94 protein-coding genes, 2 tRNA genes and 1 rRNA gene are annotated in these 105,351 nt (G+C 68.8%); 60 read left to right on the forward strand and 37 right to left on the reverse strand.

All coding sequences use genetic code 11. The features are described from left to right. Positions 1–80, forward strand: a 5S ribosomal RNA gene (rrf, locus tag ABVF28_RS12115); the annotation flags it as partial. Between the two features lie 93 nt (positions 81–173). Here rrf and ABVF28_RS12120 read toward each other — a convergent pair. The 5 genes from ABVF28_RS12120 to ABVF28_RS12140 are packed head-to-tail and all read right to left on the reverse strand — an operon-like array spanning position 174 to position 5,748. Further along, entirely contained in the window at positions 174–1,481 is a 1,308-nt protein-coding gene (locus ABVF28_RS12120; protein WP_371030659.1) for a DUF58 domain-containing protein, read from the reverse strand. A 55-nt stretch (positions 1,482–1,536) separates the two neighbouring features. After that, complete coding sequence (locus tag ABVF28_RS12125; protein WP_104252318.1) at positions 1,537–2,490, reverse strand: MoxR family ATPase; 954 nt, start codon at positions 2,488–2,490, stop codon at positions 1,537–1,539. Then, positions 2,487–3,776, reverse strand: a complete 1,290-nt coding sequence (locus tag ABVF28_RS12130; protein ID WP_371030660.1) for a DUF4350 domain-containing protein — start codon at positions 3,774–3,776, stop codon at positions 2,487–2,489. Before ABVF28_RS12130 ends, ABVF28_RS12125 begins: the two co-directional genes overlap by 4 nt. Next, positions 3,773–4,450 carry a DUF4129 domain-containing protein gene (locus ABVF28_RS12135; protein ID WP_371030661.1) on the reverse strand — a complete coding sequence of 226 codons (678 nt, stop codon included), beginning with the start codon at positions 4,448–4,450 and terminating at the stop codon, positions 3,773–3,775. Before ABVF28_RS12135 ends, ABVF28_RS12130 begins: the two co-directional genes overlap by 4 nt. Beyond that, positions 4,450–5,748: a hypothetical protein gene (locus ABVF28_RS12140; protein ID WP_371030662.1), complete on the reverse strand. Its 1,299-nt coding sequence runs from the start codon at positions 5,746–5,748 to the stop codon at positions 4,450–4,452. Before ABVF28_RS12140 ends, ABVF28_RS12135 begins: the two co-directional genes overlap by 1 nt. 118 nt (positions 5,749–5,866) lie before the next feature. Between ABVF28_RS12140 and mtrA the strand changes: the two genes are divergently transcribed. The 6 genes from mtrA to secA all read left to right on the forward strand — a co-directional run bounded on the left by mtrA (position 5,867) and on the right by secA (position 15,030). Further along, complete coding sequence (gene mtrA / locus ABVF28_RS12145) at positions 5,867–6,556, forward strand: MtrAB system response regulator MtrA (RefSeq protein ID WP_104240392.1); 690 nt, start codon at positions 5,867–5,869, stop codon at positions 6,554–6,556. A 1-nt stretch (position 6,557) separates the two neighbouring features. Beyond that, positions 6,558–8,591 carry an MtrAB system histidine kinase MtrB gene (gene mtrB / locus ABVF28_RS12150; protein WP_371030663.1) on the forward strand — a complete coding sequence of 678 codons (2,034 nt, stop codon included), beginning with the start codon at positions 6,558–6,560 and terminating at the stop codon, positions 8,589–8,591. Beyond that, positions 8,588–10,306 (forward strand): LpqB family beta-propeller domain-containing protein, encoded by a 1,719-nt coding sequence (locus ABVF28_RS12155; RefSeq protein WP_179557196.1) that lies wholly within the window; start codon positions 8,588–8,590, stop codon positions 10,304–10,306. Before mtrB ends, ABVF28_RS12155 begins: the two co-directional genes overlap by 4 nt. Positions 10,307–10,382: 76 nt before the next feature. Beyond that, positions 10,383–11,132, forward strand: a complete 750-nt coding sequence (locus tag ABVF28_RS12160; protein WP_371030664.1) for a ComF family protein — start codon at positions 10,383–10,385, stop codon at positions 11,130–11,132. Between the two features lie 138 nt (positions 11,133–11,270). Beyond that, complete coding sequence (gene hpf / locus ABVF28_RS12165) at positions 11,271–11,939, forward strand: ribosome hibernation-promoting factor, HPF/YfiA family (RefSeq protein ID WP_104252325.1); 669 nt, start codon at positions 11,271–11,273, stop codon at positions 11,937–11,939. A gap of 142 nt (positions 11,940–12,081) precedes the next feature. Continuing rightward, positions 12,082–15,030 (forward strand): preprotein translocase subunit SecA, encoded by a 2,949-nt coding sequence (gene secA, locus ABVF28_RS12170; protein WP_371030665.1) that lies wholly within the window; start codon positions 12,082–12,084, stop codon positions 15,028–15,030. A 94-nt stretch (positions 15,031–15,124) separates the two neighbouring features. Here secA and ABVF28_RS12175 read toward each other — a convergent pair whose 3' ends face one another. Further along, positions 15,125–15,592, reverse strand: a complete 468-nt coding sequence (locus ABVF28_RS12175; protein WP_371030666.1) for an Rv3235 family protein — start codon at positions 15,590–15,592, stop codon at positions 15,125–15,127. A 139-nt stretch (positions 15,593–15,731) separates the two neighbouring features. Here ABVF28_RS12175 and ABVF28_RS12180 point away from each other — a divergent pair, with 139 nt between their 5' ends. Next, positions 15,732–16,328 carry a hypothetical protein gene (locus ABVF28_RS12180; protein WP_371030667.1) on the forward strand — a complete coding sequence of 199 codons (597 nt, stop codon included), beginning with the start codon at positions 15,732–15,734 and terminating at the stop codon, positions 16,326–16,328. 26 nt (positions 16,329–16,354) lie between these two features. On the opposite strand, the gene ABVF28_RS12185 is transcribed toward ABVF28_RS12180, so the two are convergent. After that, positions 16,355–16,666, reverse strand: a complete 312-nt coding sequence (locus tag ABVF28_RS12185; protein ID WP_371030668.1) for a helix-turn-helix domain-containing protein — start codon at positions 16,664–16,666, stop codon at positions 16,355–16,357. 125 nt (positions 16,667–16,791) lie between these two features. Here ABVF28_RS12185 and ABVF28_RS12190 point away from each other — a divergent pair, with 125 nt between their 5' ends. Genes ABVF28_RS12190 through ABVF28_RS12200 form a run of 3 tightly spaced genes read left to right on the forward strand, consistent with a single transcriptional unit; the run spans position 16,792 to position 20,458 of the window. Further along, the gene (locus ABVF28_RS12190) at positions 16,792–17,418 is read left to right on the forward strand and encodes a hypothetical protein (protein ID WP_371030669.1); all 627 of its coding nucleotides are present in this window, start codon (positions 16,792–16,794) and stop codon (positions 17,416–17,418) included. Between the two features lies 1 nt (position 17,419). Next, on the forward strand, positions 17,420–18,946 hold the full coding sequence (locus ABVF28_RS12195; RefSeq protein WP_371030670.1) for a MinD/ParA family protein: 1,527 nt from the start codon (positions 17,420–17,422) through the stop codon (positions 18,944–18,946). Positions 18,947–18,955: 9 nt separating this feature from the next. Next, complete coding sequence (locus ABVF28_RS12200; RefSeq protein ID WP_104252331.1) at positions 18,956–20,458, forward strand: sensor histidine kinase; 1,503 nt, start codon at positions 18,956–18,958, stop codon at positions 20,456–20,458. A gap of 48 nt (positions 20,459–20,506) precedes the next feature. Here ABVF28_RS12200 and ABVF28_RS12205 read toward each other — a convergent pair whose 3' ends face one another. Further along, positions 20,507–20,755: a WhiB family transcriptional regulator gene (locus ABVF28_RS12205; protein WP_068476994.1), complete on the reverse strand. Its 249-nt coding sequence runs from the start codon at positions 20,753–20,755 to the stop codon at positions 20,507–20,509. 179 nt (positions 20,756–20,934) lie between these two features. On the opposite strand from ABVF28_RS12205, the gene ABVF28_RS12210 reads away from it, so the two are divergent. Beyond that, positions 20,935–21,351 (forward strand): hypothetical protein, encoded by a 417-nt coding sequence (locus ABVF28_RS12210; protein ID WP_371030671.1) that lies wholly within the window; start codon positions 20,935–20,937, stop codon positions 21,349–21,351. Here the strand turns inward: ABVF28_RS12210 and bcp are convergent. After that, positions 21,348–21,827 carry a thioredoxin-dependent thiol peroxidase gene (bcp, locus tag ABVF28_RS12215; protein WP_371030672.1) on the reverse strand — a complete coding sequence of 160 codons (480 nt, stop codon included), beginning with the start codon at positions 21,825–21,827 and terminating at the stop codon, positions 21,348–21,350. The genes ABVF28_RS12210 and bcp overlap by 4 nt on opposite strands. 89 nt (positions 21,828–21,916) lie before the next feature. On the opposite strand from bcp, the gene ABVF28_RS12220 reads away from it, so the two are divergent. Beyond that, positions 21,917–21,989 (forward strand) — tRNA-Lys (locus tag ABVF28_RS12220). Between the two features lie 170 nt (positions 21,990–22,159). Beyond that, positions 22,160–23,467, forward strand: a complete 1,308-nt coding sequence (locus ABVF28_RS12225; protein WP_371030673.1) for a D-arabinono-1,4-lactone oxidase — start codon at positions 22,160–22,162, stop codon at positions 23,465–23,467. Positions 23,468–23,560: 93 nt separating this feature from the next. Here ABVF28_RS12225 and ABVF28_RS12230 read toward each other — a convergent pair whose 3' ends face one another. Further along, positions 23,561–24,814: an MFS transporter gene (locus ABVF28_RS12230; RefSeq protein WP_371030725.1), complete on the reverse strand. Its 1,254-nt coding sequence runs from the start codon at positions 24,812–24,814 to the stop codon at positions 23,561–23,563. 143 nt (positions 24,815–24,957) lie between these two features. Between ABVF28_RS12230 and ABVF28_RS12235 the strand changes: the two genes are divergently transcribed. Next, positions 24,958–25,749 carry a thioredoxin domain-containing protein gene (locus ABVF28_RS12235; protein WP_104311077.1) on the forward strand — a complete coding sequence of 264 codons (792 nt, stop codon included), beginning with the start codon at positions 24,958–24,960 and terminating at the stop codon, positions 25,747–25,749. A gap of 12 nt (positions 25,750–25,761) precedes the next feature. Then, positions 25,762–26,412 (forward strand): vitamin K epoxide reductase family protein, encoded by a 651-nt coding sequence (locus tag ABVF28_RS12240; protein WP_371030674.1) that lies wholly within the window; start codon positions 25,762–25,764, stop codon positions 26,410–26,412. Between the two features lie 94 nt (positions 26,413–26,506). On the opposite strand, the gene ABVF28_RS12245 is transcribed toward ABVF28_RS12240, so the two are convergent. Then, positions 26,507–27,136, reverse strand: coding sequence for a hypothetical protein (locus tag ABVF28_RS12245; protein ID WP_146080732.1), 630 nt, complete (start codon positions 27,134–27,136; stop codon positions 26,507–26,509). Between the two features lie 131 nt (positions 27,137–27,267). Further along, positions 27,268–27,459 (reverse strand): hypothetical protein, encoded by a 192-nt coding sequence (locus ABVF28_RS12250; RefSeq protein WP_068476980.1) that lies wholly within the window; start codon positions 27,457–27,459, stop codon positions 27,268–27,270. Between the two features lie 317 nt (positions 27,460–27,776). Here ABVF28_RS12250 and ABVF28_RS12255 point away from each other — a divergent pair, with 317 nt between their 5' ends. The 4 genes from ABVF28_RS12255 (at position 27,777) to ABVF28_RS12270 (ending at position 35,196) form a co-directional block, all read left to right on the forward strand. After that, entirely contained in the window at positions 27,777–29,297 is a 1,521-nt protein-coding gene (locus tag ABVF28_RS12255; protein ID WP_371030675.1) for a choice-of-anchor G family protein, read from the forward strand. A 94-nt stretch (positions 29,298–29,391) separates the two neighbouring features. Beyond that, on the forward strand, positions 29,392–29,994 hold the full coding sequence (locus ABVF28_RS12260) for a TetR/AcrR family transcriptional regulator (protein WP_371030676.1): 603 nt from the start codon (positions 29,392–29,394) through the stop codon (positions 29,992–29,994). 22 nt (positions 29,995–30,016) lie between these two features. Continuing rightward, positions 30,017–32,977 carry an MMPL family transporter gene (locus ABVF28_RS12265; RefSeq protein ID WP_371030677.1) on the forward strand — a complete coding sequence of 987 codons (2,961 nt, stop codon included), beginning with the start codon at positions 30,017–30,019 and terminating at the stop codon, positions 32,975–32,977. Further along, a complete protein-coding gene (locus ABVF28_RS12270; protein ID WP_371030678.1) occupies positions 32,974–35,196 on the forward strand; it encodes a YhgE/Pip domain-containing protein in 2,223 nt (740 codons plus the stop codon). Before ABVF28_RS12265 ends, ABVF28_RS12270 begins: the two co-directional genes overlap by 4 nt. Before the next feature lie 225 nt (positions 35,197–35,421). Here ABVF28_RS12270 and ABVF28_RS12275 read toward each other — a convergent pair whose 3' ends face one another. Genes ABVF28_RS12275 through ABVF28_RS12285 form a run of 3 tightly spaced genes read right to left on the reverse strand, consistent with a single transcriptional unit; the run spans position 35,422 to position 38,638 of the window. Beyond that, on the reverse strand, positions 35,422–36,237 hold the full coding sequence (locus ABVF28_RS12275; RefSeq protein WP_371030679.1) for a sugar phosphate isomerase/epimerase family protein: 816 nt from the start codon (positions 36,235–36,237) through the stop codon (positions 35,422–35,424). A gap of 54 nt (positions 36,238–36,291) precedes the next feature. Beyond that, complete coding sequence (locus ABVF28_RS12280) at positions 36,292–37,017, reverse strand: response regulator (protein ID WP_371030680.1); 726 nt, start codon at positions 37,015–37,017, stop codon at positions 36,292–36,294. Further along, positions 37,007–38,638, reverse strand: a complete 1,632-nt coding sequence (locus ABVF28_RS12285) for an ATP-binding protein (protein ID WP_371030681.1) — start codon at positions 38,636–38,638, stop codon at positions 37,007–37,009. Before ABVF28_RS12285 ends, ABVF28_RS12280 begins: the two co-directional genes overlap by 11 nt. A 163-nt stretch (positions 38,639–38,801) precedes the next feature. Here ABVF28_RS12285 and ABVF28_RS12290 point away from each other — a divergent pair, with 163 nt between their 5' ends. After that, positions 38,802–40,181 carry a cation:dicarboxylate symporter family transporter gene (locus ABVF28_RS12290; RefSeq protein ID WP_104311304.1) on the forward strand — a complete coding sequence of 460 codons (1,380 nt, stop codon included), beginning with the start codon at positions 38,802–38,804 and terminating at the stop codon, positions 40,179–40,181. Between the two features lie 158 nt (positions 40,182–40,339). On the opposite strand, the gene ABVF28_RS12295 is transcribed toward ABVF28_RS12290, so the two are convergent. Then, a complete protein-coding gene (locus ABVF28_RS12295) occupies positions 40,340–41,047 on the reverse strand; it encodes a magnesium transporter CorA family protein (protein ID WP_371030682.1) in 708 nt (235 codons plus the stop codon). 5 nt (positions 41,048–41,052) lie between these two features. Next, a complete protein-coding gene (locus tag ABVF28_RS12300; protein ID WP_371030683.1) occupies positions 41,053–42,270 on the reverse strand; it encodes a DUF418 domain-containing protein in 1,218 nt (405 codons plus the stop codon). 97 nt (positions 42,271–42,367) lie between these two features. Between ABVF28_RS12300 and ABVF28_RS12305 the strand changes: the two genes are divergently transcribed. The 18 genes from ABVF28_RS12305 to ABVF28_RS12390 all read left to right on the forward strand — a co-directional run bounded on the left by ABVF28_RS12305 (position 42,368) and on the right by ABVF28_RS12390 (position 62,047). Then, on the forward strand, positions 42,368–45,445 hold the full coding sequence (locus ABVF28_RS12305; RefSeq protein ID WP_371030684.1) for a Na+/H+ antiporter subunit A: 3,078 nt from the start codon (positions 42,368–42,370) through the stop codon (positions 45,443–45,445). After that, the gene (locus tag ABVF28_RS12310) at positions 45,442–46,131 is read left to right on the forward strand and encodes a Na(+)/H(+) antiporter subunit C (RefSeq protein WP_371030685.1); all 690 of its coding nucleotides are present in this window, start codon (positions 45,442–45,444) and stop codon (positions 46,129–46,131) included. Before ABVF28_RS12305 ends, ABVF28_RS12310 begins: the two co-directional genes overlap by 4 nt. Further along, a complete protein-coding gene (locus ABVF28_RS12315; RefSeq protein ID WP_104252348.1) occupies positions 46,128–47,693 on the forward strand; it encodes a Na+/H+ antiporter subunit D in 1,566 nt (521 codons plus the stop codon). The genes ABVF28_RS12310 and ABVF28_RS12315 overlap by 4 nt, the downstream gene beginning before the upstream one ends. Further along, positions 47,690–48,397 (forward strand): Na+/H+ antiporter subunit E, encoded by a 708-nt coding sequence (locus ABVF28_RS12320; RefSeq protein ID WP_371030686.1) that lies wholly within the window; start codon positions 47,690–47,692, stop codon positions 48,395–48,397. The genes ABVF28_RS12315 and ABVF28_RS12320 overlap by 4 nt, the downstream gene beginning before the upstream one ends. Continuing rightward, positions 48,397–48,681: a monovalent cation/H+ antiporter complex subunit F gene (locus ABVF28_RS12325; RefSeq protein WP_104311093.1), complete on the forward strand. Its 285-nt coding sequence runs from the start codon at positions 48,397–48,399 to the stop codon at positions 48,679–48,681. The genes ABVF28_RS12320 and ABVF28_RS12325 overlap by 1 nt, the downstream gene beginning before the upstream one ends. Then, positions 48,668–49,168: a monovalent cation/H(+) antiporter subunit G gene (gene mnhG / locus ABVF28_RS12330; protein ID WP_104311094.1), complete on the forward strand. Its 501-nt coding sequence runs from the start codon at positions 48,668–48,670 to the stop codon at positions 49,166–49,168. Before ABVF28_RS12325 ends, mnhG begins: the two co-directional genes overlap by 14 nt. Before the next feature lie 50 nt (positions 49,169–49,218). Then, complete coding sequence (gene ilvD, locus ABVF28_RS12335) at positions 49,219–50,919, forward strand: dihydroxy-acid dehydratase (protein WP_104311095.1); 1,701 nt, start codon at positions 49,219–49,221, stop codon at positions 50,917–50,919. A gap of 119 nt (positions 50,920–51,038) precedes the next feature. Then, positions 51,039–52,844 (forward strand): acetolactate synthase large subunit, encoded by a 1,806-nt coding sequence (locus ABVF28_RS12340; RefSeq protein WP_104311096.1) that lies wholly within the window; start codon positions 51,039–51,041, stop codon positions 52,842–52,844. A gap of 3 nt (positions 52,845–52,847) precedes the next feature. Next, the gene (gene ilvN, locus ABVF28_RS12345; protein ID WP_104252353.1) at positions 52,848–53,354 is read left to right on the forward strand and encodes an acetolactate synthase small subunit; all 507 of its coding nucleotides are present in this window, start codon (positions 52,848–52,850) and stop codon (positions 53,352–53,354) included. 84 nt (positions 53,355–53,438) lie between these two features. After that, positions 53,439–54,464 (forward strand): ketol-acid reductoisomerase, encoded by a 1,026-nt coding sequence (gene ilvC, locus ABVF28_RS12350; protein ID WP_104311097.1) that lies wholly within the window; start codon positions 53,439–53,441, stop codon positions 54,462–54,464. 181 nt (positions 54,465–54,645) lie between these two features. Then, positions 54,646–56,238, forward strand: coding sequence for a phosphoglycerate dehydrogenase (gene serA / locus ABVF28_RS12355; RefSeq protein ID WP_104311098.1), 1,593 nt, complete (start codon positions 54,646–54,648; stop codon positions 56,236–56,238). A gap of 283 nt (positions 56,239–56,521) precedes the next feature. After that, positions 56,522–57,316 (forward strand): hypothetical protein, encoded by a 795-nt coding sequence (locus tag ABVF28_RS12360; RefSeq protein ID WP_371030687.1) that lies wholly within the window; start codon positions 56,522–56,524, stop codon positions 57,314–57,316. Continuing rightward, positions 57,313–58,038, forward strand: coding sequence for an ABC transporter ATP-binding protein (locus ABVF28_RS12365; protein WP_371030688.1), 726 nt, complete (start codon positions 57,313–57,315; stop codon positions 58,036–58,038). Before ABVF28_RS12360 ends, ABVF28_RS12365 begins: the two co-directional genes overlap by 4 nt. 2 nt (positions 58,039–58,040) lie before the next feature. Beyond that, complete coding sequence (locus ABVF28_RS12370; protein WP_371030689.1) at positions 58,041–58,805, forward strand: hypothetical protein; 765 nt, start codon at positions 58,041–58,043, stop codon at positions 58,803–58,805. Continuing rightward, entirely contained in the window at positions 58,798–59,340 is a 543-nt protein-coding gene (locus ABVF28_RS12375; protein WP_371030690.1) for a hypothetical protein, read from the forward strand. The genes ABVF28_RS12370 and ABVF28_RS12375 overlap by 8 nt, the downstream gene beginning before the upstream one ends. Positions 59,341–59,398: 58 nt before the next feature. Continuing rightward, a complete protein-coding gene (locus ABVF28_RS12380; protein ID WP_211890796.1) occupies positions 59,399–60,481 on the forward strand; it encodes a 3-isopropylmalate dehydrogenase in 1,083 nt (360 codons plus the stop codon). Continuing rightward, positions 60,478–61,623, forward strand: coding sequence for a branched-chain amino acid aminotransferase (locus tag ABVF28_RS12385; RefSeq protein WP_371030691.1), 1,146 nt, complete (start codon positions 60,478–60,480; stop codon positions 61,621–61,623). The genes ABVF28_RS12380 and ABVF28_RS12385 overlap by 4 nt, the downstream gene beginning before the upstream one ends. Positions 61,624–61,687: 64 nt before the next feature. Further along, on the forward strand, positions 61,688–62,047 hold the full coding sequence (locus ABVF28_RS12390) for a hypothetical protein (RefSeq protein ID WP_371030692.1): 360 nt from the start codon (positions 61,688–61,690) through the stop codon (positions 62,045–62,047). On the opposite strand, the gene ABVF28_RS12395 is transcribed toward ABVF28_RS12390, so the two are convergent. Together ABVF28_RS12395 and ABVF28_RS12400 are read right to left on the reverse strand one after the other, a co-directional pair. Further along, complete coding sequence (locus ABVF28_RS12395; RefSeq protein WP_104311106.1) at positions 62,044–62,556, reverse strand: hypothetical protein; 513 nt, start codon at positions 62,554–62,556, stop codon at positions 62,044–62,046. The two genes, ABVF28_RS12390 and ABVF28_RS12395, sit on opposite strands and share 4 nt — an antisense overlap. Before the next feature lie 48 nt (positions 62,557–62,604). After that, the gene (locus ABVF28_RS12400) at positions 62,605–64,059 is read right to left on the reverse strand and encodes a PucR family transcriptional regulator (RefSeq protein WP_371030693.1); all 1,455 of its coding nucleotides are present in this window, start codon (positions 64,057–64,059) and stop codon (positions 62,605–62,607) included. A 138-nt stretch (positions 64,060–64,197) separates the two neighbouring features. On the opposite strand from ABVF28_RS12400, the gene gabT reads away from it, so the two are divergent. After that, positions 64,198–65,547, forward strand: coding sequence for a 4-aminobutyrate--2-oxoglutarate transaminase (gene gabT, locus ABVF28_RS12405; RefSeq protein WP_371030694.1), 1,350 nt, complete (start codon positions 64,198–64,200; stop codon positions 65,545–65,547). Positions 65,548–65,871: 324 nt separating this feature from the next. On the opposite strand, the gene ABVF28_RS12410 is transcribed toward gabT, so the two are convergent. Continuing rightward, positions 65,872–66,549 carry a TetR/AcrR family transcriptional regulator gene (locus ABVF28_RS12410; protein WP_371030695.1) on the reverse strand — a complete coding sequence of 226 codons (678 nt, stop codon included), beginning with the start codon at positions 66,547–66,549 and terminating at the stop codon, positions 65,872–65,874. Positions 66,550–66,730: 181 nt separating this feature from the next. Here ABVF28_RS12410 and ABVF28_RS12415 point away from each other — a divergent pair, with 181 nt between their 5' ends. From ABVF28_RS12415 to ABVF28_RS12425, 3 genes are read left to right on the forward strand one after another with little or no spacing between them, the layout of a single operon-like run. Next, positions 66,731–68,101 carry an NAD(P)/FAD-dependent oxidoreductase gene (locus tag ABVF28_RS12415; protein ID WP_211892302.1) on the forward strand — a complete coding sequence of 457 codons (1,371 nt, stop codon included), beginning with the start codon at positions 66,731–66,733 and terminating at the stop codon, positions 68,099–68,101. Positions 68,102–68,152: 51 nt separating this feature from the next. After that, the gene (locus ABVF28_RS12420) at positions 68,153–69,079 is read left to right on the forward strand and encodes a universal stress protein (protein ID WP_179557232.1); all 927 of its coding nucleotides are present in this window, start codon (positions 68,153–68,155) and stop codon (positions 69,077–69,079) included. Then, positions 69,076–70,656 (forward strand): APC family permease, encoded by a 1,581-nt coding sequence (locus tag ABVF28_RS12425; protein ID WP_371030696.1) that lies wholly within the window; start codon positions 69,076–69,078, stop codon positions 70,654–70,656. The genes ABVF28_RS12420 and ABVF28_RS12425 overlap by 4 nt, the downstream gene beginning before the upstream one ends. Before the next feature lie 116 nt (positions 70,657–70,772). Here ABVF28_RS12425 and ABVF28_RS12430 read toward each other — a convergent pair whose 3' ends face one another. After that, positions 70,773–72,086, reverse strand: a complete 1,314-nt coding sequence (locus tag ABVF28_RS12430) for an LCP family protein (RefSeq protein ID WP_371030697.1) — start codon at positions 72,084–72,086, stop codon at positions 70,773–70,775. 199 nt (positions 72,087–72,285) lie between these two features. Here ABVF28_RS12430 and ABVF28_RS12435 point away from each other — a divergent pair, with 199 nt between their 5' ends. Both ABVF28_RS12435 and ABVF28_RS12440 read left to right on the forward strand, forming a co-directional pair. Then, positions 72,286–73,887, forward strand: a complete 1,602-nt coding sequence (locus tag ABVF28_RS12435) for an APC family permease (RefSeq protein WP_371030698.1) — start codon at positions 72,286–72,288, stop codon at positions 73,885–73,887. A gap of 74 nt (positions 73,888–73,961) precedes the next feature. Continuing rightward, on the forward strand, positions 73,962–74,732 hold the full coding sequence (locus tag ABVF28_RS12440) for a fumarylacetoacetate hydrolase family protein (RefSeq protein ID WP_371030699.1): 771 nt from the start codon (positions 73,962–73,964) through the stop codon (positions 74,730–74,732). A gap of 171 nt (positions 74,733–74,903) precedes the next feature. Here ABVF28_RS12440 and ABVF28_RS12445 read toward each other — a convergent pair whose 3' ends face one another. The 5 genes from ABVF28_RS12445 to ABVF28_RS12465 are packed head-to-tail and all read right to left on the reverse strand — an operon-like array spanning position 74,904 to position 79,870. After that, the gene (locus ABVF28_RS12445) at positions 74,904–75,932 is read right to left on the reverse strand and encodes an ABC transporter substrate-binding protein (protein ID WP_371030700.1); all 1,029 of its coding nucleotides are present in this window, start codon (positions 75,930–75,932) and stop codon (positions 74,904–74,906) included. A gap of 53 nt (positions 75,933–75,985) precedes the next feature. Next, positions 75,986–76,852 (reverse strand): ABC transporter ATP-binding protein, encoded by an 867-nt coding sequence (locus ABVF28_RS12450; protein ID WP_371030701.1) that lies wholly within the window; start codon positions 76,850–76,852, stop codon positions 75,986–75,988. Further along, complete coding sequence (locus ABVF28_RS12455; RefSeq protein ID WP_371030702.1) at positions 76,849–77,919, reverse strand: FecCD family ABC transporter permease; 1,071 nt, start codon at positions 77,917–77,919, stop codon at positions 76,849–76,851. Before ABVF28_RS12455 ends, ABVF28_RS12450 begins: the two co-directional genes overlap by 4 nt. Beyond that, positions 77,916–78,929 carry a FecCD family ABC transporter permease gene (locus ABVF28_RS12460; protein ID WP_371030703.1) on the reverse strand — a complete coding sequence of 338 codons (1,014 nt, stop codon included), beginning with the start codon at positions 78,927–78,929 and terminating at the stop codon, positions 77,916–77,918. The genes ABVF28_RS12455 and ABVF28_RS12460 overlap by 4 nt, the downstream gene beginning before the upstream one ends. Continuing rightward, complete coding sequence (locus tag ABVF28_RS12465) at positions 78,926–79,870, reverse strand: siderophore-interacting protein (protein ID WP_371030704.1); 945 nt, start codon at positions 79,868–79,870, stop codon at positions 78,926–78,928. The genes ABVF28_RS12460 and ABVF28_RS12465 overlap by 4 nt, the downstream gene beginning before the upstream one ends. A gap of 183 nt (positions 79,871–80,053) precedes the next feature. On the opposite strand from ABVF28_RS12465, the gene ABVF28_RS12470 reads away from it, so the two are divergent. The 4 genes from ABVF28_RS12470 (at position 80,054) to ABVF28_RS12485 (ending at position 84,363) form a co-directional block, all read left to right on the forward strand. Continuing rightward, positions 80,054–81,172 (forward strand): GNAT family N-acetyltransferase, encoded by a 1,119-nt coding sequence (locus ABVF28_RS12470; RefSeq protein WP_371030705.1) that lies wholly within the window; start codon positions 80,054–80,056, stop codon positions 81,170–81,172. A 65-nt stretch (positions 81,173–81,237) separates the two neighbouring features. Continuing rightward, the gene (gene gltX, locus ABVF28_RS12475) at positions 81,238–82,761 is read left to right on the forward strand and encodes a glutamate--tRNA ligase (protein ID WP_371030706.1); all 1,524 of its coding nucleotides are present in this window, start codon (positions 81,238–81,240) and stop codon (positions 82,759–82,761) included. 356 nt (positions 82,762–83,117) lie between these two features. Further along, positions 83,118–84,236, forward strand: coding sequence for an NAD(P)/FAD-dependent oxidoreductase (locus ABVF28_RS12480; protein ID WP_371030707.1), 1,119 nt, complete (start codon positions 83,118–83,120; stop codon positions 84,234–84,236). Positions 84,237–84,288: 52 nt separating this feature from the next. Next, positions 84,289–84,363, forward strand: a tRNA-Gln gene (locus ABVF28_RS12485). Between the two features lie 75 nt (positions 84,364–84,438). Here the strand turns inward: ABVF28_RS12485 and ABVF28_RS12490 are convergent. Further along, positions 84,439–85,524 carry a nuclease-related domain-containing protein gene (locus tag ABVF28_RS12490; protein WP_371030708.1) on the reverse strand — a complete coding sequence of 362 codons (1,086 nt, stop codon included), beginning with the start codon at positions 85,522–85,524 and terminating at the stop codon, positions 84,439–84,441. Between the two features lie 177 nt (positions 85,525–85,701). Between ABVF28_RS12490 and ABVF28_RS12495 the strand changes: the two genes are divergently transcribed. After that, on the forward strand, positions 85,702–86,913 hold the full coding sequence (locus ABVF28_RS12495; protein ID WP_371030709.1) for a carbamoyl-phosphate synthase large subunit: 1,212 nt from the start codon (positions 85,702–85,704) through the stop codon (positions 86,911–86,913). 170 nt (positions 86,914–87,083) lie between these two features. Here ABVF28_RS12495 and ABVF28_RS12500 read toward each other — a convergent pair whose 3' ends face one another. The 3 genes from ABVF28_RS12500 to ABVF28_RS12510 form a co-directional block, all read right to left on the reverse strand. Next, entirely contained in the window at positions 87,084–87,347 is a 264-nt protein-coding gene (locus ABVF28_RS12500) for a hypothetical protein (RefSeq protein ID WP_146080736.1), read from the reverse strand. Between the two features lie 86 nt (positions 87,348–87,433). After that, on the reverse strand, positions 87,434–88,282 hold the full coding sequence (locus ABVF28_RS12505; protein ID WP_371030710.1) for a phosphatase PAP2 family protein: 849 nt from the start codon (positions 88,280–88,282) through the stop codon (positions 87,434–87,436). A gap of 52 nt (positions 88,283–88,334) precedes the next feature. Beyond that, positions 88,335–88,505 (reverse strand): hypothetical protein, encoded by a 171-nt coding sequence (locus tag ABVF28_RS12510; protein ID WP_371030711.1) that lies wholly within the window; start codon positions 88,503–88,505, stop codon positions 88,335–88,337. 567 nt (positions 88,506–89,072) lie between these two features. On the opposite strand from ABVF28_RS12510, the gene ABVF28_RS12515 reads away from it, so the two are divergent. Next, positions 89,073–89,633, forward strand: a complete 561-nt coding sequence (locus ABVF28_RS12515; RefSeq protein WP_371030726.1) for an MBL fold metallo-hydrolase — start codon at positions 89,073–89,075, stop codon at positions 89,631–89,633. A gap of 25 nt (positions 89,634–89,658) precedes the next feature. On the opposite strand, the gene ABVF28_RS12520 is transcribed toward ABVF28_RS12515, so the two are convergent. Further along, a complete protein-coding gene (locus ABVF28_RS12520; protein ID WP_371030712.1) occupies positions 89,659–90,114 on the reverse strand; it encodes a YbhB/YbcL family Raf kinase inhibitor-like protein in 456 nt (151 codons plus the stop codon). Between the two features lie 269 nt (positions 90,115–90,383). On the opposite strand from ABVF28_RS12520, the gene ABVF28_RS12525 reads away from it, so the two are divergent. The 7 genes from ABVF28_RS12525 (at position 90,384) to ABVF28_RS12555 (ending at position 98,904) form a co-directional block, all read left to right on the forward strand. Beyond that, entirely contained in the window at positions 90,384–92,345 is a 1,962-nt protein-coding gene (locus ABVF28_RS12525; RefSeq protein WP_371030713.1) for a BCCT family transporter, read from the forward strand. A gap of 64 nt (positions 92,346–92,409) precedes the next feature. Further along, positions 92,410–92,781 carry a RidA family protein gene (locus tag ABVF28_RS12530; RefSeq protein ID WP_371030714.1) on the forward strand — a complete coding sequence of 124 codons (372 nt, stop codon included), beginning with the start codon at positions 92,410–92,412 and terminating at the stop codon, positions 92,779–92,781. A gap of 211 nt (positions 92,782–92,992) precedes the next feature. Further along, the gene (locus ABVF28_RS12535; RefSeq protein WP_371030715.1) at positions 92,993–94,870 is read left to right on the forward strand and encodes an ABC transporter permease; all 1,878 of its coding nucleotides are present in this window, start codon (positions 92,993–92,995) and stop codon (positions 94,868–94,870) included. 4 nt (positions 94,871–94,874) lie between these two features. Beyond that, positions 94,875–95,972 (forward strand): ABC transporter ATP-binding protein, encoded by a 1,098-nt coding sequence (locus ABVF28_RS12540; RefSeq protein ID WP_104252405.1) that lies wholly within the window; start codon positions 94,875–94,877, stop codon positions 95,970–95,972. Continuing rightward, a complete protein-coding gene (locus ABVF28_RS12545) occupies positions 95,969–96,823 on the forward strand; it encodes an inositol monophosphatase (protein WP_371030716.1) in 855 nt (284 codons plus the stop codon). Before ABVF28_RS12540 ends, ABVF28_RS12545 begins: the two co-directional genes overlap by 4 nt. A gap of 25 nt (positions 96,824–96,848) precedes the next feature. Then, complete coding sequence (locus tag ABVF28_RS12550; protein WP_371030717.1) at positions 96,849–98,048, forward strand: ABC transporter substrate-binding protein; 1,200 nt, start codon at positions 96,849–96,851, stop codon at positions 98,046–98,048. Between the two features lie 73 nt (positions 98,049–98,121). Continuing rightward, positions 98,122–98,904, forward strand: a complete 783-nt coding sequence (locus ABVF28_RS12555; protein ID WP_181026914.1) for a GntR family transcriptional regulator — start codon at positions 98,122–98,124, stop codon at positions 98,902–98,904. A gap of 18 nt (positions 98,905–98,922) precedes the next feature. Here the strand turns inward: ABVF28_RS12555 and ABVF28_RS12560 are convergent, their stop codons facing one another. The 4 genes from ABVF28_RS12560 to ABVF28_RS12575 form a co-directional block, all read right to left on the reverse strand. Beyond that, positions 98,923–100,113 (reverse strand): alpha/beta fold hydrolase, encoded by a 1,191-nt coding sequence (locus ABVF28_RS12560; RefSeq protein WP_371030718.1) that lies wholly within the window; start codon positions 100,111–100,113, stop codon positions 98,923–98,925. A gap of 121 nt (positions 100,114–100,234) precedes the next feature. Continuing rightward, positions 100,235–100,507, reverse strand: coding sequence for a hypothetical protein (locus ABVF28_RS12565; protein ID WP_371030719.1), 273 nt, complete (start codon positions 100,505–100,507; stop codon positions 100,235–100,237). After that, complete coding sequence (locus ABVF28_RS12570) at positions 100,504–100,833, reverse strand: hypothetical protein (RefSeq protein ID WP_371030720.1); 330 nt, start codon at positions 100,831–100,833, stop codon at positions 100,504–100,506. Before ABVF28_RS12570 ends, ABVF28_RS12565 begins: the two co-directional genes overlap by 4 nt. A gap of 36 nt (positions 100,834–100,869) precedes the next feature. Continuing rightward, a complete protein-coding gene (locus ABVF28_RS12575) occupies positions 100,870–101,649 on the reverse strand; it encodes an SDR family oxidoreductase (protein ID WP_371030721.1) in 780 nt (259 codons plus the stop codon). Between the two features lie 288 nt (positions 101,650–101,937). On the opposite strand from ABVF28_RS12575, the gene ABVF28_RS12580 reads away from it, so the two are divergent. Together ABVF28_RS12580 and ABVF28_RS12585 are read left to right on the forward strand one after the other, a co-directional pair. Next, positions 101,938–102,258, forward strand: coding sequence for an ATP-dependent DNA ligase (locus tag ABVF28_RS12580; protein WP_371030722.1), 321 nt, complete (start codon positions 101,938–101,940; stop codon positions 102,256–102,258). Positions 102,259–102,392: 134 nt separating this feature from the next. Continuing rightward, positions 102,393–102,719: a hypothetical protein gene (locus ABVF28_RS12585; RefSeq protein ID WP_371030723.1), complete on the forward strand. Its 327-nt coding sequence runs from the start codon at positions 102,393–102,395 to the stop codon at positions 102,717–102,719. Positions 102,720–102,936: 217 nt separating this feature from the next. Here ABVF28_RS12585 and ABVF28_RS12590 read toward each other — a convergent pair whose 3' ends face one another. Together ABVF28_RS12590 and ABVF28_RS12595 are read right to left on the reverse strand one after the other, a co-directional pair. Continuing rightward, the gene (locus ABVF28_RS12590; RefSeq protein ID WP_371030724.1) at positions 102,937–104,265 is read right to left on the reverse strand and encodes an ArgE/DapE family deacylase; all 1,329 of its coding nucleotides are present in this window, start codon (positions 104,263–104,265) and stop codon (positions 102,937–102,939) included. Between the two features lie 74 nt (positions 104,266–104,339). After that, positions 104,340–105,224 carry an MFS transporter gene (locus ABVF28_RS12595; RefSeq protein ID WP_371030727.1) on the reverse strand — a complete coding sequence of 295 codons (885 nt, stop codon included), beginning with the start codon at positions 105,222–105,224 and terminating at the stop codon, positions 104,340–104,342. Positions 105,225–105,351 lie beyond the last annotated feature (127 nt).

The raw sequence follows: 105,351 nt of genomic DNA on the forward strand, positions 1-105,351 counted from the left end.
TTCCGAACCCGGAAGCTAAGACTCTCAGCGCCGATGGTACTGCAGGGGGGACCCTGTGGGAGAGTAGGTCACCGCCGGACTTCTTCATGAGCCGGGGTTGGTTGGTGAGTGAGCAGAGATGCTCCTCACCCACCAACCCCGGCTTTTTTGTTGCCCGAAACCCCCCCCGTTGCCTACAGTCGACCAGTCGCCTTCAGCTCGATGTAGTGGTCGGCGATCGCAGGAGGCAGCGCCGACGGAGTACCCGTGACCGTGTCCCCACCAAGACGACGAACCGTCTGACGGACCCGCTCCTGATCCAGCAAGGCCCGCTCGGCAGCCGAGGCCGCGTACGTCTGCTCGCGGGTATCCCGACGGAGCGCCACCTCGTGCACATCCGGATTCAGCACAGACCCGAGCACCACCACGTGCTTGCTCGCCAGCTGCGGCAGAGCGGCGATGACCGGTTCAAGCGTGCCACCCGTCTCGAGCGTCGAGAGGATCACGACAAGCGACCGATGCGTCGTCACACCGCGCACGAGGCCGGGGATCGCCCGCCAGTCCGTGGCGATCAGCTCAGGCTCCACATCCGCGAGGGACTCGACCATGCGGCTCAGCAGCTCGGCACCGGAGACGCCCTGGATGCGTGCGCGCACACGGCGGTCCCAGGCCACCACGTCCACCCGATCGCCAGCACGAGTCGCAAGCGCCGCCAGCAGCAGCGCCGACTCGATCGCCGTATCCAGACGCGTCTCGTCGGCAACACGGGCCGCAGAGGTGCGTCCGGTATCGATGACGATGACCACACGGCGGTCGCGCTCCGGGCGCCACGTTCGCACGACGAGGTCCTGGCGCCGAGCCGTGGCGCGCCAATCGATCGAACGGACGTCATCCCCTCGGACATACTCGCGCAGCGAATCGAACTCGGTCCCCTGCCCGCGAACCATGAGACGCGTCGCCCCATCCAGCTCCCGCAGCCGCGCGAGACGCGACGGCAGATGCTTGCGCGAATTGAACGGGGGCAGCACCCGGAGCACACCGCGGTCGGCGAGGCTCACCTGCCGGGCAGCCAAGCCCATGGGCCCCCAGCTCCTGAGGGTGACGAGCTCGGACCTCCGATCGCCGCGACGCGAAGGACGAAGCGGGAACTTCGCCACACGTCGCTCGCCGGACGGCACATCGAGCTTGGGTCGCTGCTGCGTCGCACCCGCGGTCGGCTCCCAGCCGTCCCTGACCTGGAGCCGGAGCGTGCGCGATCCTCGGTTCGTGATCGCGACCCTGCTCACGGCGTCTTCCCCCAGCCGTACTCGAGCGGGCAGGGCACGCTCGATCTCGACCTGGCGCGGGGCGCCGGCGAGCAAGACGTCTGCAATCGACGTCAGGAGAACGAAGAGCAGCCAGATCGCGAGCGTCACGTACGCAGACTCCGCTGTCTGCCCGAAGAGCACCACTGGGACGGCGCCGACCGCAGTCAGGAGCACCAGACGTCCGCTCACCACCATGCGCTCACGCTTCCCTTCAGACCTGCAACTTCGACGAACACCCGCAGCTGCCGGATCAGATGGGTACCTGGACCTGCGCGAGGATCGAGCGAAGAATCGCGTCCGCGCCGACCCCCTCGAGCTCGGCTTCCGGTCGAAGCTGCAGTCGGTGTCGAAGCACCGGAAGCGACATCGCCTGCACGTGGTCGGGCGTCACCGCCTGGTACCCGCTGAGGTACGCGAATGCCTTGCTCGCCGACATGAGGGCCGTCGCCCCGCGAGGAGAGACGCCCATGCGAACGGACGGCGACTGGCGGGTGGCCCGAGCGATATCGACGATGTACGCGAGCACGTCCGCCCGGACATCGACAGCCGCCGCCTCGGCCTGAGCGCGCCTGAGCTCCTCGGCCGTGAGCGCGCTTCGCACCCCTGCGGCGCGCAGGTCCCGCGGAGAGAACCCCGCGGCATGCCGGCGCAGCACCTCGAACTCGGCGTCCCGAGACGGCAGCTCGAGCACGAGCTTCAGAAGGAAGCGGTCGAGCTGAGCCTCCGGGAGGGTGTACGTGCCCTCGTACTCGATGGGGTTCATGGTCGCGGCGACGAGGAAGGGTGAGGGGAGCGCGCGCGTCACCCCGTCCGCGGACACTTGACGTTCCTCCATCGCCTCGAGCAGGGCCGACTGGGTCTTCGGCGGCGTGCGGTTGATCTCATCGGCGAGCAGGATGTTCGTGAACACCGGGCCCTCGCGGAACTCGAACTCGCCAGCGGCAGCGTCGTAGACCAGTGAGCCCGTGATGTCACCTGGCATGAGGTCTGGCGTGAACTGCACGCGCTTCGTGTCGAGCGACAGCGTCTCGCTCAGGGTCCGCACGAGGAGGGTCTTGCCGACCCCTGGAATGCCCTCGAGCAGGGCGTGGCCGCCGGCGAGCAAGGCGACGAGGAGACCGTCAACCGCTCGCTCCTGTCCGACGACGGCCTTGGCGACCTCGCCTCTGACTCGCTGCAGTGCTTCACGGACATCGGTGCTCATACTGGGCCTCCGGATTTCTCGGCGGTGGAACTCTGATCGGTGGTGCTGGGGCCTGTGCTGACGGGACCGCGGCCGGGGTCAGCCGCTTCGGCGACCGCTCGTTCGAGGGTCAGCAGGGCCTGGCTGAGGTCGAGCAGCTCGGCCTCGCTGCCGGGGACGGCGTCAAGGAGGGTCCAGGCGATGGCTGCTCGGTTCGCGCCGAGGATGGCCGAGCTCGAGGTGATGATCTCCTGCACGCTGCTGGCTCTGGCCAGCCCGAGCGACCTCGCGAGGCGGGTGGTCGTGCCGATGCGGAGGTTGTCGAGCGCGCGCAGACGCGCGCGCTGCTGGGCGTAGAGCCGTCCGCGGCCGTGCATGGTCTCCGACGCCTCGACGATCACCGGCAGGCGCTCCTCGACGAGCGGCCCGAACCGGCGACCGCGCCAGACCATGACCGCGAGCAGCGTGGCGAGGGCGATCAGGATGCTCGGCGTCAGCCAAGGCGGCACGAACGCATCGAGTGAGGGCTCGACGCCGAAGACGGTCTCCGCGTCCGAGATTCCAGGCGTGTACCAGACGAGCGACTGGGTCTGTCCAAGGACCGCGAGCCCCATGGCCGCGTTCGCGGAGCTCAGCACGTCGCCGTTGCTCAGGTTGTCCGTCGCCCCCAGCGCGGCAAGCGTCGTCCCCGAGGCAAGCGACGTCTCGACGTAGGCGAATCGCTCCGACTCGGCGTAGCAGGCGCTGCCGCCCGCGGCAGCGTCGTCGAGCTGATAGAGCCGAGCTCCTCGCTGCGAGATCTCGGGTGCCAGCTCGGAGAGGGGCGCAGCGCAGTCCGTGCCCGCCTCGACGACATCTCCCGCTTCACCCGCGGCCCCGACCCCACCGACCGTGATCGCCCCGCCGAAGGCTTCGAGGAGGCCGCGGCTCGGAGCGAGCAGGACAACCCTGTCCGCGTCCAGGTCAGCGATCTGAGCCGCCAGCTCATCGACCGCGATGCCGTCGCGGTCGTGCACGACCAACGTCGTCTCCCCCTCGGCGTCCTGGAGCCGCGACCGGGCGTCATCGATGCTCTCCGCGCTGCTCGTCTGAACTCCCTGCTCGCCGAGCACGGTGAACACGGCTTTCGCCCCGTTGGGGCGTGCGGAGTCGACACCGAGATAGGGGGAGTTGGCGCTCGCGACGCCGCCCGCGATGAGCGCGCTGGTCACGGCGATCACGACGGCGCCTACGGCGATGAGGAGCCACGGACGTGCTCGCCTCAAACGCTCTGCGATCGTCGGCGTCGCTTCCTGCGTGAGGCTCATGAGGCGCGACCCGAGAACGAGGTGAGCGCCACCGGCTTGGCCGCCTGCAGCGCCGAATCGACCTCGCGCAACGCGAGCCAGTCGTCCTCTGACGCGCCGAGGCCCAGGTATCTGGCTGCGTTGAACGACCGGGCAGCTCGGTGCAGCCCGGGCGCCTGTCCCGGAAACGCAGAGGTCGTCGCCTCAGCGACGGCCGTCGCGGTCATGCCGGGGCTCAGTGCGATCACGGTGCGGTCATGCACGGCCCGCGCGAGCGCCCTGAACTGCTCGATCACGGCAGTCTCGAAGTCACCCCGTGCCCCCGCGGCGGCGGCGGAGGCCCGCAGCTCCTGCGCGGAGCGCTCGTCACCGTCGAACAGATCAGGTGCGAGCGCCGACCTGCGCCTCGCGCGCTGAACGAGGATCGGGCGACCCACGAGCAACGCGATGACGGCGAGGACGACGATCGCGCCGAGCACGAGCGCGATCGGCGAGAGCCCACCGGGAACGCCGTCGATGGGCTGCAGGATGTCGTTGACCCAGTTCCAGAAGTCATCGATCCACAGGTCGAGCCAGGTCGGCGAGGCCTGTGTGTACTCGCTCTTGGCGAGCTCGCCCTGCAGCAGGTCTCGGGCTCGGTCCTCATCGATCTCCAGAGGGGGCTCTCCGGAGCCGGCCCAGGGGCCAAAGCCCATCAGCGCGCGTATCCCGGAGCGGTCATGGGCGCCGGGTGCTGCTCCCGCTGCACATCGAAGTCGGCGTCGGTGATCTCCGCGCCAGCTGACGACTGCTCCGCGTACCGCTGGAGGGTCACGCCGAGCCCTTCCTTCCGCATCCGCAGATCGAAGTACAGGATCGTGGCGTTTCCGCTGGTGAGCACGAGCACGATCGCCCCGAGCAGGACCTGCAGCGCTGAGGTGAGCAGCAGGATGACCGCGAAGGCGGCGATCGTGCCGGGCTGCGGTTCCGTCGACTGCCCGGTGCCGAGCGGCGTGAGGATGACCTGGCCCATGCTGACGGCCAGTTGCGCGACCGTCGAGACCGCCCCCGTCGCGAAGTTCAGGATCACCTGGATGACGACCACGATGCCGAGCACCCGCCAGAAGTTGCCGTGGGAGAGACCCCAGCTGCGCCGGATGGCCGCGATGGGCCCGAGCCCCTCGAGCACGATGGCACTCGGAGCGAACATGATCTTGATGCCCACCCACACCATGAGGACGACCGTCGCGCCGCCCAGCAGAAGCGTGAAGATCACGCCGAGACCGATGGAACCGGCCATCGTCGCCTCGTCTGCTCCTGAGCCAGAGAGGACCATGAACAGGATGAACGGGATGAGCAGCCAGCCGATGGCGATGAGGAGGAGCGAGCCGACGCCGACGATCAGCGCATAGCCGATGAGGCGCCAGATGCCGCGCCACCCGGCGCGCCAGGCTTCCTTGAAGCCGAGCTTCTCGCCGATCGCCCCGCGTGCGACGACGCGCACGAGAATGCCCTGCAGGAGCGCCGAGCCGACGCCGGCGATGGCCAAGCCGAAGAGCGCGGCGAGCGAGGTCAGCGTGATGGAGGACACCAGCATCGGCGTGATGTCCTCCTGGCTTCCGCCGAATGGGATGCGCGTGAACATGAGCATGCCGACGACCACCGGAAGGAGACTCGCGAAGAGCGTGGTCGCGCCCATGACGATGACGGCACTGCCGAGGGTCGTCTTGGGGGACGTGCGGAAGAGCCGGAAGGTGGCGGCGAGCGCATCCCCGAACGCGAGTGGGCGCAACGGGAACAGGCCAGGAGTCGGGGCCGGCATCCACTGACCACCGGGCTGCTGCCCGTACCCGGATTCCGGCGGAGGGCCGTACTGCCAGTTCGACGAACCGGGGGCAGGCTGCGGCGCGGGCCACTGGGAACCCTGCTCGAACCCGCCGCTCGACGGCGCTCCGGGTGGCGGCGGATACGCGTGGTTGGGCTCTGGTGCGTGCTCGTATGGGCCATGCGTCACCCGCCCATCGTGGCATACTGCTCGCCGCGCTCTCTGGGTTGAGGCTCTGAGGAGGCTACGCCCGCTACGCTGAGGGAACCGCCCGGTCTCGTGCGGGTTCTGGAACAGGGAGGGTTCTGTGGGCGAACGCATCCTCGTGGTCGATGACGACCTCGCGCTCTCGGAGATGATCGGCATCGTGCTCAGAGCTGAGGGCTACGAACCGGAGTTCTGCGGTGACGGCGCGGCTGCCCTCGGCGAGTTCCGTCGGGTCAAGCCGGAGCTCGTGCTGCTCGACGTCATGCTCCCTGGGCTCGACGGCATCCAGATCTGCCACCTGCTGCGCGCCGAATCCGGGACCCCGATCATCATGCTCACCGCGAAGTCGGACACGACCGACGTGGTGCGCGGCCTCGAGGCCGGTGCCGACGACTACATCGTCAAGCCCTTCAACCCGAAGGAGCTCGTCGCACGCATCAAGACGCGACTGCGCGCCAGCCAGCCGGAGGTGCAGAGCATCATCCGCGTCGGCGACCTGACCCTGAACGTGAACGCGCACGAGGTCCTGCGAGGCGAGGAGCAGATCAACCTGACGCCTCTCGAGTTCGACCTGCTCCTGACCCTCGCGGCGAAGCCGCAGAAGGTCTTCACGCGCGAGGAGCTCCTCGAGCAGGTCTGGGGCTACCAGTACAAGGCGGATACGCGACTCGTGAACGTGCACGTGCAGCGCCTGCGCGCGAAGGTCGAGCACGACCCGGACCATCCGAAGATCGTGGCGACGGTTCGCGGCGTGGGCTACCGCGCTGGGAACACCACCGCATTCTCCTGACGTGAGCGCAGTGATACCGCGCGCGACCTCCACCTCTCCTCGGTCCTCCGACGTCGACACGGAGGGTATCCGCGTCCCCTACCGGTGGCGGTCCGCCCGCGGTGTGTGGCGGAACCTCGTGTTCCTCTGGCGCACGTCGCTGCCGTTCCGAACGATCGCGCTCTCGGTCGCGCTGACGACCGCGACGGTGCTCTCGGTCGGTTTCGTCATGTCGAACTCGATCGCGAGCGACCTCTTCAACTCGAGGCTTCGGCCGCTCGTCTCCGAGACCGAGCGTGCCGTGACGGCGGCCCAGACCGTCTTCGCGTCGGGCGAGGAGACGGACAGCGCGGCCCTGGAGACGCTGCAGACCGTCGCAGTGGATGCGGCGCAGGACTCCGCGGCGAACAGCTACGGCGTCATCTTCATGCAGAGCGGGTCAGGGACGGGTGAGCAGTCGAACGAGCTGCGAGCACTCGCGAAGGGACCCGTGTCCGCAGACCTCGTCTCCGATGAGCTGAAGGAAGCGGTCAGCGCAGGGGCGGACACGACCGCGACCGGTGCCGCGTCGACCTCCCCGCAGACGCACTATCAGTCGATCGCGCTCGTCGACGAGCTCGGCAACGTCGTCCCCGGCATCGTCATCGGCTCAACCGTCACCGTGCAGAACCTCGGCCAGTACGAGATGTACTTCGTGTACTCGATGGAGGAGACCCAGCAGACGCTCGACTTCGTGCAGCGCACCCTCGTCGTCGCCATGATCGTGCTGGTCCTGCTCGTCGCCGTCATCACGGGATTCGTCATGCGCGCCGTCATCCAGCCCATCCGCGAGGCGGCGAAGACGAGCCGACGCCTCGCCGCCGGCCACCTCGAGCAGCGTGTCCCAGAGTCCGGCGAGGACGACATCGCCACGCTGGCGAGATCGTTCAACGAGATGGCGGACAGCCTGCAGGACCAGATCGAGCGGCTCGCGAACCTGTCCCAGGTGCAGCAGCGCTTCGTCTCGGACGTCTCGCACGAGCTGCGGACGCCGCTCACGACCATCCGTCTCGCCGGTGGGATGCTCTTCGACCGACGCGATGACTTCGACACCGTCACGGCTCGCTCGGTCGAGCTGCTGCACGACCAGATCGAGCGGTTCGAGATCCTCCTCGCCGATCTCCTCGAGATCTCGAGGTACGACGCGGGCGCGGTGGAGATCCTGCGCGAATCGAACAGCCTCGCGACGGTCGCCGACGACGTCATCGGGGCCATGACCCCGGTCGCGCTCGACCACGGCACACGCCTCGTCCTCAAGGCACCAGGCGGATACGGCGAGTCGGAATTCGACGCACGTCGCATCAACCGGGTCGTGCGCAACCTCCTCGGGAACGCCATCGAGCACGGGGAGGCCAAGCCCATCGTGGTCTCGGTCGATTCCAACGAGTCGGCGGTCGCCCTCTCGGTGCGCGACTACGGCATCGGCATGACCGAGGCGGAACGGACGAGGGTCTTCGACCGGTTCTGGCGCGCTGATCCGTCCCGCAAGCGCACGATGGGCGGGTCGGGGCTCGGGCTCGCGATCTCGCTCGAGGACGTCCGCCTGCACGAAGGACGCCTCGAGGTGTGGTCCGAGCCCGGCAAGGGGACGAACTTCCGGCTCACGCTCCCGCGGTTCGTGGGTGGCAAGATCATGGGGTCGCCGCTCCCACTCGAGCCGGGTGACGCCGGGGCCGCGACCATCACGATCGAGCAGGAGGACGTGTCCTCCGAGGCGTTCACCGACGAGGACGTCGACACGCAGCCCATCGAGCTCCCTGACCTCGTCGGCATGCGCTCCTCGAACGCGGAGCCGATCGTCTCGTCAGCCCCCACGAACTCGATGGACGTCATCGAGACCGCCTCCCTGGACGAGCCGACGCAGGCACCAGCGCCCTGGGACGACGCCGAGGCGGTCGTCGTGACGAGCTCGGCCCCCGACTCCGTGCCGTCGCTTCCCAGCAGCGACCACGACGATGGCCTGGACAGCGACACCGCCGGTGCGAGCCGCGATCAGGACCAGGAGGACCCGAAGTGACACGAGCAGCGTACCGACGTCGCGCCGCGCGGAGCGCGACCGCCGCGATCGTGGTCCTCGCCGTGCTCGTGCTCGCCGGATGCGCCCGCATCCCGACCTCCGGCCAGGTCCTGGCCGGAGAGTCCGAGCAGCAGGAGAGCGACCAGTCCTACAGCTTCTTCCCTGACGCCCCCCGCGACGGGATGAGCCGCGAGGAGATCGTCGAGGGGTTCCTCGACGCGGGAACCGGAACGCAGAACGACTACGAGGTCGCGAGAGAATACCTCGCGGACTCGTACCGACAGGAGTGGGACCCGAACGCGCGCATCCTGATCACGGCATCCGTGCCGGACGTGGTCGATGCGGGGCCGGACAGCATCCAAGCCAGCTACAAGTCCTCGGCGAGCGTCGACTCGGAAGGCCTCTACAGCGAGCTGAAGAGCGGAACGACGGAACGGCTCGAGTTCACGCTCGCCCAGGACTCCGCCGGCGAGTGGAGGATCACGGAGGCCCCACCGGGCATCGTGCTGCTCAGCCAGAACTTCCGCAGCCTCTTCAAGAGCTACACGCTCTACTTCTACGACGACACCCTCTCGCGGCTCGTGCCGGACGTGCGCTGGTTCGACGCGCAGCAGACAGCGCTGACGCGGATCGCCCGCGCGCTCGTGAACGGCCCAGCCCCCTGGCTCGCCGAGGGCAACGTCGTCAGCGCTATCCCGTCCGGTGTCTCACTGCTGGGGGCGGTCACCGTCGAAGGGGATGTCGCCGACGTGGACTTCTCGTCGAGTCTCTCCTCGACCTCACCCGACCAGTACTCGCGGATGCTCCTGCAGCTCACCGAGAGCTTCGCGGACTTCGAGGCGATCACGAGCGTCACCATGTCGATCACGGGTGTCCCCATCGACCAGGAGCTTCCTCCGGAGGATGAGGTCGTGGTCAACCGCCAGGTGACGAGCACGCCGCTCGTGTACAAGAGCGGCGAGCTCGGCTTCCTCGGCGGCGTCAACGTCACGGCATCGCCAGAGACGGCGGCCCTGCAGGGCGCGCTCGCCTCGCTCAGCCCGCAGAAGGGCGCCTACTCCGCCGACGGCGACGTCGCATCCTTCGTGACCCCGAACGGCGTCTTCACGACGCCCATCTCCGATCCTGAACCCCTGCTCGTGGACGCGCGGCCGGGTCCGTTGGCCATGAGCCTGGACAGCTGGGGATACACCTGGACGGGGAGCACGGACGGGCCCGGGCTCCGCGCGACCGACGTCGAGGACCGCCAGCACAGCTGGCTCGAGCCCGCGGAGAACGTCGGAGCCACCGGGTACCGGGCCATCGCCGTGTCGCGCGACGGCGCGAGGCTGGCCGTGCTCGAGAACAGCTCCGTCGGGGTGCGGGTCGCCGTCATGGCGATCGAGCGTGAGCCGAGCACGAATCGACCAGTGGCGCTCGGCGTCCCGCTCGTCCTCGAACCGGGCGGAGCCTCGCCGGTCGACCTCGCCTGGGTCGACGAGACGTCGCTCGCCGTCCTCGCGGTTGGCAGCGAGGGGACCGCCGAGGTCCGGACTCAGACGGTCGGCGGCACGGTCAGCGTCAACGGTGCGGTGCTCGACGGGCAGCAGATCACGGGAAGCAACACCCCTGCCGGGCTGCGAGTGCTCGACAAGGACCACCACATCTACGTGCCGAAGGGCAACAGGTGGCAGCAGTCGGACGCCGTCGTCGACTTCATCCTGACGCAGGTGTGACGGATGCGCTGAGGCGGTTCTCCACAGTCTCAGCCGCCGGGGGAGACCGCGGACCAGGCTGAGGCAAGCTTGCAGGATGTCGCCGCCGTCGATGCAGGTCGCGCATCTGCGCACGTGGCTCGAACGGCTGCGTGCGGATGCGCTCGACGCGCTCGCGGTGGTCCTGCCGGTCACCTGCGCCGCGTGCGGAGCCGTCGATCGGGCCCTGTGCCGGCGGTGCGCTGAGCACCTCGCGCGCGACACGTTCGTCCGGGCGTGCGAGCTGCCCGTCGTCGCCGTCGACGGCAGCCGCATCCCGGTCATCGCCGCGTCCGACTATGAAGGACCGACCAAGGCGCTCATCGCGGCGCTCAAGGAACGTGGGAGGACGGACGCGGCCCGCCCGCTCGGCCTCCTTCTGCGGAGCGCGATCAGCGCACTGGCGGAGTCCACGCGAGCCCCCGCATCCACGACCGGACCGCAACTCGCGTGGGTTCCGGTGCTCGCGCCCTCCTCGCCGAAGTCTCGTCGTGTGCGCGGGTACGCCCACCTCGCCATGCTTTGGGAGGCTGCGGTGCCCGGGACGCGCGGCGTCGGCGGGCTCCGCATCACCCGGCGGGTCCGCGATCAGGCGGGGCTCTCCCAGCACGCCAGGGCGGCGAACCTCGAGGACGCCTACGTCGCTGACCCCAGGCTCGCCGGTGCGCGGGTCGTCCTGGTCGACGATGTCGTCACGAGCGGCGCGACGATCAGGGAATCGGTGCGCGCACTGGAAGCCGTTGGGGCGGTGGTCGTCGGCTGCGCTGTCATCGCGGAGACCAGGCGGAGAGCACCGCATCACCCGTGAGCCGAACTCGACACGCGCGGAGGGTACGGCATGCCTGCGAAGTCGCAGATAACACCGGGTGAATAGGGGTCTACGATTGCGGCACAGCATCACGAGGCAGTGACACCTCGGCCTCGTGCAGAACGACAGGAGAGTGACATGGAAATCACGATCACCGGTCGCAACACCGAGATCCCGGACCGTTTCCGCGAGTACGCCACGGAGAAAGCGCTCGCCAAGGTCTCGTTGCTCGATGGCAAGACGCAGGCGGCGGAAATCAAGCTGACCAAGCGCACGGACCGCGCGGGCAACCTGCTCGACAAGGGCAAGGTCGAGATCACGCTCTTCGGCCCCGGCCCGCTCATCCGCGCAGAAGCCGAAGCCGGTGACAAGTACGCAGCCTTCGATCTCGCGCTCGACAAGCTCGTCGAGCGCCTCCGTCGCAACAAGGACCGCAAGAAGATCCACCGCGGACAGCACACCCCCCTCCGCCTCCAAGAGGCGGCCGCAGACAACTTCTCGCAGATCGATGTGGTTCCCGCTGACACGGACACGATCAGGCTCGTCGAGAACGGCGGCACCGCCTCGGAGATCGCTGCGGAAGAAGAGCAGCTGGACGAGCTCTACTCGCCCGTCGTGATCCGCGAGAAGACGTTCGCCCCGAAGCGCCTCAGCAACGACGAAGCCGTCGATCACATGGAGCTCCTCGGCCACGACTTCTTCCTCTTCATCGAGAGCGAGTCGCTCCGCCCGAGCGTCGTGTACCGTCGGCGCGGCTGGGACTACGGCGTCATCGCGCTCGACGAGAACGAGGTTCCCGTCTCCTGAGCCCAGCTTGCTCAGCCTCGCCCCGGTCGATGCGTCCAGCATCGGTCGGGGCGAGGTGCGTAGAATCAACGAATATGCACAGCATGGGCTGTGCCTCTCAGCGCGCTCTCGCGCCGCTTGCGTCAACCAGTAGGAGCAGACCTTGGCCTCAGTTCTCGAGAAGATTCTCCGCATGGGCGAAGGGCGCACCCTTCGCAAGCTCGAGAGCATCGCCAAGCAGGTCGGACGCCTCGAGGACGCCTTCAAGGAGTACAGCGACGATGAGCTGCGCGACATCACCGCATCCTTCCGCGAGCGGCACGAAGCGGGGGAGTCGCTCGACGCGCTCCTGCCGGAGGCGTTCGGCGCCGTCCGCGAGGCCGCTGGTCGAGTGCTCGGTCTCCGCCACTACGACGTGCAGCTCATGGGTGGGGCCGCCCTGCACCTCGGCAACATCGCGGAGATGAAGACCGGTGAGGGCAAGACCCTCGTCGCGACGCTGCCCGCCTACCTCAATGCCATCGCGGGCAAGGGCGTGCACGTCGTCACGGTCAACGACTTCCTCGCGAGCTACCAGTCCGACCTCATGGGCCGCGTGTTCCGCGCCCTCGGCATGACCACGGGCTGCATCGTCTCCGGCCAGTCGCCCGCGGAGCGCCGCGAGCAGTACGCGGCCGACGTCACCTACGGCACGAACAACGAGTTCGGCTTCGACTACCTCCGCGACAACATGGCCTGGCGTGCCGAGGACATGGTTCAGCGCGAGCACTTCTTCGCCATCGTGGACGAGGTCGACTCCATCCTCATCGACGAAGCTCGCACCCCGCTCATCATCTCCGGCCCCGCTCAGGGTGACGCGAACCGCTGGTACTCGGAGTTCGCCTCCATCGTGCGCAAGCTCAAGGAAGGTCGCGACTACGAGGTCGACGAGAAGAAGCGCACGATCGGCGTCCTGGAGCCCGGCATCGACCGCGTCGAGGACGCCCTCGGCATCGACAACCTGTACGAGTCGGCGAACACGCCGCTCATCTCCTTCCTGAACAACGCCATCAAGGCGAAGGCGCTCTTCAAGCGCGACAAGGAATACGTCGTGCAGAACGGCGAGGTCAACATCGTCGACGAGCACACGGGCCGCATCCTCAAGGGGCGCCGATACAACGAGGGCCTGCACCAGGCGATCGAGGCGAAGGAAGGGGTGCAGATCAAGGCCGAGAACCAGACGATGGCCACGGTCACCCTGCAGAACTACTTCCTCATGTACGACAAGCTCGCGGGCATGACCGGTACGGCGGAGACCGAAGCGGCCGAGTTCATGAGCACCTACAAACTCGGTGTGGTGCCCATCCGCACGAACCGTCCGATGCAGCGCAAGGACAACCCCGACCTCGTCTACAAGAACGAGAAGGTCAAGTTCGACCAGGTCGTCGAGGACATCGTCGAGCGGCACGAGACCGGACAGCCCGTGCTCGTCGGCACGACCAGCGTCGAGAAGAGCGAGTACCTCTCGAAGCTGTTGGCGAAGCGCGGAATCAAGCACGAGGTGCTCAACGCGAAGAACCACGCGCGCGAGGCCGCGATCGTCGCTCAGGCTGGTCGCAAGGGCGCGGTCACGGTCGCCACGAACATGGCCGGTCGCGGTACCGACATCATGCTCGGCGGTAACGCCGAGTTCCTCGCGGTCGCCGAGATGACCGCCCTCGGCCTCGACCCACAGGAGAACGCCGACGAGTACGACGAGAAGTGGCTCGAGGTCTTCTCCGCCATGAAGGAGCAGGTCAAGGGCGAGGCCGACGCAGTCGCAGAAGCGGGCGGCCTCTACGTGCTCGGCACCGAGCGCCACGAGTCGCGTCGAATCGACAACCAGCTGCGTGGACGCTCCGGACGTCAGGGGGACCCGGGCGAGAGCCGCTTCTACCTGTCCATGACGGACGACCTCATGCGCCTCTTCAACACCGGTGCGACCCGCGCGATCATGGCCGGCGACGGCACGCCAGACGATCTCGCACTCGAGTCGCGCATCGTCTCGCGCGCCATCCGCTCGGCGCAGTCGCAGGTCGAGTCGCGCAACGCGGAGATCCGCAAGAACGTGCTCAAGTATGACAACGTGCTCAACGAGCAGCGCACAGCGATCTACAGCGACCGCCGCCGCATCCTCGAAGGCGACGACATCGCCGACAAGGTGCAGAACTTCCTCACTGACGCGATCGACGACATCATCCAGGAGCACACGGGAGATGGCACGGGCGACGACTGGGAATTCGATGCCCTCTGGACAGACCTCAAGCAGCTGTACCCGGTCGGCATCACCGAGGAGGAGCTCTTCGAGGAAGCGGGTGGGCGCAGCAAGCTCACGCGGAAGCTCCTCGAGGAGGAGGTCCTCTCCGATGCACGCCACGCCTACGAGCGCCGCGAAGCATCGGTCGGCACGGAGGCCACCCGCGAGCTCGAGCGACGCGTCGTGCTGAGCGTCATCGACCGGAAGTGGCGCGACCACCTCTACGAGATGGACAACCTCAAGGACGGCATCGGCCTCCGCGCCATGGCGCAGCGTGACCCGCTCGTCGAGTACACCCGCGAGGGCTTCGCGATGTTCCAGCAGATGCTCGGCAGCATCCGCGAGGAATCCGTCGGCTTCCTCTACAACCTCGAGGTCACGGTCAAGAAGGACGAGACGCCGTCCGCCAGCGAGACGCCCGACGTGCAGATCGTCGCGAAGGGGCTCGACGAGAAGGCGCAGACCGCGCTCAGCTACTCGGCAGCTACCGACCAGGGTGAGGTCGAGGTGCGCAACGAGCGCGGTCAGCTCAACCAGCGGGCGACTGCGGAGGCCAAGCGCCGCGAGCGGGACCTCGGCACCTCCTCCGCGCTCGACCAGGCTCGCGGCGAGGCTGGTGAGGAGCCGGCAGCGCCGGTGGCCAGCACACAGCAGGCAACACGCTCGCGCCAGCCAGCCTCGCGTTCGGGGAACCCCGCGAAGCGGCAGGCGGCCGAGCAGGCGTCCCCGTCTGACGGCGACAGCCCGGCCGCAGGCAGCTCGTTCGGCAAGGGCGGGACGTCGAAGCCTGGTGGCCAGCCCGCGGGCAACCGCGCCCAGCGACGCCGCAAGAAGTAGCGGCCAGCACCCGGGAGCAGAGCAGACGCCTCGGCGGACGCGCCACCACTCGTGGTGGCACGTCCGCCGAGGCGTTCTCGTCACGCTGGGCAGTTCAGAGGACGTGGATGGCGGATGCTCGCCAGCGCCGGTCGAGACCCTCGAGGCGCACGGTCACGGCTCTGACCCGCGCACCGAAGTCGAGGACGACGACGGCATCGACGATGTTCTCCGTCGTCGCCTGAATGCGCACGCTCAGCTCGACGAAGTTCGGCCGGCGAGTTGGACGCCGTCGCGCCTGCCTCGCTCGTGCTGCGTGCTGCGTGCGAATGAGCAGGTGACGGTAGACGTCGTCGGTCACCCACCTGGACAGCTGCTCGATGTCGCGGACCCCGGAGATGACCTCGACGACGCTTCGGGCCAGATTCGAGACCAGTGGAGCTGGATCGGGAAGGTCGCTCGCGGCCGTGCGTACCCGGACGAAGAGCGGGTCGGCGTCGATGAGTTCGCCCGCCGCCGCGGAAAGCGTTGATTGTGGCGCATCGATGGCGCGGAGCGCCCTGGTGCTGCGCGTTGGCGACATACTGCCCCCGTCGGATCTCAGACGATTCCCCACCGAACCGCCTGGCGACATGAAACCACGTCGCTCCCGGTGCTCGCGAGGGGTGAACTCCCCTGTGGATAACTCCGGTCGCACGGGCCATGAACTCTACGCTGTCGAGGTGCGATGGGACGATCTGTTCGATGGCCTCGCGGGCGAGCTGCAGGGGGCGCTCGACGACGAGGCCGCCAGGCGCGCCGTCGACGAGGAGCGACTTCGCGTGGGTCGACTGACCGTGCGTGAGCGTCTCGTCGCGCTCGCGGAAACCAGTTCGGCGCCCATCTCCCTGCAGCTGTCGGATGGTTCCCTCGTGGCCGTGCGCCCGAAGGCGTTCGGCAGCGACTGGCTGTCAGCCGAACTGCTCGCGGAATCGGGTCGGGCGCGCGTCTGCATCGTCCCGACGGCGGGTATCGCGTCCCTGGTGCTCACTGAGGAGCAACTCGTCGTAAGTCTGCGCGAACCGGCCGCGAGCGGTCCAGGTGACCTGTCCGGGCGACTCGGCCTCGCCTTCGCGCTGCGGGACCTCGGGCGGCGTCGCCGGCAGTGCGAGTTCGTGGTGACCACCGGCACGATCGTGGGCACCATCGACCGGGTCGCGCGCGACCACGTCGATGTCGCCGTCCACGAGCGCGGGGTGGCCAGAAGATCGCGGGATGTCGTCGCGTACCGCATCATCCCGCTCGACGACCTGCGTCTCGTGATCCTCGCTGACGACTGACCGGTCCGGGGCCGGCGACGGTCTGCCTACAGCAACGGGCGCAGGCGCGGGGTCGTGTCATCCTGTGCGGCGTTCGCCTCGAGGAAGTCGCCGGTGTCTGCGAACTCGCCCTGGCGGAGTGCAGCGACGCGTCGCTGGTACTCGTACTGGTCGTCAATGTACTGCTCGAGCATCGTCCGTTCCACTCGCCATTCGCCGACGCCGCCGATACGGATCGCGGGCAGCTCCCCGCTCTGCACGAGACCGGTCGCCACATCCATCGTGACGTTGAGGATCTCGGAGACCTCGGCGAGGGTCAGGAAACGGCCGATTGACTGGGGGTCAACGGATGCGTTCATGCGCTCGATTATCGCGCGCAGATCGTGGATCGACGCATGTTGTGGATAACTTCTGCAGGTTCTCTCGCGCTGCGCCACGATGGCGGAGTCGCCACCTCGCGGCGACCGAAGAAGGGAAGAGTGGCATGAGCGTGAGCAGGGCTCGCAAGCCGAGACGCTGGGTCGACCCGAGGCTCTTCCTCGGAATCCTCCTCGTCATCGCGTCGGTGCTCGGTGTCGTCGGCGTTCTCGTCGCCGGGAACCGAACGGAAATTGCCTACGCCGCCGCCTCGACGATCGCGCCTGGGCAGCTGATCACGGTCGATGACCTCGTGGCCGTCGAGGTCGTGCTCGGGCCGAGCGCGGAGGCGTACGTGAGCACGGAGACGGTGCCGACGGGCGAGTTCCTCGTGACCCAGGCGGTCGAGGCTGGTGAGCTCCTGCCGAGATCAGCCCTCGGAGACGCTGATTCGAGCCGCTCGTCCGTTGTCGTCGAAGTCTCCGGCGGCTTGCCGACGGAGCTGGGCGCTGGCAGTGCGGTGGAGCTCTGGTCGAGCCAGGAGTCAGCCCCCGGGACCTACGGCGCGCCAGTGCTGACCTCGTCGAATGCGACGGTCGCGAAGATCCTCCCGAGGGAAGGGGCCCTCTCCGCGAGCCAGGCGGACCGGGTGGAGCTGCTACTGCCGAAGGCCGAGATCCCCGCACTGCTCGCGGCGATCAGCAACGATTCGCGGCTGGCCCTTGTCCCAGTCTTCCGCGAGAAGGGGCAGTGACATGTCGAGGATCCTGCTTGCCATCGAATTCGAGATCGAGGCCCGCCTCCTCGAGGGCATCATCGCGGCGGGACACGACATCGTCGATCGAGTCTCCGGTGGGCTCGCCGCCGCGACGGCGCTCGAGAGGCTGCGACCCGAGATCGTGGTGCTGCAAGGGGCGCCGGAGACGCTGACTCCGCGCAGTCTGGCGGCGTGCGCCCGGTTCGGCGCGCGTGCGATCGTTGTGGTCTCGAGCGACTTGGAACGTCGGAACGCGGAGACGCTCTCCGCGACGGAGGTCGTCGAAGCGGCGGTCAGCTGGAGCGAGATCGAGGTGCTCCTCGCCAGAACGTCCGGCGACTCCTCCCGCTCCATGCCAACCGGCCCGATTCCGCAGCGATCGGTGGCATTCTCGAGGCCCCCGGCCGTCAGCCTCCAGCCTTCGGACGAGGACCGACCTGACCCTGCGGAGCCCGAGCCCGAGCCCGAACCCGAGCACCCGACGAGCGATGGAGCTGGGCGACGTGAGCGCAGACGCGCGGCCAGAATGCCGACGCGCGTTGGCACCCGCGCCGTGGCGCACGAGCGCGGCATGACTGCACTGCCGCTCCGACGGGCACGCGCAGACGGCAGGGGCGTCGTGCTCGCGGTCTGGGGTCCGCACGGCGCTCCGGGCGCATCCACCGTGGCCGCAGCGGTCGCGTCCAAGGCCGCCGAGATGGGACAGCGAGTGCTGCTCATCGATGCCGACAGCTACGGCGGCTCGCTCGCGGCGATGCTGGGCATCACCGACGAGGCGCCGGGCTTCGCAGCTGCCTGCCGCTTGGCGGGCGCGGCACGACTCACGGTCGCCGAGATCGAGCGCATCGCGGTGCCGCGGTCCTTCGGCCGGGGTGGACTGCTGGTGCTCACCGGCATCGCGAACCCCGCGAGGTGGCCGGAACTCGCGAGGGATCGCGTGGCAACTGTGCTCGAGAAGTGCCGCGAGGTCGCCGACCTCGTGGTCGTCGACGTCGGCTTCAGTCTCGAGAGCGACGACGAGATCGCGAGCGACGCGTTCTCGCCTCGTCGTTCGGCCGCGACCCTGACCGCCCTCACCGCTGCGGACCGAGTGCTCGCCGTCGCGGACGGGCAGGCAGTTGGCCTCCAGAGGTTCCTGCGCGCCCGCGTGAACCTCGTCGACCTCATCGACGACACACCCACGGATGTCATCGTGAACCGAGTGCGAGCTGACGCGGTCGGCCTGGGCGCCGCAGGTCAGATCCGGCACGTCCTCTCACGATTCGCGGGCCTCGAGGCGCAAGCGCTCATCCCACTCGACCAGGCGGCCTGCGACCGTGCGCTGCTCGCCGGCGAGCCGGTCACGTACGCTAGCCCCCGCTCCGCGTTCGCTCGTGCGATCGGAGCCTACGTCTCGGACACGCTGCTGGCCTCAGCCGGCAGTGGCCACGAGACCCGGCAAGCGAAGGGTGAGAACAGGCGACGAACTTCGGCGTTTCGTCGATTCTGGCGCGGTCGCGGCGAACTGCAAGCTCAGAACTCCTAAGCTGACCGAGTGTCGAGTCTCTCATCGCAACTCCAGCGCCGCGGAACCCTCAGTGAAGCTGAGCAGTCGTGGATCCTGCAGCTGAGCGCCGACTGGCAGCTCCTCACCGACCTCTCGTGCGCGGATGTCGTGCTCTGGGTCCACACGAAGGACGACGACTTCGTCGCCGTCGCACAGGGGCGCCCCTCGAGCGCCCCGACGCTCTTCTACCGCGACCTCATCGGCCAGTCCGTGCGGGAGCAGTGGGCGATGGCCGTGCGCAGGTCCTACGAGGAGGGCATCACCGTTCGGTCGACCGAGCCGGACTGGTTCGACGAGATCCCGACGCAGCTGCTCGTGACACCCGTCTTCTGCCGTCTGCCGGGCGAGGGGGTCAGCCAGCACCCCATCGCCGTCATCACGCGTCACACGAACCTGGGGAGCACACGCTCGATCACCCGCCAGGAAGAGACGTTCCGCGACTGCGCCGACGAGATCTTCGCCATGATCGAAGAGGGAGCCTTCCCCGATCCGGAGGCCCCGCAGATCTCACGCCGCGGCGCACCGCGAGCATCGGACGGACTCATCAGGCTCGACAGAGACGGCGTCGTCACGTTCGCGAGCGCCAACGCGCTCAGCGCCATGAACAAGCTCGGCTTCGGGGGAGAGCTCGAGGGGGAAGTGCTCTCGGAGGTCGCCTCAGCGCTCGTGCACGACAAGAGCCGCGTCACGGTAGACGAGGCGCTGCCGCTCGTCGTCACGGGGCGTGCGCCGTGGATGACCGACGTCGAAGCGCGAGACATCACCGTCACACTGCGCGCGCTGCCGCTGAGGGCGCACGGAGAGCGCACGGGCGCCATCGTGCTCTGCCGAGACACGACAGACGTCAGGCACCAGCAGCAGGAGCTCATCACCAAGGACGCCACGATCAGGGAGATCCATCACCGCGTCAAGAACAACCTGCAGACCGTCGCGGCGCTCCTGCGTATCCAGGCCCGACGCTCGCGGAGCGACGAGGCCAGGGAATCGCTGACGCAGGCCATGCGTCGGGTCTCCTCGATCGCGGTCGTGCACGACACGCTCTCCGGTGGCTTCTCCCAGACCGTCGACTTCGACGAGGTGTTCCTCCGCGTCATGAAGCTCATCACCGAGGTGTCCGCTTCCTCGAACACGGTTGTCCGACCGGTCGTCAGCGGTCGATTCGGAACGCTGCCCAGCGAGTACGCGACGCCGCTGGCCCTTGCGCTCACCGAACTCGTCACGAACTCTGTCGAGCACGGACTCGCGGGGCAGGAAGGCGAGGTCACCGTCACGGCCGAGCAGACGCCGGGTGGCCTCTCCGTCACGGTGGCGGATACGGGCTCCGGGTTCGTCGCCGGACGCATCGGCGCCGGTCTCGGCACGCAGATCGTCCGCACCTTGGTTGAGGGCGAGCTCGGCGGCTCCATCGAGTGGCACTCCGAGCCGGGGGAGGGAACGCAGGTGAAGCTCCTCATCCCCAGCCGCTGGAAACGCGAGACGGGCGGCGCGTGAACGCCGCCCGGCGGGCGATCCGCGGTCAGGCCGCGGGTTGTCTGCTGCTCAGGACGCGCGTCGCGCTCGTGCAGCGCGACGCTTGAGTGCACGTCGCTCGTCTTCGGAGAGGCCTCCCCAGACGCCGGAATCCTGACCGGTGTCGAGTGCGTACTGAAGGCACACCTCGGTCACCTTGCAGGAAGCGCAAACGGCCTTCGCTGCGTCGATCTGGTCGACAGCGGGGCCGGTGTTCCCGACCGGGAAGAAGAGCTCGGGGTCTGCGTCCAAGCAGGCGGCAGTATCGCGCCAATCCATCAGTGGTGCTCCTTATCGAGTGCGCCTCGCGCACAAAAACGCTCCGCTGGGAGCGAAGTTCGTGAACCCGGGATGCGGTGACTGGCCTATAGACTTGGCCTCGATTTTGCATTCCTCCGGGTATCTCTACCTAGAGAAAGATTTTGCCACAGCGTCATTTTCCAGGCAAGGGGTAATTCGTGAGCCCAGGCACGACCAAGCGTCCGGTCACTGTCGTTCTGCTTGCCGGAGTGCTCGGCGTGGAGGCCGCGATCCTCGCCGCCGTGACGGCGTTCCTTGTCGTAGAGACCGCCGCGCAGGAGGCCAGGTTCCTCGCCTCCTCCCTTGCGCTTGCTGGGCTCGCGCTGCTGGGGGCCGTGCTGCTTGCGCTCGTGGCCGTGTCGACGCTGCGTCTGCGCGCCTGGGTCCGCGGGGCTGCCATCACCTGGCAGATCATGCAGCTGGCAGTCGCCTGGGTGTTCCTCCAGGGCGACCTGGCCGTCTGGGCCGGCTGGGTGCTCGTCGCCGTCAGCCTGCTCGGCATCGTCGCGGCCGTGCATCCGGCGACGGGCCGTGCACTGCGCCGCGACGACGACGAGGTGGAAGCGACGGGCTAGACCACGAGCAGCTTCAGGATCCGGGCGACGTGGCCCGCGGCGCGAACGTTGTAGAGGGCCTCGGTGATCTTGCCGTGCTCGTCGATCACGAAGGTCGAGCGGATGGGGCCCACGGCGACGCGACCGTACTTGTTGCGCTCTCCGTAGGCGCCGTAGGCGGTCTGCACGGCGTGGTCGGCGTCGCTCAGGAGCGTGAAGTCCAGGTGCTCGGCGTCGCGGAACTCGGCCAGCTTCTCCGGGTCGTCCGACGAGATGCCGAGGATCGTGTACCCGGCGGCGCGAAGCGGGGCATCGCTCTCGCGGAAGTCGCACGCCTCAGCCGTGCATCCAGGGGTGAATGCCTCGGGGTACGTGTAGAGGATGACGCGCTTGCCGCGGTAGTCGGAGAGAGAGACGGCGTTGCCGTCCTGATCTGTGAGGGTGAAGTCCGGAGCGTCTGCGCCCGGCTCGAGGCGGGTCGGAGTGGAGGTCGTCATGGCCTCAATCGTGGCATGTTGCGGCCGATTGGACTTCGAGTTCAAAACAGTGCTATTCTCTCTTGGTCGCCACGGAAACGGAACGACGCGCACCTCTAGCTCAATTGGCAGAGCAATTGACTCTTAATCAATGGGTTCTCGGTTCAAGTCCGAGGGGGTGTACGAGATAGGCCCGGTAGCTCTCGCCAGCTACCGGGCCTTCTTGCATCCTCGAGGGAGGCTCTCTTCGGGCTGGGAGGGCACCGGTCTGCCGTTCTCGGAGGCGCGGTGCTGGCACAATGGGCATGCACTGGCTTGGCGCGCAACGCGCCGACGACGAGGAGGCGGATTCCGTGACGATTGCACCCGGAGAACTTTGGGCGAACTGGCCGCGGACCGCACGCGCGAACCCGTCGAGCATCGTTGCTCCCAGGACTGCGCTCGAGGTCCAGCAGGTCGTCGCCGAGGCCTACAGCAGGGGCAGGCACGTGCGTCCCGTCGGTGCGAGCCACACCTCGAATGCGCTGGCCGCGGCCCCGGACCTCCTCCTCGACGCCCGAGGCCTCCGCGGCATGAACTGGATCGACCTCGACAGCCATGAGGCGTCGTTCGGTGCCGGCACGACGATCGCCGAGGCCGGGGCCCTGCTCGAGACCTACGGATGGCAGCTGCAGAACATCCCGAACAACCCCGCCGTGACTCTCGGAGGCGCGATCGCCACGGGCAGCCATGGCACTGGTGCTCGTTTCGCGAGTCTGTCATCGCAGCTCGTCTCCGCGACGCTCGTCTCCGGGACCGGCGAGCTCGTCACGGTGAGCGCCCACCAGGACCTCGAGCTGTGGCCTTCGGTGAAGCTCAGCCTCGGCGCGCTCGGCATCTTCACGGAGCTCGTGTTCCGCATCGTGCCCGGCTACCGCATCCGCACCTCTGAGGAGCAGATGCGCATGAGCGAACTCGTCGACGAGTTCGCTGTGCTCGCCTCAGGCGCCGACCACTTCTCGGCGAGCTGGCGGCCGCACACCGATGAGGTGTTCGTGACGCAGGGGTTCCGCGAATCCGGCGAGATCGCCGACGAGCCGACGCCCTCACGCCGTTCCGCATCCTTCGGCGCGCTCGGCGAGATGCTCGCCATCGGCCTGTCGAAGTCGCTGCCGTTGCTCACCCCCGCGGTGAACAAGCTCGCGAACCGCGTGCATCCGGTCGGCGAGTCGACCCTGGGGCCCATGCGAGCTCTCGCGGAGCCCGCCCCGGTGCGCTTCGCGTCGCTCGAGTACTCGTTCCCCATCGCCGAGACCCCAGAGGTGCTGCGTGCGCTCGACGAGACCCTCGAGCGAGCGCACCTCAACCTCCCCTACGCCGTTCGCATCTCGACGACTGCCGCCGACGACGCGTTCCTGTCCAACGCATACGGCAGGGCTGTCGGGAACATCACGGTGCGCGTGCCGTCCACGCTCGACGCGCGCGCGATCTTCACCGCTGCCGAGGACCTCTTCCTGAGCCTTGGGGGCCTCCCGCATTGGGGTAGCTTCCACACGGTGCGTGCGGAGGAGTTCAAGCACGTCATCACGCGTTTCGGCGACTTCCACACGGCGCGCGAACGACTGGATCCGGAGGGCGTGTTCGACAACGCACACCTCAAGCGCGTCCTCGGGGCGCACTGAGCCGACCGCGTTCGAGCGGGGCCTGAGTCGTCTGCTGGCCCGTGCCGACGCTCGTCGAGCGTGATGAGCGGATGCGCGTCGAAGCGCGGACGCCTACAGGGGCTCGTCGGCTCGCGGGTCGTCCAGGTTGCGCCAGGGGCGGTCACGCCACCTGAACGCTCCGGCCCGGTGCAGGATCCAGGCGGCGAGCATCGCCCCGACGGCACCGGATGCGCCGCCGACGAGGAGCGCCGCGCGCGGCCCGAACAGTTCGACGATCCACCCCATGACGGGGGCACCGACGGGCGTCCCGCCGAGGAAGATCGCCATGTACAGCGAGAGGACCCGCCCGCGCATGGAGGGCTCGACGCTTCCCTGGACGAGGGCGTTGGCCGTGGTGATCGCGCTGAGCGAGGTGAAGCCGATGGGGATGAGGGCCACGGCGAACAGCCAGAACGTCGGCGCCAGGGCGGCTGCCAGGCAGCTGAGCGCGAAGAACACGCTCGACGACAGCAGGACACGGAACCGGGCTCGCTCGCGCTTCGCGGCCAGCAGCGCGCCCCCGAGCGAGCCGATGGCGAGGATCGAGGAGAGCAGGCCGAAGCTATCCGCGCCGCCACCGAACTCCATGGTCGTCATGGTCGCCGTGTAGATGGGGAAGTTCAGGCCGAAGGTGCCGAGGAGGAAGACCAGGACCAGGACCGCGACGATGTCCGGGCGCCTCGCGACGTAGCGGATGCCCTCGCGGATCTGCCCGCGGCCGCGTTTCGACGGGGGAGCGGGGAGCAGATCCGAGCCGCGCATGGCCAGAAGGGCCGCGATGGTCGCGAGGTACGTGAGCGCGTTGACGAGGATCACCGGGCCCGCGCCGATGAGGACCGTGAGGACTCCGGCGACGGCCGGCCCCAGCATCCGGGCGCCGTTGAACGACGCCGAGTTGAGGGCTACGGCGTTCGAGAGCAGCTTGAGGCCCACCACCTCGGAGACGAACGCCTGGCGCGCTGGCGCGTCCAGGGAGGCCGCGCAGCCGAGCAGCAGTGCGAAGACGTAGACGTGCCAGAGCTCCGCGGCGCCCGCCGTCACGATGGCGCCGAGCGCGAGGGCGAGCACGGCCATGGCCGACTGTGTCCAGATGAGCACCTTCCGCTTCGAGAAGCGGTCGGCGATGACGCCGGCGTACGGCGCCAGCAGCAGCTGCGGGCCGAACTGCAAGGCCATGACGACGCCAAGCGCGGTGGCGTCGTTGTCGGTGAGCTCGGTGAGCACGATCCAGGCCTGCGCTGTGCGCTGCATCCACGTGCCGACGTTGGAGGTCAGGGACCCCGCGAACCAGATGCGGTAGTTCCGTTCGCCGAGCGACCGGAACATGGAACTCACGGTGGCTGCTCCCTGGGGGTGGTCGGATGTGCGGGGTGCACAATGTAATAGTTGTGGCCGCAAGTATGTATGTGAAGGTCACAAAATGATCTCACGTACAATGACGCCGGTCGTCGAACCCGAGGAGAGCCGCAATGGCAGACAAGAACCGCGAACACATTCAGAAGCTTCGCGAGGAGGCGAACGCCATCCGCAAGCAGGAGGAGGCGCGCGCCCGGCGCGGTCGCGTGCTCACGCAGGTGGGCATCATCGTCGGGGCCGTCGTCGTGCTCGGCGCGATCGTGCTGCTTGCCGTCTTCGGCTCGACCTGGTTCGGCAAGAAGATCGAGTTGACCGCCGACGGCACGGTGGCGGTGCAGCGCCTCGACGGTTCGAGTGTCGAGCAGCCCATCGAGGTCGTCGACAACTCGGCGATCGTCGTCGGTGCGGCGGATGCCCCCGTCAAGATCGACTACTACTACGACTACTCGTGCCCCCACTGCGTGGACTACCACGAGCAGACTGGGGCGGTCTACAACGATCTCGTCGCCGCAGGTGACGCCCAGGTGACCTACCACGCGATCAACATCGTGGCCCCGTACGGTGCTGAGGCCGCCGCGGCGATCGCCTCCACCGTCGCCTACCAGCCATCCGCGTTCTTCGAGGTCCACGACGGCCTGTTCGGAATCCCAGGCCAGACGCAGACCAGCTGGGGTCCCGCTGACTACGCATCGGCGCTGAGCCAGCTCGGTGTGACGAACGAAGAAGCCCTCGCCGCGGCCACCAACGGCGAATTCTCGGGGTGGGCCGCCGCGAACACGGCTGCGTCGCGCGAGGCCGGCGTCTCGGGCACCCCGAGCATCTTCGTCGACGGCGAACTGCAGCAGACGCCCCCGACCGTCGAGACGCTCATGGCGCTCGCCGGCACCGCGAACGCCGGCGAGTAGCGGCGGCGCACGATGACGAGCTCCCCTGAGACGGCAGAGGCCGGCGCGGCGGACGAGCAGGGCGGCGTTTCCCGCCTGCCCTGGCTCGTGCGCACGCCGAGGAACGTTGCGTGGGCGCTTGTCGTCTTCGGCGGCGTGGGGCTCCTCGCGAGCTTCTTCCTCACCGTGGAGTACATCCACAAGCTGCAGGCGCCGAACGAGGCGCTGGTCTGCGATCTGAGCATCTTCGTCACGTGCGGTCCGGCCATGCAGTCCTCAGCTGGCGCGATCCTCGGCTTCCCGAACATCATCATCGGCCTCGTGACGTTCGCCGTGACGGTCGCGATCGGAGCTGGCATCTTCGCGGGTGCGAGCTACCGTCGCTGGTTCTGGGTCGCCTTCCAGGTCGGTCTGGTGGGCGCCGCGGCGCTCGTCAGCTACCTGCAGTGGTACAGCGCCTTCGAGCTCGCGCGCCTGTGCCTCTGGTGCATGATCATCTGGGCGGCGACCATCCCTCTCGTCTCGACGGGGACGATCTTCAACCTCGTGCAGGGGCACCTGGGTGCCGGCGCGAAGCGAGTGGGGGAGAAGCTCGCCCCGTTCCTCGTGACGATCATCATCGTCTGGTACCTGGTCGTCGTCGCGGTCGTCTTCGCGGGGCTCCTCCCGTACTTCGCCATCTAGGCGCACGCAGCGCGTAACGAAGAACCCCGGTCCGAACACGGACCGGGGTTCTTCGTTACGCGCTGCGCAGTGCTGTGCGCGCGTGGAGAGAGGCTCAGGCGATCTTGCGCTCTTCGGCCAGGGATGCTCGCGCTGCGAGGTCAGCCGGGCGAGGGGTCACCGTCTCGACGAGGTCCTCAAGCGACTCCTCGGGCTTGAGGAACGACTCGATAGCCTTCTGGCGTTCCGCTTCGCTCGCAGGAGCGAGGCGCACCGGCGCTTCGTCGCCTGCTTCCAGCGCTGCGACGGTTCCCAGTGTGTTCTGGATGCGGCGCACGAGGTCGGCGACCATGATCTCGGAGAACATGGCGTCGTCGCCCGGCTCGCGGTCTGGGCGCCACTCGAGGCGGTAGCGGCCTTCGGCCCCGAACATGTCGTCGAGGAGGAGGGTGAGCTCCTCGCGGGCCTCGTCGCTCATGATCGCGCTGGGCTCGAGCAGGCGCGGTGGCTCCAGCTCGCTTCCCGGGCGCTCGAGGCCGGAGAAGTTGGGGTGGCCGCCCAGGGGCATGGCCGGGCGTGCCGACGGTGCGGATGCAGCGGGGATCGGGGCCGGGATGGCACCCATCTGATGCTGGGGGAGCGACGGCAGCGTCGTGGCCGTCTGCTGGGGGGTGGGCTGCGTCGAATCTGCGATCGACGTGGCTTCACCCTCGGGGTGTCGCCGCTTGCGGAACCAACCGAACACGGAGTCCCCTTTCTGCACCTGGATTGTGAGCTCGTGAACCGGGACAGGTCTTCTGCCGCGGATTGAGACAGCACTAGTCTCACGGCGTTCGTGCGGCGTGTCGACAGACACGCCGCACGACGCTCGGATTGTTAGTCGAGCTCTAGCTTCTTCTGGTTCGCGTCGTCCATGACGGCGCTGATCGCCAGGGCCGTGGAGATGCCCCAGGCCAGCCAGACGAGCACTGCTCGCCAGCGCTTGGTCTCCATCGAGGTCTGTCGGACGACACCCACGATGCCGAAGACCGAGGACAGGATCGCGCCGTTGGTGAGGAATTTGCGCATGGGTTCCGCTCCCTTGTGCCGGGGCCGCGTCGTTGTGATGCCGCCAGCGTTCTGATTGACGTCGTCAGGGTAGCGGTGTCGTCTGGCCATCCGATGAAGTGTGGATGCGATCTCGACGCTGTGCGGAGGTGGGGTGCCACGGCTGAGCGGCGGGACATTCTCGTATTCGTGGCGTCGAGAGGCGTTCGGGTCGTCCTCGACTAGTGGAATTGGTCCGGGCCAAGTTGGCGTGCATTCATCATCCGCGCGAATGCGCGAGTGATGTCGGCAGCTGCACACCCCGGTGCAGCTGTGTCCCCTGACGCAAGGTCTCATCGATGAACCCTCCCTCCCTGCCCAGAACCCGCATGGACTCCAACCCCGACAAGCAAGCCGGGCTCACCCGGCGAGGGGTGCTCGCCAGCACCGCCTGGATCGCGCCCGTGCTCCTGACGGCGACCGCGGCTCCACTCGCCGCCGCGTCGACGTGTCAGTCCCCGTCCGGCCTGTACAGCACGCGTGCGGGAGCGCGCCTGCTCCACGGGTCGCTCGCCGGTGTGTCATTGAACGCGGTCACGGGTCTCACCGGCTCGCAGGCGAGCAACAGTGCCGGGTCCCCGCCGATCGTCACGGTGGCAGGGCCAGCCACCCTCGCCCCGCTCAGCGGCGCCGCCGCTGTGCTCAGCGGAATCCTCACGCTCGCCGATGCGAACCTCGGCGTCGTCCACCAGTTCGCGCGCGCGAACCGTGACGGCGGTTCCCTCGGCGCGGTCGGAGCCGTGTCGGACAGCGGCAGCATCACCCTCAACCCCGATCCCTACGCCGCACCCGATCTCGCGCGCGTCGAGCTGAAGGGGCTGCTCGAGAACCTGGCGGGCGCCCCCGCGGCGGATCTCGTCGGTGCGGTCTCCGATGTCGCTCTTGTCGTCGGCGCCGTCGGCGCTCGCAGTGAGATCGCGGATCCGTGCGCCGAACCGGTCGCCCTGCGTCAGTACCTCATGAGCCATCTTGCGCTCGAGCTCTCCACGCCAGCGGCCGGCGCGCTCGTCTCCGCGCTCACGGCCGCTCTGCCGACCCTCGCCGTCGACACGTCGCGAATCCTGGGGCCGCTCTCGTCGATACCGTTGCTTGGCGGGATCTTCGACGCCGCCAACATCTCGGTGTCCGTGTCGATCACCGCTGACGCGCTCCTGCAGCCCCTGCCCGGCGACGGCTCGGCCGCGCTGACGCTGGATGCCGAGGCCGGGACGGCCTCGCTCGACCTCTCGACCCTGTTCGGAGGGTCGTACGTCGCGGGCACGCCGGGGTGGCTCAACGGGCTTGCACCGAACACGGCGCTCTTCGCCTCAGGGTTCCCGGTGTCAGCCGTCTCGACGATCCTGGACCAGTGGGTCTCGGCACTGCTCGCTCGGCTTGCGTCGAGCGTGGCCATCACCGTGACGACGGGTTCTCTGAAGCTCTCCGGCACGCTCGCGCAGTTCGCGAGCGGCACGGCGACCTTCACCACCGGCAACAGGCTCACCGACCGGCTCCTCGGCGGGCTCATGGGCGGTGTCATGGTTGCGGTCGCGGGGAGCGTCGAGGCGGCGCTCGAGGCGCTCCTCGACCCAGCAGGGGTCCTCTCGGTCGAGCTCACGGCCATCACTGACCTCCTCTCTGCCGCGCTCCTCCTGCTCAGCGATGTGCTCGCCCTCACGGTCAATGCGCAGAACCACCGCCCCGGTTCGCTGCCCTCCGCGTCGACGGTGCCAGGCCAGTTCGAGGTCACCGCGCTCCACGTCGGCGTGATCGGCGCGGCTTCGCTGCTGGCCCTCTCCATCGGTCATGCGGTCGCCGGCCCCAACGTGCCCCGCGCCTGAACCGCGGGGGTGAGCTGACCGGTCAGGATGCGCCCCGCTCGCGCATCCTGACCGATCGGTTGAACTCTGACCGTTCGGTCAATAGACTGCTCGCGTGACCGAGCAACCGCAGCCGAATCCCGAGCCCACGCAGGCCGAGCATCCTCGATCGGCGTCCCGCCAGCATCCCACCGACCTGCTCAAGCAGGCTGCCCTCGTCGAATTCGCCGCGCACGGCTACGAGGGCGCCTCGCTGCAGGAGATCGCAAGCAAGGCCGGGTACACGAAGGCCAACCTGCTCTACCACTTCGGCTCCAAGCAGGGCCTCTTCGAGCAGGCCGTGCTCGAGGCCCTCGGCGCGTTCGAAGAGCTCGTCGACTCCCTGCAGGACCTCGACATCGGCACCGAGGACAGGCGCCTCGTCGGCCCCTTCGTCGACTTCCTCCTCCAGCACCGCCTGGCCGTGCACATGTTCGTGAACCACCGCAGCACCGGTGCTGGCGAGTTCATCGCGACCCGAGTCGACCCCATCATCGAACGACTCGTCGCGGCGTTGTCCGAGGACGACCCGGACCGTGCGCTGCGCATCGCCATCGGCCTCGCGGGCGTCACCTACTGCCTCGCCAACGAGAACATCCCAGGTGAGGCGCGGACGCAGGAGCCGACACGTGACGAGCTCGTCGACGCGCTCACCTTCATCTCGGCCACGCGCCGCTAGTCGACAGGCAGACACCGGGCTCATGGCTCTTCTCCTCTTCCGCATCTCCCGCGGCTCCTACCGCCACCCATGGCGTGTGCTCTCCGCCTGGCTCCTGCTGCTCGCGGTCGCCCTCGGCGTCGGCGTCGCCGCGGGCGGAACCCTCAAGGAGTCCTTCGCGATTCCTGGCACGCAGTCGCAGGCGGCGCTCGACCGCCTCGGCGAGGTGTTCCCCGAAGCAGCCGGTGCCAGCGCCAGCATCGTCGTCGTGACTCCCGCGGGCGACTCCGTCGACGACGAGCCGTACCGGAGCGCCATCGACGCCGCATCCGAGCGCATCGGCGAGCTCGACGGCGTCAGCCAGGCCCTCTCTCCCTTCTCGGAGTACGCGACCGACGCCGTGTCGGACGACGCCGAGGCAGGCATCATCCGCGTCCAGTTCGACGGAACGAGCGAGGACATCAGCGACGAGCTCATCGCCGACGTCACCGAGGCAGGCACATCGCTCGAGGACTCCGGCCTCCAAGTCGGGTTCGATGGGCAGATCTTCCAGAACCTCGAGTACGGGCTCACGCCGACCGAGATCGTCGGCGTCGTGTTCGCGGCGATCGTGCTCCTCGTGGCGTTCGGGTCGGTGCTCGCCGCGGGGCTCCCGCTCGTATCCGCCATCGTCGGGGTCGGCGTGACCATGGGCGGCATCCTCTTCGCCGCGAAGTTCGTGGTCGTCTCGAGCGCCACCCCCCTGCTCGCCGTCATGATCGGCCTCGCCGTCGGCATCGACTACGCACTCTTCGTCGTCTCGCGCCACCGAACGCAGCTCGCGAACGGCATGGACGCCGAGGAATCGACGGCGACCGCCGTCGGCACGGCAGGCAACGCCGTCGTCTTCGCCGGAGTGACCGTCATGATCGCGCTGCTCGGCCTCGTGATCGTCGGCATCCCGTTCCTCAGCGTCATGGGCATCGCCGCGGCTGCCGCCGTCTTCACCGCCATGGCGGCCGTCATCACCCTCGTCCCCGCGCTGCTCGGCTTCGCGGGCGAGCGGATGCGCCCCAAGGCCGGCTCGCGCGCGTTCCGTCGCGAGACCGGCGCAGATGCGAAGCCGACGATGGGCCGCCGCTGGGTGCGGCTCGTCATGAAGGCGCCGCTCCCGTTCGCACTCGCCGTCATCGCCATCCTCGGCACGCTCGCGATCCCGGCACTCGACCTCAAGCTCGCGCTCCCGTCCGGCGCATCCGAGCCCGAAGACAGCGTGGCGCACATCGGCTACGACCTCGTCGCCGAGCACTTCGGACCAGGCGCCAACGGGCCACTCATCGTGATGGTCGACATCACGCAGGGTGACAACGAGACCCTCCTCGACGACCTGCAGCTCATCGCCGACCGCGTCGCGGACGTCGACGGGGTCGACACCGTCGGCGACCCGCTGCCCAACACGACCGTCGACTCCGCGATCATCCAGGTCGTGCCCTCGACGGGCCCGGACGACGACGAGACGCTCCGAGTCGTCGGCGAGATCCGCGACCTCGGCGACGAGCTCGAAGCTGAGACCGGCATGGCGACCTCCGTGACCGGTGCGACCGCCATCGCGCTCGACATCTCCGACCGCCTCAACCAGGCGCTCCTGCCGTTCGCGGCCGTGGTCGTCGGGCTCAGCTTCTTCCTGCTCATGATGGTGTTCCGCTCGATCCTCGTCCCGCTCAAAGCGGCCCTGAGCTTCCTCCTGAGCGTGTTCGCCGCCTTCGGCGTCGTCGTCGCGATCTTCCAGTGGGGTTGGTTCGCCGACGCCCTGCACGTCGTGCCCGGCCCCATCATCAGCTTCATGCCCATCCTGCTCATGGCCATCATCTTCGGACTGGCCATGGACTACGAGGTCTTCCTCGTCTCCGGCATGCGCGAGGCGTACGTGCGCAGCGGCGACGCGCGGAACGCCGTCGAGACGGGCTTTGCGAACGGCGCACGCGTCGTCACCGCGGCCGCGCTCATCATGTTCTTCGTCTTCGCCGCCTTCGTGCCCGAGGGAGCCGGCGTCATCAAGGCCATCGCCCTCGGGCTCGCCGCCGGCATCTTCTTCGACGCCTTCCTCGTGCGGATGACGCTGGTGCCCGCCATCATGGCGATGCTCGGGAAGCGCGCCTGGGCCCTCCCAGCCTGGCTCGACCGCATCCTCCCCGACCTCGACGTCGAGGGCGAGCACCTTCGCCACTACCGCCAGAACGTCGAGTGGATGCGCGAGCAGCCCGACGGCATCGCCATGGGCGAGCTCGTGGCCGGAACTGAGACGACGGCCACGCGCCCCGTGACAGGTGGCATCGAGCGCGGCGGTGTGCTGCTCGTGGAGGGACAGCTCGCCGAGCGGCGGCTCCTCGCGGCCACCCTCGCGGGACGCATCGAACCCGTCGCCGGGCACGCCCACGCTCACGGGCACCTCACGCCCGGCGACGAGAGCGCCCTCATGCGACGCGTCGCCGTCGTGGACGCCTCGACGCTCGACGCCAGGTCGGCGGAGCTCACCGTGGGTGCCCTCCTCGAAGAGCGGCTGCGCCTCGGACGCGGAGCCACCGGGGGACCGGTGCCAGCCGCACTCGTCGACCAGGGAGTCGCCGAGGTCTCAGCAGCCGCGGCCAGACTCCGCGACGGCTCGCCCCGCGTGCAGGCCGGCACGAACCTCGGCGAGCTCCGGCCCGCATCGAGAGGCGTCGCCTTGGCGCGCATCGCGCTCGCGGAGGACCCCGAGGTCCTGATCGTCGATCTCGGCCCAGGAGCCGAACCCGAGGTGGCAACCCGCCTCGCCTCCTCCCTCCTCGCGGAGGTGAGCACGCTCGCCTCACCCGACACGACCATCGTGCTCGGACTCCCCAGCGGACTCGACCCCGCCGCAATCATCGGCAAGGTCCGACGTCCCGCTGGGCGCATCCGCCTCGACGCCGCGCCGGGCGCATCCGCCGACGCATCCACATCCACGCACGCCGCAACCAGCACGCACAAGGGAGCACTCGCATGAGCGCCGCCGTCCTCCACGCCGTCACGGCCGACCGCGGGGCGCTGCGCCGGCGGCGCCTGCGCAACCTGCTCGTCGCAATCCTCGTGCCCCTCGTCGTCGCCGGCGCCTACTTCGCCGGCCTCGCCGGCGCAGAGGCCCGCACCTCGGCGATCCCCGCCATGATCGTGAACAACGACCAGCTCCAGACCCAGACCGCGCCGGACGGCACCGAGACGACCGTCATCGCGGGCCGGCTCGTCGTCAGCGCGCTCACCGATCCCGACACGGCGACCGGCTTCGACTGGCAGCTCGCCAACGCCGACACCGCGGCGGCGGCACTCGAAGACGGCTCGGCGTACGTGGTCGTCACCATCCCGGAGGACTTCTCCGCTCGCATCACGGGCATCGCCGACGAGGGGGCGACCCCCGCCACGATCGACGTGACCACCGACCAGTCGCACGACTACCTCTCGCCCGCCATCGCCAACGGGCTCGCCGATGCGCTCACCGCCCAGTTCGGCACGCAGGTCACCGAGATGGTCGCCGTTCAGCTCTTCGACGGCATCGGCCAGACCGCGACCTCCCTCCGCGACGCCGCCGATGGGGCATCCCAGCTCGCCGACGGCGGCACGCAGCTCGGCACCGGCCTCGCCCAGTTCGCCGACGGCCAGAGCGAGCTCTCGACCGGACTCGTGCAGAGCGCGGACGGTGCCAGCGAGCTCTCGACCGGCGTGAGCACCTACGTCTCCGGCGTCAGCCAGCTCTCAAGCGGCATCACCCAGTACACCGGCGGCGTCGACCAGCTCTCCGCGGGCATCACGCAGTACACGAGCGGCGCCGACCGGCTCGCGGCTGGCGTCGGCCAGCTCGCCGCGCAGACCCCAGGACTCCGCACCGGCGGACAGCAGCTCACGGACGCGGGCACACAGCTCGAGGGATACTCGACCGCCGTCACGCAGGGCACCGCCACCTACCAGGAGCAGATCCGGCCGGCGCTCGTGGCCCTCAACGACTCCACGGACGGCCTCGTCGCCTGGTGCGCGGCCCTCGCCGACCCGACGTTGAAGACCCAATGCGAGACCCAGATCGCTGGCCTCGTCGGCACGACCGGCGGCGTCGACGGCCTCGTCGAGACCCTAGACGGGGCTACGAGCGAGCTGACCGCCGTGACCGACGGAGCAGACGACCTGAAGACGCTCGGCACCGGCCTCGTCACCCTGGCGGACGGCATCGACCAGCTCAACACCGGCGCCACACAGCTCTCGGCAGGCTCCAGCAGCCTCACCACGGGCGCCTCCGACCTCGCGACCGCGGGCGACGAACTCGAGAGCGGCGCATCCCAGCTCGTCACCGGCGGAACCGAGCTCGAGACCGGCGCGAGCGCGCTCGCCACTGGTCTCGGGCAGCTCCGCGACGGGCAGCAGCTGCTCGTCGACGGAGTCGCCCCCATCCAGGAGGGCGTCGGCGAGCTCACCTCCGGCGCGAGCCAGCTGTCGACCGGACTGAGCGACGGCGCCGCGCAGGCGGAGAACGCCGTCGGCGATCCGGACGCGCTCGCGGAGGTCGTCGCCAACCCGGTCCAGACGAACCAGACCATGCAGCACGAGGTGAGCTTCGGCGAGATCCTCACCGCGCTCATCCTGCCCCTCGCGCTCTGGCTCGCCGCCCTCGCGACGACCCTCATGCGCCGCCTCGTGCCGACCGAGGCCTACGCGTCGATGGCGACGAACGGGCGCATCCTGCTCGACGCCGCGAGGCGCATGCTCCTGCCACTCGCCGCAGTGCTCTTCGCGGTCATCGTGATCGCCCACGGGTTCGTCGGGGTGCCCGTGACCGCGGCCTTCGCGACGCTCGGCCTCGGCGCACTCTGCGCGCTCGCCCTCATCGGCCTGCACCTGCTCTTCACGACGCTCTGGGGGCGCCGGGCAGCAGCAGTCGCATCGATCGGCCTCCTGAGCATCCAGGTACTCGCCATGCGGGGGCTCGTGCCGCTCGAGCTGAAGTCGCCGTTCGTCGAGATGCTCTCCGGGCTGCTGCCCGGAACGCACCTCGCCGCGGGGCTGCAGATCGCCTACTCGGGAGGAAGCGCCTCCGGAGTAGTCACGGCGGCCATCGGCATGCTCGTCATCGCCGCGGTGTCGTTCGCGGCGGCGAGCCTCGTCATCGGGCGTCGGCGTCGCTCGAAGCCGTCACTCGTGGCCGGCCTCGCCGCAGGGCGCCGCGAGCTCGTCGCCGCGTAGACCCCGCGTCTCGGGGCAGCGTCTCGGGATGGGGAAATCACTTCGTTGGGGGAAGTTTCCCGCCACGAAGTGAGGTTGCCAGCCCGAGTCGGGCGTTGTGGCTGAGCCGGGTGCTCGCCGTCGCCGCGTGGTCACTGTGCTTCGGGATGGCTTCCGCGCTTCCGGATGGCTTGCAACCCATCCGGAAGCGTGGAACCCATCCCGAGACGGGCGCAGTGAGCGGCGCTAGACCCCGTCCGGGACCGAGCGGCCCAGCTGCAGGTGATCGTGCGCGAAGGCGACGGTCTCGCGGAGCATGCGCAGTCGGTCTGCCTCGTTCTTCGCCTTGCGCGTGTTCACCTCGGCGACGACGTGGCCCGACCAGCCGATCGAGGCGAGGTACTGGAGCGTCTCGGCGACGGGCTGCCCTCCCTCGCCGGGCGCGAGGTGCTCGTCGAAGAGCTTGTCGTTGACGTCGGGCGCCTGGCCGTCGCAGAGGTGGATGTGCCGCAGTCGGTCGCCGGCCGCCTTCGCCATCTGCAGGGAGTCGCGTCCCGAGAGCGCGGCGTGCGAGAAGTCGAGGGTGATGGCGTCGCAGTCCATGTCGACGGGGTCGATGCCGGGCTTGTACGCCTGCAGCGCCCGACCGGACACCTTCCACGGGAACATGTTCTCGACGGCGATCTCGGTGCCCGTGTCTGCGTTGATCTCGCGGACGATCTCGAGGAAGTTTTCCGCGTATCCCGACTGCCACCGGAATGGCGGGTGGACGACGACGGTGGAGGCGCCGATGTCGCGGGCGAGCTCGGCGGAGCGCTGCAGCTTCGTGCGCTGGTCGCGGCCCCACACGAACTGCGTGAAGAGCAGAACGGGGGCGTGCACGGCGAGCACCGGGAGCTGGTACTTGTCGATGAGGCGCTTCAGCGCATCCACGCTGCGAGATGTCTGGTCGGTCGAGATCATGATCTCCATGCCGTCGAAGCCCGCGTCCCTGGCTATCTGGAACGACGTCTCGACAGACTTGGGGAACGTGCAGGAGGTGCTCATGCCGACGGTGATCATTTTCCGGAGATTACTCCCCCCGGCTGTCCGAAAGGTGACGGCGGCCGGAGCGCCTCAGGCGAGACGGTACTCGAGCTCGGGCCGCCCCGGGGTGCCGTACCTGGGGGTGCGATCGGCGGCGGAGGTGTCGACGAGGTGCTCGAGGTAGCGGCGCGCGGTGACGCGGGAGAGTGCCAGCTGCTCGGACAGCTCCTTCGCGGAGATGCCGGTTCCCGCCTCGAGGGAGCGCAGCGCGGAGATGACGCTCGCGAGGGTCTCGCTCGTCAGCCCCTTGGGGAGGCTCGCGTGCGGTGTGGCCTGTCGGAGGGACGCCAGTGTCTGATCGACCTCATCCTGGCTGGAGACGACGTGGTCGAAGAGACCGGCGCGGTACTCGCGCAGCGCCTCGAGCTTCTCCGCGAACGTCTGGAACGTGAACGGCTTGAGCAGGTAGTGGGCGATGCCGAGCGAGACCGCCTGCTTGACGGTGGCCGCCTCGCGCACGGCCGTCACGGCGATGATGTCGACGTCGTGACCTTCGGCCCGGAGTCGCCTCGCGACGTCGATGCCCGTCGCGTCCGGCATGTTGATGTCGAGGAGGACGACGTCGATGCGCTCGGTGTCGCCGTGGGCGGATGCACGGACCGCGAGGAGCGCGGCGGACGCCGTGCCCGCGACGGCGACGGTGCGGAACCCCGGCAGGCGGTCCACGTAGGAGGCGTGCGCCTGCGCTGTCAGCGGCTCGTCGTCCACGATGAGCACGTTCAGTGGTGTCGCCTGCGTCGTCTGCTCACCGTCCATTCGCGGCCTCCCTGTCGCGCGAGGCCCCGGGCTGCGCTGCGTCCGGGGCACGCAGCGGCAGGCACACCGTGAACGCCGACCCGTCGACCTCGATGCTGCCGCCCGACCGGCGCACGGCCTGCCGCACCAGCGCGAGCCCGACCCCGCGCCCCTTGCCGGGCTTGCCGGATACCCCGAAGTCGAAGATGCGGCCCAGGAACCCCGGATCGGGCCCGTCGCCGCTGTCGCTCACCTCGATGAGCACCTCCCCGTCGAGCTCCTCGACGAGCACCCGCACGGCTGGGGCCGGCGTCGTGCGTGCCGCGTCGAGTGCGTTGTCGATGAGGTTGCCGACGATGGTGATGAGGTCGCGAGCGGTGGCGCTCGCGGGAACCCGCTCGGGCAGGTGCAGCTCGAAGCGCACATCCATCTCGTCTGCCTGCGCCGACTTGCCGAGGAGCAGCGCGACCAGCACGGGGTCCTCGATGGCTCGCACGAGCCGGTCGGCGAGCTCCTGGCTGACGTCGAGCGTCGAGCTCGCGAGCCGCATCGCCTCCTCGGGGCGGCCGAGCTCGATGAGCGCGATGATGGTGTGCAGCCGGTTCGCGAACTCGTGCGCCTGCGAGCGGAGCGCCGCCGCGAGCGTCTGCGAGGTCTCGAGCTCGCCGCTGAGCTCCTCGATGCGGGAGTGATCGCGCAGCGTGACGACCGTGCCGGCCGAGCGCGGTGCATCCTGACCGGGCCCGCGCGTCACGACGGCTTCGCTGTTCACGACGAGCACATGCCGTTCGGTGACGACGATCTCGTCGACGACCGCATCGCTGCGGAGCATGACCTCTCGCAGGATCTCAGGAGCGGCCAGGTCCTTGACCGGAACCGGGGCGGCCCGCGGGTCGAACGGCGGCAGGCCGAGGTACTCGCTGGCGACCACGTTGGCGAGCACGATCCTGCCCTTCGGGTCGACGAGCACGAGCCCCTCGTCGATCGATCGGAGCACACCCTCGTAGTAGGCGAACATGCGGGCGAGGTCCTCGGGGCCACGGTTGTCGGTCACCCGCCGAAGGTAGCGGCTGAGCGCCCAGGCTCCGGCGCCGCCGATGAGGAGAGCGCCGAGGGCCGACCAGAGGATCAGGGCGATGCGCGACCCCGTCGCGACGTGCGCGTTCGACACGGTCACACCGGCCGACACGAGGGCGACCACCTCGCCGTCGTCCCAGATCGGGGCGACGGCCCGGACAGACGGGCCGAGCGTGCCCGTGTAGGTCTCCGTGAAGGTCGAGCCGCCGAGCGCCGTGTCGATGTTGCCCTGGAACGGGCGCCCGATCTCCTCGGGGTTGCGGTGCGTGATGCGCACGCGGTCGGTGTCCATGATCGTGATGAAGTCGACGTCCGTGGAGTCGGAGATGACGATCGCGTACGGCTGCAGCGTGCTGCTCGGGTCGGCGGTCTCCAGCTGCTCGACGACGAACGGGTCGTGGGCGATGGTCTCGGCGACCGCCAGGCTGCGCAGCGCCGCGTCGTCCTCCGCCTCGCGCCGCGCATCCGCCCACACGATGACGACGCCGAGCCCGGTGAGCGCGAGGATCGCGACGAACTGCAGCACGAAGAGGCGCGTCGCAACGCTCCAGCTTGCGAATCGCACGGTTCCTCCTCGTCGTCGATGAGCGTGCCGCGTCGGATCTCACCGCTGCGGGCGCGGTGAGAACAGTATGAACGCAAGTCGCGGCAGTTCTGCCGGTGAGCGGATGCTCGATCCATCGCTCCCGACGCAGCTCGCGTCGGATCTCAACGGAGAGAAGAAGGCAATGGCGCTCACATCTCAGGACACCAAGGCTCCGCGCAAGCGCGGGATCGACAAGACTCACTGGCTCTACATCGCCGTCATCATCGCGGTGCTCGCGGGCATCACCGTCGGCCTGGTCCTCCCGGAGTTCGGGAAGGCCCTCAAGCCCGTCGGCGAGGCGTTCGTGGCGCTCATCAAGATGATGATCGCCCCGATCATCTTCTGCACGATCGTGCTCGGCGTCGGCTCCATCGCGAAGGCGGCGACAGTCGGCAAGGTCGGCGGGCTCGCGCTCCTCTACTTCATCACGATGTCGACCTTCGCCCTCGCCATCGGCATGGTCGTCGGCAACTTCATCCACCCGGGCGAGGGGCTCAACATCGCGAGCGCCTCCTACGAGGCCGATGCGTCGAAGAGCGAGGGCACGGCCGACTTCCTGCTCGGCATCATCCCGACGTCGCTGTTCTCGTCGCTCACCGACGGCAGCATCCTGCAGGTGCTCTTCGTGGCCCTGCTGCTCGGCTTCGGCCTGCAGAAGATGGGCACGAAGGCGGCACCCATCATCGACGCGATCGCGCAGATCCAGGCGCTCGTCTTCCGCGTGCTCGGCATGATCATGTGGGTCGCCCCGGTCGGCGCGTTCGGCGCCATCGCCGCGGTCGTCGGAGCGACGGGCATCGACGCGGTCATCGCGCTCGGCACCCTCATGATCGCCTTCTACATCACGTGCGCGCTCTTCATCGTCGTGGTGCTGGGCACGCTGCTGTGGCTCGTCGCCCGCGTGAATATCTTCAAGCTCATGAAGTTCCTCGGCCGCGAGTACCTGCTCATCGTCTCCACCTCGTCGAGCGAGGTCGCGCTGCCCCGCCTCATCGCGAAGATGGAGCACGTGGGCGTCTCGAAGTCGGTCGCCGGCATCACCATCCCGACCGGGTACTCGTTCAACCTCGACGGCACCGCCATCTACCTGACGATGGCGTCGCTCTTCATCGCCAGCGCGATGGGCACGCCGCTCTCCATCGGCGAGCAGGTGTCGCTGCTGATCTTCATGATGATCGCCTCGAAGGGCGCCGCCGGTGTCACCGGCGCCGGCCTCGCGACGCTCGCTGGAGGCCTGCAGGCCCACCGCCCCGACCTGGTCGACGGCGTCGGCGTGATCGTCGGCATCGACCGCTTCATGTCCGAGGCTCGCGCGCTCACGAACTTCACGGGCAACGCCGTCGCGACGGTGCTCGTGGGCACGTGGACGAAGGAGATCGACAAGCAGCGCGTCGACCTCGTGCTCAGCGGTGGCGCCCCGTTCGACGAGGCGACCATGAACGAGGACGTGCACGGCTCCACGGATCACTCCCGTGACGCGAAGAGCCAGCAGGTCATCGACGAGGAGCGCGTCACCGCGTAACCTGCGCCGCTGCGTCGCTGCCTACCGACAGACCTGTGGGGTGTGCATCCGCTTCGAGAGAACCGGATGCACACCCAACAGGTCTCTTGGCGGTTTCCGCCAGGGCGGGGGAGGAGCCAGGCGGGGGAGGTGTGGCGGGGAGTGCGCAGCCGGTGCGGCTACAGCCAGTCGCGTCTCTTGAAGACGATGTAGAGCACGACCGACGAGCCGATGACGAGGGACACCGAGGCGATGAGGCCCTCGACCTCGTTGTGGCCGGGGAAGTCGACGTTCATGCCGAAGAAGCCGGTGATGGCGGTCGGCACGGCGATGATCGCAGCCCAGCCCGTGACCTTCTTCATGATCTCGTTCATCTTGTTGCCCTGCAGGGCGATGCTCGTCTCGATGGCCGTCGAGATGTGATCCGCGAGCGTCTCGGACCAGTCGGCGGCGAGCGCCGCATGGTCGCCGACGTCGGCGAAGTACGGGTGCAGCTCTGGCGCCACCTTCTCCTCTCCCTGGTGGATGAGGAGCGTGATCACCTCTTTCAGGGGGAGCGTCGCGTGGCGGAGCTTCGAGACGCTCCGCCGCAGCGTGAACGCGCGTCGCTGCACCTCGCTCGTGTCGGGCCGCTCGCTGAAGAGCCCGTCGCTGAGGGCCTCGATGACCTCGTCGAGCCGTTCGACGGAGTCGGTGTGGCTGTCGACGATGACGTCGAGGAGCGCCCAGACGAGCCAGGGGACCTCGCATCTTCGACGGCGAGCTGGTGCAGGTCGAGGAGCGAGGCCAGCTCGTCCAGGGCGCCTTCTTCGTCGAGCGTGAGGTCGACCCAGACCGTGCAGTCCCCGGATGCGCGGTGCTCGGCGAGATCCGTGAGCGGTCTGCATGCGGCTTATCGTACGACCGCTCTGGCGGGTGGTCGCCCGTAGCTGAGCCTCCGGATCGCCCATTCCGCGGGCCCCGGCTTGCCCATCCGCTCGAGGAGGACGGCACCGAGGAGCGTTGCGAGCCAGGTGCCGGTGCCGACGAGGAGCGCACCGCCGGTGCCCACGGTGGCGCCGAGCCCCATCGACCAGGCCGGCATGATCGCAAAAAAGATGACCGACTGTGCGAGGTAGCCGGACATGGAGCGACGTCCGAGGGCGGTGAGCGCCCCGATCACCGGGCCGGGGCGGGAGCCGGAGCGCTGCGTGCCCGCGACGATGAGTGCGAAGAGCGCGGCGTAGCCGGCACCGGCCAGGATGCCGGTGGCCGCATGCAGTGAGCCTGCGAGGAACCAGACGGGGCCCGGCTCGAACCCGAGCGCCAGGCCGAAGGCGAAGGGGAGGCCCCCGAGGATGGCGGCCGAGACGCCACCGATCGCGATGCTGCGGACCGCGCGAGCGTGCTGCCACGGGCGCTCGAGCAGCTGGCTCCGGGCCATGAGCAGGCCCAGCATCATGGGCGGGAGCACGCCGAGGACGGTGAACGGCGCGAATGCGAGGAGCGGAAGGAACTCGCCGGCTCGCGCGAGCTGAGCGTCGAGGAGCGTCGCGCTCACGGCGGAGGGCATCATCGGATCGGCCGCGCCGCCCACCGCGGCGAGCCCGGACGCCGCCGCGCCGTCACCGCTGCCGAAGGCCACGGCGAGCGGGGCCGTGATGCCGAAGACCAGCCAGAGCACCCAGTTCGGCGACCTCATCAGCAGGATGAGCACGAACCCGGCGAGCGCGTACGTGTGCATGATGTCGCCCATGAAGAGGAGCAGTCCGTGCAGTGCCCCGAAGACGAAGAGCCACGCGTTGCGCCGCACGAGCAGCCGCCTGACGACGGGCCACGCTGTGCCGAGCGCTTCCTCACGCGTCACGAGCTGGTGTAAGCCGTAGGCGAACAGCAACGAGAACAGCGGGAAACTCCGGTTGTCGATGAACAGCGCGCCGAGGACATCGGCGACCCGGTCGCCGAGTCCGGCATCCACCGGACGGAACAGGATGCCCTGGTCTCTGCCGTACAGATACACGGTGAGGTTCGCGATCGCGATGAACAGCAGAGCGAAACCACGCGCGGCATCGGGCGCCAGCGCACGCGCTCCCGTCGCCGTCGGCCGGGGTCCAGGCGGAGAATGATGCATGCACTCACGCTATCGAGCGAGGCATTCGGCACACACGCAGACAACTGCCAGGTAAAATCGATTCGTCCACACCGCTGCATGAGCTCCAGGAGGCCGAATGATCGCGTTCCTGGCTATCTTCCTCGGCGCGAGCATCCTCATCCCAGTGCTCCACAGGTGGCTACGGAACGTGACGTTCCTCGCCGCCGCCGCCATCCCCGCCGCCGCCTTCGTCTGGACTGCGCTGCTCGGTCCGCGCATCCTGAGCGGTGAGGTGCTCGTCGAGAGCGTCCCCTGGATCCCGCAGATCGACGTCGCCATCGCCATGCGCATGGACGTGCTGGCGTGGATCATGACGCTCATCGTCACCGGCATCGGCGCGCTCGTGCTCATCTACTGCGGCCGCTACTTCAAGCCAGACGAGCCCGACCTCGGGCGCTTCGCCGCGGTGCTGCTGGCGTTCGCGGGCGTCATGTTCGGCCTCGTCCTCGCCGACGACATCTACCTCCTCTTCATCTTCTGGGAGGCGACGAGCGTGCTCTCGTTCCTCCTCATCGGCCACTACTCGTCGAAGCGCGCGAGCCGCGGTGCCGCCATGCAGGCGCTGCTCGTCACGACGCTCGGCGGCCTGGCCATGCTCGTCGGCCTCGTCATGCTGCACGCCTCGACCGGCACGACGCTGCTCTCCGAGATCATCGCCAACCCGCCCGAGTTCGACGGCTTCACGATCACGGCCGTGATGCTCGTGCTCTCGGGCGCCGTCACGAAGTCGGCGCTCGCCCCGTTCCACTTCTGGCTGCCTGCGGCGATGGCCGCTCCCACACCGGTGAGTGCGTATCTGCACGCCGCGGCCATGGTGAAGGCCGGCATCTACCTCATCGCCCGCCTCGCGCCCGGCTTCGCCGAGATGCCGGGGTGGCGAGAGGTGCTCGTCACGATCGGCATCGCGACGATGCTCATCGGCGGGTGGCGCTCGCTGCGCCAGCACGACCTGAAGCTGATCCTCGCCTACGGCACCGTCAGCCAGCTCGGCTTCATGACCATCGTCGTCGCCTTCGGCACGCGGGACGCGGCGCTCGCGGGCCTGGCCATGGTCATCGCGCACGCCTGCTTCAAGGCCGCGCTCTTCCTCATCGTCGGCATGATCGACCACCGCACGGGTACCCGCGACATCCGCAAGCTGTCGGGGCTCGCGAAGGCGGCGCCCGTCCTGTTCTGGATGACGGCGCTGGCGATCGCGGCCATGGCCGGCGTGCCCCCGATGTTCACGTTCGTCGCCAAGGAGGCGATCCTCACGGCGCTCCTCGAGGCGGGCGAGGCCGGGAGCGTGTGGGGGTGGATCGCGCTCATCGGCGTCATCATCGGCACCGTGTTCACGGTCGCCTACTCGGCCCGGTTCCTCTATGGGGCCTTCGCGTCGAAGCCGGACGTCGAGCGGGTGCGCTACGTGCCCGAGCACCTCGACTTCATGTTCTCCCCGCTCATCCTCGTCGCCGCCTCGCTCGGCTTGGGCTTCGCGTCCGGTCTCGTCGACCCGGTGCTCGCGATGTACGCGGACACACTGCCGGAGCTGCCCGGCGTCAAGCCGTACCACCTGGCGCTCTGGCACGGGTTCGAGCCGGCGCTCTTCATCACGATCGGCACGTTCATCGTCGGTGGCCTGCTCTTCGTCTGGCGCGCCGGAGTGGCCCGCGCGCAGGCGAAGGTGCCTCCGCTCATCGAGTCGTCTCGCGGCTACTGGACCACGATGCGCGTCGTGGATGTCATCGCGGCGCGCACGACGGCGACGACCCAGCGCGGCTCGCTTCCCTTCTACCTCGCATCGATCTTCATCATGTTCGTCGTGGCGTCCGTGTTCACGCTCGTCACCATGGACACGCCCGTCCCGGCCTTCGAGACCGAGATCCGCTGGCAGGAGATCGCGATCATCCCGATCATGATCCTCGCGGCGTTCTTCGTGACCACCTCGGAGAAGCGGTTCCAGGGAGTCATCCTCGTGGGCGTCACGGGCTACGGCATGGCCGGGCTCTTCGCGCTCTCGGGCGCACCGGACCTGGCGATCACGCAGGCCCTCATCGAGACGATCACGCTCGTCGTCTTCGTGCTCGTGCTGCGCAGGCTCCCTGCCCGCCACGGCAAGGCGCTCAAGAACCCGCCGTCGTGGCTGAGGTGGCTCATCGGCGGATCCGTCGGACTCGTCCTCGCCATCGTCGCGTGGATCTCCCTCGCCTCCCGCCAGGCGATCCCAGACTCCGTGTTCTTCCCGGAGTTCGCCTACAAGGGCGGCCACGGCTCCAACATCGTCAACGTCACGCTCGTCGACATCCGCGGATGGGACACCATGGGTGAGCTCTCCGTGCTCATCGCGGCCGCTACGGGTGTTGCGAGCCTCGTCTATCTCAACAACCGGGGTCGCTCGCGGGTCGACGCGGCGCGCGGGCCGCGGTTCCGCCGCGCATCACGCCCCGTCACCGAACCCATCGACCTCGCCGCCGTGAGCGCGGCCGGGCAGAAGCTCGGCCGGGCCGACAAGCTGCAGGGGGAGCGCCGCAAGGTCTGGCTCATCGCCGGCAAGTCGCTCGCCCCGAGCAACCGCTCGATCATCCTCGAGGTGGTCGTGCGGCTCGTGTTCCACGCGCTGCTCATCGCCTCGCTCTTCCTGCTCTTCACCGGCCACAACACCCCGGGCGGCGGCTTCGCCGGCGGTGCGGTCGCGAGCCTCGCCCTTGCTGCGCGCTATCTCGCGGGTGGCCGGGCCGAGCTCGACGAGGCCGTCAAGGTGGATGCGGGCCGTCTCCTCGGCATCGGCTTCCTGCTCGCGACGCTCACGGCTCTCGTGCCGATCTTCTTCGGCCAGGCGCCGTTCACCTCATCCTGGATCGATCAGGACATCCCGGGGGTGGGACAGTTCGTCTTCGTCACCTCCACCGTGTTCGACATCGGCGTCTACCTCATCGTCATCGCGCTGGTCATCGACATCCTGCGCTCGCTCGGTTCGGAGATCGACCTGCAGATCGAACAGGATGCGTCTCCCGACTCGGACTCGGCCGCTGAGCACGACGGTCTGCAGGGCGAGGGAGGCGAGCCCGGTGAGACGGGCTACAACACCGGGGCGCTTGCCCGTGTCAACGAAGAGGTCGAGGCAGATCAGAGCGACATCGAACCCGTCGGATCCGAGGAGGTGACCCGCTCATGACCCTGTCCCTCGTGCTGCTCGTCGGCATGGCCGTGCTGTACGCATGCGGCGTGTACCTGCTCCTCGAGCGCAGCCTGACGCGGATGCTCCTCGGGATCCTGCTCGTCGGCAACGCCACGAACATCCTCATCTTCTTCATGTCGGGCAGTTTCGGGCTCGCCCCGATCTACGACGCCGACATCGCGCCGGAGGACTACTCCGACCCGATCCCGCAGGCGTTCATCCTCACCGCCATCGTCATCACCTTCGGCGTGACCGCGTTCATGCTCGCCCTCATCTACCGCTCGTGGAGACTCGCGCAGGCGGACACGGTGAGCGACGACGAAGAGGACATCGCGATGCGCACCGCGGACCTCTCGCAGGACGACGAGGAGTTCGACGAGGACGAGTCCGGGGACACGGAGTTCGGCGAGTACGCGGAAGCGGCGGTCTCGACTGCCCGCATCAACATGGGCGATGGGCCGAAACCAGGGTCGGGCAAGGACAGCTTCGCCGACGTATCCGTGAAGGCCACAGAGCCGAGCAACCGGCACGAGGAGCTCGAGGAGTTCCGGGCGGGTGAGCAGGATGCGGACGCCGAGCAGGGCTCGCAGCCTGCCGGAGCTCGCGAGGTCGGCCTCGACTCGGGTTCCGATGGCCACACCGAACCGCACGACGACACCGCAGGAGAGGGGGAGCGCTCATGACCTGGCTCGTTCCCCTCATCGTGCTCGTGCCGCTCATCGGCGCGGCCCTGGCGCTGACCGCCGCCCGCGCGGCGCGCCTCCAGATCTTCATCGCCCAGGCGACGCTCGTGCTCGCGCTCGGCGTCAGCATCGGATTGCTCGTCGCGGTCACCACATCTGGCGAGGCGCTGGTCGTCCAGGGCGGCGGATGGCTCGCGCCGTTCGGCATCTCGCTCGTCGTCGACCAGCTGTCGGCGATGCTCGTCGTCGTCACGAGCATCGTGCTGCTCGCGGTCATGGCCTTCTCGATCGGCCAGGGCGCGGCGGACGGCGACGACGAGACGCCGGTCTCGATCTTCTACCCGACCTACCTCGTGCTCTCCGCGGGCGTCTACAACGCCTTCATCGCTGGCGACCTCTTCAACATGTACGTGGGCTTCGAGATCCTGCTCGTGTCGAGCTTCGTGCTCATCACGCTCGGCGGAACGACGGAGCGCATCAAGGCCGGCGTCACCTACATCGTCGTGAGCCTGGTCTCGTCGTTCATCTTCCTGGGCTCCATCGCCCTCATCTACGGTGCGGTCGGCACGGTGAACTTCGCGGAGATCGCGGTTCGCATGGCCGAGCTCCCGCAGGACGTGCAGCTCATGCTGCACATGCCGCTCCTCATCGCCTTCGCCATCAAGGCGGCGCTGTTCCCCCTGTCGTTCTGGCTGCCGGACTCGTACCCGTCAGCGCCAGCGCCGGTCACGGCTGTCTTCGCGGGCCTGCTGACGAAGGTCGGCGTGTACGCGATCCTGCGGACGGAGACGCTGCTCTTCTGGGACAACGACATCTCCGTGCTGCTGATGGTGATCGCCCTGCTCACGATGATCGTCGGCATCCTCGGCGCGGTGGCCCAGGCCGGCATCCGACGAATGCTGTCGTTCACGCTCGTCAGCCACATCGGCTACATGATCTTCGGCGTCGCCCTCGGCACCGAGCTCGGCTACGCCGCGACGGTGTTCTACATCGTCCATCACATCATCGTGCAGACCGCGCTGTTCCTCGTGACGGGGCTCATCGAGCGCATCGCGGGCTCCTCGTCGCTGACCCACCTGGGCGGGATGCTCAAGCGGGCGCCGTTCGTGGCCGTGCTGTTCTTCATCCCGATGCTTAACCTCGGCGGCATCCCGCCGTTCTCGGGCTTCATCGGGAAGCTCGGCCTCTTCACGGCGGGCGCGGCACAGGGCAGCGTGCTTAGCTACGTGCTCATCGGCGCCGGAGCCGTCACGAGCCTCCTCACCCTGTACGCGCTGATCCGCGTCTGGAACCTGGGCTTCTGGCGCACGCAGGAGCAGGTCGTCGACTTCTCCTCGCCGATGACGGAGCGCATCTCCGACACCCCGGAGTCGGCCGTCGTCACCGAGACGAAGTCGTCGTCGCGGCTCATGACGATCGCGACGACCACCATGGTCGCCGTGAGCGTCGCCATCACGATCTTCGCCGGCCCCATCTACGAGTGGTCCGAGACGGCCGCGTTCGATCTGTTCCCGGCTGAGTACATCAGCTCGGTCTCCAACGGGGAGGTGCTCAAGCCATGAAGGTGAAAGACGGCAGCGCCCGCAAGCCCAGGCGCCATGCCATCCTCGTCCAGCTGCCGCTGCTGCTCGCGCTCGTCGCGTTCTGGCTGGTGCTGTGGGGCCACGTCGACGTCATCAGCGTCGTCACCGGGATCATCTTCTCGGTCATCATCGTCGAGGTCTTCTACCTGCCGGCCGTCGACCTCTCCGGCCGCATCAACCTGTGGTGGACGCTCGTCTTCTTCGCGAAGTTCATGTACCGGCTGGTCAGCGCGTCGTTCATCGTCGCGTGGCTGGCGTTCCGGCCAGCGAAGCCGCCGCTCGGCTCCGTCGTCTCGGTGCAGCTGCGCACGCGCAGCGACTTCATCCTCACGCTGACGGCCGAGGTCAACATGCTCATCCCCGGCTCGATGGTCGTCGAAGTCGACCGGATGCACTCCGTGCTCTACCTGCACGTGCTTGACGCCTCGACCGACGAGTCCGTCGAATCGGTCAAGGCGCTCGCGCTCGACGTGGAGGAGGGGCTCGCGCTCGCGCTCGGGACCCGCGACGACCTCTGGCGGGTCAACCGCGACCGCGTGCGTCGTGGGCTCGAGCCCATCGGCCAATCGCCTGCGCAGAAGAAGCACGAGGCGATCCGCGACAAGCAGTTCGCGCACGACACGCCCGTCGTCGTCAAGGGCTCATCCGCCGGCGCATCAGCAGCGAAGGAGGGACGCAAGTGATGGTCATCGACGTCCTCGTCTGGATGTTCGGAGCGATGTTCGCCGTCGCGGCGCTCCTCGCGGTGATCCGCATCATCCGCGGTCCGTCCATCGTCGACCGCATGGTCGCCTCCGACGCGCTCCTCACGATCCTCATCTGCGTGCTCGTCGCCGACATGATCATCCGCGGACACACCGACACGATCCCGCTCGTGCTTGCCCTCGCCATGACCGCGTTCATCGCCTCGGTCGCCGTCGCCAGGCACGTCACCCGACAGGAGGCGAACGCCAATGAGCGCTTCTGACGCTCTGCTCGCCTCCGGTGGGCTGCTCGTGGAGAACGCCCCGGTGGATGCGCTCGACGTCGTCTCCCTCGTCTGCCTCGGGCTGGGAGCCATCCTGTCCCTCGCCGCCGGGGTGGGCCTCATGCGCTTCTCCGACGTGCTCATGCGGATGCACGCGCAGACGAAGCCGCAGATCGCGGGCCTCATGTTCCTGCTCATCGGCCTCGCCGTGCAGCAGACGCACCTGCCCACGATCCTGTTCCTCATCCCGATCATGTTCTTCCAGATGCTCACGACCCCGGCCGGCGCGACGATGCTCGCTCGAGCCGGATACCGCAGCCGGCAGTTCGACAACGTGTCGCTGCACGTCGACGAGCTCGCCGCGGCGGTCGAGAGCGCCCAGCGCCGAACCGACGACGAGCTGACGCGCGCGCAGGCCGTGCGGACCGGGGAACCGGAGAAGGAGCCGGCACCCGAGCACGAGGGTCTCGGGCACGGCGAGAAGTAGGCGCTCCCGGCGGCGCGGGGCGACCTTCTCCGCGGCGTAGAATGGCGGGCATGCCTGAGCCAGAAGTCGACATCAAGCCACGCAGTCGGGTCGTCACCGACGGCATCGAAGCCACCACCTCGCGGGGCATGCTCCGCGCGGTCGGCATGGGCGACGAAGACTGGGACAAGCCGCAGATCGGCATCGCGTCCTCGTGGAACGAGATCACGCCGTGCAACCTCTCCCTCGACCGCCTTGCCCAGGGCGCCAAAGAAGGCGTCCACTCGGGCGGCGGCTACCCGCTGCAGTTCGGCACCGTCTCCGTCTCCGACGGCATCTCCATGGGCCACGAGGGCATGCACTTCTCCCTCGTCTCGCGTGAGGTCATCGCCGACTCGGTCGAGACGGTGGTCATGGCGGAGCGCCTCGACGGCACCGTGCTGCTCGCGGGATGCGACAAGTCCATCCCCGGCATGCTCATGGCCTCCGCCCGTCTGAACCTCTCGAGCGTCTTCCTGTACGCCGGATCCATCGCGCCCGGCTGGGTCAAGCTCTCGGACGGCACCGAGAAGGACATCACGATCATCGACTCCTTCGAGGCAGTCGGCGCGTGCAAGGCCGGCAAGATGTCCGAGGCCGACCTGAAGCGCATCGAGTGCGCGTTCGCCCCGGGTGAGGGAGCCTGCGGCGGCATGTACACGGCGAACACGATGGCGTCCGTCGCCGAGGCGCTCGGCCTCAGCCTGCCGGGATCGGCCGCTCCGGCGTCCGCCGACCGGCGCCGCGACGCGTTCGCGCACCGCTCGGGCGAGGCCGTCGTCAACCTGCTGCGCCAGGGCATCACGACTGGCGACATCCTCACGAAGGAAGCGTTCGAGAACGCCATCGCGCTCGCGATGGCGCTGGGCGGCTCGACCAACGTCGTGCTCCACCTCCTCGCGATCGCTCGCGAGGCCCAGGTCGACGTCACCCTGCACGACTTCAACCGCATCGGCGACAAGGTTCCACACATCGCCGACATGAAGCCGTTCGGCAAGTACGTCATGAACGACGTCGACCGCCACGGCGGCATCCCCGTCGTCATGAAGGCGCTCCTCGACGAGGGCCTCATGCACGGCGACGCGCTCACCGTCACGGGCAAGACCCTCGCCGAGAACCTCCGCGACCTCAACCCGGACCCGGTCGACGGCGACGTCGTGCACACGATCGACAACCCCATCCACGCGACGGGCGGCATCACGGTGCTGCACGGCTCGCTGGCACCCGAGGGTGCCGTCGTGAAGACGGCCGGCTTCGACGCCGACGTCTTCGAGGGGCCGGCCCGCGTGTTCGAGCGCGAGCGCGGCGCGATGGATGCCCTCACGAACGGGGAGATCGAAGCGGGCGACGTCATCGTCATCCGCTACGAAGGTCCGAAGGGCGGACCAGGCATGCGCGAGATGCTCGCCATCACAGCGGCCATCAAGGGCGCGGGTCTCGGCAAGGATGTACTACTCTTGACGGACGGACGATTCTCAGGCGGCACAACCGGCCTGTGCATCGGCCACATTGCACCGGAAGCGGTCGACCAAGGTCCCATCGCTTTCGTCCGCAGTGGAGATCTGATTCGGGTCGACATCGCGGCTCGCTCGATCGACCTACTCGTCGACGAAGCCGAGCTCGCCTCCCGCCGAGAAGGCTGGGAACCGCTCCCTCCGAAGTTCACGCGCGGCGTGCTTGCGAAATACTCGAAGCTCGTCCGCAGCGCGTCCGAGGGCGCGACCACGGGCTAGCCCTCAGAGTCTCGACTCTGATCCAGAGTCTCGACTCTGATCCAGAGTCTCGACTCTGATCCAGGGCTGCGCCTCATCGACTGCGCTCGAGCCATCGAGCACGAAGAAGAACGGATCTCATGACGCAGGAAACTGCCGCCCGCATCGCCGCGGCGTCATCACCCTCCGCTGGGCACGAGCCCGAGATGCTGACCGGAGCCCAGGCTGTCGTCCGCACCCTCGAGAACCTCGGGGTCACGGACGTCTTCGGGCTGCCGGGTGGCGCCATCATCGAGGTATACGACCCGCTGCTCGACAGCACGAAGCTCCGCCACATCCTTGTTCGCCACGAACAGGGTGCCGGCCACGCGGCCGAGGGATACGCCTCGGCGAGCGGCAAGACCGGCGTGTGCATCGCGACGAGCGGGCCCGGCGCGACGAACCTCGTGACCGCGATCGCCGACGCCTATATGGACTCGGTGCCGCTGCTGGCCATCACCGGCCAGGTGTTCTCGCACCTCATGGGCACGGACGCCTTCCAGGAGGCCGACATCATCGGCATCACCATGCCGGTGACGAAGCACAGCATCCTGGTTCGCACGCCAGAGGAGATCCCCGCGGCCATCGCCTCCGCCTACCACATCGCCTCGACCGGTCGTCCGGGACCCGTGCTCGTCGACATCACGAAGGACGCGCAGCAGAAGAAGGCGCCGTACGTCTGGCCCGTGAAGCTCGACCTGCCCGGCTACCGTCCGGTGCTCAAGGCGCACGGCAAGCAGATCCTCGCCGCGGCGCAGCTCATCGCGCAGGCCAAGAAGCCCGTCTTCTACCTGGGTGGCGGCATCGTCCGCTCGGGTGCTTCCGCGGAAGTGCAGCGACTCGTCGAGAAGACCGGGGCGCCAGCCGTCACGACCCTTATGGCTCGCGGCGCGTTCCCCGACTCGCACCCGCAGATGCTCGGCATGCCGGGCATGCACGGCACCGTGCCCGCTGTGCTCTCGCTGCAGGAAGCGGACCTGCTCATCACCATCGGCGCCCGCTTCGACGACCGCGTGACCGGCAAGGCGGCGCTCTTCGCACCGAACGCGAAGGTCATCCACGTCGACATCGACCCCGCCGAGATCTCGAAGATCCGCACCGCCGACGTGCCGATCGTCGGCGACGCCCGCGAGGTCGCCATCGACCTCCTCGCCGCCGTCACCGACCATGCGCCCGCCGACACGGAACGCCTCGACGAGTGGTGGACCTACCTCGACGGCCTCAAGGCCGAGTTCCCGCTCGGGTACACCGACCCGAGCGACGGACTCCTCTCGCCGCAGCGCATCATCCAGCGCATCAGCGAGCTCACGGGGCCGGAAGCGATCTACGCGGCAGGCGTCGGACAGCACCAGATGTGGGCAGCGCAGTTCGTCAAGTACGAGCGCCCCAACGCGTGGCTCAACTCCGGCGGCGCCGGCACCATGGGGTACGCCATCCCGGCGGCCATGGGCGCCAAGGTCGCCGAGCCGCACCGCACGGTGTGGGCCATCGACGGCGACGGATGCTTCCAGATGACGAACCAGGAACTCGCGACCTGCGCCATCAACGACATACCCATCAAGGTCGCCATCATCAACAACTCGTCGCTCGGCATGGTGCGGCAGTGGCAGACCCTCTTCTACGACGGCCGCCACTCGAACACCGACCTGAACACGGGGCACGAGACGGTCCGCATCCCGGACTTCGTGAAGCTCGCCGACGCCTACGGGGCGCTCGGCATCCGCGTCACGAAGGAAGAGGAGATCGACGCCGCCATCAAGCTCGCGCTCGAGACCAACGACCGCAGCGTCGTCATCGACTTCGTCGTGAGCGCAGACGCCATGGTGTGGCCGATGGTGCCGCAGGGCGTCTCGAACAGCTTCGTCCAGTACGCCAAAGAACACAGCCCGACCTTCGAGGGGGAGTAGACCATGTCGAAGCACGTCCTTTCCCTCCTCGTGGAGGACAAGCCAGGCCTGCTGACACGCGTCGCCGGGCTCTTCGCCCGCCGAGGCTTCAACATCGAATCGCTCGCCGTCGGCGCGAGCGAGGTCGACGGGCTCTCCCGCATCACGGTCGTCGTCGATGTCGAGGAGTTCCCGCTCGAGCAGGTGACGAAGCAGCTCAACAAGCTCATCAACGTCATCAAGATCGTCGAGCTCGAATACGACGCGTCCGTCCAGCGCGAGCACCTGCTCGTCAAGGTCAAGGTCGACTCCGCGACCCGCTCGCAGGTCATCGAAGCCGTCAACCTCTTCCGGGCCCGCGTCGTCGACGTGGCAACGGACGCGCTGGTCATCGAGACCACGGGCGACACCGGGAAGGTGCAGGCCTTCCTGCGCGTCCTCGAGCCGTACGGGATCCGCGAGATCGTCCAGTCCGGCCTCGTCGCCGTCGGCCGCGGATCGAAGTCGATGACCGAGCGGGTCTCGCGCTGAGCCACCGGCCAGCGCTCACCTGCCCTGTGCCGACCGGCACTGAAGAACCCACACGCCAAACGCCAACAACCAAGGAGCACACACGTGGCTGAAATCCTCTACGACACCGACGCCGACCTGAGCATCATCCAGGGCAAGAAGGTAGCCGTCGTCGGCTACGGCTCGCAGGGCCACGCCCACGCGCAGAACCTCCGCGACTCCGGTGTCGAGGTCAAGATCGGCCTCAAGGACGGCTCGAAGTCCGCCCCCAAGGCACAGGAAGACGGCTTCGAGGTCCTGAACGTCGCCGACGCGGCCGAGTGGGCCGACGTCATCATGATCCTCGCGCCGGACCAGCACCAGCGCTCGATCTACACGGACAGCGTCAAGGACAAGCTCACCGCAGGCAAGACCCTCGCCTTCGCGCACGGCTTCAACATCCGCTTCGGCTACATCGACGCTCCCGAGGGCGTCGACGTCATCCTCGTCGCCCCGAAGGCCCCCGGCCACACGGTGCGCCGCGAGTTCGTCGCAGGCCGCGGCATCCCGGACATCATCGCCGTCGAGAACGACGCATCCGGCACCGCATGGGCAACCGCCCTCTCCTACGCGGCCGCCATCGGTGGAACGCGTGCCGGCGTCATCAAGACGACCTTCACGGAAGAGACCGAGACCGACCTCTTCGGCGAGCAGGCTGTGCTCTGCGGTGGCACGTCGCAGCTCATCCAGTACGGCTTCGAGACGCTCACCGAGGCTGGCTACCAGCCCGAGATCGCCTACTTCGAGGTGCTCCACGAGCTCAAGCTCATCGTCGACCTCATCTGGGAGGGCGGCATCGCCAAGCAGCGCTGGTCGGTCTCCGACACGGCCGAGTTCGGCGACTACGTGTCCGGCCCCCGCGTCATCGACCCGAGCGTCAAGGCCAACATGCAGGCCGTGCTCGCCGACATCCAGTCTGGCGCGTTCGCGAAGCGCTTCATCGACGACCAGGACAACGGCGGCGTCGAATTCGCCGAGTTCCGCAAGAAGGGCGAGTCGCACCCCATCGAGAAGACCGGCCAGGAGCTGCGCAAGCTCTTCGCCTGGAAGCAGACCGACAGCGACTACGTCGACGGACAGGTCGCGCGCTAAGCGTCACTCCCGTCTGCAGTCCTGAGCTGCGTTGGGCCGGCCCGAGCATCCGCTCGCGGCCGGCCCTTCCTCGTCAGCGATCGCTCAGTGTTACGGCGACGTGAGGCGAAAGCGCGCCTCGCGATAGGATCGCTTCGGCCTGCGCCCGCAGACTCCCTGTCTCCACTGGAGGATTCTTCACGTGTCAAAGCCCGTCGTTCTGCTTGCCGAGCAGCTTTCCCCCGCAACCGTGGATGCGCTCGGTCCCGACTTCGAAGTCCGCCAGGTCGACGGCACCGATCGTCCCGCGCTCCTCGAGGCACTCGCCGAGGCCAACGCGATCCTCGTGCGCAGCGCGACCCAGGTCGACGCCGAGGCGATCGCCGCGGCCCCGAACCTGAAGATCATCGCCCGCGCCGGCGTCGGCCTCGACAACGTCGACACGCCCGCCGCCACGAAGGCCGGCGTCATGGTCGTCAATGCGCCCACCTCGAACATCACCTCGGCAGCCGAGCTCGCGGTCGGCCACATCATCTCGCTCGCCCGCCACATCCCGAACGCCAACGCGTCGATGAAGGCAGGGGACTGGAAGCGCTCGAAGTACACGGGCGTCGAGCTGTTCGAGAAGACCATCGGCATCGTGGGCCTCGGCCGCATCGGCACGCTCGTCGTCGACCGCCTCAAGGGCTTCGGCGTCAACCTCGTCGCCTACGACCCCTACGTGACGCCCGCCCGCGCCTCGCAGCTGGGCGTGCAGCTCCTCACCCTCGAAGAGCTCATGGCGCAGTCCGACTTCATCACCATCCACATCCCGCGCACGCCCGAGACCACCGGTCTCATCGGCGAGGCCCAGTTCGCGCTCGCCAAGCCCGAACTGCGCATCGTCAACTGCTCGCGCGGCGGCATCATCGACGAGAACGCGCTCCGCGACGCCCTCGAGTCCGGCACCATCGCGGGGGCAGCGCTCGACGTGTTCGTCACCGAGCCGCCATCGAACCGCGACCTCCTCGACCAGCCGAACCTGCAGCTCACGCCGCACCTCGGCGCATCCACCGATGAAGCCCAGGAGAAGGCCGGCGTCTCCGTCGCGCGCTCCGTGCGCCTCGCCCTCGCCGGTGAGCTCGTGCCGGACGCGGTCAACGTCGCTGGCGGCATCATCGACGAGTACGTGCGCCCCGGCATCCCGCTCATGGAGAAGCTCGGTCAGTTCCTGCAGGGCCTCATCGGCGCCTCTCCCGTCGCCCTCGACATCGAGGTGCACGGCGAGCTCGCCCGCTACGAGGTGAAGGCGCTGCGCCTCGCCGCGCTCAAGGGGTTCTTCACGAACATCGTCACCGAGCAGGTCTCCTACGTGAACGCGCCGCTCCTGGCGGAGGAGCGCGGCCTCGACGTGCGCATGAACGTCGACGAGGACAGCGACGAGTACCGCAACGTGCTCACGCTGCGCGCGACGCTCAGCGACGGCAAGACGGTCTCCGTCTCCGGAACCCTCACGGGTCCGAAGCAGATCGAGAAGCTCGTCGGCATCAACGGCTACAGCATCGAGGTGCCCCTCGCCGCGCACCACCTCGTCATGGTCTACAGCGACCGCCCCGGTGTCGTCGCCGTCTACGGTGCCGCGCTCGGCGAGGCAGGCGTCAACATCGCCGGCATGCAGATCGCCCGCGACGAAGAGGGCGGCCAGGCCCTCTCCGTGCTGACGATCGACGAGCCGGCCAGCGACGAGCTGCTCGCGCACCTGCGCGACGCGATCGGCGCCTCCGAGCTGCACGAGATCGACATCGTCGAGAGCTAGATGTAACGCCCCGCGTCACCCACACAAGCGCTGCCTGCGTTCCCAACCCCGCGAGATCGCCGCGGTTGGGAACGCAGGCAGCGTTGTTCTTTGGGCCCGGGATGGGGTGCTCGTCGCGACTCAATTGGGGCAAAACACGCATTGTCCTGTGGGATCAGCCTGGTGTCCAGGGCTCGAACTTTCGAATGATGGTCCGCTGACCACCCGAGTGCCACGCTAGCCACATGGACCGGACAGCACGGCACCCGATCAGGAGCGTCCACTCGACCGAGGGCAGCAGGCCATGGCCACGTTCCTCCACGCGCTCCGCGCGGAAGCCATCAAGTTCACCTCACTGCGTTCGTCGCGGATCGCGAGTCTCGCAACCGTCGCGGTCGTGATCGGTGCCGCGTACGGCATCACCGCGCTGACGCACCAGGCGATGCTCTCGGGGGATGTCACCGCTGCTGGCGGACTCGAACCTCAGTCGGCCTTTCTCGTGGTGTTGCACTACGGACAGATCGGGGCGGTCTTCCTGGGGGCGAGTGTCTTCGCGCAGGAGCGCGACAACGGTGTCATCGCCTCCTCGCTGCTCGCTGTCCCCGACCGGCGCAGCTTCTTCCTCGCGAAGGCCCTCTCCGCGCTCGCGTTCGGCGTCGCGGTCGCCCTTCCCGCCGTCCTGGGAAGCTATGCCGCCCGCTGCGCTGTCCTCGACTGCCGCGCGGTCGGCAGCCTGACGAGCCTTCCCGGTGGAGACCTCCGCCTGCTCGCGGGGTACATCGTCTACTGGTCGCTCATCAGCCTGCTCTCATTCCTGATCTCGTCGGCGTTCCGCAGCGGCGTCGTCGGGCTCACCGCCATGCTGGCGCTCACGCTCGCCATCTCGCCGTACCTGCTCGAGTTCACCTCGGCCGCCAGGTTCCTGCCCGACCAGGCGGGCGCTCAACTGCTGCTCCAGGACGCTCCGCTTGCCGGGGACCTGGGGCCGAGGCTCGGGCTTCTCGTGCTGCTGAGCTGGATCGGCGTCTTCGCCGTCGCTGGATTTCTCTCGGTCCGCTCCTGGGCCGTCAACCACGCAGAAAAGGGGGTCGGTTCATGATCGAAGTCGAGAACCTGACAAAGATCTACGGGAAGCGGACTGCCATCGAGTCCGTGACCTTCGAAGCCAGAGCAGGCAGGGTGACGGGGCTGCTCGGCCCGAACGGAGCGGGCAAGTCGACGACGATGCGCATCCTGCTCGGCCTCGACCGAGCGACGTCCGGGCGCGCGTCGGTGCTCGGCTCCGAGTACCGAAGCCTGCGGCGTCCCCTGACCCGCGTCGGCGCGCAGTTCGACGGGTCGGGTGCCCATCGCGGACGCACGGCGAGAGCGCACCTCCGATGGATGGCGGCGAGCAACGGGATCTCGTCCGCGCGCATCCCGGAGACGCTGCAGCTCGTCGGGCTGTCGGACGTCGCTGACCGCCGCGTCGGGACCTTCTCTCTGGGCATGGGGCAGCGTCTGGGCATCGCGGCCGCGCTCCTCGGGGACCCGGAGGTCGTGATCCTTGACGAGCCGATGAACGGGCTCGACCCGAAGGGCATTCGCTGGATACGGGATCTTGCGCGCTCGCTGACGGGTTCCGGCCGCACGGTGCTCATCTCGTCGCACCTCATGGGGGAGATGCAGTCCATGGCTGACGACCTCGTCGTGATGGCGCGCGGAACGGTCATCAGGGCGGGGGCGGCGACGAGCCTGGTCGCGGGGTACGACAGCCTCGAGCACGCGTACTTCGCCTGGACGCAGGGTCGCGCCGAGCATATTGCGGGTGGTGCCGCGTGAAGATGGCGCTGGCGTCAGAGTCCTGGAAGCTCTTCACTCTCAGAGCGGTCCTCATCACGCTGGCCGTGAGCTTCGTCGTGCCGGTCCTGATGGCCGCAGTCACCGCCCCCTCGGTTGGCGAGGGGCTGCGCGTCGACGACCCGATGCTCGCCGCCGGGACGACGCCGGAGGTCGTCGGCCTCGAATGGATCGCGCTCGGGCAGATCGGCGTCATCATCGTGGGGGTGCTCGCGGGAAGCGGTGAGTTCTCCGGCGGACAGATCCGGACCTCGCTCGTCGCGGTGCCGAACCGGTTCAGGCTCTTCCTGGCGAAGATCTCGGTCCTCGCCGTCACCGTGACGTTGCTCGGAGCGGTGACGATCCCGCTGCTCAGCATCTGCAGTCAGCTCGGTCTCGGATCGCTCAGTGTGCTCAGCGACGGCGTGCCCGTCTCGCTCCTGGTGCGCTGGCTGGGCGGAGTCGTCTACTGGACGGGTATCGCGCTGATCGGGTTCAGCTTCGCGGTCCTGGTCCGCCAGGCCCTGGTGCCGTTGCTCGTGCTCATCGCGGTCTCGCAGCTCTCGCTTGTCCTGGTCTTCCTGACGTCGTGGGCGAAGTTCCTGCCCACGATCGCTGGCGCGCAGCTGTTCGATGCTGCCGCCGTGACCGCAGCGAACCCGGCGGCAGCGCTCGACCCTGGGAGCGCCTACGCGGTGTTCTTCCTCGCGGTCGTGGCACTGGTCGGCTCCGCAGTCGTCGCGTTCTGCCGACGGGACGTGCGTGCATGACGCTCTTGCGGGATGGATGCGGGTCGGCGGGTCTTTGCGGGGCTGTCCTGGCGTATCCATCACGCAAGTTGGACAGCGCGCCGCGGATGCGCTGCACCGTGAAGCCCATCGCAGCGAGCCGCACGATGATCACGATCTCCGCGACGAGCTGCGCCGTCTCGCCGCCGATGACGCCGAGTGCGGCCACTCCGAGGATCGCGGCCGGGATGGACGCAGCCGAGGCGATCGGCACCGCATCCCGCAGCTCGTGCAGGAACTCGATGTGCGCCGTGCCCTCGCGGCGCTCGCCGACCTCGGCCCTCGTGGAGTGGCCGACCGCGTCGGCGATGAGGTGCGCGAGGAGCGTCGTGCCCCCGGTCGCGAGGACCACGATCGCACCTTCGCCAGGATTCTCGCCCGCGTGCACGAGCCCGAGGAGCGTCGCGAGGATGATGATGTTGCCGTACACGTAGGCCGTGAGGCGGCTGGCGGCGCGCGCACGCGGCAGATCGTCCTTGCGGCGCAGGATCGCGGTGGTCATGACGACCGACGCTAGCCCGGCTGCGGCCTAAACTGGGGGAGCCGCGACCGCCGTCGGCAGGAAAGGACGCCTCGTGTCGGAACGTGCAGCGCCAGAGAAGCTCGACATCGCCGTCATCGCGGGCGACGGGATCGGTCCGGAGGTCACCGCCGAGGCGCAGCGCGCGCTTCGGGCTGCGCTGCCGGCAGGCGTCGAGCTCACGCTCACGGAGTACCCGTTCGGCGCGGCCCGCTACCTCGAGACCGGCGAGATCATCTCAGACGCGGAGCTGCACGCGCTCGCGCAGCACGACGGCATCCTCCTCGGCGCCGTCGGCGGCGACCCAGCCGACGAGCGACTGGCCGGGGGTATCATCGAGCGTGGCCTGCTCCTCAAGCTGCGCTTCGCGTTCGACCACTACATCAACCTGCGCCCTGGCGCGATCTCGCCCGGCGTGAAGACCCCGCTGAGCGACCCCGGCGAGGTCGATTTCGTCGTCGTGCGCGAGGGCACCGAGGGGCCGTATGTCGGCAACGGCGGCGTCGTCCGCGTCGGCACCCCGCAGGAGATCGCGACCGAGGTCTCCGTGAACACGGCCTACGGCGTCGAGCGCACCGTGCGGTACGCGTTCGAGAAGGCCAAGTCCCGCCCCCGCAAGCACCTCACGCTCGTGCACAAGAAGAACGTGCTCGTCAACGCCGGCGTGCTCTGGCAGCGCGTCGTCGACCGGGTCTCCGCCGACTACCCTGACGTCGCCGTCGAGTACCTGCACGTCGACGCTGCTACGATTTTCTTCGTCACGAACCCATCGCGATTCGACGTGATCGTCACCGATAACCTGTTCGGCGACATCGTGACCGACCTTGCCGCAGCCATCACCGGCGGCATCGGGCTGGCGGCCTCGGGCAACATCAATCCCGAAGGCGAATTCCCCAGCATGTTCGAGCCAGTCCACGGCTCGGCACCAGACATCGCGGGCCTCGGCAAAGCCGACCCGACGGCGGCGATCCTCTCCGTCGTTCTGCTGCTCGAGCACTTCGGACTCATCGACGCAGCCGCAGCCCTCGATGCAGCCTGCCGCGCCGACCTCGCGTCGCGAGGCGGGGCATCCAGGAGCACGTCCGAGATCGGCGACGCCATCATCTCCCGACTGACCGCGCAAGGAACCAACGCATGAGCGACACCAGCAGCACCCAGCCAGGCACGACGACGCAGGCCGCACGCACCGCCGGCGCGTCCCTCGAGTTCTCGGTCGAGCGAAACCCGGCTCCCGCATCCGTCGAGGTGCGGGAGGCGGTGCTCGCCGACCCCGGGTTCGGCAAGCACTTCACCGACCACATGGTGATCATCGACTGGACGGTCGCCGACGGCTGGCACGACGCCCGCGTCGTGCCGTACGGCCCGCTGCAGGTCGACCCATCCTCGGCAGTGTTCCACTACGGCCAGGAGATCTTCGAGGGCCTCAAGGCGTACCGCCACGGCGGGGGAGAGGTCTTCGGATTCCGGCCAGAGCGCAACGCGCAGCGCCTGCAGAACTCGGCGAAGCGGCTCGCGCTGCCGGAGCTGCCCGAGGAGCTCTTCCTCGAATCGGTGCGCCAGCTCGTGCAGATCGACGAGCAGTGGGTTCCGGCGGCCGGCGAGGGCAAGACCCTCTACCTGCGCCCGTTCATGATCGCGTTCGAGAACTTCCTCGGCGTGCGTGCGGCGCAGACGGTGCGCTACATGGTCATCGCCTGCCCGGCTGGCTCGTACTTCTCCGACCCCACGCGCCCCGTCGACATCTGGCTCTCGCAGGAGTACTCGCGCGCGGGTGCCGGCGGCACGGGTGCGGCGAAGTGCGGCGGCAACTACGCGTCGTCGCTGCTCCCGCAGGAGGAGGCGTACGCGAACGGATGCGAGCAGGTGCTGTTCCTCGACTCCTCCGAGAACAGGTACCTCGAGGAGCTCGGCGGCATGAACATCGTGCTCATCAAGTCCGACGGCACGATCCTGACCCCGCTGAGCGACTCCATCCTCCCCGGCATCACACGCGACAGCGTGCTGGAGCTGTGCGAGCGGGCCGGTCGCAGAATCGAGCACCGGCGCATCACGATCGACGAGTGGCGCGAGGGCGTCGCCGACGGGTCGATCGTCGAGGCCTTCGCGTGCGGCACCGCGGCCGTCATCTCGCCGATCGGCAAGGTCAAGTCGCCCGATTTCACGATCGAGAACCCGGCGCTCACGGAGGACTCGGTGAGCATGCGCATCCGCGCCGAGCTGACGGGTATCCAGAACGGCGAGCTGCCCGACCTCATGGGCTGGACGCAGCGCCTGGCGTAGCTGCGGCATTCGCATGGTCTACGGGTGGGCTGCCCGCAAGGGCGCCGAGTATCAGAAGCGGACCATGGCTGCGCCGTCGAGGCGCGGCTTCGTGCTGCTGGCGGTCCTCGAATTCGTCCTGGCGATCGCGTTCGCGGTGTTCCTCGCGCTCGCAGAGTTCTGGCTGGGACCCGTCGTGCTCGTGGTCGCCGCCCTCGCCGGGTGGGCGACCACGAGGTACCTTGTGCACGTCCCGGCCTGGCTGCGGCGGGTGGTCGTGATCTTGGCGGTGCTCGGGGTGTTGGCGCTCGGCGTGTTCGCGAGTCCGGTCGCCGCGATGGGGCTGGTCGCGCTCTTCGCGTACTCCGGGGGCTGGTTCCTGACGTTCGCCGTGGCACCGTCGCGCGCGGTCCGCTGGCGAGAGGTGACGCAGCGCCGCCGTTAGCTCTTGTAGTGCAGGGCCATGTAGGAGCCGCGGAGCAGCTGCACCTCCAGCACGAGCTGACGGAAGGTCCACGCGCGAGGCGGACGGCACGTGATGAGCGACATGGGGCCGTCCCGCAGGTCGAGCAGTTCGACGCCCTCGACCTTCAGCGCGGTCTCGGGGCGGGCGCGCGCGAGCAGGCCCCGCACGCCGTCCTCGTCCATGTCGGCGTCTCGGGGTGCGTCGAACTCGAACGTGAGCTCGTGGATGTCGACGAACAGCGAGTCGGTGTCGTCGAGCTCGTCGCGGCGGCCGTCCTCGCGCTGCTCCTCGCGATACACGTAGCCGAGCACGTCGTCGCCGGCGGGCATCGTCACGATGAGGCCAGCGGGTGGCTGCAGCTGCGGGCGCAGGGAGCGGCAGACGTGCGCGAAGGCGAGGTCCTCCACCTCCAGGACGTCGACGGTGACGTCGACGGCGTCGTCTCGTTCGATCTCGACGCCGTTCGGGAGGGTCACGGAGGTGCGCATGCGCCAAGTCTGGCAGAGCGGACGGCCCGCAGGGTCCGCTCGCGCAGCTCAGTCGCGCATCCCGCCGCTCGGGCTGAGGCGCCTGGCCGCGCCCGCGAGCCACAGCTGCACACCCTCGGCCATGACGCGGGGGTCGAGGCCCGTGATGCTCGCGATCTGGTCGAGTCGGTAGCGCACGGTGTTGCGATGCGTGCCGAGCTCCTCCGCGACCTGCGCGATCTGGCCGGAGTGCGCGAAATACGCGTCGAGGGTCGCGAGGAGAGTGGAGCCGTGCTCGGTGTCGTGCGTCTCGAGCGGGCCGAGCACCTCAGCGGCCAGCTCGAGCACGGGAACGTCGCGGCTCGCGAGGAGCAGCGACGAGATGGAGAGGCGGGCCGACGTGGCGACGTCCACGTCCTGCGGGGCGTTCCGCAGCGCATCCCGGGCCTCGAAGTAGCTCCAGCGCAGCGCGAGCGACGTCGGGTAGAGGTCGCCGATGCCCACTCGTGCCGCGATGCCCGCCGACCGTGCGAGGCCGATGAGCGCCTCAGCCGCCGCGGGCATTCGGGTCCGCTCGGGCGCGATCACGACGAGGCGGCCATCGAACACCGCGGAGACCGACGACTGCAGCTCGGCGGGCAACGGGAGCGCGGTGAGTTCCGCCGTGCGCCGATCGTCGGTCTCGGCGACGAGCACGCGCGCGGCCTGCCCCGTCGCGACGCCGAGCGCGGTCAGCCGCCGCTCGGCGTCCTCGACCGCGAACTTCCCCTGCACGAGGTCGTGCAGCACGAGACCCGACGCGTCGCGGGCCGCCCGCACGCGGCGCGCGTCCTGCATGAGCTGCAGGCTCAGGAGGGAGCGCGCGTAGTTCACGAGCCCCTCGTTGACACGCGGGCTCGTGATGTGGAGCGTCGCGCCGGCCGACTGTCCCGTGGAGATGGGGAGCGCGTCCCAGCCGCTCACGGCCTCATCCTGCACGTCGAGGCTGCCCGCCAGGAGCTCGCCGAGACGCGTCACGGCGACGTGCGATCTCGTGAGCCGCCCGAGGCGCGCGGCGAGCCCGGCGACGCCGCCATCGGAGAGCAGCGCGGTGACGAGCTGCTGCTGCTGCCGATGCTCGCCCTCGAGGCGCGAGTGCTGCGCGTCGGTGCTCGCCTGCGTGACGACCTTGGTGAGGGCCGCGAACGGCGTCTCGTAGGCCACCTCGAACAGGGGGAGGCCGGCCTGCTCGGCTGCGGCGACGAGGGCTTCCGGCACGCTCTCGTGCGTGAAGCCGGTGCCGACGCCGAGCGCCACGGTGTCGGCCGCGACGAGCGAGTCCACGAACGAGCGGTACGCGCGCGTGCCGCGCAGGCGCATCCCCGTCGTGAGCACCAGCTGGCCTCCCGTGAGGAACGGCTGCGGGTTGAGCAGCTCGGTCGTCGCGACCCACTCGATGCCCGTCCGCCTCGTCGTGGGGGCTCCGGTGAGCAGGGTCAGGCCGAGGGAGCGGTCCGCGAGAAGCGTGTCGACGGTGGCAAGCATGCCCCGATTGTAGGCACGCTTAGACGGATGCACAGCCGCGGTAGGACGGGTCGTGCGCGTGCCCATTCGTTGCGGAGGAAAGAGCCGCGTAGCCTTCAAGCCATACCAAGAGGTCGAACCCCGAGGAAGGGAAGCATCGTGACGGAGTTCCGCATTGCCCAGGAGCGCAAGCTCGAAGGCGCCATTCCAGGCCCCAAGTCCCAGGCCCTGACGGCCCGTCGTGAGGCGAGCGTCTCCGCATCGCTCGTTCCCGCAGTCCCCGTGTACGCGGCTGACGTTGATGGCGCCGTCATCCGCGACGTCGACGGCAACCAGTTCGTCGACTTCGGCGCGGGCATCGCCGTGACCAACGTCGGCGCATCCCACCCCCGCGTCGTCACCGCCGTGCAGGAAGCCGCGTCGCACTTCACGCACACCGCCTTCGGCATCACCCCGTACGAGGGCTACGTCGCCGTCGCCGAGAAGCTCATCGAGATCACGCCGGGCGACCATGCCAAGAAGGCCGTCCTCCTGAACTCGGGTGCGGAAGCCGTCGAGAACGCGGTCAAGATCGCCCGCCACTCGACCGGCCGCAACGCCGTCATCGCGTTCGACCACTCCTTCCACGGCCGCACGAACCTCACGATGGCCCTCACCGCGAAGAACATCCCGTACAAGGACGGCTTCGGGCCCTTCGCGCCAGAGGTCTACCGCGCGCCCATGAGCTACCCGTACCGTGACGGCCTGACCGGCGCCGAGGCGGCAGCCCGCACGATCGACGTCATCGAGAAGCAGGTCGGCGGCAACAACGTCGCGGCCATCATCATCGAGCCCATCCAGGGCGAAGGTGGCTTCATCGTCCCCGCCGAGGGCTTCCTCCCCGCGCTCGTCGAGTGGGCGAAGGCCAACGGCGTCGTCTTCATCGCCGACGAGGTGCAGGCCGGCATGTGCCGCACCGGCGCCTGGTTCGCGTCCGAGCACGAGGAGATCGTGCCCGACCTCGTCACGATCGCCAAGGGCGTCGCGGGCGGCATGCCGCTCTCGGCCGTCGTCGGCCGCGCCGAGATCATGGACAGCGTGCACGTCGGCGGACTCGGCGGCACCTACACGGGCAACCCCGTCGCCACGGCCGCCGCGCTCGCCACGATCAGCATCATGGAGGATGAGCAGCTCGCTGCCCGCGCCCTCGAGATCGAGACCATCGTCAAGACGCGCTTCGAGGCGCTCAGCGCCGAGCTCGGCGAGAACACGATCATCGGCGAAGTCCGCGGACGCGGCGCCATGCTGGCGTTCGAGTTCGTCGAGGCCGGCACGGCGACGACCACGAAGAAGCCGCACCCGGCGGCCGTGAAGGCGATCGTCGCCGACGCGCTCAGCCAGGGCGTCGTGCTCCTCTCGTGCGGCACCTACGGCAACGTCGTGCGCCTCCTCCCGCCGCTCACCATCACGGACGAGCTGCTGAACGACGGCCTCGACGTGCTCGAAGCCGCCATCCGCGCGCAGGCGTAGCCCGCTCGCGCCCGCCACGGGCGCGCACCAGACCGCCGGGAAGCCCCGGCAACAGAATCTCGACGCCCCGGCACATTCCGCGCCGCCGGGGCGTCGAGGTGTCTCCGCGGGCATCCACGCCGCGCCCGCGCTCGCGCCCGCCGCCGCACCCGCGCCCGCCCGCGCTCGCCCCCGCATCCCGCCGAACGGCGTGCAAACATGCGGCTCCTGCTGGTTCGTTTCGAGACGAGCCTGCATTTTCCGCATGTCTGCGCCGGGGCTGGGCACCAGGATGGATTCAGCGCGACGGTTCGGAACGGGTGGGGCGCGGTGGCCTGGAACGGGTCAGTGGGTCGTCGTCTCGAGACCGGCCGCGACGCCGAGGCCTCGGATGAGTGCCTCGAGGCCGCGTTCGAAGGCCTGCTCGCGCAGCTCGCGGGGTGGATGTGCGGCGACGGCCGCCGCGAGCGTCGGCGCCGCATCCGCCTGGTCGCCGAGGTCGAAGATGTCGAGCGGGGCGTTGAGGTCGTACGCGGATCCGTAGATGAACGACTCGATGGCGACGATCGCCGGCATGATGCTCGCGTCTGGCCAGCCGGCGCGGCGGAGGCCTGCGGCGACGCTCTCGTACATCGCGAGGGTCTCGGTCGCACCTGCCACGGGCATCTTCGCGATCGCCTCGACGAGCGAGTCGTGCTCCTTCATGACGAGCCGGTAGCTGCGCGCCCACGCGGCCAGGGCCAGGTCCCATGGCTCGGTCTCGAAGGCGGAGGCGTCGACAGCGGCCATGAGGCGGTCCTCGATCCAGCGGAGGATCTGCCGCTTCGAGTGCGCGTGGTTGTAGAGCGCGGCGGGGGTCACATCGAGCGCCTTGGCGAGCTTCGCCATGGTCAGGGCGTCGTAGCCGTCGTGGCTCGCGACCCGCATGGCGGCGTCGGTGATGCGCTTCTGCGTCAGGATGCGCGTGCGGGGTCGCCCGGCACGCCGCTGTCCATCGGACTCGACATGTTCGCTGGTGCTCACTGGCCCTCCCGTCTCCCGACCATATCGCCTCGCAAATGCTCCTTGTCCGAGGGCGCGGTGTCGACTAACGTAAATTAATCCTGTTCATTTGGATGGCACGGTCACGAACCCGGTCGCCATCCTGACTCACTTCGACGGCGAAGCCAGGGCGCTTGGGGCTGTCACAACGGAAAGAGCGGAAATGCAGACCATCGAACGCGACGTCGTCATCATCGGAGCGGGCCCATCCGGACTCACGGCGGCACGCCGCCTCACCCAGGCGGGCAAGACCGTCGCCGTCCTCGAAGCGCGAGACCGCGTCGGCGGGCGCACGTGGACCAACATCATCGACGGCCAGTCCTTCGAGATCGGCGGCCAGTGGGTGTCGCCGGACCAGACGGCACTCCTCGCGCTTCTCGAAGAGCTCGGCAAGGACACCTTCTCGCGCTACCGCGAAGGCAAGTCGGTCTACATCAGCCCCAAGGGCGAGCGCACCGTCTACGAGGGAGACACCTTCCCCGTCAGCGAGCACACGGCCGCCGAGATGGACCGCATGATCGAGATCCTCGACGGCCTCGCCGCCGAGATCGGCCCCCACGAGCCCTGGGCGCACGCCAAGGCGCGCGAGCTCGACACCATCTCCTTCCACCACTGGCTGCGTCAGCAGTCCGACGACGAGGAAGCCTGCAACAACATCGGGCTCTTCGTCGCGGGCGGCATGCTCACCAAGCCGGCCTTCGCGTTCTCCGCCCTGCAGGCGGTGCTCATGGCCGCATCCGCCGGCTCGTTCTCGAACCTCGTCGACGAGAGCTTCATCCTCGACAAGCGCGTCGTCGGGGGCATGCAGTCGGTCAGCCAGCAGATGGCCGCGGAACTCGGCGACGACGTCGTGTTCCTGAACAACCCCGTGCGCTTCCTCCACTGGGACGACAACGGCGCAGGCAAGGCCGCCCCGGTGACGGCCATCGCCGACCACATCACCGTGAAGGCCCAGCACGCCATCATGGCCGTGCCGCCGAACCTCTACTCGCGCGTCTCGTTCGTGCCCGCGCTGCCTCGCCAGCAGATGATCGTGCACCAGCACATCTCCATGGGCCTCGTCATCAAGGTGCACGCCACCTACGCGACGCCGTTCTGGCGGGAAGAGGGCCTCAGCGGCACCGCCTTCGGCGCCGGCCACCTCGTGCAGGAGGTCTACGACAACACCAACCACGAAGACGAGCGCGGCACGCTCGTCGGGTTCATCACCGACGAGGCGGCCGAAGCCATGTGGGCGCTCGGCGAAGAGGAGCGCAAGGCGGCCGTGCTCGGGGCCGTCGCCGAATTCCTCGGCCCGAAGGCACTCGAGCCCGAGGTGTTCTACCTCTCCGACTTCGGCGCGGAGGAGTGGACGCGAGGCGCGTACGCGACCAGCTACGACCTCGGTGGGCTCGCCCGCTGGGGCGCCATCCAGCACGACCCGGTCGGCCCCATCTTCTGGTCGAGCTCCGACCTCGCGGCAGAGGGCTACCAGCACGTTGACGGCGCAGTGCGGATGGGCGAAGCTACGGCGAAGCGCATCCTCGAGTCCTGAGCGCCCACGGCACGTGAAATCGGACGACACCCGAAGAACTGGAGAGGCAGCATGACGCAGCGTTTCGTAGTGGGCTACATCGCGAGCGACCGAGGGCATGACGCTCTCGCCCTCGCCTCCTTCCTCGCCAAAGGCACGGACACGGAGCTCATCATCGCGATGATCACCCCGGAGACGTCGCCGTATAGCGGCACGCACCCGCTGCCGCTCGACGATGCGGACAGCATCATCGGCAAGCAGATCGACACGTGGATGAGCGAAGCGCTCGCCCAGGTGCCCGAGGGTATCCAGGCGACGGGCGTCGTCCGCAGCGCCTCGGGCGAGGCGCAGGGCCTCATGGATGTCGCCTCGGAGTTCGGTGCGGTCGCGATCGTCATCGGGGCGGCCACGACGGCGCTCCTGCGTCAGTTCACCGTCGGGACCGTCGCATCCACGCTCCTGCACGCCTCGCCGCTGCCGGTGGCGCTCGCGCCAGCTGGCTTCGCGGAGGAGGGCCCCGTCACGCGCATCACGACCCTCTTCGGGACGCGCTCCGGTGCGGCCGCGCTCATCGGCACGTCCGTCGAGAGCGCGCTCCAGCGCGACGTGCAGCTGCGTCTCCTCTCGCTCGTGCAGCTCGACCGCGTTCCGCCGAGCCAGGTGCAGGAGGTCGAGGAGTTCGTGCGCGAGTTCGGCGGCGCCGTGCTCGCGGGGCGCGCGGAGGCGCTGCTCGAGTCCGGGAAGGCGACCGTCGAGACCGTCGAGGGCGAGAACCTCGAGGCCGCGTTGGAGAAGGCGAACTGGAGTGCGGGCGACGTGGCGTTCGTCGGCTCCAGCCGACTCGCGCAGGGAGGCCGCATCTTCCTCGGCGCCCGCGCGCAGCGACTGCTGCGGGTGCTGACGGTGCCGGTCATCGTCGTGCCACGCGCGGTGCTCCCCGCCGAGGCGCCCAAGCCCGCCCCCGGTGCCGAATCCACTGAGACAGGAACAGGGCGATGACGAAGACAGCAGACAGCACGGAGCGGGGCGGGCTCAGCTCCAAGGGCCTCTCCGCCGGCAAGGTGGGCGTCATCGGCGCCACCATCATCGGCATCTCGTGCATCGCCCCGGCCTACACGCTGACCTCGGGTCTCGGCCCGACCATCGCGCAGGTCGGCGTGCAGACGCCCGCGATCCTCTTCATCGGCTTCATCCCGATGGTGCTCGTGGTCTTCGGCTACCGCGAGCTGAACTCGGCGATGCCCGACTCCGGCACGACCTTCACCTGGGCGTCGCGCGCGTTCGGGCCGTGGATCGGGTGGATGGGCGGATGGGGGCTCATCGCGGCAACCGTCCTCGTGCTCTCGAACCTCGCCGCCGTCGCCGTCGACTTCCTCTTCATCCTGCTGGCGCAGGTCTTCCAGAATCCGGAGCTCGCCGACCTCACGCGGGTGCTGTGGATCAACATCCCCGTCACGATCCTCTTCACGGCGCTCGCCGCGTGGATCTCGTACCGGGGAGTCGAGGCGACCGAGAAGATCCAGGTCGGGCTCGTGGCGTTCCAGCTCATCGCGCTCGCCTGGTTCATCATCGCCGCGTTCATGCACCTGAGCAACAACACGGCCTTCGACCCGACGCCCGTCGAGCTGTCCTGGTTCAACCCCTTCGAGCTCGGTGACATGTCGTTGGTCGCCGCCGGCGTCTCGCTGTCGATCTTCCTCTTCTGGGGCTGGGACACGGTCATCACGATGAACGAGGAGGCGAAGGACCCGAAGAAGACCCCGGGCCGCGCCGCCATGCTCACGATCATCATCATCATGGTGATCTACCTGCTCACGACGCTCGCCGTGCTCGTCTTCGCGGGCATCGGCACCGAGGGTCTCGGGGCGGGGAACCCGGACAACCAGGAGAGCATCTTCGCGGCGCTCGCTGGCCCGGTCATGGGGCCGTTCGCGCTGCTCATGTCGCTCGCCATCCTCTCGTCGTCGGCGGCGTCGCTGCAGTCGACGATGGTCTCCCCGTCGCGCACGATCCTCGCGATGGGGCACTACGGGGCGCTGCCGAAGCGGTTCGCGGACGTCAGCCCTCGCTTCAAGTCGCCGTCGGTCGCGACCCTGGCCTCGGCCATCGCCGCCGTCGTCTTCTACGTCGTCATGAGGCTGCTGTCCGAGAACGCGCTGTGGGACACGATCGCGGCCCTCGGCCTCATGATCTGCTTCTACTACGGCGTCACGGGCCTCGCCTGCGTCTGGTACTTCAGGCACAGCCTCTTCGCCTCCGCACGAAACTTCTTCTTCCGGTTCCTGTTCCCGCTGCTCGGCGGCATCGTGCTGCTCTACTTCTTCTACGAGACAGCAGTCGCATCGCTCTCGCCGTCGTTCGGCTCCGGCTCGGCGCTCTTCGCGACGAGCTACGACGCGGACGGCATCGCCCAGGACGGCATCGGCCTCGTGTTCGTGCTCGGCATCGGCGTGCTGCTGCTCGGCGTCGTCATCATGGTCGTGCAGTACTTCCGCAACCCCGGATTCTTCCGCGGCGAGACGATCCAGATCGGCAACGACCGCGACACGCAGTCGATCGAGGTGCTGAAGGACTAGCGCTCGGGCGCTCTCGCCCGGCCCGCGCCGGGCCTGACACAGAAACTGGAGTTGCGCATCCCGGTCAGATGATCGGATGCGCAACTCCAGTTTCTGTGTTCATGCGGAGTGCTTCGTCAGCTCGCGCAGGTGGTGTCCTCCGCCGTCCGGCCGACGATGTCGTCGGACAGCGTCAGGGGTTCGCTCGGCGCTCCGGCCGCGTCCTCGGGCTGCGGCGCGTCGTCGGGCTGGGGCTCCGGGGCCACCCCGGCCGGCGCATCCGGTGCCTCGTCGTCCTGGAACGACAACGGCAGGTCGGCTCGCAGCGTCGCGAAGATCGCGTCGGTCTCCTCGGTCAACGGCTCCACCCGGTTCGGGTCTGCCCAGTACGGCACGACGGGCAGCTGCAGCATGACGATCCGGCTGAGGTCGACGTTCGAGAGCGTCTGCGCGAGGGCAACGAGGCTGCTCGGCTGCGCGAGCGCCTCATCGACCGTCATGGCCTTGGACGCGGAGTCGGCGAGCCCGTACAGGGCACCCGGGTTCGTGAGGGTGCCAGCGCTCGTCACCTTCCGGGCGAGGGAGGCGAGGAACGCCTGCTGCGCCTGGATGCGGCCGAGGTCGCTGCCGTCGGCGAAGCCGTGGCGGGTGCGGAGGAACGCGAGGGCGGCCTCACCCTTGAGAGTGTGCGTGCCGGCGGTCATGTAGAGGCCCGAGTAGTCGTCGGCGATGTCGTTCTCGACGCACACGTCGACGCCGCCGATCGCCTCCGTGATGCCGATGACGCCGTCGAAGTCGACGACGATGAAATGGTCGATGGGGAGCCCCGTGAAGGCGCGGATCGTGTCGAGCGAGCAGAACGGCCCGTTCTCGAGGGCGCCGTTGATCTGCGCGGCCTCCTGCGCTGGCACGATGTCGCCCGCCGGAGTCGTGCATTCCGGGGTCGGCAGCATGGTGTCGCGGGGGATGCTGATGAGCGTCGCGTCCTCGCGGTCAGCCGACACATGCAGGAGCATCATGACGTCGGATCTGGCCCCGCCGGCCTCCCCGTAGTCGGCGCTCGTCTGCCCGTCCCGCGAATCGGAGCCCATGATGAGGATGTTAACGGCGCCGTCCCACCCGGAGATCTCGGTGCCCGTTCCGTCGGCGCGCCCGACCGCGTTGTCGGCGAGGTTGCCGACGACCTGGAAGTACGTGGCCGACACGAAGCTGATGCCCGCGACCATGGTCACGCAGACCGCCGCCGCCGCGGCGACCATGATGCGGCGTCTCACGAACTTCGAGCTCGTGCGCCTGCGCCTGGACACGTGGCGGCCCTCGCCAACCCTGGGGCGGCGGGCGGAGGGTGCGGATGCGCGCCTCGGCGACCGCGGGCTGGGACGGGCTGCGTCGTCGTCGGCACCGTCGAGCAGGGTCTCGATGACGGGATGCGGATCTGTTGGCCTCTTCATGGTGCCTCTCGGTCGAGGGTGCTGCCCACCAACTCTCGAGGGGGAGGACACGCGCGAGCAGGTGCCGATGTCTCGCGGGCCCGGCCGGATTGCAAACCGACGGGTCGGTGGAGGCCACTGGCCGTTCTGTCGATTCACGTATATTTCGGGGCCATTTCGGCCCATTGACGGGTCACCGTCGATGGGTCATCATCACCAAATGACAACTTCGGAAACCGCAGCCGCCGCGAAGCTCAATGAGGAGCTGCACGGCGGGGGACTGAGCGCGAAGGGCCTCTCCGCCGGCAAGGTCGGCGTGCTCGGAGCCGCGGTCATCGGCGTCTCCTGCATCGCCCCCGCCTACGCCGTCACCTCCGGCCTGGGCCCCACCATCGCGGAGGTCGGCGTGTACACGCCGGCGATCATGATGGTCGGCTTCATTCCCATGCTGCTCGTGGTCTTCGGCTACCGGGAGCTCAACACGGCGATGCCCGACTCCGGCACGTCGTTCACGTGGGCGACCCGCGCGTTCGGCCCGTGGATCGGGTGGATGGGCGGATGGGGGCTCATCGCCGCCACCGTGCTGGTGCTCTCCAACCTGGCGGCCGTCGCCGTCGACTTCTTCTTCATCATGCTGGCGCAGATCTTCCAGAACCCGGCGCTCGCCGACCTCACACGCGTGCTGTGGATCAACATCCCGATGACCGTGATCTTCACCGCGCTGGCGGCGTGGATCTCGTATCGGGGCGTCGAGTCGACGAAGAAGGTGCAGTACGTGCTCGTCGTGGTGCAGCTCATCGCGATCGTCTGGTTCATCATCGCGGCGTTCGTGCACGTCGGGAACGGCACCGCGTTCGACGCGACGCCCGTCGAGCTGTCCTGGTTCAACCCGTTCGAGGTCGGCTCGCTCGCCGCGATCTCGGCGGGCGTCTCGCTGTCGATCTTCCTCTTCTGGGGGTGGGACACGGTCATCACGATGAACGAGGAGGCGAAGGACCCCGAGAAGACGCCAGGACGCGCATCCATGCTCACGATCTTCGTCATGGTCGCCATCTACGTGCTCATGACGCTCGCCGTGCTCGCGTACGCGGGGATCGGGGAGGAGGGGCTCGGCGCCGGCAACCCGGACAACCAGGAGAGCATCCTCGCTTCCCTCGCCGAGCCGATCATGGGGCCGTTCGCACTGCTCATGACGGTCGCCGTCATGTTCAGCTCGGCCGCCTCGCTGCAGTCGACCATGGTGTCGCCGTCGCGCACGCTGCTCGCGATGGGGCACTACGGAGCGCTGCCGAAGTCGTACGCGAGCGTCAGCCCGCGCTTCAAGTCGCCGTCGGTCGCGACGATCGCCTCGGCCGTCGCGGCGATCGCCTTCTACATCGTGCTGCGCCTGCTCTCCGAGAACGCGCTGTGGGACACGATCGCGGCCCTCGGCCTCATGGTCTGCTTCTACTACGGCGTGACCGGGCTCGCCTGCGTCTGGTACTTCCGTCGCTCGCTGCTCGCATCCACGCGCAACGTGTTCTTCCGCTTCGTGTTCCCGCTGCTCGGCGGCCTCGCGCTGCTCTACTTCTTCTTCGAGACCGCCAGGGCGTCGCTCTCGCCGTCGTTCGGGTCCGGCTCGGCGATCTTCGCGACCAGCTACGACGCGGACGGCATCGCCCAGGACGGCATCGGCCTCGTCTTCGTGCTCGGTGTCGGGGTGCTCCTGCTCGGGGTCGTGCTCATGGTCGTGCAGTACTTCCGCAGCCCCGGCTTCTTCCGCGGCGAGACGATCAAGACGGGCGCCGACGGCGACGCGGAGCCGGCCCCGGCGCTGCAGTAGTTCGTGCCGGCCTGGCGTGACGTGGCTGGGCATCGCCCGACCGCGGGCGGCCCGGTCCGCTGTAGGCTGGCCCGGTGAAGATCGCGCGCTTCGAATACCAGGGTCAGCTCACCTTCGGCATCCTCGACGAGGAGGAGAAGGTCTACGTCAAGCTGGCGGGTGACCCCCTCTACCTCGGCTACGAGACGCTCGACGAACGCATCCCGATCGACCAGGTGCAGCTGCAGTCGCCCGTGCTGCCTCGCTCGAAGGTCATCGGCTTCGGCCGCAACTACGCGGAGCACGCCAGCGAGCTCGGCAACGAGGCCGCCGAGGTTCCCATGATGTTCCTCAAGCCGAACACCTCGGTGATCGGCCCGCGCCACCCCATCGTGCTGCCGCCCCAGTCGGAGCGCGTCGACCACGAGGCCGAGCTCGCCGTGGTCATCGGCCAGGTCGCCCGCAACGTGCCGGCCGCCGATGCGGGCCAGGTGATCTTCGGCTACACGATCGCGAACGACGTGACGGCCCGCGACCTGCAGAAGAGCGACGGCCAGTGGGCCCGCGCCAAGGGCTTCGACTCGTTCTGCCCGCTCGGCCCGATCATCGAGACCGACTTCGACCCGTCGAAGGGTCGCATCACGGCCGAGGTCAACGGTGAGCTGCGCCAGGAAGGCGACCTCTCGCAGATGATCACCTCGGTGGCGAAGCTCGTCGAGTACGCGTCGAGCGTGTTCACGTTGCTGCCCGGCGACATCATCCTCACCGGAACTCCCGCTGGCGTCGGTCCCCTCGCGAAGGGCGACACCGTCACCTGCACGATCGAGGGCATCGGCTCGCTCTCGAACCCCGTCACCGCCCGCTAGGGCCGCACTCTCCGCCGAGTTCGCCGCGCTGAGCCGCGCCGTCGGCGTCTAGCTGGAGCCCCCGCCGACCTTGCGTCGGCCCATCGCCGCCAGTCAATGTGCCCTTCTGGGCGGCCCGAAAGGGCACATTGGCTGGCGGCGATCTTCGTCGTGCGGGAGTGGGCTCCGCGGCTAGCTGTTCGCGACCTCCGTGGCGGCGGCGAGCTGCTCGACCAGTGTCGGGAGGAAGAACGGGATGGAGAGCGCGGTCGGCGAGATGGCCGCCCCGTTCTCTTCGCCGACGAGCGCCGCGACGGCACCCTTCGAGACGGCGGGGATGAGCTTCGTGCGGTCCGAGGTCAGGAACGTCTGCAGCTGCTCCTCGGTCTCGGTCTGCGTGAAGACGACGTCCGCGTCGATCCGGTCGAGGTTCTCGCTGGAGACCGTGGTGGAGAAGGTCGACTCTCCGGTGGCGAGCTCTGCGACGGATGGTGCGCTCGTGAACCCGAGGTCGGTGAGCAGCTCGACGCGCGGGTCGTTCTCGAGCAGGAGGTAGAAGGTGTCGACGTCCTCCGAGGCGTAGGCGATGGTGGTGCCTTCGAACTCGGGGTGCTCTGCGGCCTGGTCGGCGACCTGCTGGTCGAGGTCGGCGAGGACCGCGGTGGCGTCCGACTCGAGTCCGAGTGCCTTGCCGGTGTCGGTGATGACGTCGCGCCACGGCGTCGACCAGATGGCTTCCTCCGGCGCGACGACCGGCACACCGGCTGCGGTGACGGCGTCGTACTCCTCTTGGGTGAGCCCCGAGTAGGACGCGATGAACACGTCGGGGTCGGTGGCGAGGAGCGCTTCGACGGAGAGCTCGTAGGTGGCGTTGTCGAGGATGACGGGGGTCTCGCCGCCGAGCTCCTCGATCTTGTCGGACACCCACGGCGCGATGCGGTCGTCGCCTCCGCCGTAGTCCATCGAGGCCATGGCGACGGGGACGATGCCGAGGGCGAGGACCGCGTCGGTGACGCCCCAGCCCCACGTCGCGACGCGGGTCGGCGCCTCTTCGATCGTGGTGCTGCCGTACATGTGCTCGAAGGTGACGGGGAAGCTGGATGCGTCGCCTGGGGCGGCGGCCGTGTCGCCTGCGTCGGTGGCCGCGGGGGAGCAGGCGCTGAGCGCGAGCGCCGTGACCGCGACCGCTGCGGCGGCGATCGGTCGGAGGATTCGGTGCATTGGTGGTTCCTTTCGAACGGGGCGTGACGTGAGGAAGTCGGGGTGCGGCGGGACTATGCGGGCTCGCTGCCGGTGTGGGCGCCGCCTGGCACGGGCACGATGAGGGGCGTCTTGGTGAGGGGGTCTGGCATGACGAGCGCGTCGAGCGCGAACGCGTCGGCGACGACCTCCTTCGTCAGGACGTCGGTGGGAGCTCCGCTCGCGACGATCCGTCCATCGCGCATGACGATGAGCTCGTCGGCGTAGCGGGCGGCGAGGTTCAGCTCGTGGAGCACGACCACGATGGTGGTTCCCTCGCGCCGGTTGAGGCTCACGAGCAGGTCGAGGACCTCGAGCTGGTGGCTGAGGTCGAGGAACGTCGTGGGTTCGTCGAGGAGGAGCACCTTGGGGTTCTGGGCGAGCGACATCGCGATCCACACTCGCTGGCGCTGCCCGCCGGAGAGGTCGCCGACGGGGCGGTCGGCGAGTTCGGCGACGCCGGTGCGGCGCATTGCCTCGTCGACGTGCTTCGTGTCGGCCTGGCCCCAGCGGTCGAAGAGTCCGCGGTGGGGGTGGCGTCCGCGGGAGACGAGCTCTGCGACCGTGAGGCCGTCTGGGGCGGTCGGATGCTGGGGGAGCATCCCGACGGTCTGCGCGAACCGGCGCCTCGGGATGCTCGCCACGTCGACGTCGTCGAGGCGAACGCTGCCCGCGAGCGGCGTGGTGAGGCGGGCGAGCACGCCGAGGAGGGTGGATTTGCCGCAGGCGTTGGCGCCGATGATCATCGTGATGCGGCCGGGGGTGATGTCGAGGTCGAGTCCCTCGATGACCGTGCGGCTCGGGTAGCCGGCGGAGAGCCCGCGTGCGGAGAGGCGCGGGCCAGGGCCGGCGCTCGCGGCGGGGTCGACGGTGGGTGCAAGCGCGAAGTCGTCGCCGTTCACAGCTGGCGTCCTTTCGTGGAGGCGAGGAGCCAGAGCAGGAACACGGCGCCGACGGCTCCGGTGACGACTCCGACTGGCAGTGAGGTCTCGGGGATCGCGAACTGCGCGACGAGGTCGGCGCCGGTGAGGAGGGCCGCTCCGGTGAGCGCGCTCGCGCCGACGCCGATGGCGCCGTGGCCGAGCAGCGACCTGGCGATGGCGGGCGCGCACAGGGCTATGAAGGAGATGGGGCCCGCGAAGGCGCAGGTGACGGCGGTGAGCAGGACGGCGGTGAGGACCGCGATCATGCGCACCCGACTGGTGCTGACGCCGAGTCCGGCGGACGTGGAGGCGCCGAGCTGCGTGATGGGCAGCCAGCGGGCCGAGAGCGTCACGGTGGGGAGCGCCGCAAGGGCGACGACGCCGACGACGAGGAGGTGCCACCAGGCGGTGGAGGCGAGGGAGCCCGTGACCCAGAGCAGCGCGGCCTGGGCGAGCTCGACCTGGCTGCGGACCATGAGGTAGTTCATGGTGGCGACGCAGAGGAACGAGATGCCGATGCCGGCGAGGATGAGGCGGAAGCCGGCCTCGCCGCGCCGGCCAGCCGCGAGGAGGAGGACGCCGGCGACCGCGAGGCCTCCGGCGAACGCTGCGAGTGCGAGGAAGGGCCCCGTGACGCCGAAGACGAGGAGCACGAACACGGCGGCGACGCTGCTGCCTCCGCTGATGCCGAGGAGGTCGGGGCTCGCGAGGGGATTCCGCAGCACGCCCTGCAAGAGGGCACCGGCCACGCCGAGGCACGCTCCGACGAGGACGCCCATGAGGACCCGGGGGAGTCGCACCTGGAACAGCACGTAGGTCTCGAGACGGTCGCCGCCGCCGAGGAGTGTGCGGCCGAGCTGTTCGAGCGTCAGCGGGTAGTCGCCCGTCGTCACGCCGATGAGGACAACCGCGGCCAGGGCCACGCTGAGGCTGACGAAGACGGCGGAACGGCGGCGGCGGACGCGGGCTCGCACCGCTTCGAGTGGCGAGTCGGCCCCTGCGTGCTCGGCGGCGGGGGCGAGCGTGCGCGTATCCCATCCGGTCACAGCGCCACCTGCTTCCGACGCAGCACGAGCGTGATGAGGACCGGGGCGCCGACGAAGGCGACGACCACGCCGGCCTGCACTTCGCCGGGGAGGGCGATGACTCGTCCGATGATGTCGGCGGTGAGCAGGACGGCGCCGCCGAGGGGCGCGCCGATGAGGAGGAGGCGCCGGTAGTCGTCGCCGACGATGGCGCGGAGCGCGTGGGGGACGAGGAGCCCGATGAAGACGATGGGGCCGGCGATCGAGGTGGCGCTCCCGCAGAGCAGCACGGTGGCGAGGATGCCGAGCGTGCGGGTGCGGGCCACGTTCTGCCCGAGGCCTGCCGCGGTGTCGGCGCCGAGGGCGATGAGGTCGAGGCCGCGCGCGCTCGCGACGGCGATGATGCCGCCGATGAGGAGCGGGATGGCGACGACGGCGACGGTGTCGAGGCCACGCGAGGTGAGCCCTCCGACCTGCCAGTAGCGGAAGACGTCGAGCGCCACGATGGAGGTCGTCAGGATGAGGGTGGTCACGGCGGTGAGGCCGGCGGTGACCGCGGCCCCGGTCAGCGCGAGCTTCGCCGGGTTGTCGCCGTCGGGCCCCCGAGTGCCGACGAAGGCCACGACCACGGCGGCGACGGCGGCTCCCGCGAACGCGAACCACACGAATCCGGTCGGCGCGGAGATGCTGAAGAACGTGATGGCCACGAGCACGGCGACGGAGGCCCCCGCGTTGATGCCGAGGAGTCCCGGGTCGGCGAGCGGGTTGCGTGTGATGCCCTGCATGAGGGTGCCCGCGACGGCGAGCGCCGCGCCCGCGAGGAGACCGATCAGCGTGCGAGGGATGCGCTGGTCTCGCACGACGGTGTGGTCCGCGAGCTCTGGATCGGGGGAGAGCAGCGCATCCAGGACCACGGAGGGGGCGATGGGGCGGGCTCCGACGAGAAGGCTCAGGATCACGGCCGCAATCAGCAGCGCGACGGCGCCGACGGCGACCAGGCGGATGCGGCGCGCGCGTGCGCCCGCGATCATTCCTGGTGCTCGGACTGGCCGAGGCGCCAGTACCCCATGAAGGCGACGCGCTTGCGGTCGACGCCGTTCACGGTCACGAGGTGGCGGCGGAGCGTCTTGATGGTCGCCGCTTCCCCGGCCATCCACGCGTAGAACTCGCCTTCGCCGTCCTCTGGGCTGTCCCAGAGGAGGTCGACGTCGACGTCGATGTCGGCGATCTGCTGCGGGCGTGGGGACGCGGCCTGCGCGAGCGCGTCGGGGGAGGCCTCGCACCAGCTGGTCAGGGCCTCCGTGAGGCGCGCCCCGTGCTTGGCGCCGTCGCGTGGCAGCCAGGTGATGCGGACGTTCGCGGGCGCGTCGATGCGGATGATGTCTGCGCTCGTCGGTACCTCGAGGAGCGCGTCCACGTCGCACCGCTCGTCGAGCGACTCGAGGATGGAGCCGATGGCGGGGACCGCGGTCTCGTCGCCCGCGAGGAGCAGGCGCTTGGCGGTACCTGGATGCCAGTCGGCGCCGAGGTGCGAGTGCTCGCTGCGCTGGTCGGGGCCCACGATGACGAGGTCGTCGCCGGGCTTCGCGGTCTCGGCCCAGGCTCCCGCGGGGCCAGCACCGTGGTGCACGACGAAGTCGACGTCGATCTCGCGCGCGTCTGGGTCGACGCGGCGAACCGTGTAGGTGCGCAGGGGACTGCGCTGCGCTGTTGGCGTCTCGCGCCAGCGCTCGTACCAGAGGCCGGCGTCGAGGACCTCAGGGTCGCGCTGCCCGAAGTCGCTGGTCGTGCCGTCGGCCATGGGGAGGATGAGCTTGATCCGCTGGTCGAGCCCGGTGGTGCCGAAGTGCTCGAACTCCTCGCACGTGAAGGTCACCCGCGTGAATGCCGGCGACAGATGCTGCACCGAGCGAACCTCGGCGCAGTACGGCCGGTAGGCGGGGCGGGTCTGGAGAGCAGCGGAAGCAGTCACCGAGCCAAGATAAGCCTTGCCTTACCCCGGCGTCCAGTTCTGGAACGGTTCTGGTCGTTGTGTCCATGAAGCGCGATGCGCGACGGACGGTCGCCACGCCGCCCGCTTGAGGTGAGCGCGTCGCCGTCGATATCCTGGCCGGCTGCGATGCCGCAGCTTCACCGCACCAACAGGAAGCATCCGATGTCGCTCGACACCACTGCCCCCGCCGCCAGTCAGCCAGGCGGATTCACCGCTGAACCCCTGGCCATCCCGTCATCGCTCGGCGATGCGTCGGCCGAGTCGTTCCACGAGATGACGGCGCTCCGCAACGCCGTCGCCCGGGAGACGTACCGCAACGACGACTTCGTCCTGCCTGCTGAGGTGCTGCTCCCGGGCTACGAGGCGAGCGAGTACGAGCGCCGCGACGGTCGTCTCATCCGAGAGCACGGGCGCCTCGTCGGCCGGGTCCTCTTCGACCTCCCGCTCACGGAGGACGTCCACATGGCGAAGATGATGCTCGAGATCCACCCGGAGGCGAGAGGCCGCGGGTTCGGGGCCGCCACCTACGAGCTGGGTGAGCGCCTGGTGCGCGAAGCGGGCCGCACCGAGATCCGCACCTGGGTCGTGCACCGGGAGGTCGACGGCCCGCGCATCCCGTCACCGACCGGGGTGGGTGACATCCCCGCCCTCGATCCGGCCGCGCAGATGCTGCTCGGCCGCGGCTTCGAGCTGGGACAGGTCGAGCGGATGAGCGTGCTCGAGCTCGGGGAGGAGCGCGACGCCGGCCTCCGCGGGCTGCGCGACGGCGCGGCCGAGGTCGCCGGCGACGACTACCGCTACGTCTCATGGTCGTACCCGACGACCGAGGAGCACGTCGACGGCTACGCGCAGCTGAAGGCCCGCATGAGCACGGACGCCCCGCAGGGCGACCTCGCCGAAGATGAGCAGGAGTGGGACGCGAAGCGCGTTCGCGAGGAGCTCGAGTCGACGGCCATCGCCCGAGGCGACCAGGTGCTGGTCGGCGCGATCGAGCACCTCCCGAGCGGCGAGCTCGTGGCCTTCACCGAGCTGCAGCGGATGGCCGACGGCACGAAGCGGGCCGACCAGGAGGACACGCTCGTGCTGAGCGAGCACCGCGGCCACCGGCTCGGCCTGCTCGTGAAGGCGGAGAACCTGCTCGCGTGGAGGAGCCTCCACCCCGACGTCGAGCGGGTCTACACGTACAACGCCGAAGAGAACCGGCCGATGCTGAACGTCAACGAGGCCCTCGGCTTCCGTCCGTTCATCAGCGAGGGCGCCTGGCGGAAGGTGCTCGGCTGAACTGCCGGCTGAGCTGCCGACGGAGCTCCCGGCGCGTGGGCTCGCCCCGGTAAGCTGGGGGCCTCATGACTGCATCCTCTTCTTCGCTCGTAACCACCGCAACGGGCAGCGATGTCCGCGTCCGCTTCTGCCCGTCTCCCACGGGCACCCCGCACGTCGGGCTCATCCGCACGGCCCTCTTCAACTGGGCCTACGCGAAGCACACCGGGGGCACGTTCGTGTTCCGCATCGAGGACACGGATGCGGAGCGCGACTCCGAGGAGAGCTACCAGCAGATCATCGACGGCCTCGGCTGGCTCGGCCTCGGCTGGGACGAGGGCGTCAACGCAGGCGGGCCGCACGAGCCGTACCGCCAGTCGCAGCGCACCGACATCTACCTCGACGTCATCCAGAAGCTCCGCGACGCCGGCCACCTGTACGAGTCGTTCGCGACGGGCGAGGAGATCGAGGCGCGCAACATCGCCGCCGGTCGCGACCCGAAGATGGGCTACGACAACTACGAGCGCGACCTGTCCGCCGACGAGATCGCCCGCCTCAAGGCCGAGGGGCGCGAGCCCGCGCTGCGCCTGCGGGTGCCGGACACCGACCTCTCCTTCGACGACCTCGTGCGCGGCGAGATCACGTTCAAGGCGGGCTCGTTCCCCGACTTCGTGCTCGTGCGGCCGAACGGCAAGCCGCTGTACACGCTCGTGAACCCCGTCGACGACGCGCTCATGGGCATCACCCACGTGCTCCGCGGCGAGGACCTGCTCTCGTCGACGCCACGCCAGATCGCGCTGTACCACGCGCTCATCGACGTGGGAGTCGCCGAGTTCATCCCGCGCTTCGGCCACCTGCCCTACGTCATGGGCGAGGGCAACAAGAAGCTCTCGAAGCGCGACCCCGAGTCGAACCTCTTCCACCACCGCGACCGCGGCTTCCTCCCCGAGGGGCTCCTCAACTACCTGTCCCTGCTCGGCTGGTCCATCGCCGCCGACCGCGACGTGTTCACGATGGACGAGATGATCGTCGCGTTCGACGTGGAAGACGTCAACCCGAACCCGGCACGCTTCGACCTCACGAAAGCCGAGGCAATCAACGGCGAGCACATGCGCCTGCTCGGCGCCGACGACTTCGCGTCACGCCTCGTCGCCCCGCTGCAGCTCGCCGGGGTGCTCCCGCTCGAGACGACGGATGCGCAGCTCGAGCTGCTCGGCCGCGCCGCGCCGCTCGTGCAGGAGCGCATGCAGCTCCTCGGCGAGGCCCCCGAGATGCTGGGCTTCCTCTTCGTCGACGCCGCAGACCTCGAAGTCGAGGACACGGCCGTCGGCTCACTGAAGGGCGACGTCTCGGGCGTGCTCGACGCGTCCATCACGGCCCTCGACGCGCTCGACGTGCCGGACGCGTGGACCACCGAGCAGATCGAAGCGGCGCTCCGCGGCGCGCTCATCGACGGCCTCGGCCTCAAGCCGCGCGTCGCGTTCGGCCCGATCCGCGTCGCCGTCTCCGGCCGCAAGATCTCCCCGCCGCTCTTCGAATCGCTCGAGCTGCTCGGCCGCGAGCAGTCGCTCGCGCGCATCCGCTCGCTCGCCTCGCGCCTCGCCGCGTAGCCCGCGCTGCTCGCGCGCTCACCCGCTCGCGCGCTCACCCGCTCGCGCGCTCACCCGCTCGCGCTCACCCCCTCGCGCGCGTCCGCGCGCGCGCCGAGCACTCACCCCCTCGTTTCGGGATGGGTTAATCGCTTCGGGATGGTTTCTTTCCCATCCCGAAGCGATTAACCCATCCCGAGACTTGTGTCCGGGGGCGAGGGGCTCGCGAAGTCGCACGGTCGGCGTGAGTGGGCCGATGCGAGGGCGCCCGGAGGCCCGCGGATTGCGCCAGCCCTCGCACGTCGGGACGGGTGAGGCTAACCTCAGAGGATGCCCGCCTGCCTGAGCCTGCGGGCGGGAGATTCCGGGAGGACTGCATGACCGAGGCCTTGGGCACGCACTACGACGTTGTTGTCATCGGGGGTGGGCCTGCGGGGTTGCAGGCGGCGCTGATCCTCGCGCGGCACCGGTACTCGACGTTGGTGCTCGACGGCAATCGGCCCCGGCATTCGGCGACGCTCGAGGCGCACGGCTTCCTGACGCGCGACCACACCGCCCCGAACGAACTGCGCAGGCTGGGGCGTGAGGACGTCGAGGCGTACGAGGATGCGGAGGTCCAGTTCGCCCAGGTCTCTCGGGTGCGCGCGCTGAGCGACGAGGAGTCGGCGGGCGCGGAGGCCTCGCAGGGGGCCGCGTTCGAGGGGTCGTTCGCGTTCGTAGCGGGTGGCGTCCCCGCAGCTGACGGTTCGAGTGTCAGCGCGGACCCGCGAGAGATCGCATCTCGTCGCCGGGATGGGGTGCGCGTGCCGTACCGGTTCGCGGTCGAGGCGAAGGGCGTGCGCGGTACGCCAGCGCGGGCGGTGTTCGCGCGTTCGGTGATCCTGGCGACGGGCCTCACGGAGGTGCTGCCTGCGTTGCCGATGCTGCGCGCGTTCTACGGCACGAGCATCCACAGCTGCGTCGAGTGCGACGGGTGGACGCAGCGCGACCGCCGGGTCTCCGTGATCGCGGCGCCGGGGGTGACGGATCTCTACGAGCGGGCGGTGCAGCTGACGCGCTTCACCGGCGCGTTGACCGTGTTCGCGGGGGAAGGGCAGCTCGCTGAGCTGCAGGAGCTCGACCTCATCGAGCGCGGAGTCGTCGTCGAGAACCGGGCCGTCGTCGATGTCGAAGGCGGACCGGGGGGAGTGACGGGGGTTGCGCTTGAGGATGGCGACGTCGTGACGACCGAGGCCGTCTTCGTGCGCCCCAACTACGTGGCGAAGCTCGACTTCGCGAGCGACCTCGGTGTCGACTTCGACGCGTTCGGCCTCGTGGCGGCGGATGAGCTGGGTCGCACGAGCGTGCCCGGCATCTACGCGACGGGGGAGCTGACGGGGCCCGGGCCGCAGATGCTCATCGTCGCGGCGGGGAACGGTGCGCAGACCGGCATGGCTGTGGACCGGGACCTCCTCGGCCTCGAGTCAGGCGCGCTCGGGGCCCGGGCGACGCGCTGATTTGTCCAGCCTCGCGGAGTGCGCTATGCTCTCTGAGGCGCTTCGGTGCCAGTGGGGTATGGTGTAATTGGCAACACGGAGGTTTCTGGTACCTTTGTTCTTGGTTCGAGTCCAGGTACCCCAGCCAGTTTGAGCAACAGCAGCAACACGAAAAAGGCCCCGCCATGCGGGGCTTTTTCGCGTACCAGAGCAGTTTTCAGGGTCAGCCCAGAGGCGCATCCGCCATCGCCGGGGCTGCCGGGGTATCCATCGGCGGGTCGATCTGGCTGGCGAGGATCGCGGCCGGTCCGTGCGAGAACGCTCCGAAGCTATCGATCTTGGCCCCGCCCGTGTGCAGGAGGGCCGCGATCCGCTCTACGAGGTCTCGGTCGAGGCGCTCTCGCTTGGTCCGCTCTCGGAGCACGAGGAGGTCGAGGAACTCTCGCTCGCCGGCCACGACGGCTGTCTGGTCCTCCGGGGTGGTGCCGGTTCGCGTCTCGGTGAAGACGGTCGCGTCGGAACTCGAATAGAACACGCACGTATCGATCCAAGGGGCGCCACCGAGCTGCTCGTCGAGGTGCTCGGAGAGGTGCACGGCCTGCGCCCTGACCTGCTTCCGTGGTGACTTGGAGCCGAGGTGCGTGCGCACGGCGAGCCCGCCGGCTTCTTCTTCACTGCCTCTGAAAGGCCCGCCTCGGGGTGCAATCTGCACGGCGAAGGGTGGATCGAGTCTGGAGTCGTCGATGAGGTTCTTGTAGGAGGCGCTCGCGGCACTCGGTCGGATGCCGTCGAAGATGGTTCCGCGCCAGCGCTTGTGCTCGACGATGAGCGCCCCGGCGGTTGTGATGAGCACGTGGTCGATCTGCATCACGTATCTGTTGGTGCTCAACCCTTCCTCGACGAGGATGCACGTGTTGGTCGCGAGCACCCCGTCCAGTCCCAGGGTCGCGCAGCTCTGAAGGATCGCCGCCCTCGAGATGAGCTCATATTCCAGGGAGCGCCTGGCTTGCTGCTGGTGGCGCTCGAGCACCAGCTGGCGCCGCTGCAGTTCTTCGTCATGTGCTCGCGCGAGCTGCTCGAGACGAGCCTCCGTGGTCCGCACGAGCTCCCGCTGTCGCTCGTCGAATGCTGCGTGTGCCCGCTCTGCGCCGGCGGCCAGCGCCTTCCGTTCTGCCTCCGCGGCGTTCTCGCGCTCTTCGAGCGTGGTCTTCCAGCGCTTATTCGCCCGCGACCTGAAGACGAGCGCGACGATGACTGCGACGGCTGCGCCGAGCACGAAGCTCACCGCGACCCACCCCTGAGTTTCCATGCGCCAAGTACAGCACCGGCCACCGACGTCGACGGGGAGCGCGGTCCGGCACGTCGGCCCGAGGTGCTGAAGTGGGGAGTTTGATGGGGAGTTTCCTCGTGAATCCCCGGGCGAGGCTGGGATGGGCACTTCACTAGGCTGGCGGGACCCGCTTCCATCCTTTCGAGAGGACCTCCCGTGCGAGTACTCGTCACCAGTTCCCGGAACACGTTCGCGCTCGACATCATCCGAAAGCTGGGCAGCACGGGCCATACGGTGTTCGCCAGCGACACCTACGCGGGTGCCATCGGCAATCACTCCAAGTACCTTGCGGGGCACTTCGTGACGAACTCTCCGCGGTTCAACACGGACGAGTTCATCGAAGACCTCGTGAATATCGTGGAAGAGCACGGGATCGACGTCGTCATCCCGACGTTCGAGGAGGCGTTCTACCTCGCGGCTCGCGGCCACGAGCTGCCGGACGGCACGAGCGTCTTCACGGGCGGGTTCGAGCAGCTCGCACGCCTGCACGACAAGGCCAGCTTCAAGCGCCTCGCCATCGAGGCCGGCGTGCCCGTGCCGGAGACGATCGTGGCGAACAGCCCCGAGGAGCTGCGGGCGGCGATCGACCAGTACCCGAGGTACTTTGCCCGCGCCGCGTTCTCGCGCGGCGGCGTGGGGCTGCTCACGAACACCGGACCGCTCGCCGGCAGGATGTCGGTGGACGACGCGGTGCCGACGCCCGACCAGCCGTGGCTCGTGCAGCCGTTCGTGGACGGCCCCATGATCTGCACGTACAGCATCGTCGTCGATGGCCGCGTGACGGCGCACTGCACCTACCGCGCGCCCGAGCAGTGGGCGCACAGCACCGGCATCTCGTTCCTCGCGATCGACAGCACGGAGACGCTCGACTACACGCAGAAGCTCGTCGACACCCTCGACCCGGGTTACACGGGGCAGCTGTCGTTCGACTTCGTCGACAACGACGGCGGACTGTTCGCGATCGAATGCAACCCGCGGCCCACGAGCGGTGTCATCCTGCTCGAGGCCGAGGAGGTCTCGGAGGCGTTCAAGGGCAGCAACCCGGAGCCGTTCGTGGTCGCGCCGGGCGTCGAGCGTCAGGTGAAGCTCGCGGTGCTCGCGGATGCGTTCGCCGAGCCCATCAAGCACCTCCCGAAGTCACTCCACGACCTGCTGCACGTGCGCGACGTCGGCGCTGGCTGGCACGACGAGCTCGCGATGCTGTGGAGCCCGGCGACGATCGTGCACGGGGCCCAGCTCTCGCACGGGGAGCGCAAGGAGCTGCTCGCGGCTCTTGGCGCGGACATCGTCTGGAACGGCGAGCCGATCGATGGCATGCTGCCGGGGGATCGCGCGGCGCTCGAGGCCGTGCACGAGCAGCGCCTCTGAGCTGCGCGCCGCCTGACCTGCCGCGCTTGCTGCGCGCGTTGCCGCCGAGCCGCAGTGACGCTCGCAGCACGTTCGTTCGCCGCGGTGGCCAGGGAACGAGGATGCCCTCCGCCACGTACGGTGTGGCGGAGGGCATCGCTTGCTGAGCCGCGCGCTGCCGGCGACCCCGATCAGGCGATTGCGCGGTAGTGGAAGTAGTAGCCGTTGTCGACGAAGCCACCCTGCTTCGGGTAGTACGTGCAGTCCTGGCTGATCTTCGTCCAGGAGGAGATGTAGGTGATCTTCGCCGCCTCGCACTCGCTCACCGTCGCGAACGGGCCGACGTTGTAGTTGGGCGTCACCGCCTGGGCGGCGGTCGCCCCGCCGAACATGAGGCCACCCGCGACGACGGCACCGGCGATGACAGTGGACACCCGCTTCTTGAGATTAACCATGCCGACGACCGTAGCGAGCGGGCATCCACGAGTCGTCTGTGCCTCCTGGGAGACTCGTGGCAAGACGGATCGCCTCAGACGGCACCTCAGACGGCCCTGTCCTGGGCTGCCTGCCCGAGTTGGCGAGCATGCCGCTGCTCGCGGATGAGCAGGTACAGGCGGTGCGCGCAGATGACCAACGCGAGCCAAGCGGCTCCGAGGACCCAGCCGGCGAGCACATCCGTGAACCAGTGGTGTCCCAGATACACGCGTGAGAGGCCGACGGTGAGCGCGAACAGTGCGGCGCCGAGGGCGATGAGGACTCGGACGCGCCGGGTCTGGCGGCGCAGGATGAGCAGGTAGGCGATGACGCCGATGACGGCGACGGCGTTGAGCGTGTGCCCGCTGGGGAACGACGCGGAGGTCTCATATGGGGGCACGGCCTCCGACTGCTCGGGGCGCACGCGCCCGATGAAGTTCTTGCCGACGACCGTCATGAGCAGTGAGCCACCGCCCGCCGCCACGATGAGGATGACCGGCGTCCACGATCGGCGGCGGATCGACAGGATCAGCAGCGTTCCGACGGCGATGACGGGCATGCCGATCTGCCCGGCGATGTCGGTGTACGCGGTGATGATGGCGTCGGCTTGCGGCGACCTGAGGGTGATGGCGTAGTCGAGCAGCGGCTGGTCGAGCCCCGCGACGCCGTCCCGGTCGGTGACGGCCTCGTAGATCTCAGCGGCGAGGATGCTCAGCCCGAGGATGATCGCAGCGCCGATCACGAGCAGCAGGATCAGCGCGCTGTTCGGGCCGACCCTGTCGCCGACGCGCTGGATGCCCTGGCGGACGGCGACCGCCGCCTTGGAGTCGGCTTTTCGCACGACGCGGTCGTCGAACGCGGTGTCCTGGGCGAGCTCGCCCTCGACACCCTGGGAGGAATCGTGGGGGTGGGTCACGGCCCCCAATGTAGGGGGAGCTGCCGGGGCGCTGCCTGTGACCTGCCGCGGTTCACGCCAGGACGAGGACCACGATGCCGACGATCACGGTGAGCATGGCCGTGATCGCCCACAGGGCGAGGAACTCATCGGGCATCGCCGACCGGAAGTAGACGTCCCAGTACTGGTCTTCATCCGCTGCGGGGTCTGCAGGGAGGCCCGATGAATCAGCATGGTCGGACATGGCCGCCTCCTCGTCTCGTGCGCTTCAGTCTTTCCGAGGGCGGAGCCGAATATGAGGGGTAGAGAATCCGCGTGGAATGTGGTGAACCTCGGTTGCCGGCGTCGGCACTTCCGGTCCGGGGTGGGCAGTCGGCGTCCGCGCTGCTTGTGCTACAGCGCAGCGTCGGCGAACGCTTGGAGCGCGGTCGCCGCTCGGCGGCATCGTGCACCTCGCTCTCCGCGATGGTCAGGGGAAGGGAGTGGAAATCCACCCTGTGAGCACAGCCGGACGGCGAATGGCAAGGCCCCCTTCCTGGCCATCGTCGGTGGTACGGATGGAAGGCCCAGTCACGCTGACAAGATCGGACGGACCTCGTGGTTCTTCGACTCGCATCCCCAGACGTCACCTTCACGCAGTCGGTCGCCCCCGGCATCCACCGCCTCACGCAGGCGCACACGAACACGTACCTCGTGGAGTCCGAGCGGGGCCTGCTGCTCGTCGACGCCGGACTGCCGAACACGTACCCGCATCTCTTGAACGCGCTGCGTCAGCTGCGGCGTACCCCCCGCCGAGCTCCGGGCCATCCTGCTGACACATGCCCACTTCGACCACGTCGGCATGGCGCGGCGGCTGCAGGAGGAGGTGGGGTGCAGCGTGCACGTGCATCTGGCGGATGCGTACCTCGCGCTCCACCCGTACCGCTACCGGCACGAGCGGCCGCGTCTCGGGTATCCGCTCCGGTATCCGAAGGGGGCGGCGCAGCTGCTGCGGATGGCGCGCGCCGGGGCGCTGCGGGTGCGCGGCCTCGACCGCATCCCGGAGGGTCTTCCTGCCGGGCCGTCCGAGCTCCCTGGTCGTCCGAACGTCGTCCTCACGCAGGGGCACACGGCGGGGCACTGCGCGCTCGACTTCCCGGACCGAGGCGCCACGATCACCGGCGACGCGCTCGTGACGCTCGACCCCTACACGGGGCACGAGGGGCCGCGCATCATCGCCGGAGCGGCCACGGCCGACTCGCCTCGAGCGCTGCGCTCACTCGCCGCCATCGCCGAGCTCGGGCGGCGCACGATGCTCCCCGGGCACGGGGCTGCGTGGACGGGGGAGCTGCGCGACGCCGTCGCCGCCGCGAGAGCCGCGGGGCGTTCGTAGGGCGGCCGCGCCCCGCGCGAGGCGCCTAGTTCGAGTACAGGCCGACGAGTCGGTTCTGCTCGAGGATCGCGTGCGCGTACCCGTCGAGGAACTCCTCGCGGGTCGGCGTGCCTTCGACGTGGTGGTCGAGCGCGTAGACCGTGAAGTAGTAGTGGTGGTCGCCGTGGTCCTCCGGCGGCTGAGGCCCCATGTACTCGCTCTTGCCCGCCGTGTTCTCGGCGGTCCTGGCGTGGTCGGCGGTGGCGTCGACGGGGCCGTCCTGGGCTGGGAGGCCGTACACGATCCAGTGCGTGAAGCCGAGCGGCATGGGCGCATCCGGGTCGTGGACGATGAGCGCGAGCTCGACGGCGTCGGCCGGGACTCCCGTGATCTCGAGCCGAGGGGCGGTGTTGCCTCCGTCAGCGCTGAACGTGTCCGCGAGGCGGCTTCCGGCTTCGAAGTCGGGGCTGCTGATCGTGAGGTCGGCGATGTTGAGCGGCATTGGGTCTCCTCGATGCTGGGGTGTGAGGTGGTTCACTCAGCCAAGTCTCGCGCGCAGGCCTCCGAGGTTGCTCAGCGCCCGGCGCGGCGTCAGAGGACGGTCGCAGCGGTGCGAGCTCGACTCGGCTGCGGGAAGACCTTCGGGTAACGTTGCACCCCGTTTGCCTTCCCCCGAGAGAAACGGATGCACCGCACGCCATGAACTCACAGGACGCACCACCCTCCTGATCCGCACAGGAGCCGGCTGCCTTCGGGCCCGAGCGCAAGCCCGTGTCGCGCATCATCCGGGAGGTGATCGACCCGGATCCGCTGCATCCGGCGCTCATCCCCGGCATCGGCGTCGAGGAGACGGGCCGGGCCTTCCGGACGAATTGGTGGGTGTTCGGGGTCGCCGGCGCCGGCGTCGTCGCGGTCATCGGCTGGGGTCTCGTCGACCCGGCGAGCATCTCGGCCGTCGGCTCCGTGTCGCTCGACTGGGTGACGGAGAACTTCGGGTGGCTGTTCTCGCTCCTGACGATCGTCGTCGCCATCTTCATGCTCGTCGTCGGCTACGGGCGCACCGGCGGGGTGCGCCTCGGCGCGGACGATGAGAAGCCCGAGTTCTCGATGGTGTCCTGGATCGCGATGCTGTTCTCCGCTGGCATCGGCATCGGGCTGCTCTTCTACGGCCCGATGGAGCCGCTCACGTACTTCCTGGCGCCGCCGCACGGCTTCGACGTCGACGCGGGCAGCGTGGATGCGATGCACACGGCGATCGCGCAGACCGTCCTGCACTGGGGGCCGATGGCCTGGGCCTACTACGCGCTCGTCGGCGGTGCCATCGCCTACGCGGCGTACCGCCGCGGCCGTCCACCACTGATCTCGGCCCTGTTCGACTCGGTGTTCTCACAGCGCACGCAGGGCTGGTTCGGCCCGCTGATCGACATCTTCGCGATCCTCGTGACGCTCTTCGGCACGGCAGTCTCGCTGGGAATCGGCGCGCTGCAGATCGCGTCGGGCGTGGAGATGGTGACAGGGCTCGGAACGCTCGGCAACGGGTTCATCATCGGGGCCATCGCCGTGCTCACGGCCCTGTTCATCCTGTCCGCCGTGTCGGGTGTGAAGCGGGGCATCCGCATCCTGTCGAACATCAACATGGTCGTCGCGGGCCTCCTCGGCCTGTTCGTACTCGTCGCCGGGCCGACGCTGCTGCTGGCGAACATCATCCCGGCCGCCGGCGTCACGTACTTCAGTGAGCTCGGCACCATGCTGATGCGCAACGCCTCCATGGGTGAGGAGACGGAGGTGTTCATGCAGGCCTGGACGACGTACTACTGGGCGTGGTGGGTCTCGTGGACGCCGTTCGTGGGCCTGTTCATCGCGAAGATCTCCCGCGGGCGCACGCTGCGCGAGTTCGTGACGGTCGTCATCGTCGTGCCGTCCGCGGTGTGTCTCGTCTGGTTCGGCATCGTCGGGGGCACCTCGATGTGGCTGGAGACGCAGGGCGCTGGCGTGAGTGCGGCCGGTTCGGCCGAGGCTCAGCTGTTCGCTCTCCTGGCGGAGCTCCCGCTGGGCGCCATTACGAGTGTTGTCGCGCTGGTATCCATCGTCATCTTCTTCGTCACGTCCGCCGACTCCGCGTCCATCGTCATGGGGTCGATGAGCCAGCAGGGCAAGGCCGAGCCATCGCGCTGGGTCACGATCTTCTGGGGCCTCATGCTCGGCCTGATCGCGGCTTCGCTGCTGCTCGCAGGCGGCCGGGATGCGCTGTCGGGGCTGCAGGCGATCATGGTCGTCACTGCGCTGCCGTTCGCGTTCGTCGTCATGGGCATCATGTGGGCGTGGGCGAAGGACCTGCGCACGGACCCCTACATGATGCGCCGCCGGTACGCGAAGGAGGCCATCGACGAGGGCGTGCGCGCGGGCATCGCCGAGCACGGTGACGACTTCGTGTTCGGGGCGAGCGTCGTCGAGTCGGAGCACGGGGCTGGTGCCTGGCTCGATACCGAGGACCCGGCGCTCACCGAGTGGTACACGGAGGCCACGACGGGGATGCTCGACGTGGTGAAGGCCGACACGGGGGGACCGGACGCGGACCGGCCGGATGCCGATGACCCGGCGCGGATCGAGGCGCCGACAGCTCGGGCGGCGCTCGAGTCCGGGGAGCCGGAGCTGGACCGCGATGACGACGGGGCCGTGTCGGGGTCTGAGGCGGGTTCACCCGGCGCCCGCCGCATGGCATGCTCTCCCTGACATCGCCTGCCAGGACGCGCTTCCCAAGTCGGAGGCGGAACCTGACCACAAGAAGGAGCCCCACATGACCGAACGCACGAACATCTCCTCCGGCTCGCCGTACGAGGCGACGGTCGGCTACTCGCGAGCCGTGAAGGTCGGCAACCTCGTCTTCGTGGCGGGTACGACGGCCCCGGGTGTCGACGCTGAAGAGCAGGCGCGGGAGATCTTCGAACGCATCGGGGCCGCGCTCGAGCAGGCGGGCTCTTCACTGAGCGACGTCGTGCGCACGCGAGTGTTCCTCGTCGACATCGAGCGCGACTTCGACGCCGTCGGCGCCGTGCACGGCGAGGTCTTCGGCGTCATCCGACCGGCCTGCGCATTCATCGGCACAGCGGGTCTCGTCGCCAAGGACCTGCTGCTTGAGGTCGAGGTCGACGCCGTCATCAGCGAGTAGCTTCGGTCTCTCTCGGTCGTCTCTCGGGGCGGTGGGCTTCGGCTCACCGCCCCGAGTCCGTTGTGCGCACCGACGCAGCGGGCTCTGTTGGACCGGCGCGGAAATGAGGTGTCACTTCGATCTATTGTCTTGACATTTTGGTGGGGTGGGTGTTTCCTCTAAACATACCTAATAAGGTACCAATTCACCTGCACTGTGAGACGAGGATGTCTTGACAACCAGCATCATCATTCCGGAGACGCCGGAGGGGGAACCGCCCGTGCCCCCGCGAGCCAGGCGCGGCAAGCGTCCACCGAAGACGAAAACGCCGCTCGCGTACCGGCTCAGGGTCCTCTCGACGAACCCCACGACGACGATCGGCATCCTGGCCCTGCTGCTCTTCACCTACCTGATCGTCGCGCCGATCATCTCGCTGCTCGGAGACGGGATCACGGTCGACCGGGCCGACACAGCCATCACCCAGCAGGAGGAAGGGTCGTTCACCTCCTACTACCTCTGGCGGGTGCTCTTCTCGCCGCAGGCCGCCGCCATATTCTGGGGGCCGCTCGGCAACACCGTCGTCATCGCGGTCTGCAGCGTGTCGCTCGCGCTCGTCATCGGCGTGTGCGCCGCCTGGCTGCTCGTCCGCACGAACATGTGGGGTCGCAAGTGGTTCGCGACCGCGCTCATCGTGCCGTACATGCTCCCGGCCTGGACCTTCGCGCTCGCCTGGCTGACGATGTTCAAGAATCGCTCAGCGGGAGGTCAGGCCGGATGGCTTGAGGCGATGGGGGTCGTCGTCCCGGACTGGCTCGCTTACGGCCGAGTGCCCATCATCCTGATCTTCGCGATCCACTTCGTCCCGTTCGTGATCCTGCTCGTCGGCAACGCCCTCAAGCGCTTCGATTCCACACTCGAGGAGTCGGCCCAGATTCTCGGATCATCACGCATCAGGACCGCCTTCACGATCGTCCTGCCGATCCTCCGACCCTCGTTGATCTCAGCGGTGACGCTCATCCTCGCCAAAGTGCTCGGAGAGTTCGGCGTCGCCTACGTCCTCGGCCTGCCCGTCAACATGAACGTCCTCGCGACGAGCCTCTACCGGAGCGTCTACAGCAACCAGCAAGGCTCTGCGGCGGTCATCGTCGCGGCGATCGTGCTCATCGGCGCGATCTCGCTGTGGGTCGACATGCACTTCCTCAAGGAAGCGAAGCGCTTCGTGACGATCTCGGGGAAGAGCGGCTCGGCGGGAAACGAGGTGCGGCTCGGCAGGTCTCGCATCTTCGCGACCCTGGCCTGCGTCGCGCTCTTCACGGTCAGCGTGGCGCTCCCCATTCTCGTGCTGGCGCTCTCAACCGTCATGCGCGTGCCGGGCAGCTTCGCGCCCGACAACTTCACACTCGACTTCTGGATCGGCACGAACCTGCAGACGTTCGGATTCCCGAACGGGATCCTCCTCAACGCGGAAGTCCTCAGCGCGGCCTTCAACACGTTCTGGATCGTCGGGCTGTCGTCGGTGATGGCCGGCGTCGTCGGGCTGCTCGTCGGCTACGTCATCGTCAGGTCGGAGTCGAGGCTCCTCTCCGGGACGCTGCGACAGATGCTGTTCTTCCCGTACCTGGTTCCCGGCATCGCGTTCGCGACCGCCTACCTGTCGCTGTTCGCCGTACAGCGGGGGCCGGTGCCGGCCCTCTACGGGACCGCGGCGCTGCTGGTGATCATCTACTTCACGGAGCAGATGCCCTTCGCCTCGCGGGCCGGCATCTCCGCGATGATGCAGCTCGGGAGCGAGACCGAGGAGGCCGCGCGAGTCGCAGGCGCAGGCTGGTTCCACCGCTTCCGCACGATCATCCTGCCCGTCCAGAAGAGCGCCGTGGCGACGTCGATGCTCATGTCCTTCATCTCCGGCGTCAAGAGCCTGAGCCTGGTCGTCATCCTCGCGGTCCCCGGCCTCGAAGTGCTCACCACACTGTCCATCCGTCTTCTGGATGTGGGGTACACGCAAGCCGGCAACGGGGTCGTCCTCGTCGTCTCCGCCCTCGCCTTCTTCGGCACCTACGCCGTCCAGAAAATCATGAAGACCGACCTGTCCCGCGGCCTAGGAGGCTAACCCCATGCCCACCATCGATCTCAAGAGCATCGTCAAGAACTACGGGGCAGCCTCCAACGCTGTCGACGACCTCGATCTGACCATCGAGGACGGCGACTTCATGTGCCTCCTCGGCCCGTCCGGATGCGGGAAGACGACCACGATCCGCATGATCGCCGGCCTCGAGAACGCGACCAGCGGATCCATCCGCATCGGCGACCGCGCCGTCGACGAACCCGGAGCCGCTCGTTTCGTTCCTCCTGAGCGGCGCGACCTGGGTCTCGTGTTCCAGAGCTACGCGCTCTGGCCGCACCTGACGGTCGCCGACAACATCGACTACGGCCTGAAGCTCCGGAGGCTGGACAAGGCGGCCCGTGCGAAACGAATCGACGAGGTACTGCGTTCGCTCTCCATCACGGACTACCGCGATCGCTATCCGGCGCAGCTCTCTGGAGGGCAGCAGCAGCGCGTGGCCCTCGCCCGCATGCTCGCCGTGCAGCCGGACACGATGCTGCTGGACGAGCCGCTGTCGAACCTCGACTCCCGGCTGCGCCTGGAGATGCGGACCGAGCTGAAGCGCATCCACAACGAGTCGAAGTCGACGATCGTCTTCGTCACGCACGACCAGTGGGAGGCGATGACCCTCGCGACCCGCGTCGCCGTGCTGAACAAGGGGAAGCTGCAGCAGGTGGGCACACCCCTCGACATCTACGACAGGCCAGCGAATCGGTTCGTCGCGAACTTCCTCGGCGTGCCACCCATGAATTTCTTCGACTTCACTCCCGCCGGTGCCGATTCTGCGTCGGCATACGAGTACCTCGCGGCGAGGGTGGATGCTGGTCGGCTCGGATCGCTCGGAGTGAGGCCCGAGGCGATCCGGGTCGAGCCTGCTGGGGACACGGGAGTCACCGATGAGCTCACGCTCGACGGGACGGTGGCGTCCGTCATGCCCACCGGGGGCAGCTGGACCACCGACGTCCTCGTCGGCGAACGCCACGTCTACACGACCTCATCCGTCGCCGCGCCGGTCCGGGCGGGCGACCGGGTCACACTGCGTGCCGCGCAATCCGCGCTGCACGTCTTCGATCAGGACGAACAACGCATGAAGGTGGAAACCGCATGACCACGAAGACCATCAGCAGCATCGAACTCGCACGGATCGCCGAGGAGGCGGCGCGGGGCGCAGGGGCGCTCGCCCTCGAGGGCTTCCGCTCCAAGGGCATGAGCATCGACGCGAAGGCGAACTTCCACGACCTGGTGACCGTGTACGACGTTCGCGCCGAGCAGTTCATCAGGGGCGTCATCGAGAAGGAGCTGCCCGACTCGAGGATCGTGGGAGAAGAAGGAGGCGCGAGCGGTGCCGGTGACGTGACCTGGTTCATCGACCCGATCGACGGAACCTCCAACTTCGCACGCGGCATCGCCCTGTGGGCCGTGTGCATCGGCGCGGCCGTCGACGGGGAGGTTGTCGCCGGCGTGGTCTACGACCCGGTGGCCGACAACATGTTCGTCGCGGATGAGCGTGGCGCGTTTCTCAACGGCGAAGACCTGCGATCAGAGGGAGCGACGACCCCCGAACGTGCCACGGTCCTCGCCAGCTTCCCGCTGCCGCGCGACCTGGTGCACCTGCGGGCGGAAGCGCTGGAGGCCTACGCAGAGCTCGAGGACACGTACTCGCACGTCCGCGATCTCGGGAGCAGCGCCATCACGCTGACACACGTCGCCGCGGGCTGGGCAGACGCCGTCTTCTCGTTCGAGGCGTCCCCTTGGGACGTCGCCGCACCGGCCTTCATCCTGAAGCGGGCCGGTGGAATCTACCGCACGTACGGCGGCGGGGAGCAGCTGCCGGGTGCATCTGATCACCTGAACCGCCACTACTACGGCACCGTCGCCGGCGCCGTCTTCCCGCACATCGAATCGCTGATGCGCCTCCAGAGCACCCGTCCTGTCCCGTCGGTCTTCTCCGACAACTGATCTCATCTCCCCGAAAGGAACCATCATGACCAGAACACGTTCGCGGACCCTCCGCAGGGCGCTCGCCGTCGGAGTGTCCGCGGCGGCGCTGCTCTCGCTGTCGGCCTGCGCGCCTCCCGGTGCGGACGGCAGCGTTGCCGAGAACACCGTGGAGCGCCCGGACCTCGCAGCCGACGAGACGGCCGAGGGCTTCGACCTCGATGCGCTCATCGACGCCGCGAAGAAAGAAGGCCCCATCACGATCTACGACGAGACCGGGAAGGTCGTGCAGATCGCGGAGGCGTTCACTGCGAAGTACGGCATCCCGGCGACGGGCATCAAGATCGAGACCAACGTCATGGACAAGGTGGCCAAGGAGTACGAGGCGGACAACGTCATCGGCGATGTCGTCGCGAACTCGGAAGTGCCCACCTTCTACAGCGAGCTGCTCGCCGACGGGGTGCTCACGAACTGGGTTCCGGGTGACGCCTACGACCGCCTGCCTGCGCACGCGCAGTACCCGTATCTGACCAGCGACAACCAGGCGATCTGGACGTACAACACCGAGGTGTACGGGGACACCTGCCCGATCTCGAACATCTGGCAGCTCACGGACGAGGAGTGGGCGGGGAGCGTCGCCATCCCCGACCCGGAGAGCCGGGCGCTGTACACGACGATCTGGAACCAGGCGGCGAACCATCACGCGGACGAGTACGCCGCAGCCTACGAAGAGCACTTCGGCGAGGAGCTCGTGACCGAGGAGCCCACGGCAGTTCACGAATGGGTGAAGCGTCTCGCGGGCAACAGCCCAACGATCTTCAAGAACGATGAGGAGGTCTCCGACGCGGTGGGGGCTGCCGGTCAGAGCGACCCGCCCTTCGGCCTCATGTATGCCGCGAAGTACCGCAACAATGTCGACAAGGGATACAAGCTCGCGCCCTGCGAGGGCATGAACCCGTATGCGGGGGCCGCGACACCGCAGACGATGGCGTACGCGACGAACAGCGCGAGCCCGAACGCGGCGAAGCTCTACATCCATTTCGCGACATCGCAGGAGGGGATGGAGTTCATCATGCCCGACAGCAAGTCCTCGTTCGATCCGGAGGTGCAGCCCGTGGCAGACGATTGGGGCGTTATCGAGTTGAAGGAGGCGGGCGGGTTCCAGCCGTACAACACCGACACCCTGCAGGATGATTACACCAAGACGGTCACTTGGCAGGATCTGTGGCGCAGCTCTCGTTCCTAGAGTGAGGCCAGCGGTGCGGCGCCGGGAGATCCCGGCGTCGCACGTCGCGACAAGCGAGGAAAGAGAATCAGCAGTGAGCGATGCTCCACGACGTGTGTCCTTCGGCGAGGCGTTCGTCGCCGTCGATGTGACAAGCAGGGCGCCGCTGTATGCGCAGGTCATCGCGCAGATGGAGGAAGCTCTCCGGCGGCGCGTGCTGCAGAGCGGAGACCTGCTGCCGACGGAACGGCAGCTCTGCGAAGGGTTCGGGGTGGCCCGGTCGACGCTGCGGCGTGCGATGGGGGATATCGAGGCCAGAGGACTGATCTCCCGGACCCAGGGCAGCGGAACCCGAGTCGAGGGTGCCGCCGCCATCCAGCATCATCCCGAGACCTCGCACACGCTCTTCGAGCTGATCGCGGCGAGCAAGCGCGAGCCGAGCACCGACGTTCGGGAGTTCTCCTGGACGCACGCCGACGCCGACGTGTCGTCGGTCACGGGGTTCCCCATCGGGGCTCGCCTCCTGCACATCGTCCGAGACAGGTACGCGAGCGGGGTGCCGATCGCCAGCTTCGAGAACTACGTCCGCCCCGATGCCGTGGTCTTCGACGAGGAGACGCTGACCCGGGGGAGCATCGAAGCCGAATTCGCGGGAAACGGCTGGGCGGCCGATCGGATCGAGTACAAGCTCACGGCCGTCGTCCTCGACGACGTCCTCGCCGGGTCGCTCCAGATGCCTGTCGGGACGCCCGCCCTCCGAGAGCATCGCCGCTCCTACCGGGGCGGCGTCTACTACAACATCGGCATCAACACCTACCACCCGATCAACCACAGCATCACCGGTGTCGTCGATGGGATGGACCCCGCTCGCGGTTGAGGGGCGGCGGTCGGCGGGCTACGGCCGAACCGTGCTCTCGACGAGGGTCGCGGCCCCGAGCAGCTCCGGGATGCGCGCGGCGAGTCCCCGGCGCGGCAGCCGGTTGATCGCCGCCGCGGCTCCGGGCAGCGCGTGCTCCCGTCCCCGGACGAGCGCGCGGATCGCGTTGAGCAGTGCGAGCGGGTGCGATTCGAGGGCGGAGTGGCCGTTCTCGATGTGCACGAGCACCGCATCCCGTGCCGTCGCCGCAACGGCGCGGGCGATGGGCGGAGGGGTGCGCAGGTCGCGTGTGCCGACGAGCAGCACGAGCGGCCACGTGAACTTCGGCGTCTCGGCGGCCAGGTCGAAGGGTTCGCCCGCGAAGGCGGGGAAGAGGTCGGCGATCTCGGAGTAGGTGAGGGCGGGGTCGAGGGGGAGCCCGTCTGGGGTGCCGCCGTAGCCGAGTTCGCGGAAGCCGACGACGCCTGCGAGGTCGAACTCGTAGATGCCGGGGAACCGCACGATCGAGCGGTCGCGGGTCGCGTAGAGCTGCAGGGCGCTCCAGGCGGCCGTGTGCGCGTGGTTGGCGCGCTGCCGCAGCACGGGGAGGAGGAGCTCGTCGCCGCCGAGCTCGTATGCAGCCCTCGCCACGTCGAGCAGGATGCGCGAGTCGACGCCCTGGTCGATGAGCGCGTGCACGGCCTCGGCGGTGGTGGTGTCGCCGTGCCAGAACAGCTCGCGCACGGTGTGGCGCTCAAGGTTGAGCGACTCGGCCGACTGGAGGGCTGAGTCGAGCAGCATGCCGGCGACGCGTTCCGGGTAGCGGGCCCCGAACGCCGAGGCGAGGTACGTGCCGTAGGAGGCGCCGACGATGTGCGCTTGGCCGATGCCCTCGTGGTCGAGCACGGCGGCGATGTCGTCGATGACGTCGCTGATGCGCATCGCCGACGCCGGCAGGTCGCGGCCGCGCAGGTCGGCGCGCGAGAAGCCGATGCCGCGGTGCTCGACCATGATCACGTCGAGCCCACCTTGGGCTGCGCGCCGGCGGAAGCCGAGGTAGGGGAGCAGCGACCCGAGGCCGGGGCCGCCCGGGATTACAACGACGGGGGTGGATGCTCGGGGCCCGGTGCGCGCGTAGCTCAGGTCGAACTCCGGCGTGCGCTCGGTGGCCGGGCGGCGCAGGCGACGCGTGTGCCGGTCGGCGAGCTGCGGGGGGATCTGCGGGGCCACGCGCTCAAGCTAGCAGGGCGGGAGACGGTGCTGACTGGGCGATTCGAAGCTCTCGCATCCCTGATGCGCGTGCTGCTGTGGACGAGCCCCCTTCCTTTCGATTTCGGGCGTGGGGCCGCGCCTACCGCGGGTCGCGCGACTTGTGGCGTCGAGCGAGGAGCCAACCGGTGACCGCCGTCGCGGCAACGGCGGCCAGCCAGACCCATCCGTTCGTCTGGTTGCCGGCGAAGCCGAGCTGGACGCTCTCGCAGTGGCTCGATGTCGGGTCGAGGGAGTCGTAGCAGGTCGTTGACGTGAGCACCGGCGCCAGGACGAGCGAGATCAGGATGACGATGACGGCCGTCCAGAGCCAGATGCGCGCCGTCGATCGTGGGCGGAGGAACGGAGGGGTCATGCGTTCGGGACTCCGGTGTCTCCCCGGGGTGCACCACCTGCTCGCATGGTTCGCTGCTGCTGGACGTAGCGGATCACGACGACGACGATGAAGGGAGTCGCGATCGCTGCACCGACTGCTCGCGTCAAGGACGAGAAGCTCGTGGGGAGGCCGACCGCGGAGCTTCGCGCGTCGAGACACGCTTCGGGGCCGGTGCCGACGCGACCGCAGTAGGTCTCCATCGCAAGCGGGAAGAGCATCCACGTCGCGAGTGCCGCCAGCACGAGGGCGATCACGCTCGCGAGAATCCACATGCGGATCGTCCGGCGAGGCTCATCAAGAGTCATGCCTCTTGTCTAACGCATGCGCGTTGCGGATGCGGCCTACCCGACCTTGAACCCGCCGTTGCTCCAGAGCACCTGGCCGTTGATCCAGGCGCCCGCAGGCGAGAACAGGAAGCGCACCAGGTTGGTGGTGTCCTCGCCAGTGCCGAGGCGTCCCGCGGGGGTCGCGTCGGTGCACCACGCTCGGGTCTCGTCGTCCATCCAGCCCGTGTCGACGGGGCCAGGGTTGATGGCGTTGGCCCTGACGCCGCGGTCGGCGAGCTCGACGGCGGCAGCCGTGACGATGCGGTCGAGCGCGCCCTTGCTGGCCCCGTATGGCAGGTTGTCGACCGTGTGGTCGCTCGTGAGGGCGACGATGCTGGCGCGGGCGCTCCCGGGGTCGAGCACCACGGGCAGCTGCTCTGCGAACGCCTTGATCAGCAGCCACGTCGCGCGGGCGTTGACCGCGAAGTGGCGGTCCCAGCTCTCGAGATCCGTGGTGAGGATGGAGCTGTCGACGGACTCCGCGTGCGACAGCACGAGGCCTGCGAGCGGACCGAGGGTCCGCGCCTCCTCGAAGAGTCGGGCTGGGACGCTCGGGTCGCTCAGGTCTCCCTCGACGAGCGCGACGGATGCGCCGAGTTCTCGGCACAGCTCCGCCACGGCCCGCGGGTCGTCGCCGGAGCGCTCGAGCCCAACGCGGTCGTCGTACGGCTGCCAGTAGTTGAGCGCCAGGTCCCAGCCGTCGCGAGCCAGGCCCACCGCAAGCGCGGCGCCGATCGAGCGCCGGCGCCCCACACCCGTGATGAGCGCGACGCGTCGCGGTGTTCCTCCGGTCATGCATCCACCGTACGAGATGCGCTTGCTCCGAGGCGACGAGCAGCCAGCATCTCGGAGCGTCGATTCAACGAACGCGAGTCGGACATCTCGTCCGCCGTGTCGGCGGCGCTGCGGCTCGAACTGAGCCAGGGTCGATGTGGGAATCAGCGAAAGTGTAGGGATTGCGAGCGCGGCGTGTGACACTCGAAGGACTTCGGTCCCCAGCCCCTCCTTCACTTGTTCGGGGCGCACACCGAGCGGTCGAGACGGATCCGTCGCCTTGGTTCCTCATCAATCGAAGGCGACCCCATGGGTTTCATGTACTACGGCAGTCAGGGCCACGAGCTCGAGATCGACGACCGCCCGCTCGCGCACCTCAAGATCGCCGTGCTGAGTCTGCTGCGTGCCGGTCACAGCGTCGCATTCTCCATCTCGCGTCCCGCCGGTCAGGGCAGCGGCCGTGAGACGCTGTGGATCAGCCCGGCGACCGACCTGCGGTTCCGGTTCGCCGGGGGGCGGATGCCCGCCATCAACGACGCGTGGGTGCGCGCCATCATCAGCTCGGCCAACTCGCCAGCCGGCATGCGCATCTGCCCGGAGCCCGTCGGTACGAGCTCGGTCGCGGCCTGAGCGCCTGGAGCTGCTTGAACCGTCAGAGCTGCTGGGCCGCCCGCGCCTCCTGCGTGGCCTGGGCTACCTGAACCGCGCGCGCCGCGATCGCGCCGTGTTCGGCCGTGCTGTCGGAACGTTCTAGGCTCTGTCCTGTGAACGCGCGCGCAGACCAAGCAGGCCAGCAGTCGGAACCCGATCTGATGCTCCGCGTCCGCGAGGCGTACCTGCGCACTCGGGAGCTGCGCTCGCGCCTCGCCGCCCTGCGCAGCGAAGACCTGCACCTGCCGGACTCGCAGTCGTTGTCGCTGCGGGATCGCGCCGAGCGCCAGGCGGCCGACCGCGAACGGCTCGAGGCGGAGCGGGCCACGAAGCTCGAGCTGGACGCCGCCGAACGGGCGCTCGCCGACGCCGAGGAAGCGGTGCAGGACTCCCTCAATGGCAGCGGCGACGAGTGGATGCACGGGGCCGGCACGCGCTGAGAAGCGACGGGGCCACCCGCTGGGGCGAGGCGGAGGTGACCAGGGAAGGTCGAGCGAGCAGACATCGAGCGAGCAGACGATGCTGACCGCGAGGCAGCGCCGAACCAAGCCTGGGTATCCCGGGACGCGCTCGGCTGCGCAGACTCTCGAGCGTGAGAGCCGGCGCGGCCGTTGCGATGGATCGCCGGTGTCGGTGCCGTGAATTCGCTGCCGGCGTCTACTCGACCCCGCACCATTCGGCGATGAAGAGCGCGATGGACTTCGTGATGCGGCGCACGGATTCGAGGTCGACTCGCTCGTCGTAGCCGTGGATGGCCTCGGAGATGGGGCCGTAGACGAGGGCGGGGGTGTCGGCGTACTGCACGAAGACGCGCCCGTCGAGGTAGCCGGGGGTGACAAACGATTCGAGCTTCGCCCCGTCGAAGGCGGCGCTGTGGCTGCGCTCGAGCGCCTGCTCGGCGGCGCCGCCCTCCTCGAGCACGTATCCCTCGGCGAAGAAGCCGGTCTTCGTGGCGGTCGTGGTGCCGTTTGCATCGACGGTGACGGCGGCGAGCGCATCCGTGATCTCGGCCCAGGCCGAGTCGGCGGTGATGCCCGGGTAGAGGGCGACGCGCACGTCGACCTCGCACCAGGCTGGCACGCTGGAGCCCCAGTCGCCGCCCTGGATCTTGCCGACGTTGAAGTTGATGGGGTGGTCGAGCTCCTCGAAGTAGCGGTGCTCGCCCTGCTTGACGTTCCAGGCGGCCTCGAGCTTCCGCAGCTCCCCGATGACGAAGTAGGCGGCGTCGATGGCGTTGAAGCCGGTCTGCATCTCGCGCGGGTGGGTGGGCTTGCCGTCGACCCGGAGGCGCAGCCAGATGACACCGGTGTTGGCGCGCACCAGCATGTCCTCTTCGGGTTCCGGGATGAGGACCGCGTCGGCCGTGTAGCCGCGCAGGTGGGCCGAGAGGGAGCCGTTGCCCGTGCATTCCTCCTCGACGACGGACTCGAAGTGGATGCGCCCGGTCGGGGTGAGGCCGGCGGCGCGGACGGCGTCGAAGGCGTAGAGGTTGGCGACGAGGCCGGCCTTCATGTCGCCGCTGCCGCGGCCGTACAGCCAGCCGTCGCGCACGGTGGCGTCCCACGGGGAGCGGGCCCACTGGCTTTCCGGCCCTTCGGGGACGACGTCGATGTGGCCGTTGAGGATGAGCGAGTTCCCGCGCTCCTCCTGCGGCGCGAAGGTGCCGACGACGTTCTCGAGGCCGTCGTAGGAGATCTCGACGGCGCCGGCGCCCGGGTGGGCGGCGAGCTCGTCGGGGTCGAGCTGCCAGCGGTCCATGGCGAGGCCGCGTCCGGCCATGGCGCCGTACAGGAGGTCCTGCGCCGAGGATTCGTTGGCGCGCAGCGACGGGTGGCGCACGAGCTCCTGGGTGAAGGCGATCTGGCGGTCGAAGGCGGCGTCGACGGCGTCGAGGATGCGCTGGCGCTGATCGTCGGTGAGGGCGCCGGCGGGTGTGGTGGCTGCGCTGGTGCTGGGGCTGGCGGTGGGTGTGGTTGGCGTGGTCATGGTCGTGTCCTGCTTTCGCGTGTGGTGCTGCCGGGCAGCTGTGCCCGGGGTGGGGAGGGAGCGTTTGTCTGCGCTCAGGAGGCGGCTTCGTCGATCTCGACGATGTCGTCGCGGAGGCGCATCCGCTCGCCGAAGGCGCCGCCGATGACGGTGATGACGCAGATGCCGATGAGGACGAGGACGGCGGGCCACGATGATCCGTCGCCGACCGTGATGAGGGCGGTGGCGATGAGGGGCAGGAAGCCGCTGATGGCTCCGGCGAGGTTGTAGCCGAGGGAGACGCCGCTGTAGCGGAGGCGGGGTGGGAAGAGTTCGGCGAGGAGGGCGCCGGTGACGGCGTAGGAGAGGGTGATGAGGGCGATGCCGATGCTGACGGCGGCGATGATGGCGATGGGGCTCTCGGTGTCGATGAGCCAGAAGAGGGGGAAGGCGGCGATGCCGGTCGTCAGGCCGCCGACGACGGTCATGCGGCCGGGGCCGAAGCGCTCGGCGAGGCGGCCGGCGAAGATCGTGACGCCGATCTGGAGGACGGCGGCGATGAGGGTCGCGTTGACCATGACCTGGCGGTCGACTTCGAGCACGTTGGTGCCGTAGGAGACGACGAAGGTCGTCATCATGTAGAAGCCTCCGACGCCGAGCATGGCGGCGGCGACGGCGACGAGGAGGCGGAGTCCAGATTTCCGGAAGAGTTCGACGACGGGGACCTTGACCTGCTCGCCGGCGGCGGCGAGCTCCTGGAAGACGGGCGACTCTTCGACCTTGAGGCGGATGTAGAGGGCGATGCCGAGGAGGGGGAAGGCGAGGAGGAACGGGAGGCGCCAGCCCCACGCGTCGAAGGTCTCGGGCGGCATCATGAGGACGAGGGCGAAGGCGCCGGATGAGACGAGGGTGCCGACGGGGGAGCCGATCTGCACGAGGGCGGCGAAGCGGCCGCGCATCTTCTCGGGGGAGTGCTCGATGGGCCTTGACCCTCGATCGTGGACACGGTGTCGGTTCGGTTATGCCGCTTCCGCGAGGGTAGCGGATGTGGTCGCCGTGTAGGCGGTCTCGTAGCTGTTCGGGGTGATTTGGCCGATCGCGGAGTGG

It is taken from the genome of Pseudoclavibacter sp. JSM 162008 (assembly GCF_041366455.1).
Lineage (GTDB): Bacteria > Actinomycetota > Actinomycetes > Actinomycetales > Microbacteriaceae > Pseudoclavibacter.

Excerpts from the sequence above, each read along its gene's own strand:
- ABVF28_RS12120 (WP_371030659.1), bottom strand. The coding sequence starts at position 1,481 with ATGGTGGTGAGCGGACGTCTGGTGCTCCTGACTGCGGTCGGCGCCGTC.
- ABVF28_RS12125 (WP_104252318.1), bottom strand. The coding sequence starts at position 2,490 with ATGAGCACCGATGTCCGTGAAGCACTGCAGCGAGTCAGAGGCGAGGTC.
- ABVF28_RS12130 (WP_371030660.1), bottom strand. The coding sequence starts at position 3,776 with ATGAGCCTCACGCAGGAAGCGACGCCGACGATCGCAGAGCGTTTGAGG.
- ABVF28_RS12135 (WP_371030661.1), bottom strand. The coding sequence starts at position 4,450 with ATGGGCTTTGGCCCCTGGGCCGGCTCCGGAGAGCCCCCTCTGGAGATC.
- ABVF28_RS12160 (WP_371030664.1), top strand. The coding sequence starts at position 10,383 with ATGTCGCCGCCGTCGATGCAGGTCGCGCATCTGCGCACGTGGCTCGAA.
- hpf (WP_104252325.1), top strand. The coding sequence starts at position 11,271 with ATGGAAATCACGATCACCGGTCGCAACACCGAGATCCCGGACCGTTTC.
- ABVF28_RS12175 (WP_371030666.1), bottom strand. The coding sequence starts at position 15,592 with ATGTCGCCAACGCGCAGCACCAGGGCGCTCCGCGCCATCGATGCGCCA.
- ABVF28_RS12185 (WP_371030668.1), bottom strand. The coding sequence starts at position 16,666 with ATGAACGCATCCGTTGACCCCCAGTCAATCGGCCGTTTCCTGACCCTC.
- ABVF28_RS12190 (WP_371030669.1), top strand. The coding sequence starts at position 16,792 with ATGAGCGTGAGCAGGGCTCGCAAGCCGAGACGCTGGGTCGACCCGAGG.
- ABVF28_RS12195 (WP_371030670.1), top strand. The coding sequence starts at position 17,420 with ATGTCGAGGATCCTGCTTGCCATCGAATTCGAGATCGAGGCCCGCCTC.
- ABVF28_RS12205 (WP_068476994.1), bottom strand. The coding sequence starts at position 20,755 with ATGGATTGGCGCGATACTGCCGCCTGCTTGGACGCAGACCCCGAGCTC.
- bcp (WP_371030672.1), bottom strand. The coding sequence starts at position 21,827 with ATGACGACCTCCACTCCGACCCGCCTCGAGCCGGGCGCAGACGCTCCG.
- ABVF28_RS12230 (WP_371030725.1), bottom strand. The coding sequence starts at position 24,814 with ATGTTCCGGTCGCTCGGCGAACGGAACTACCGCATCTGGTTCGCGGGG.
- ABVF28_RS12235 (WP_104311077.1), top strand. The coding sequence starts at position 24,958 with ATGGCAGACAAGAACCGCGAACACATTCAGAAGCTTCGCGAGGAGGCG.
- ABVF28_RS12240 (WP_371030674.1), top strand. The coding sequence starts at position 25,762 with ATGACGAGCTCCCCTGAGACGGCAGAGGCCGGCGCGGCGGACGAGCAG.
- ABVF28_RS12250 (WP_068476980.1), bottom strand. The coding sequence starts at position 27,459 with ATGCGCAAATTCCTCACCAACGGCGCGATCCTGTCCTCGGTCTTCGGC.
- ABVF28_RS12255 (WP_371030675.1), top strand. The coding sequence starts at position 27,777 with ATGAACCCTCCCTCCCTGCCCAGAACCCGCATGGACTCCAACCCCGAC.
- ABVF28_RS12265 (WP_371030677.1), top strand. The coding sequence starts at position 30,017 with ATGGCTCTTCTCCTCTTCCGCATCTCCCGCGGCTCCTACCGCCACCCA.
- ABVF28_RS12270 (WP_371030678.1), top strand. The coding sequence starts at position 32,974 with ATGAGCGCCGCCGTCCTCCACGCCGTCACGGCCGACCGCGGGGCGCTG.
- ABVF28_RS12275 (WP_371030679.1), bottom strand. The coding sequence starts at position 36,237 with ATGATCACCGTCGGCATGAGCACCTCCTGCACGTTCCCCAAGTCTGTC.
- ABVF28_RS12280 (WP_371030680.1), bottom strand. The coding sequence starts at position 37,017 with ATGGACGGTGAGCAGACGACGCAGGCGACACCACTGAACGTGCTCATC.
- ABVF28_RS12290 (WP_104311304.1), top strand. The coding sequence starts at position 38,802 with ATGGCGCTCACATCTCAGGACACCAAGGCTCCGCGCAAGCGCGGGATC.
- ABVF28_RS12295 (WP_371030682.1), bottom strand. The coding sequence starts at position 41,047 with ATGCAGACCGCTCACGGATCTCGCCGAGCACCGCGCATCCGGGGACTG.
- ABVF28_RS12300 (WP_371030683.1), bottom strand. The coding sequence starts at position 42,270 with ATGCATCATTCTCCGCCTGGACCCCGGCCGACGGCGACGGGAGCGCGT.
- ABVF28_RS12305 (WP_371030684.1), top strand. The coding sequence starts at position 42,368 with ATGATCGCGTTCCTGGCTATCTTCCTCGGCGCGAGCATCCTCATCCCA.
- ABVF28_RS12310 (WP_371030685.1), top strand. The coding sequence starts at position 45,442 with ATGACCCTGTCCCTCGTGCTGCTCGTCGGCATGGCCGTGCTGTACGCA.
- ABVF28_RS12315 (WP_104252348.1), top strand. The coding sequence starts at position 46,128 with ATGACCTGGCTCGTTCCCCTCATCGTGCTCGTGCCGCTCATCGGCGCG.
- ABVF28_RS12320 (WP_371030686.1), top strand. The coding sequence starts at position 47,690 with ATGAAGGTGAAAGACGGCAGCGCCCGCAAGCCCAGGCGCCATGCCATC.
- ABVF28_RS12325 (WP_104311093.1), top strand. The coding sequence starts at position 48,397 with ATGGTCATCGACGTCCTCGTCTGGATGTTCGGAGCGATGTTCGCCGTC.
- mnhG (WP_104311094.1), top strand. The coding sequence starts at position 48,668 with ATGAGCGCTTCTGACGCTCTGCTCGCCTCCGGTGGGCTGCTCGTGGAG.
- ilvD (WP_104311095.1), top strand. The coding sequence starts at position 49,219 with ATGCCTGAGCCAGAAGTCGACATCAAGCCACGCAGTCGGGTCGTCACC.
- ABVF28_RS12340 (WP_104311096.1), top strand. The coding sequence starts at position 51,039 with ATGACGCAGGAAACTGCCGCCCGCATCGCCGCGGCGTCATCACCCTCC.
- ilvN (WP_104252353.1), top strand. The coding sequence starts at position 52,848 with ATGTCGAAGCACGTCCTTTCCCTCCTCGTGGAGGACAAGCCAGGCCTG.
- ABVF28_RS12360 (WP_371030687.1), top strand. The coding sequence starts at position 56,522 with ATGGCCACGTTCCTCCACGCGCTCCGCGCGGAAGCCATCAAGTTCACC.
- ABVF28_RS12365 (WP_371030688.1), top strand. The coding sequence starts at position 57,313 with ATGATCGAAGTCGAGAACCTGACAAAGATCTACGGGAAGCGGACTGCC.
- ABVF28_RS12370 (WP_371030689.1), top strand. The coding sequence starts at position 58,041 with ATGGCGCTGGCGTCAGAGTCCTGGAAGCTCTTCACTCTCAGAGCGGTC.
- ABVF28_RS12385 (WP_371030691.1), top strand. The coding sequence starts at position 60,478 with ATGAGCGACACCAGCAGCACCCAGCCAGGCACGACGACGCAGGCCGCA.
- ABVF28_RS12390 (WP_371030692.1), top strand. The coding sequence starts at position 61,688 with ATGGCTGCGCCGTCGAGGCGCGGCTTCGTGCTGCTGGCGGTCCTCGAA.
- ABVF28_RS12395 (WP_104311106.1), bottom strand. The coding sequence starts at position 62,556 with ATGCGCACCTCCGTGACCCTCCCGAACGGCGTCGAGATCGAACGAGAC.
- ABVF28_RS12400 (WP_371030693.1), bottom strand. The coding sequence starts at position 64,059 with ATGCTTGCCACCGTCGACACGCTTCTCGCGGACCGCTCCCTCGGCCTG.
- ABVF28_RS12415 (WP_211892302.1), top strand. The coding sequence starts at position 66,731 with ATGCAGACCATCGAACGCGACGTCGTCATCATCGGAGCGGGCCCATCC.
- ABVF28_RS12420 (WP_179557232.1), top strand. The coding sequence starts at position 68,153 with ATGACGCAGCGTTTCGTAGTGGGCTACATCGCGAGCGACCGAGGGCAT.
- ABVF28_RS12425 (WP_371030696.1), top strand. The coding sequence starts at position 69,076 with ATGACGAAGACAGCAGACAGCACGGAGCGGGGCGGGCTCAGCTCCAAG.
- ABVF28_RS12430 (WP_371030697.1), bottom strand. The coding sequence starts at position 72,086 with ATGAAGAGGCCAACAGATCCGCATCCCGTCATCGAGACCCTGCTCGAC.
- ABVF28_RS12435 (WP_371030698.1), top strand. The coding sequence starts at position 72,286 with ATGACAACTTCGGAAACCGCAGCCGCCGCGAAGCTCAATGAGGAGCTG.
- ABVF28_RS12445 (WP_371030700.1), bottom strand. The coding sequence starts at position 75,932 with ATGCACCGAATCCTCCGACCGATCGCCGCCGCAGCGGTCGCGGTCACG.
- ABVF28_RS12460 (WP_371030703.1), bottom strand. The coding sequence starts at position 78,929 with ATGATCGCGGGCGCACGCGCGCGCCGCATCCGCCTGGTCGCCGTCGGC.
- ABVF28_RS12470 (WP_371030705.1), top strand. The coding sequence starts at position 80,054 with ATGTCGCTCGACACCACTGCCCCCGCCGCCAGTCAGCCAGGCGGATTC.
- gltX (WP_371030706.1), top strand. The coding sequence starts at position 81,238 with ATGACTGCATCCTCTTCTTCGCTCGTAACCACCGCAACGGGCAGCGAT.
- ABVF28_RS12480 (WP_371030707.1), top strand. The coding sequence starts at position 83,118 with ATGACCGAGGCCTTGGGCACGCACTACGACGTTGTTGTCATCGGGGGT.
- ABVF28_RS12490 (WP_371030708.1), bottom strand. The coding sequence starts at position 85,524 with ATGGAAACTCAGGGGTGGGTCGCGGTGAGCTTCGTGCTCGGCGCAGCC.
- ABVF28_RS12500 (WP_146080736.1), bottom strand. The coding sequence starts at position 87,347 with ATGGTTAATCTCAAGAAGCGGGTGTCCACTGTCATCGCCGGTGCCGTC.
- ABVF28_RS12510 (WP_371030711.1), bottom strand. The coding sequence starts at position 88,505 with ATGTCCGACCATGCTGATTCATCGGGCCTCCCTGCAGACCCCGCAGCG.
- ABVF28_RS12520 (WP_371030712.1), bottom strand. The coding sequence starts at position 90,114 with ATGCCGCTCAACATCGCCGACCTCACGATCAGCAGCCCCGACTTCGAA.
- ABVF28_RS12530 (WP_371030714.1), top strand. The coding sequence starts at position 92,410 with ATGACCGAACGCACGAACATCTCCTCCGGCTCGCCGTACGAGGCGACG.
- ABVF28_RS12540 (WP_104252405.1), top strand. The coding sequence starts at position 94,875 with ATGCCCACCATCGATCTCAAGAGCATCGTCAAGAACTACGGGGCAGCC.
- ABVF28_RS12545 (WP_371030716.1), top strand. The coding sequence starts at position 95,969 with ATGACCACGAAGACCATCAGCAGCATCGAACTCGCACGGATCGCCGAG.
- ABVF28_RS12550 (WP_371030717.1), top strand. The coding sequence starts at position 96,849 with ATGACCAGAACACGTTCGCGGACCCTCCGCAGGGCGCTCGCCGTCGGA.
- ABVF28_RS12565 (WP_371030719.1), bottom strand. The coding sequence starts at position 100,507 with ATGACCCCTCCGTTCCTCCGCCCACGATCGACGGCGCGCATCTGGCTC.
- ABVF28_RS12570 (WP_371030720.1), bottom strand. The coding sequence starts at position 100,833 with ATGACTCTTGATGAGCCTCGCCGGACGATCCGCATGTGGATTCTCGCG.
- ABVF28_RS12575 (WP_371030721.1), bottom strand. The coding sequence starts at position 101,649 with ATGACCGGAGGAACACCGCGACGCGTCGCGCTCATCACGGGTGTGGGG.
- ABVF28_RS12580 (WP_371030722.1), top strand. The coding sequence starts at position 101,938 with ATGGGTTTCATGTACTACGGCAGTCAGGGCCACGAGCTCGAGATCGAC.
- ABVF28_RS12590 (WP_371030724.1), bottom strand. The coding sequence starts at position 104,265 with ATGACCACGCCAACCACACCCACCGCCAGCCCCAGCACCAGCGCAGCC.